Raw genomic sequence first — 110,991 nt, forward strand, 5'->3', positions numbered from 1 at the left:
TCAAGCGCTCAAGGAGTGGCAGCATAAGAAACCAGAGTTATTCGTCAAACGCGTTTATGACCAGGCGAGACTTGACAGTTAAGCGATCACGCAACGGCGGCAGTACGCCGGCCGCATGATTCAAAGACAGCTGCTTTCACCCGCCGCAATGCCTTGTATTCATGCGGGCAGGGAATGCGGCGGGTGCCGGGTTATTTCCGCGTGCAGAAATAGACGGCAACGCCGGTGATCACGAATCCGCCAATCGCAGTCGGCAGCAATGTTTCGCCAAGCACGGCATAAGCCATGATGGCGGTCACCCCGGGAATCAAATAGAACAGGCTGGCCACCTTGCTGGCCTCGCCATTCCGCATCAAGATATACAGGAGGCTGATCGCACCGATGGAATTGACGATCGATAGCCAGGCCGACGCGAATACCAACTGCGCGCTCCATTGCACGGCAAAATGCTCGAATTCACCGGCAAAGAACATCGCCGCAAGGCTGGCGAAAGAAAGTTGTACCAGCCCGGCAATGCGCAGGTCGATACCGACACAGAATTTTTTCTGATAAAGCGTTCCCAGCGTAATTCCCACCAGCGCCAGCAGTGCGGCAAGATAGCCACCCATCCCCGCATGACCCATGCCAACCTTGTTCGCCACCACCATGTAGACCCCCACCAGACCGATGGCCAGGCCAGACCACTGTTTTCCGGTCAGGCGCTCGCCGAGAAACACACTTGCGCCAAGCGCCGTAAAGATGGGCATCGTACCGATGAACAGGGCGCTAATGCCAGCCGTCACGCCGAGTTTCAATGCGGTGTACAGGCCAAAGAATTGCAAGACCTGGATGAGCAATCCCACCACTATCAGGTGAACGTAATCGATGCCGCGCCGCGGCCAGGTCGGTTTGGTCAGCACTGTCACCGCCAGCAGAATCAGCGCGGCACTGCCGAAACGGAGAAACAGCAAGGTGAACGGCCCCGCAAAGGGAATGCCGATTTTACCCACCACATATCCCGAGCTCCACATGAAGATAAAAAGGAGGGGCAGTCCGAAAGCGCCAATTTTCGTGGCTGGATTAATCGTCATGGTTGTCATGGTTATCTCTTGAAGTAATCGAAAGAGACAGACTACAATCTTTGAAATGTCTTCACAATCCACCAAAATAGAACAACATTGTTTCCAAAATGAGCCTGATTAAAAAATACAGTCTGGACGATCTGGTCACCTATGTTGCGGTGGTGGACACGGGGAGCTTTTCTGCGGCGTCGATTGCTTTGGCGTCCAGAAAACCCGCAGTCAGCAAACAGATCGCGCGTTTGGAACTTGCCTTGCAAACGCGCTTGCTGAACCGCACCACCCGTCATCTCAGCATGACGGAGGTGGGGCAAGAGGTTTATCGGCATGCATTGCGCATGCTGGAGGAGACCGCCGAGTTGGAATTGAAGGTCGCCCGCAATCTGGGGGCGCCCTCCGGCCTGCTCCGCATCAGCACCTCGACCGTATTTGGCAATTTGCATCTCGCCGGTTTGCTGGCGGGGTTTCAGGCACGTTATCCCGAAGTGATGGTGGAGTTGCACCTGACCGACCGCTTCGTCAGCCTCGCAGACGAGGGCTATGACGTGGTTTTGCGCATGTCCAGGGAAATGCCGCTGATGACCGCCATTGCGCGGCCGCTCGCCAGGCTGCATTACGCCGTCGTGGCGTCACCGGGATACGTCGAGCGCTTTGGCGCACCTGAAACCCTGGAACAGCTGGCCGGGCATCGCTGCATCACATTCAACCAAACTGGCGCAGCCGCCACGTGGCACTTTGGCTTCCAGGGCGCAACGACATCGATCAAGGTAAAAAATACGCTGTCCATCAATAGCAGTGAATCACTGCGCGTTTGCATGCTCAATGGCTGCGGTATCGCGCTCTTGCCGACATTTGCCGTGGGGCCCGACATCAAACGCGGACATGCTCTCGCCCTCCTGACCGCATACCAGCCGGTCGGCATGTTTGGCGACTACCTGCACGCGCTGTATCTGGAAAATCGCTACCTGGCGCCGAAAGTGCGCGTATTCATCGACTACATCATCGAACAGATCGGCCCCCGCGCATATTGGGACGATTTCTGAGCGCGCGCCTTCGTTATGTCCGGGCAGGAATGCGCTTTGAGACTGATGAAGCAGCGGTGGCAGGCTGCGGTGGCAATCCCGCCAGGCAAGGGCCGAAGGCGCAACGGCATTACGACGTGGCGACGCCTTTTTTCCTGAACTGCGCTGCCTTGTAGCGGTTGCCGCACAAGGCCATGCTGCACCAGCGCCGCTTGTGCGCCTTGGTGCGGTCGTAGAACCACAGGACGCAGTCGGGATGCTCGCATTGCTTCACGAGTGCAGCGTCGCCATCGACCAGCAACTGCGCCACGGCTTCAGCCACCGGCCCGAGCAAAGCCGCAACCGGCTCGGCGTGTGCCACGCGCGTGAGCGTCAGCAGGCCGTCACTGTCGCGCGCCAGCTGCGGCGCGCTGAGGTAAGCGCGCAGGTACGGGTCCAGGCTGGCGGTGTCGCCGAGCTGCTTGTCCTTGTACTGGAGAATCAGCTTGCGTGCCACGGCCCGCAAGGACTTTCCCTGCGCCAGCAGCGTGGCAGCATGCGCGGCGCTGTCGGCGGCGGCGGGCAAACCATGCTGCGCCAGCCACCGGCATACAGCAGCGCCACTGTCCCAGTAGTCGACCGTTGCCCCATCGCGCTGCGCCTCGGTGTTCAGGAGATCGAGTGCCAGGTGATCTCCCAGCATCGGTGGTTCGGACCATGCATGCTCCGACGGCTTGCCTGCTGCATCCATTCAGTAACCTCTAAAAATATGTTTGACAGGTTACTTAAAACGACAGATACTGCGCCTTAAGTAACCGCTTATTATTAATTATACCGGTTATTTGCACCGATCTCTGTCCATTCAAGGAAACCTCATGCACACCAAATCACTTTTTGCCGCCACCACCCTGGCCACCGCCCTGGTCGCCAGCGCCGCCGACCATCCCGCCCAGGTCCATCACCGGACCATGGAGGTCCAGGGCGTCAAGCTGTTCTACCGCGAGGCCGGTCCGGCCCAGGCTCCCACCGTTCTGCTGCTGCATGGTTTTGGCGCCTCGTCGTACATGTTTCGCGACCTGATTCCGCAGTTGGCCACCCGCTACCACGTGGTCGCGCCGGACCTGCCCGGCTTCGGGCAGACCAGCGTGATCCCGGGCCAGCCATTCGCCTGGACCTTCGACAAGCTGGCGTCCGTGATCGATGCGTTCACGGTGGCCAAGGGAATGGACCGTTACGCCATGTACGTATTCGACTATGGCGCCCCGGTAGGCTGGCGCCTGGCGGTTAACAATCCGGACAAAATCACGGCGCTGGTCAGCCAGAATGGCAACGCCTACGAAGAGGGCCTGAGCGCTGGCTGGGCCGACATGCGTACCGCCTGGGCCGCGCCCAGCGCCGCCAACCGCGAAGCGCTGCGCCGCTTCAACACACTCGATATGACGAAATGGCAGTACACCGAAGGCGTCACGGACGCGTCGCTGATCGCGCCCGAAACCTGGCAACTGGCCCACGCTGCCACCGAGCGCATCGGCGTGGAAGTGCAGATGGACTTGTTGCTCGACTATGGCCAAAACATCAAGCAGTACAGTGCGCTGCACGCCTACTTCCGCCGCTACCACCCGCCGACGCTGGCAATCTGGGGCAAGAACGACCCCTTCTTTTTCCCGGCCGGCGCCGAAGCGTTCAAACGCGACAATCCGCAAGCGGAAGTGCGCTTCCTCGACACCGGCCACTTCGCCATCGAAACCCACGGCCGCGAGATCGCCGTGCAGATGCTGGATTTTTTAGACCGTAGCATCAAACCCTGAGCCAGCGCCTGCTGCTAAAAACCTGGATCGGTGCCGTCAATACGGATTCGCCTGCATGCCATCGCGTCGTCGATTTATTGCCATTCATGCTAATCTTTAAATCAACTACCGGGACCTGTGAAGCAGGGGCCGGTTTTTTCGCATACGGCAATTCACTCACATTCAAGAGGCAGCATCATGGATAACAAGAGGGCAGCATCATGAAGGCAGAACAGCATCCGTCGCGCTTTAGCCTGACGTCAGCAGTTTTCAATTTACTCGACCCGATTCCTTTCGGTTTCTTTGTTGGCGTGCTGATTTTTGACGTCATTTATGCCAATACGGCCAATGTGCTGTGGATGAAAAGCGCGGCCTGGCTGGTCACATTTGGCTTGCTGTTCGCGATCATCCCGCAACTGATCAATCTGGCCGTGGTCTGGTTCAGCAAACGCCGCATCCGCTCGCGCGGTCAGGTCATCAATTTCTGGCTGAACGTGGTCGGTATCGTGGCCGCGCTGGTCAATGCATTTGTCCACAGCCGCGATGCTTATGCCGTGATTCCCGATGGCGTATGGCTGTCCATTTTGACGGTGGCCGCAATGGGCATAGGACGCATTATTTTGGCGGGCGAAGTCGTTACTTACAAGGAATTGAATCATGGACAAGCATAAACAACGTTGGGCGCGCGCGCTGGGAATGGCAGCTGGCTTGACGCTGGTATTGAGTGCTTGCAGCGAGAAATCGAAAGTTGATCCTGCAACGCAAATTGGCGCGAATCCGACGCTGCCAGGCGCGAAGGATTTCCTGGTCCCGCCGATGCAGGTTCCGAAAGGCGTCGGCTGGGCAGCGAATGCAGCGCCGCAAGTCGCGCCCGGTTTGCAGATCGAGAAGATCGCATCCGGCCTGCTGCATCCACGCCAACTGCTGGTGTTGCCGAACCAGGACGTGCTGGTGGTGGAAGCGAACGGCCCCGGCGAAGAATCCGTCACGACACCGAAACAGGTGATCGCGGGCATGGTCAAAGGTAACTCGGGCAAAGGCGGCAAGGGCGGTAACCGCATTACGCTGCTGCGCAAGAAAGCCGGCGCCAGCGGGGAGTGGGAACAATTCGTCTACATCGAGAAACTGCACTCGCCGTTCGGGATTCAGCTGGTCGGCGACACCCTGTATGTGGCCAATACCGGCAACATCATGAAATACCGCTACACCCCCGGCGAAACCAGAATGTCCGATCCGGGCGTCGAATTGGGCGACCTGCCAAGTACGGTCAATCACCACTGGACCAAGGCCTTGCTGGCCAGCCCGGACGGCAAAAAACTGTATGTCGGCAGCGGCTCGAACAGCAACATCACGGAAAATGGCATGGAGGTGGAATACCGCCGCGCCGCCGTGCTGGAAGTCGATAGCGCGACCGGTGCGAGCCGGGTATTTGCGTCGGGTATCCGCAATCCGACCGGCCTGCAATGGGAACCGCAATCGGGCAAACTGTGGGCCATCGCCAATGAGCGTGATGAAATTGGCGCCGACCTGGTGCCGGATTACCTGACCTCGCTGCAGGAAAAAGGTTTTTATGGCTGGCCGTATAGCTATTTTGGCCAGAATGTCGACCACCGGGTAAAACCGCAGCGGCCGGACCTGGTGGCAAAAGCCATCAAGCCCGACTATGCGCTTGGTTCGCACGTGGCCGCCTTGGGCTTGCTGTTTTATAGCGGTGATAACCTGCCGGCCAAATACAAGGGCGGCGCCTTCGTCAGTGAGCACGGCAGCTGGGATCGCTCGCCCCTGAGCGGTTACCAGATCGTGTATGTCCCGTTCGTCAATGGTATGCCGAGCGGCGCCGCGCAGCCGGTCGTGACCGGTTTTCATTCGGCGGACGAAAAACACCTGTACGGAGCGCCGGTCGGCCTCGCACAGGACGCGCAAGGCGGCTTGCTATTCGCCGACGACGTGGGCAATGTCATCTGGCGCGTGACCAGCGCCAGACAGTAGGCACGGCAGGGGCGGGTCGGAAAGCGATTGACTTGCTTGTATAGACAACCTAGACTAAAAAGCACGCGGATGGCGCTTGTCCGCCGCTTTGCCTGTCCGAGGAGTTGTCATGTCGACCGATCCGCGCTTTGACCCCACCCGCAGCGTCCGCGCCCCGCGCGGCACCGAACTGCATTGCAAGAGCTGGCTGACCGAGGCCGCTTACCGCATGCTGCAAAACAACCTCGACGCCGAAGTGGCGGAGAATCCGGCCAGCCTGGTGGTCTACGGCGGCATCGGCCGCGCGGCGCGCGACTGGGCCTGCTTCGACCAGATCCTGGCCTCGCTGCGCACCCTCGAGGACGACCAGACCCTGCTCATCCAGTCCGGCAAACCCGTGGGGGTGTTCCAGACCCACGCCGATGCACCGCGCGTGCTGATTGCCAATTCCAACCTGGTGCCGAAATGGGCGACCTGGGAACACTTCAGCGAACTCGATCGCAAGGGCCTGTTCATGTACGGCCAGATGACCGCCGGCAGCTGGATTTATATCGGCACCCAGGGCATCGTGCAGGGCACCTATGAAACCTTTGCCGAAGCCGGACGCCAGCATTTCGGCGGCGACTGGGGTGGGCGCTGGATCCTCACTGCGGGCCTGGGCGGCATGGGCGGCGCGCAGCCGCTGGCGGCCAGCTTTGCCGGTGCGGTATCGCTGACCATCGAATGCCAGCAAAGCAGCATCGATTTCCGCTTGCGCACGCGTTACGTGGACCAGCAGGCCGCAAATATCGACGACGCGCTGGCGCTGGTGGCGCATCACACGGCGCGCCGCGAAGCGGTGTCGATCGCGCTGCTCGGCAACGCCGCCGAGGTGCTGCCGGAGCTGGTGCGCCGCGCCCGTGCCGGCGGCCTGAAACCGGATCTGGTCACCGACCAGACCTCCGCGCACGACCTGGTCAACGGTTACCTGCCGCTTGGCTGGAGCGTCGCACAATGGAAGGCCGCGATGGCGGACCCGGCGCAACATGCGCAACTCAAGGCCGCCGCAGCAGCGTCCTGCGCCGTCCACGTGCAAGCCATCCTCGACTTCAAGGCACTGGGCGTGCACGCGGTCGACTACGGCAACAACATCCGCCAAGTCGCGTTCGACGCCGGCGTGGCCAGTGCCTTCGATTTCCCCGGCTTCGTGCCAGCCTACATCCGGCCGCAGTTCTGCGAAGGGCGCGGCCCGTTCCGCTGGGTGGCGTTATCCGGCGACCCGGAAGACATCTATAAGACCGATGCGAAAATCAAGGAACTGTTCCCGCACCACGCGCAAGTCCACCGCTGGCTCGACATGGCGCGCCAACGCATCGCCTTCCAGGGCCTGCCGGCGCGCATCTGCTGGCTGGGCCTGGGCGAGCGCCACCTGGCCGGCCTGGCGTTCAACGAAATGGTGCGCACGGGTGAGCTGAAGGCGCCGATCGTCATCGGGCGCGATCACCTCGACACCGGTTCCGTCGCCAGCCCGAACCGCGAAACCGAAGCCATGCGCGACGGCACCGATGCCGTCTCCGACTGGCCCCTGCTCAACGCCTTGTTGAATACGGCCGGCGGCGCGACCTGGGTCTCGCTGCACCACGGCGGCGGGGTCGGCATGGGATATTCCCAGCATGCCGGCATGGTGATCGTCGCCGACGGCAGCGAAGCCGCCGCGAAACGGCTGGCGCGGGTGCTCGTCAATGACAGCGGCTCGGGCGTCATGCGCCATGCCGACGCCGGCTATGAAACCGCCATCGCCTGTGCCGCACGCACCGGCCTGAACCTTCCCATGATCAATCCAACATGACTTCTTTTATCTTGCACCCGGGCGCGCTGACACTGGCCGCCCTGCGCGCCGTCTGGACCGAACACGCCCCGATCGCGCTCGCTGCGTCGGCTTACGATGCCATCAATGCGTCCTGTGCCACGGTGCAGGCTATCGTCGCCAGGGGTGCTCCGGCCTATGGCATCAACACCGGGTTCGGCATCCTCGCCAAGGCGCACATCCCGCAGCACCAGCTGGAAAAGCTGCAGCGCAATCTGATCCTGTCGCACGCGGTCGGTACCGGCGCGCTGCTGTCGGACGCGGTGGTGCGCCTGATCGTCCTGACAAAAATCGGCAGCCTGGCGCGCGGCTACTCGGGCGTGCGTCCACTCATCATCGACACCTTGATCGCGCTCTACAACGCCGGGATCAATCCGGCCATCCCCGCCAAAGGCTCGGTCGGCGCCTCGGGCGACCTGGCGCCGCTGGCGCACATGACGCTGGCCATGATGGGTGTCGGCGAGGTGCGCGCCAACGGCGTGGTCATGCCCGCGAGTGAAGCGCTGGCGGCAGCCGGCATCGCACCGGTGGTGCTGGCCGCGAAAGAGGGTCTCGCACTGATCAACGGCACCCAGGTGTCGACCGCGCTGGCGCTGCACGGCCTGTTCATGGCCGAACGGGTGCTGGAAGCGGCGATGGTCACGGGCGCCTTGTCGATCGACGCCGCGCGCGCCAGCGATGCCCCGTTCGACGCGCGCGTGCACGCGGTGCGCGGCCAGCCGGGCCAGATTGCCGCCGCCGCCATCTACCGCGAACTGGTGGCCGGCAGCGCCATCCGCGCGTCGCACCTGGTCGGCGATGAGCGCGTGCAGGACCCGTACAGCCTGCGTTGCCAGCCGCAAGTGATGGGCGCAGTGATGGACATCATTGGCAACGCCGCACGCACCTTGCTGATCGAAGCGAATGCGGTCACCGACAACCCGCTGATCTTCCCGGACCAAGGTGGCGAAGTCATCTCGGGCGGGAATTTCCACGCCGAGCCGGTGGCGTTTGCGGCCGATGCGCTGGCGCTGGCGATTGCCGAAATCGGCGCGTTGTCGGAGCGCCGCATCGCGCTGCTGATTGACGCCCACCTGTCGGGCCTGCCATCGTTCCTGGTGCGCGCGCCGGGCCTCAATTCCGGCTTCATGATCGCCCACGTGACGGCCGCCGCACTGGCGTCGGAAAACAAGTCGATGGCGCATCCGGCCAGTGTCGACAGCCTGCCCACCTCGGCCAACCAGGAAGACCACGTCAGCATGGCGACCTTCGCGGCGCGCCGTCTCGACGAGATGGCGCAGAATACGGCGGTGATCGTCGGCATCGAATTGCTGGCGGCGGCGCAGGGCATCGAGTTTCACCGGCCCTTGCGCAGCTCGGCCATCCTGGAACAGGTGCATGCGGCGCTGCGCACGCAGGTGGCGCCGTTCGACGAAGACCGTTTTTTTGCGCCCGATATCGAAGTGGCGCGCCGGATGGTGGTCGAGGGCGCCTTGTCGAGCGCATGCAAGGACCTGTTCGCGGTATTACATCCATAAGGAGAGGCGATGGACGTTCGTTTCAAGGCCGGCAGCGCGCCGCTGTTGATCTCGATGCCGCACGTGGGCACCGATATCCCCGACGCGATCGCCGCCACCATGGCGCCGTGCGCGTTGAGGCGCGCCGACACCGACTGGCACCTGGAACAACTGTACGCATTCGCGCACGAGCTGGGTGCCTCGACGCTGGCCGCACGCTGGTCGCGCTACGTCATCGACGTGAACCGTCCGCCCGAAGACACGAATCTGTATCCCGGCCTGGATACCACCGGCCTGTGCCCGGTCGACACCTTCGCACGCGAGCGCCTGTACCAGGCCGGGCGCGCGCCGTCCGAGCCCGAAATCGCGCGCCGCCTGCAGCGCTACTGGCAGCCCTACCACCAGCAGCTGCGCGCCGAGCTCGATCGCCTGCTGGCCCTGCACGGGCGCGTGCTGTTATGGGATGCGCATTCGATCGCCTCGATGGTGCCGCGCTTTTTCGACGGCCGGCTGCCCGACCTGAATATCGGGACCGCCAACGGCGCGGCCTGCGCCCCCGAACTGGAACGCGCCGTGGTCGACGTGGCGCAGCGCCAGCAGCAGTTCACGGTGGCGCTCAACGGCCGCTTCAAGGGCGGCTACATCACGCGCCAGTACGGCCAGCCGCAGCGGAATGTGCACGCGCTGCAACTGGAAATGTGCCAGTACCTATACATGGATGAAGCGGCGCCGTATGGCTACCGGCCCGACCATGCCGCGCTGGTCTTGCCGCTGCTGCGCGACTGTGTCGGCGCGGCGCTCGACTGGGTGCGGCAGTGAAGCAGCTGTTCGCGCGCCACGCGCTGCTGCCGCAAGGCTGGGCGCGCAATGTGCTGATCGCGTGGGATGGCGCCGGCACGCTGACCGAGGTGCATGCCAACGCCGACGGCGCGCCCGACGTGGGCTACGTTTTGCCCGGCATGGTCAACCTGCATTCGCACGCGTTCCAGCGCGCCCTGGGCGGCCTGACCGAGCGTGCCGGCAGCACGCTCGACAACAGCGCCGACAGCTTCTGGACCTGGCGCGACCTGATGTACCGTTTTGCCGCCACCATCACGCCCGAGCAGGTGGAGGCCATCGCTGCCCAGCTGTTCGTCGAGTGCCTGCGCTATGGCTACACGGCGTTGTGCGAATTCCACTACCTGCAGCGCGACCCCCAGGGCGAGTGGTATGGCCACCTGGCCGGCATGGCCGAGCGCATCGCCGCCGCGGCCGCGGCGAGCGGCATTGGCCTGACCCTGCTGCCGGTGCTGTACAGCCACGCCGGTTTTGGCGCGCAAGCCTTGCGCCCGGAACAGCGGCGCTTCCACACCAGCGTGCGCGACGTGCATGACATCGTCGCGGCGCTCGAACCGCTGCGCAGCAGCCAGCTCGAAGTGGGCGCGGCGCCCCATTCGCTGCGCGCGGCCAGCGTCGAACAGATGCGCGAACTGGTGGACGGCCTGCCGGCGGGGCGACCGCTGCATTTGCACATCGCCGAGCAGCAGGCCGAAGTCGACCAGTGCCTCGCGTTCTGCGGGCAGCGTCCGGTCGACTACCTGCTCTCGCAGCTGGCGATCGATGCGCGCTGGTGCCTGGTGCACGCCACCCATCTGAGCGGCGCCGAAAGCGCGCGCCTAGCCGCCAGCGGCGCCGTGGCCGGCTTGTGCCCGACCACGGAAGCGAACCTGGGCGACGGCCTGTTCCCGCTCGCGCCGTATATTGCCGCTGGCGGCGCGTTCGGCATCGGCAGCGACAGCCACGTCTCGCACAGCCCGGTGGAAGAACTGCGCTGGCTCGAGTACGGCCAGCGGCTGGCGCGGCAACGCCGCAACGTGGCGGCCACGGCTGCCACGCCGGATGTGGCCGAATTCCTGTGGCAGGGCGCGCTGCGCGGCGGGGCGCAGGCTGCGGGACGGCCGGTTGGCGCGCTGGCAGTGGGCAAACGGGCCGATTTGCTGGTGCTGGACGATGCGCACGTCAACCTCGACGGTATCGATGCGGCCGATGTGCTGGGCCGTTTCCTGTTTTCGGGCAACGATAACCTGGTGCGCGATGTGCTCGCCGGTGGGCAGTGGGTGGTCAGAAACGGTGTACATATTAATCAGGACAGCATCGCGCATCGGTATAAACTAGCGCTACACCAATTGCGCGAGGTAAGCCGATGAGCACACTGATTCCTTTTGCGGGCCTGGCAACGGTCCCGTGGAAAAATGGCAGCGGCAGCACGACGCAAATCGCCGTCGACCCACCGGAAGGCGATTTCGACACCTTTGATTGGCGCATCAGCCTGGCGACCATCTCCGAAGACGGGCCGTTTTCCATTTTCCCCGGCGTCGAGCGCACGCTGGCGCTGGTCGACGGCCATGGCCTGACGCTCGACATCGACGGCAACGATCGCGTCTTGATCGGCAAGGACGAACCCGTGCTGGCGTTCAGTGGCGATTCCGAAATCGAGGCCACGCTCAACCGCGGCCCGTCGGTCGATTTCAACATCATGACGCGCAGCGAAACCTGCTACCACCTGTTCGGCCGGCGCCGGCTGACCGGCAACCCCTCGGGCTTCGCGCCGCGCGGCGACGTCAGCGTGCTGTTCCTGGCCGAAGGCGATAGCCTGTCGGTCAGCAGCGATGGTGAACGCATCGGCATGGTGCGCTTCGATACCATCCTGTTCCGCAACGACAGCACCGTCTGGCGCCTCGAAGGGGACCCTGGCGTGGTGCTCATCGCCGATATCTTCTTCAATCACGACGACGACGGCGACGAGCTCGAATAAATGCACGATCTCGTCATCGTCAACGTGCAGCTGGCGACGATGGTCGACGGTTACGGCGCCATCCACGATGCCGCCATCGCCGTGCAGGGTGGCCGCATCGCCTGGCTCGGTGCGCGTGCCGACGCCGCGCCTGCCGCGCAGACTATCGACGGTGGCGGCGCCTGGCTCACGCCGGGCCTGATCGACTGCCACACCCACATCGTCCACGCCGGTAACCGCAGTGACGAATTTGAAGCCAGACTGGACGGCGCCAGCTACGAAGAGATTGCCCGCGCCGGTGGCGGCATCATGGCCACCGTACGCGCCACCCGCGCGGCCGATGTCGATGCGCTGCTGCGCGCCAGCGCGCCGCGCGTGCTGCGCCTGCTGGCCGAGGGCGTGACGACGCTGGAGATCAAATCCGGCTATGGCCTCACGCTGGAAAGTGAAGCGACGATGCTGCGCGCGGCACGCCGCATCGGGCAATTGCTGCCGGTGCGCGTGGCCACGACCTTCCTGGGTGCGCACGCGCTGCCGCCCGAATTCGCCGGCCGCGCCGACGCCTACATCGACGATCTGTGCGCCACCATGCTGCCGCAACTGGCAGGGGAGGGCCTGGTCGACGCGGTCGACGCCTTCTGCGAGCGCATCGGCTTTACCAGCGCCCAGACCGAACGCGTCTTCTGCGCCGCCGCGCGCCTTGGCCTGCCCGTGAAACTGCACGCCGAGCAGCTGTCCGACCAGGGCGGCGCCGCGCTGGTGGCGCGCTTTGGCGGACTGTCGGCAGACCACCTGGAGCACCTCACGCAAGATGGCATCGACGCCATGGCCGGCGCCGGCACGGTGGCCGTGCTGCTCCCCGGCGCGTATTACTTTTTGCGCGAAACGGTCGCGCCGCCGCTGGCCGCCTTGCGCGCCGCCGGCGTCCCGCTGGCCGTGGCCACCGACTGCAATCCCGGCACCTCGCCGCTCACTTCTCTGCTGCTGGCGATGAACATGGCGTGTACCTTGTGGCGCATGACACCGGCCGAAGCGCTGGCCGGCTGCACCGTGCACGCCGCCCGCGCGCTCGGGCTGCATGACGACATCGGCACGCTGGAGGTGGGCAAGCGCGCCGACTTCGCGCTGTGGGACATCGCGCGTCCGGCCGACCTGGCGTATGCAATGGGCCTGAATCCGTGCCGCCTGGTCGTCAATGGCGGTGTGCCACGCGCGCCGGTGGTAAGCTGGCCCCGGCACTAATCACTCAAGGATGTTCATGCGTTTTCTATTTGCGCTGGCCGCACTGCTGCTGGCCGGCGTCGCCGTGGCTGCCGACGGCACGCTGCACGTCGGCTCCAAGCGGTTCACCGAGTCGTACATTCTGGGCGAGCTGCTGACGCAAACGGCCGCGAAAACCGGTCCTGCCGAGCATCGCCAGGGCCTGGGCAACACCGCCATCGTGCTCGCTGCCCTGCAGGCCGGCAGCATCGACGTCTATCCCGAATACCTCGGCACGATCGACCTGGAAATTTTGAAGAACACGCGCGCCAGCACGCTGGACGAGATGCGCGCGCAACTGGCGCCGCTGGGACTGGGGGTCGGCCTGCCGCTCGGTTTCAACAACACGTATGCGCTGGCGGTGCGCGCCGATCAACAGGGCGTGACACGCCTGTCCGATTTGAAGGCCCATCCTGCACTGAAGCTTGGCCTGTCGCACGAATTCATCGGCCGCGCCGATGGCTGGCCTGGCCTCGCGGCGCGCTATGGCGTGACGCAGGCGCCGCGCGGCCTCGATCACGGCATCGCGTACGAAGCGCTGAACGCGCGCCAGGTCGACGTCATCGACATCTATTCGACCGATGCGAAAATCGCGCAATACAAGCTGCGCGTGCTGGACGACGACCTGAAATACTTCCCGCGTTACGACGCCGTCTTGCTGTATCGGCTGGATCTGCCGCAGCGCCTGCCCGCGGCCTGGAAATCGCTGCAGGCGCTTGCGGGCAGCATCAGCAACGCCGACATGATCGCCATGAACGCGGCGGTCGAAATCGACGGTAAAAGTTTTGCGGCGGTGGCGCAGGCGCGCCTCACGCCATCGTCGACGCGCAGCGCGCGTGACGGCCTGCGCGCCAAACTGTTCGGCCCGGACCTGTGGAAGCTCACGCGCCAGCACTTGACGCTGGTCGCGCTGTCGCTGGTGCTGGCCTGCCTGGTCGGGATTCCGCTGGGCGTACTGGCGGCCCATGCACCGCGCTTGCGCCAGCCTGTGCTGGCGCTGGTGGGCATGCTGCAGACGGTGCCGTCGCTGGCGCTGCTGGCGATCATGATTCCGCTGCTGGGCATGATCGGCACCGTGCCGGCGCTGGTCGCGCTGTTCGTGTACGCCCTGCTGCCCATCGTGAGGAATACCTGTACCGGCATCCTGCAGGTACCGGCCGGGCTGCGTACGGCGGCGCTGGCGCTGGGCCTGCGCCGCGGCGTGACGCTGACCCACATCGAATTGCCGCTGGCGCTGCCTGTCATCCTGGCCGGCGTGAAAACAGCGGCGGTGATGAGCGTCGGCACCGCGACGATTGCCGCGTTCATTGGGGCCGGCGGCTATGGCGAACGGATCACCATCGGCCTGGCGCTGAACGACAACGACATGCTGCTGGCCGGCGCCATTCCCGCGGCCGTGCTGGCGCTGCTGACCCAGGGTGGATTCGAGTTGGCCGAATATTGGATCGCGCGCCGACGCCGATAAGTGTGCCAGAATAGACCCACATAAATACACGCCACTTCACCATGCCATCCGCTACATTTCGCGTTGTGACGCGGGGACTGCAGCCAGGTCATTCCGCAGAGATAGCCGCCGAGTTATTGGTCAGGCTGTTCAAGTGCAGCAAGGACACCGTTGCGCCTTTGGTCGGCAGCAGCCCGGCCACGGTCAAGCGGAAAATGACGTTCGAGGCCGCCACCAGCTATGCCCAGGCGCTGACGCGTTGCGGCTGCCTGTGCACGGTCGAGGAGGAAGCACTCACACCCCTGACGCTGTCGGACGAGCGCCTGCACCGCCTCCAGCCCAAGCTGTTCGACACTGCGCGCTGGGCCAGCCAGGCCGACCGCGACAGCTGGCTGGAAGCCATCCGCGATACCCTGACGCGCGGCACCAGCCACGCTGCGGTCGTGGTCGACGCCGCCGAATCGGTGGTGGCGTGCTACACCGATGAACTCGATTGCGTCGTGCTGCTGCAGTTCGATGCCGGCTTCGGCCTGGTGCATGGCTGGCAGAAAGGCACGCGCCTGTTGTCCCTCAATTCGTATGTCGCGCGCGACCAGGGTGTCGCGCCCGACCTGGTGCCGGGTCCCGGCGACACCGGGCGCTGGGGCAATGTCTGGCCGCTGATCGCCGACCTGCTGACCGATGACCACGCTGGCCTGGCCGCGCGCAAGAAAGCCGTTACCGAAGCGGAGTGGGAGCGGGCCGGGCAACTGGGCCGCAGCCGACTGGCCGGCGCCAGCCTGCCGCGCGACGGCCGCCCATTGGGCAGCCGCCAGCCGGCGCAGGCGCCCGCCGCCTTGCCAGAACGCGTGCCGCACCGCTTCTCGCTGCGCCGGCAGTAACGGGCTCGGCGTTTTTGCCGTTGCGCGTACACTCGCGCTACGACAGCAACGTGGAACGCCAATGAAATTCATCACGCCCGCCACCACCAATCCGATCGACCAGCTGAATGTGGTCGGCAAGCCGTTTGACCGCATCGACGGCCGCCTGAAAACCACCGGCACCGCGCCGTACGCCTACGAGCAGCACCGGGCGGCGCCGCAGGCAGCGTATGGCTACGTGATCGGCGCGGCCATCGCCAAGGGCCGCATCGCCGCCATCGACAGTGCGGCAGCAAGCCGCGCACCGGGTGTGCTGGCGGTGGTGACGTACGCGAATGCGGGGCCGCTGGGCAAAGGCGGCGCGAATACGGCCCGGTTGCTGGGTGGCCCGGTCGTTGAGCATTATCACCAGGCCGTGGCACTGGTGGTGGCCGACACGTTCGAACAGGCGCGCGCTGCCGCAGCGCTGGTGCGCATCGACTACGTGAAGCAGCCGGGCAGCTTCGACCTGGCGGCGGCGCGCGCGGGCGCGGCGCCGTCCGGCAAAGCCAGCGCGATCGGCGATTTCGAACGGGGGTTTGCCGCGGCGCCGGTCAAGCTCGACGCCATGTACAGCACGCCCGACCAGAGCCACGCCATGATGGAGCCGCACGCCTCGATTGCCCGCTGGGACGGCGACAAATTGACCATCTGGACTTCGACCCAGGTGGTCGACCGCGTCAAGACCGACCTGGCCAGGACCGTGGGTATTCCCGCAGAAAATATCCACGTGATATCGCCCTACACCGGTGGCGGTTTCGGCGCGAAACTGTTCCTGCGCGCCGATGCGGTGCTGGCCGTGCTGGGCGCCAGGGCGGCCGGCAAAGCGGTGAAAGTGGCACTGCAGCGCCCGCTCGTTGCAAACAACACGACGCACCGTCCCGCCACCATCCAGCGCATCCGCCTCGGCGCCACGCGCGAAGGACGCATCAGCGCCATTGCCCACGAAAGCTGGTCGGGCAACCTGCCCGATGGCAAGCCCGAAAGCGCCGTCAACCAGACGCGCCTGCTGTATGCCGGCGCGCACCGCCTGACCCAGCTGATGTTGTCCACGCTCGACCTCCCGGAAGGCAATGCATTCCGGGCGCCGGGCGAGGGCGCCGGCATGATGGTGCTGGAAATCGCCATCGACGAAATGGCCGAAAAGCTGAAGATGGATCCGGTCATGTTCCGCATCGTCAACGACACCACCTCCGATCCCGAAAAGCCGGGCCGCCCGTTTTCAACGCGCCGCTTCATCGAGTGCATGCGCCAAGGCGCGGACCGCTTCGGCTGGAAAGAGCGGCAGGCAAAGCCGGGCGCCGTGCGCGACGGGCGCTGGCTGGTCGGCATGGGCGTGGCCTCGGCCTTTCGCAACAACATCAGTTCGCCTTCCGGCGCGCGCGTGCGGCTGGAGCGCGACGGCACCGTCACGGTGGAAACCGACATGACCGATATCGGCACCGGCAGCTACACCATCATCGGCCAGACTGCGGCCGAGATGCTCGGCGTGCCGCTCGAGCGCGTCACGGTGCGCCTGGGCGACTCCAGCTACCCGGTCTCGTCCGGTTCGGGCGGGCAGCGCGGGGCCAACAGTTCAACCGCCGGCGTGTACGCAGCCTGCGTGCTGCTACGCGACAAAATTGCGCGGCAGGCCGGCATGGACCCGGTCCAGGCCGCGTTCACGGGCGGCGCCGTGCGCGCCGGCGGGCGCACCGTGGCGCTGCGCGATGTGGGCGAGGTGAGCGCCGAAGACAAGATGGAATACGGCGACCTGGCGAAGCATGCGCAGCAATCGACCTTCGGCGCGCATTTCGTCGAGGTGGGCGTGGACATGCTGACGGCGGAAATCCGGGTGCGCCGGATGCTGGCCGTGTGCGCTGCCGGGCGCATCCTGAATCCGAAAACGGCGCGTAGCCAGGTGATCGGCGCCATGACGATGGGTGTCGGCGGCGCCTTGATGGAAGAGCTGGCCGTGGACCGGCGCCACGGCTTCTTCGTCAACCACGACCTGGCTGGCTACGAAGTGCCGGTGCACGCCGACATTCCGCACCAGGATGTCATTTTCATCGATGAAACCGACCCGATGTCCTCGCCCATGAAAGCCAAGGGCGTGGGCGAGCTGGGACTGTGCGGGGTCAGCGCCGCCATTGCCAACGCCATTTACAACGCCACCGGCGTGCGCGTGCGCGACTACCCGATCACGCTCGACAAGCTGCTCGCGCAGATGCCGGAAACAGTCTGAATCAGGCCTTGGCCAGCGTCTGCAAGGCGTCGCCGGTGAGGCGGCAAATACGCCAATCCGGCATCACGTCGGCGCCCAGCGATTGGTAGAGCGCGATTGCCGGCGCGTTCCAGTCCAGCACCGACCATTCAAAGCGGCCACATTCGCGCTCGACGGCAATCTGCGCCAGGCGCGCCAGCAACGCCTTGCCGAAGCCCTTGCCGCGCTGCGACTGGCGCACATATAAATCTTCCAGGTACAGGCCCTTGCGGGTCAGGAAGGTGGAAAAATTGTGGAAGAACAGGGCGAAGCAGACCACTTCGCCATCGGCTTCGCCGATGATCGCTTCGCAGGCAGGACGCGCGCCGAACAGCCCTTCGTGCAGCAGCGCCTCGGTGGCGACGACCTGGTGTTCGAGTTTTTCGAACACGGCCAGTTCGACGATCATGGCACGGATATGGGCCACGTCGGCAGGGGTGGCGGGGCGGATGGCAAACGTCATGGAACCTCGAGTAAATTGTTCTGATTGATGGCAGGCGCTTTCGGCGCGCGGAGGGCCCAGGCAACACTGGCCAGGCACAGCGTCATGCCGGCCCATTCGAGCGCGCCGGGGCGGTAGTGTTCCAGCTTGATCGACAGCAGCACCGAAATGACCGGGGTCACGACGGTGATGTACACGGCTTTTTGCGGGCCGATGCGGTCGATCAGCGTGAAGTAGGCATAGAAGGCAATCACCGAGCCGAAGATGGCGAGATAGACCAGGCCGGCCAGGTAGCTGGGCGCCGTGGGCAGGACAAATGACTGGCCGGACAGCAGCGTCCAGGCGCTCACCATCAACGTGCCCCAGAGCATTGACCAGGCCATCGTCAGCGGCAAATTCGATGCTTCTTCCTTGACTTTACCCACCACCACGCTGCCGGCCGAACTGGCAAAGGAGGCCAGGGTGGCGAGCAGCACGCCAATCAGGAAATGGCCGCTGCCGCCGGCCTTGAGTTCCGCCACGGCGCCGCTGAGCGCGTGATAAAACATCAGCAGCACGCCGGCCACCGCCGCCGTGCCGGCGCTCCAGGTGCGTGCCGGGATCGGCTTGCCGAAGCCGATGCGCGCGCAGATGGGCGTAAAAAACACCATCAGCGCGAACATCACGGCGACCAGGGCCGAGACCACGAAACGTTCCGCGTTATACGTGCAGACGTAGGACAGGCCGAAGGTCAGAAAGCCTTGCAAAATCATCCAGCGCTGGGCGCGCCAGGGCAGGCGCAGGCGGTCGCCGCGCACCAGGCAAATGGCGAACAGCGTGACGGCCGCGAGGGCAAACCGGTAGGCCACCGAGACCGATGGCGGCACCTGGCCCAGCTGCAGCGTGATGGCCCAGAATGTGGAGCCCCAGATCAGGGACGCAATGACGAAGAGGAGGGAAGAAGGCATCGCAAAAGTATACGTGCTTTCGCGTGCCTTTGTTGATTAGCGGAATGGTTATTTTGCGGTGCGATTCCTGACGTGTGCTATGGGTCCCCGCCTTCGCGGGGATGACGTTAGTGGCTGACGCGCGTCGTGATGCCGTTCGACAGCAGGCGCACGCGTTCACCGGGGCGAAATAGTTCATCGGCCTGTTGCGTGATGGCGCGCAATTCGCCGCTGTCGAGCTTGACGGTGATCTCATAGCCCGGCTTGCGGTTGGCGTTGGCTTCGACCCGGTTGCCGATGAGGCCGCCGGCGACTGCCCCGACGATGGCCATCGCGGCCGAGCCGTTGCCGCTGCCGGCGGTGGAGCCGCCCAGGCCGCCCAGTGCCGCGCCGGCCATGGTGCCGGTGCCAGAATCCGGGTTGATGATGGCCACGTCACGGACCGATTCTACGATGCCCATGCGCACGGTTTGTTCGCCCTGGGCCTGATAGTAGGTGTATTCGCGGCCGGAATTGGGCGGACTCGCACACCCGGCCAGCGCCGCGCCGAACAGCGCTGCATAAACGATTTTCATGGCTTCTCCTTGAGTTTAATAGGCCACACGCAAGCGACGATACAGAAAACTGAGCACAAACAGCGGGCCGATCAGCAGGAAGCGCAGGTCGTCGAAAAACGACGGCTTCTTGCCTTCGATCTGGTGGCCGACGAACTGGCCGATCCAGGCGAGCACAAAAATCGCGATCGATACCGGCAGCACCGTGTAGCGCGGCATGGCGGCCAGCAGCACCAGCATGAGCACCGTCATGGCCAGCATGCCGAACGCGAACGGGCGCGATAGCTTGAAGTAGTACCACAGTGCAGCAGCGCTGACGGCCAGCGCAGCAATCGGGTGCACCGACCACACCAGCCCGAGCAGGCTGAACACGATTACCGGGACACACACGAAATGGATCAGCTCGTTGGTGTGGTTGCGATGGCTTTCGCCGTACTGGTCAAGCAGGGTATCGATGGTGCGCGGCGCTGCGAACGGGGTCATGGCGTCTCCTGTTGGTCTTGTGTGCGTTGCGCCATGATTTTACACCGGCTGGCGCAAGGCAAGCGGCGCGCGTGTGGTGCTGATCGTACGCTCCCAGCTGCTATGATGAGCGCCGCCATGGATCCTATTTTGCCCACCCGCCACACCGGCCTTGCGCCCGTCATCGATACGCGCACCCGCATTTTGATTCTGGGCAGTTTCCCCGGCGCAGCGTCACTGGCGGCGGCCCAGTATTACGCCCATCCGCGCAATTTACTGTGGCCGATCCTGTCGCAGTTGACGGGTGAAGACCTGGCCGGCATGCCGTATGCCGAGCGCTTGCCGCGCTTGCTGTCGCACGGCGTTGGCCTCTGGGATGTCCTGGGTGCGTGTGAGCGGGAAGGCAGCCTCGACTCGGCCATCCGCGCGCCGGCCGCGAATGATTTCGCGCGATTGCATCAGCTGTGTCCCTTGCTTGAAACCGTGGGCTTCAATGGTCAGACGTCGGGTAAGTTCGCCCCGCAGTTTGAAGAGGCGGGATACCGGACGCTGGTGCTGCCGTCGACATCGCCGGCGTATGCGTCGATGACGTTCGCGCACAAGCTGCAGGCATGGCAGCAGCTTTTGGATTAAATCAGGGGCACGTTCCAGCCCGCTTCACGCTGGTGCCGGACCGTCAGCACCAGGATGGCGTCATATTCGACTTCAAAACTGTACAGCGTGACATAGCCGGTCTTGCCTTGGGAAATGACCAGTTCGCGCAAGCCGTCTTCTACTTGGCGGCCAATGAAGGGATGGCGGGCGAGGATGGCGACGGCTTCGTCGATCAGGTCGAGCGCCTCCAGGGCATCCCGTCCACTGGTGGCAATAAAATCGCTGATGCGTTCCAGGTCCCCAAGCGCCTGGCCCGCATAGCTTATTCGCGCCATGGCTTCATGCCGGGGCGGGTGGCGGCCGGATCGGCCAGTCGCGCCCGCAGATAGGCGCGCACTTCATTTGCATCGTGGCCTGATCCGCTTTGCAGCATGGCCACCCGCGCTGCCTGCGCCTGGGCGACGAATTGCGTGCGCTGCTCGACCGCATCGGCTGCTTGCCGGATGGCGCCGACCATGAAGGCGTGGGTGCTGATGCCGAGTTCTTCCGCGGCGGTCGACGCCCGCAGCTTGAGCTCGTCTGGCAGTTTGAGTGAAGTCGTTGACATGATCGGTTCGTCTGAAATGAAAAGGTAACACTAGGGTAGCACCTTTTCGTAAGGTCTTTCAAGCGTCATGGCGACGCGTGCTAGCATGAAACCTTGGCAATCATCGCGAGAACACAATGGACAATATCGACTTGGAACAACTGCAGGGCATCGTCAACGACATCGTGGAACTGGAGGCGGACAACGCCAGCGAAGATGCAATCGACGAGCGCTGTGCCGAACTGGCGGACTTCGTCCAGCCACGCGTGTTCCGCCGGGCACCTGACGACACCTTCCAAATGGACCAGGATGCCGTCGACAAGCTCGCCGGCACCAACTACGCGTCCAGCGCGGAAGACGACATCGTCACGATCATCATCGACACCGGTGACGACAACACCATCGAAATCCAGGTCCCGAACTTCCACATCGGCGACGATTCGGTTTAAAACAACACGGGATTTGTGCATTGCAGCAAACCTGTGCTACACTGCGTTCGCTGGTGAGGGATTACTTCTTCGCCGCTCCCTCAAGCCGATTGCTGGCCACCAGGTGTAATGGTAGCTGCGCACGCAGGGATTGTTTCTCCAGTTACGTTGTTCGGATTACACATCGGATGCACCACGCAGATAGCATGGGCGTCCCGCACCTCTCACCACGCAGATCGCATGGGAGCGGCAGCGATGACATCATTGGCGGTACATTGAAACGAAGCCCTTAAGTGGGCTTTTTTTTCGTCCAGCGCTTTGTCAATGCAGCGCGCCCGATCATTGCGCCGTACAGCACAGGTGCCTCTGCGCGCTGGCGCCGTGCAGCCTGTTGCGCCGCGCCCAGTGCCGCCTCGAATGCGGCACTGCCTTGCGTGCACTGCACGCCCGTGAAGACGCCCAGGTCTTCGGCGATCCGAAACCCTTCGCCCAGGCTGCTGGCGTTGCGACGGCCGCCATGGCCGCGCGCGGCACTACGCAGTACCTGGCGCGACGTCGAACAGCTGCCGCCCCGGGTCCTCAGCATTCGACGGCCACGATGTCTACTGACGACTTCCTGCTTACTCAAACGCCAATTAGCGCCAGACTTTTCAAAAAAATATCGGTAAAAAATAATATTATCTTGAATAATCACATCTTTATATTCTGCCAGGAACGAGAAAGAATGGTTATTTTCTTTCTTCCATGCAGCCCCCAATCCACCCAAGTTAAGGCGTTCAGTAGTTTTTCTGAGTAATGGACTTATGCGGTTTCTGCCGCTGTGGGTCAGTTTTCGGTCGGCGTCAACACAGGTCGACACCCGCACCAAGCTGGTCGACCGGACTGGCGCCACGATGGAAGAAGTCGTCTCCAGCATTCGCCGCGTGTCCGACATCATGGGCGAAAATATGACGGCCACGCAGGAACAATCGGGCGGCATCGAGCAGGTCAATCAAGCTATTGACCACATGGATGAGGCGACGCAGCGCAATGCGGCACTGGTCGAAGAATCGGTGGCGGCGTTGGGCAAGCCCGCGGCGCGGGTCAAACCGGCGGGGGAGGCAGTGGCCCTGTGACGCCGGCGCCTGTGAAGCCAGCACGTGGCAAGTCCGTGGCCGCACATGCGCCCAACCGCGAGCCGAGTGCAGCTGTGGCGGCAAGTGAGGAATGGGAAGAGTTTTAATCGTCGAAATGCCGAATAAGCGAATAGATGCCTTATTAACAACTCTGCTATCCGGTCATAAATTTACTTAGGAGAAACATATGATAATCCTGGCCTGGATTATGGGCATCATCTTCGTTGTCGGCCTGTTGACGATCACTGACGTCCTCCAGCTGATTGCTCGACGCCGACTTAGCGAAGGCGTTCGCCTTGCGGCTGACCAGCCATCGCGAAGCATTCCGCGTTGAGCGACGCTTTTGCGCGCACTCCGCGCAGCCTGGTCAATTGTGCCGAAAATCGAGAGCGACGTGCAATGTCAGCATTTTTCATCCGTAATGTGTTTGTCGACCACTTCTTGTTTGCTTAAACGCCAGTGATCGCCAACTTGCTCAAAGAAATATCGATGAGTAACGACGTTTTCCTGGATCACGGGATCTTTGTATTCTGCCAGGAACGAGAAAGCATGCTCCCCTTCTTTCTTCCACGCTGATCCTCCCATGAATGCGTACGCTTCCCGGGTGATGACGCGGCCGCCGGGCGTGATTAACCCAACGCCATTTGCGCAGCTGGAGTCCGGCGCAAGCAAAAGGGGCTCATTACCGGCCCAGCCAATTTTCCGCGCGATTTCCTCGTTGCGCAGCGCCCCGTGACTTAAGGCACCAATGGTGTCCGCGACGTTATTCTCGGCACCTGCCACCATTTTTTTCAAAGCCGGATCTTTGATTTTGGCAATATCGAGCCGCAGCCTGATTTTTTCGAAATGTGTGCCACCATTCGCAGCCACGGAAACGCTGCTAGATACGACTATTCCAAGGACGAGTAGTAAGCGGAGAATATTTTCCATAAAAATCCATTATCAATTAACTCCGGTATCGCTGAGATTGTTAACCATCAGAGCCCGGATAAATTACGCGATGGTCCCAGCCGATGCCACGCTGTGCTGAGCCAGAGAATTACGTACCCGTCAGTAAATAAATGTGGCGAAAGGGCTTGATCCAATCCTCCAGTTGCGATATAGGGCGCAACTGATGTTTGACCGAGGCAAGGTAAAGATGACAAGTATCGCTGGATTCCTTGATCGCTCCCGCGTTTCGGCAAAGTCCCGATAAATGGCCTGCGCAGTACTACATTGCAGTACACGCACTGTCGGGGGGCGGTTACCAGACTTGACACGATGCCGCATGTCATCAAGTGTTCATCGTTCATGCCTAAGCTGATGACTCGCAGGACTTCAGTTTTCGTCAGTTCCCGATAACCGACCTGGACCAATCAAATGCCTATTTTCGATTCTGCCTTCGCACGCACGAAGGTACACGCATGAGCCGCCGCGACTTCCTCCGCACACTTGGTAAGACGGGCGCCGCCAGCGCCGTACTTGCAACCTTCCCACCGTCGATTCAAAAGGCGCTGGCCCTTCCCGCCAACCAGCGTACCCGCAGCCTGCAGGATGTCGAGCATATTGTCGTGCTGACGCAGGAGAACCGCAGTTTCGACCATTACTTTGGCACACTGGAAGGGGTGCGAGGATTCGGCGATCCGTTCCCGATCCCGGTGATGGACCGGCAAAATCTCTTCAATCGCAAGTCGGTATTCGTGCAGCGCGCTGTCGGTGGGGCGCCGGTGCCCGGCCGGCCCAGCTGGCCCCAGGGCCGCGCCATCGCGCCGTTCCGGCTCAACACGGTGCAGGATTTCCCGGTCATACGCGTGGCCGGCACCCCGCATTCCTGGCTCGATGCCCAGCTGGCGTGGGACCACGGACGCATGAACGACTGGTGCACGGTCAAGCAGAACCACGCGATGGGTTATTACGCCGAGGCCGACATTCCGTTCCAGTTCGCGCTCGCGCGCGCCTTCACGATCTGCGACCACTACCACTGCGCGACGCAGACTGGCACCAACACCAACCGCCTGTTCCTGTTCAGCGGTCACAACGACCCCCTGGCCGCTGCCGGCGGCCCGTCGATTGACAACAGTCGCGACGACTTCAATCCGGACATGTCCACCGACTACTTGTGGACCACCTATCCGGAACGCCTGGAAGCGGCGGGCATCAGCTGGCAGGTCTACCAGAACATGGCAGACAACTTCACCGATAACTCGCTGGCGGGATTCCGCTCTTTCCGCAACGCGTGGTATGGCCGGGCGCCCTTTTCGCAAGCCCTGCGTAATCGCGGCACCAGCACGCGTGACCTCGACCTGCTCAAGGCCGACGTGCTGGCCAACCGCCTGCCGCAGGTGAGCTGGGTCGTCGCGACCGCCGAAGGTTCGGAACACCCCGGTCCGTCGAGTCCCGCTTCCGGCGCCGACTACATCGCGCGCGTGCTCGACGCCCTGACCGCCAATCCTGACAGCTGGAGCAAGACGGTCCTGCTCATCAATTTTGACGAAAACGACGGCTTCTTCGACCACATGCCGCCGCCATCGGTGCCGGCCTACACGACCTACGGCAGCGATCCGGCGCAGTCTGCGCTCGCCGGTGCATCGACGGTCGATACCAGCGGCGAGTACCATCACGTACTCAACGGCGCCGATGCGCGCACGCACCATCGTCCCTACGGGCTTGGACCGCGTGTTCCGATGTATATCATCTCGCCCTGGACCAAGGGCGGCTGGGTGAACTCGCAGGTATTCGACCACACATCGGTGGTGCGTTTTATCGAGGCGCGTTTTGGCGTGCGCGAACCGCTCATCAGCCCATGGCGCCGCGCGGTGAGCGGCAACCTGTTGTCCTGTTTCGACTTCGCGAACCCGAACGACAACGGGTTCACGCAGCTGCTGCCGGCAACGGCTGCGCGCCGCGCGATGGCGCTGGGCCTGCCAAATACCAAGGTACCCGCGCCGCCGGACACGCTGAGCGCACCGGTCCAGGCGTCCGGCGTGCGTCCGGCACGCGCGCTGCCGTACGAACTCCAGGTGCAGGCACAGGTGCCGGCCGGGGGCGGCCTGGTGGAGCTGAGTTTCGACAATCTGGGCGAAGCCGGGGCAGTGTTTCATGTGTACGACCGGCTGGCGCTGGACCAGATCCCGCGCCGCTATACCGTCGAACCCGGGAAGCAGCTGAAAGGCCGCTGGAACACCGCCTCGGCCTACGATCTTTGGGTGCTGGGACCGAACGGCTTCCATCGTCACATCGTCGGGGACGTGCGCAGTACAGGCAACGCAGCATGGCCCGAGATGCGCCTGCGCGCCGAGCGCACGGCAGGCGAGCTGCTGATCGAACTGGCGAACAATGGCGCGCAGCCATGCACCTTCCAGCTCAGCGCCAACAAGTACTACGCGGGCGGTCCCATCGAAGTGCGCGTCGTCGCCGGCGCGAAGAGCACTGTCCGGCTGCCGCTGGCATCGAGTTCCAACTGGTACGACTACAGCCTGCGCGTGGCTGGCGTTCCCGGCTGGCTGCGCCGCTTTGCCGGCCACCTGGAAAACGGCTTGCCATCGATCAGCGATCCTGCGATGCGCGGGGCGGCACAACTCGACCAGTACCGCGTCATTTAATCCTTACAGGGAGCTTTTTATGAAGTGTCGATTTCTCGTTGCCGCGGCCTTGTTCGCCGTGGCGTGTAGTGGCAAGGCGAATGTCATCTACGGCCAGAACCTCATTGTCAACGGCGATGCCGAAGCAGGCGTGAGCGGCTGGACCGGCTACCCGGATTACAGCATGGTGCAGTCGGTGGACTATGGCAGCAACTGGGTGCTTCCCACCCAGCCTGGGCCGGTCGATCGCGGCAATAAAATGTTTGCCGGCCTCGGGCAGTATGCGGTCGGTTATCAGAGCCTGGACTTGAACAAGCCGATGACGCCGAACATTTCCTATAGCCTGAGCGGGTGGCTCGGTGGCTGGACCGACCAGGGCGATAACGCACTGTTCTATGTGCAGTTTCTCGATGAGTCCAACAATGAGATCGGCAGCGCCGCGATCGGTCCCGTGACCCCGGACGACCGGAACAACCAAACCGGCTTGTACTATCGGGAATCCGGCGGATTCATGCCTGACGGCACCCGCACGCTGTCGTTCTGGCTGTCGATGGAGCGTCTCGTCTCGAGCGACAACGATGGCTATGCAGATAACCTGTCCTTCATCCTGAGCGAGCGTGCCAGCGAGGTGCCGGAGCCGGGCATGGCGTCGGTGTTCATGCTGGGCTTTGGCATGCTGGGCTGGGCTCGCCGCCGCCGGACGCCCGGGCGCATGCGCTAACCGCGGTCATACAACGTTGACCGGCACGGAAACGTATCGCCTGTGGTCAGCGCTGTCGGGGGCAGGTCCGGCAAACTGCCATCGTGGAACTTTGTAAACCATTAAAGGTTCCAAACTGTCGAGTCGCCGGATCAGACCCTCAAGCCCGCGACTCGGCTTCAGTCCCGGAAATCAGGGGAGGCGCAAGCCAACGAAGCAAGCTTCATCCAATAGCGCCGCGCCAGTTGACCTTCGTCGAAGGTCGTGCGTTCAAAAACGCCACCATTCGATTCGATGACTTTCCAAGATCCGACATTTGCGTCCTTGCAGGTGACAAGGAGGCGAGAAAGTCCGATTTTTCTTGCTTCTGGCATCGCGAGGGCCAGCATTTTTGTCGCATAACCCTTGCGCCTTTCGCTTGGGCAGATGCCGTAGCCAATGTGGCCACCAGTCTCGATGAGGTTCGGATGGTTGATGTGGTGGCGAATTTGGATGGCACCGAACAGTTTCGATGATTCGGTATCAGCCAGAAGAAACAAGTGTGCGGGCACGCTTGCCGGATCCGATGCGGTCGGTTCGCGCTGGACGATCGAAAGGAATTCGTCGAAGTCTTTTCCCGTAAAAAGCTTGCCCGGAGACGTGGGCGATTCGACCTGACGCCACCGATGAACCATGTCTTCGTAGGCAGCGCGATGTTTTTCGTTTGGAAATTCGAGGATGAGCATAAGGAAAATTACCGAAAATTGATGCAATTCGCTGACCTGAAGAATAACTGCTTGTGGCATGGGTTGTGTAAAAACGCAAAGCAGGGTTGTCTTTGAAAAAGCCACCGATAGCCGCGACCGGCCGGAACTGGCCCAACGCAGACATCCACGCTTTGTCAGTGACCGCCTTCGCCACGGATTGCCGCTAAAACCTTCGTTTGCGCGTATGCGGCGTAAAAGCAGCTACATGCTCAGCGACTTCAAATTTGACGGTATGCAACCAAAGTGAGATGCCGGTCACAAATGGCAGTACGAAACCACCGAGAATGATGACAGCGGGCGGCGCGTAGATAAAACTGGCGAAAGAAAAAGACAGGGAAAGTGATGCGACGAGGCACAGAATACCCAAGGTCGAAGTGCGCATGCGCAAACCAGTGTTGCAATGGGGGCAATCGTGCTTCATTCCGCGAATATTTATCAGGGCCCGATAGGTTGGTATGGCGTTGGAGTGACAAGCTGGGCAGTGATACATCTATTTTCCTTAAAATGATGGATACGCGGAACTTCTGCTTCTGGACGCAAGGACTGCTGCTGGCCGATATCGATCCTTCGTCAGGCATAGCATGTTGCTAATGCGAAAAACACTCTGATGACCGCGACCCGCTGATTTCGACCCAAACCGGACGTACGCTTATCGATTCGTTTTGTAAGTGCCGATATCCGCCATGCCGTGTCGCGGGTTCAAACCAATAGCCCGAAATTAATCTGGCGTAAAATCAGATTTACTGACTTGCAAATAACGAAGGACATCTCTTATTTTTGCGCCGAGCGGACCTTCAATCAAATATGGAATTTCCCAAGACCTCTGGCCTTTCTTGACGATTCCTATGCATACAATTCCTCTCCCGCCGTTGAAAGTGTCAATTTTTTCGATCTCGGACCACGAGATAAACCATTTTTCAGTCTTGAGACCATAGTTGTCAACTACTAATGTCGGCCCCCGATACCATGGCCAGAGTGGGATCCTCGAAAGAAGATCGTAAGTCATTATGCAATTCAAGTACGCGATAATTCCGCCAAATACGATATGGCCCTTGCCCCCACCGTCGCGAAACACAAAAAAGACAAACCATGCCATTATCGAAATAAATGGGATCATAACGGCGTAAAAGCCCACGCCAGCCTTGAATTCTCGACGCTCATTTGGATTCGACAGGGTATGCCTTTTCAGTGACTTACCGATTCCGTGTTCCATTGATTCACTTTTTATGTACGCTTCAGCACAATGTTCTCTTTCGACGAGTTCACCAGGGCTAGTTTTCAAAATCAATTCAGAAAGCTCAACGTCTGGTTCTGGCCGAACTCGGCCGTTTGCACCAGCATAACATGTTGCCAAAACGAAAAGTTGGCTTGCTCGCTCCGATGCGGCGCAGTACCGCACGGGCCGGCAAGTCTTCCGGCAAGCGGCAGCGCCACACCATTCCCAGCTTTTCCAGTCCCAGCAATACCCACCAGCCTGGATCCCATTCGCCGGTGTGCAGGCCCAGTTTGGCCGAGCCGGGAAACGCGTGGTGGTTGTTGTGCCACGACTCACCCATGGTCAGCAGCGACGCGAACCTGACATTGTGTCCCTGTACCGCGGCGCCATCGACGACATGGTGCATGCCGCCATGGTTGTGGGCGAAATGGCCGATCAGCCAGTGGCCGGTTATGGCCGCCGTGATACGGGCACACACGCCCCACATGACGAACGCCCACCCGCCGGTTAGATACAGCAGCACGGCGAGCGGCAATTGGTGCAGCATCCAGGTGCGTTCGAGCCAGCCATAAAAGCGGTCGGCGGCAATGTCCTCCCGCAGCGCGAGCTACGGCGGCCGATCATTTGTCTTGACGCAGCCGCCTGTCAAGCACGGCACGCGACTTGTATGGACTTGTTGCAATTTTGCTTCTGGCAGCATCGACTGCTTGGACATGCATGAGCGCAATGGCACAATGTTTATAACCAAACATCACTCGTCGCTTTGGGCCAGTGTCCACATCCATACACGGTGTCATCCAGGGCGACCAACGCCGCCGCGCAAATCGACATTCAATGTTCAGTTCGTGTCGGGCGGTGGGCACTGCCCCCGGCCTGCGCAACCTGCGAATGCCGCCACCGACCTTGCCGCAAACCTGACTGACTGAATAGCCGACATGCCAATACTGGAACGCGCCACCATCATTCCCAATTGCACCCCCGAAGAGGTTTTCGCGTTTTGCCTTGATGGCGCAAACTTCCCCAAGATATTTCCGGAGCCGGTTCGGCCGGTTGGCAGTGTCAACATTGCCGACCTGCGCATTGAACAAGGACGCGAATTCCAGTTCTGGCACTGGATGTTCTGGTGCATTCCAGCCAAGTGGCGGGTGCGCATTGCGGAGGTCAAACCGAATGCGTACTTCATCGACGAGATGCTCAACGGACCGATGAAGTCGTTTCGCCACCAGCACATTGTCAGCGCAGTGTCGAACGGTACCCTGTACACCGATCGCGTCACCTATCGTGCCATTGGCGGACGGCTTGCCGAGTTGCTGCTCGTCGACCGCTACATGGCGCGCATTTTCGACGCCCGCCATCGGAATATGCTGATCTTGCTGAAGAAGGGACAGTGATGCGTCGCATCGTCAGCATGAACTTGTTGCAATATCGCTGCTGGTGGCGTCGACTGCTTGGTCATGCATGAGCGCAATGGCACAATGTTTATAAGCAAACATCACTGGTCGACAGGGCCGCAATGACGCACGCAGCAGAATCCAGGTACGACGCGCCCGGCGACGGCAAGGTCGTTCTCAATCAGCACCAGCTCAAAACGCTGCGCAAACAACTGGGCCTGAGCCAGGACGGATTGGCGCAGCTGTGCATGGCCAGCAAACTGTGTGTCTCGATCGCCTCCATCAAGCGCGCCGAGACCGGCAAATCCGTGCTGTACCGTACCGCCAGCCATTTGGCGCGCATCTATCGAACCGGACTCGATGAACTGCTGCTGGCACCGCTGGCAGCGCAGCCTGGTCACGCCGCTGCGCTGCCCGCCGATGTCGAGCAGCGCAGCGTGCTGGCACTGCAACTGGTGCTCGATGGCACCCTGACGCCGGAACAGACAGGCGCCGTGCGCGCCACATTCGAACAGTTCGGCGGCGTCGCGCAAGGCGACGACAGCGCCATCTTCGGCATGCCGCGCGCCTACGGCAGCGACGCCGTGCGCTGCCTGCAGTGCGCGCTGCACGTGGCCGACAGATTGCAAGGCGAACCTGCCGCGCTGGTGGTGCGCCCGCGCCAATGGCCGCAAACGGCAGAAGACGACGCTGTCAGCCCGCGCGGATTGTTGCCGCGCGGGCGCAGTGGCGCAGCGCCCGTGCCGGTGTACGTCGAACGCACCCTCGGCGCCGAACTGGGCGAGCGCTTCGTGTTCGAACCGACCGGCTACGCGGGCGATGTATGGCGCGTCAGCCACGAGCGCCATGGTTTGCGCACGGCGACCTATCCGCTGATCGGGCGCATGGTCGAAGTACAGCAGTTCAAGGCCACGCTGGAAACCACGCTGGCCTACCAATATGGCCACATCCTGTACCTGCGCGGCGTGGCCGGCATCGGCAAGAGCCGGCTGTTGCAGGAGTTCATCGAGATCGCGCGCCAGAATGCCGTCGTCGCGCATGTGGCGATGGTGCTCGACTTCGGCGTGCGCGGCGACGCCACGCCTCTCGGGCAACTGGTGCGCAGCCTGCTGGGCCTGCCCGACGGCCCGTTGCAGGAAGCCCAATTGAGCGAGCAGGTCGCCGCATGCCGGCTGCCGATGGACGCGTGCATGCACCTGCGCGCCATTCTCGGCATGCCCCAGCCGTTTGAGGCCGCCACCGTGTTCGGCGCGATGGCGCACGCGGCGCGCGCGGCGGCGCAGATCGACGCCGTGCGCGAACTCATTTTGCGCTGCGCCGTCGAACGCCCCCAGTTGATCGTGCTGGAAGATATCCACTGGTCATCCCCGGAACTGATCGCGCTGCTGGTCGCGCTGATGCCGGACGTGCAGGATGCCCCGGTGATCTGGCTGCTCTCTTCGCGCTTCGAGAACGACCCGCTCGAACACACCCTGCGCCCGTACCTGAACGGCTTGCCAGTGACGATGCTCGATCTGTGCACCTTGCGCGCGCAGGATGCGCTGCAGATGGCGCGCCATGCCATCGACGCCGATCCGCAATTCCATGCGCTATGCGTCGCGCGCGCGCAAGGCAATCCGCTGTTTCTCACCCAGCTGCTGCTGGCCGGCCCCAGCGCCGCCTTGCCCGGCACGCTGAAAAATCTGGTGCAGGCCAAGCTCGATCTGCTCGCGCCCGAGCAGCGCCGCGGCGTGCGCGTGGCGGCGGCCATCGGCCAGTATTTTTCGCTGTCGTTCTTGCGCGCCGTGCTGCAGGCGCCCGAGCACACGGTGTTTGACTGCGTGCGCCAGTTCATCGTGCGCCCGCTGGACCGCGACAATTACGCCTTCGTGCACGACCTGGTCATGCAGGGCATATACGAGGCGATCCCGCCGGGCCAGCGCGATGAGATCCACGTGGCGCTGGCCGCCAGCTACGCCAGCATCGACCCTCAGCTGCAGGCTCGCCACCTGTACAAGGCGCACCACCCGGATGCGGCGGCGGCCCTGCTGGCCGCCATCGACGCGCAGATGGCGGCGCACCAGTACGCGCAGGCGCTCGACCTGCTCGAGCTGGTCCAGCGCATTGCCGACCAGCCGGTCGATGCGTACCGCGTGCAGCTGGCCAGCGGGCGCTGCCACGCCAAGATGGGCCAGACCCAGCGCGCCAAAGCGGCTTTCAGCGCAGCGCTGGACCTGGCACAAGGCCAGCAGCAACGCGTGGCCGCCGTGATCGGCCTGGCGACGGCGCTCAATGTGCTGGAAGACCTGGTGGCCGAAGAGGCGCTGATCGACGACGCCCTCGCGGCCGCGCGCGCGGCCGGCGTCGACGATGGCCTGGCCGAGCTGTACTACCTGAAAGGGAATATCTATTTCCCGGCCGGAAATTTCACCCGCGCGCGCCAGTTGCACGAACTGTCGCAGCGTCATGCGCAGCAGCCGGATACGGCCGCGCGCGCGCTGTCGGGCATCGGCGACTCGTACTATGCGCAGGGCCGCATCGTCACGGCGCACGGTTATTTTCGCGACTGCCTGGCCCTGTGCGAAGCGCACGGCCTGGCCGATATCGAAGCGTCGAACCGCTTCATGCTGGGCACCGCGCGCATCTACCTGAACGAAACCGAGGGCGCGCTGACCGATGCGCTGGCGTCGGCCGAACTGGGGCGCAAGGTGGGCAACCGGCGCGCCGAAATCGTTTCGCGCCTGACGGCCGGCTGGGCGCTGCTGTCGCTCGGGCGCGTGGCGCAGGCGCGCCAGCAGGTGGAGCTGGGACTGGCGACCACTGGCGCCATCGGCGCCAGTCGCTTCGAACCCTTCCTCAACGAGAGCATGGTGCGCGTGCTGCTGCTGGAAGGGCAGGGCGACGCCGCGTACGCGCTGGCGCTGGCCAGCTGGGACGCGGTCGAGCGTAACAAGCTGCACAAATTCATCGGGCCGTGGGTGCTGTCGACGCTGGCGCTGGTCGAACCCGACGCAGCAGCCGGCGTGGCCCGCCTCGCGCAGGCGCAGGCCCTGCTCGACCAGGGCTGCGTGGCCCACAATGCCTATCGATATTATGTGAACGCGATCGAAAGCGGCTTGCTGCATGGCCGGGTGGACACCGTGCTGGCGCTGGCCGACCGCTTTGCCGCCAGCGTTGCGCTGGAGGCCAGTCCATGGGCGACGCACCACATTGCGCTGGCGCGTGCCGGCGCCATGTGGCTCACTGAGCCAACTGCCGCTCCCGCCCTGCGCACAATGGTCGCGCAGGGCGAGGCGCTGGGCCTGGCCTGGGTCATGCCGCTGTGGCGTGCGCGCCTGGCGTCGCTGCTGGCGTTGTCGTAGCGCGCAGCGCCGGCAGCATCCAGGCGGCGATCCGCTGCGACTGGTCGATGCACTGTTCCTGCAGTCCCGCGCCGCGCGTCCAGCCGCCGCCGAACAGCAGCGCGCATTCCGGCTTTACGCCCAGGCCGAGGTGGGCCGACACTGCCTTGTTGCAGTGGTCGATGCTGACCTGGGCGGCCAGGCACGCGGCATCGAGGACGTTGTGCTTGAAGACGGCCCAGGCCTTGTTCGAATACCTGGCGTGCACCGCTTCGACCGGCGCCCGGTAGCCCGACTGCGGCAGTTCGCCACGCAGCTGGCGCTGGGTGGCGCGCGGCAGGGCGGCATACATGGACGGGTCGACGCGCCCGGTGTCGCGCACCCGGTCCAGCATGGCGTATTCGGGAATTTCGTCGAGCGACTTGACCATCGAAATGAGGAACAGCGGCAGGCCGGCACGCGAGTACTGCGGGTTGACCGGGTCGTTCTGGTGCAGGTTCTCGACATAACTCATGCGGTATGGAAAGCTGGTGTCGGTGGCGGGGCGCTGCAGCACATTGTAGGTGCGCCACAGGGCCTGGTCGGCCGGCAGCTTGCCGGTCCAGGTGTGGCACACGCCGTAGCCGCGCGTGTAGCGCACCTGGTGCAGCACGGCATGGATCTTCTGGCGCCAGCCGCCCATGTTGTCGTCGAAATGCAGCAGCTTGAGGGTGTCGTCGGCGTGGGTGGCCAGCATGCACAGGTCGTACGCTGTCGGCGCCAGGTGGGGGCCGGACAGCGTAACGCGGCCCGCTTCCACCTGCACCTGCACCGGGGCTTCGCAGTGGATGGCGAAGCTGACCTGATCGCCGCTGTGCGCCACCAGCCAGGTGCCCAGCGCTTCGAGCCACTTCTGGGCGCCGTGCTCAAAGTAGCGCCGGTCCGCCGGGGCGGCGTTGCTCCCGCCTTCCTGCAGGAGGTAATACTCGAAGGGTGAGGACAGCGGCAAGGTGCCCGGGCCGCGCTCGTCGGTAAAATACATGGCGGCGATGCGCGGATAGTAGATCGCGTCGCGCACCGTGGCCAGGCGTTTGCCCAGCTGCGGATCCTGCCAGTCGATGGCAATTTTCAGCTGCATCGCGGCCTTGCCCAGCATGGCCGACGGCTGCGCGACACAGGCGTTGAAAAAATTCGCCACCGTGTATTCCGCCTTGATGGTCGGCAGCAGGTTGATCGCGCTGCGGTGTACCACCTCGATCAGGGGCGCCAGCAGGTGCGCGTCGGCATTGGCCAGCGCGAAGCGGGGATTGCTGACGCCGTCGCGCAGCGCGCCATCGTCGGTCAGCGCCAGCGTGCCGGCGGCGTTGAAGTAACTGGTGGTGTCCTGCAGCGGCTTCATGTGCACCAGGTAGCCGATGTCTTCCATGATGGCTTTCAGTTTGACGTAGGTGGTCAGGTTGACGTCGTTCACGCCCAGATCGGCCCAGCGCAGGTAGGCGTGCGGCTGGCCGCTGCCGTCGATGTAGTCGCCCAGGTCGACGACGACGGTGTCGGCGTTCCCACCGAGGACGGACTTGCGTTCGAACAGGTCGATCTGCAAGGGGCGGTCGCCGGGGCGCGCCTGTTTCATCAGCGCGTAGGCAGTGGCGAGGCCGGAAATGCCGCCACCGACGATGGCCAGCCGCAGGGATTCGGTTTGTGTGTGCATCGGCGTGCTTTCAATGATTGTCTGTGAAACCATTTTAGGTGCGCCGCCTTGCGCGAAACCGGGCGCTTGGTGACTGATACTGTACTGATACTGTCGAATCAGCGAAACCGTACCCCGCCTTCGCGGCTGCGCAAACTGCGCAAATGCGCCAGCTTGGCGGAATACAAATCGCGCGTCGCGCCGCGCGTGCTGGTCTCGGACGCCAGCGCCAGTTGCGTGCGCGCGTGCTCGCTCTCGCCCAGTCGCAGGTACGCCAGCGCCAGCCAGAAGTGGAATTCGTCGTAGTAGGGCATGCGTTTCACTTCGCGTGCAAACAGCGCCCTGGCCTCGGCATAATCGCCCTGTTCGTAGGCTTTCACGCCGCGCTGGAAAAAATAAAACGGCGGCGTCGGTTCGATCGCGGCCAGCCGTTGCACTAGCGCTTGCGCCTCGGCGTGTTTGCCCAGGCTGGTCAGCACCGGTTCGAGGTTGCGCAGCACAACCAGGTTTTCCGGCTCGCGCACCAGCGCCGCGCGGTACACCGCTTCTGCCCGCGCCAGGTCGCCATGGCGCTGGTAGATCACCGCCAGCGTGTTGTACGCGGCAAGCACCGAAGGCCGTTTCAGTAGCGCGGCGCGGGCCCACCAGTAGGCGTCGTCGATGCGGTTGTCCACCAGCGCCTCGGCAGCGCGATTGTTGAGGAACATGGCGGCGACCTCGTCCTCGTGGACCGGCACCGCGGGGAAGGCGGCGGCGTCCTGTTGCGGCACGAAGTCGACCACCGTCATGGCCGCGCTGGACGCGATGCCCACGCGCTCGCCGGGCGGCGGGCCCAGGGCCAGGTTAATGTGCGCGCTGACCAGGTACAAGCCGTTGGCGCGGCTCCAGCTGTCGTCCACGGCCACGCTTTGCAGGCGCACCGACAAACCCAGTTCGCGCGCAAACGCGGCCGTCATGACCACCAGCGACAGGCAATTGCCGGCGCGCGCATCGAAGGTCTGCGCAGCCGTGCGGGTGCTGCTGGCATCGTACTGGATTTGCAACGCGCCCTTGCGGTACAGGGCATCGACCAGGCCTTGGACCGCGCCTTTCTGGCGCAGCGCGCTGGCAAAGGCCGGCGTGCGTAAATAGGCGCGCATGGACGGGGAAAGGGTGAACAGATCGTCGGCATCGACGGGGCCGGACGGCGGCCGGAAAGCCGCGTCGGCAAACAGTGGCGCCGGCGGCGGCGCCTGGTGCGGCGCCATGCTGGCGCAGCCGGGCAAGAAAATGAGCGATATCAGGAACAACAACGACCAGGTTTTCATGCATCCTCCGCAGCGTTACTGCAAGGAGTATCGTCCTCGGCCGATGCCGTGTAAAGCGCGTTCCGAAACTAGGCGGACTGGTGGAACATGTCGTGCAACTGGTCGAGCAGGTCGGTGGTTTCGTCTTCCTGCAGCGCGAGATAGGCGCAGGCGCGTTCTCCGCCCTTGCCCCACTCGTGCGAGCTGGCGTTGCCGCGGTACTGGTCGATGGCGCGGTTGGCCAGCAGCGACAGCGCGACCAGCGAACGCACCGCGTCCGGCGTGGCGTCGTCGTCGATCACGCTGTAATCGTGGTGGTGCAAAATCGCCCACGCCACGTCGCTCGACAAGCCCCAGCTGCGCGCCAGCAGCGACCCGATGGCCGCGTGGTTGGTCGCATGCCGTTCATCTTCTATGTCCGTGAACGGACGCACCGGCTCGAGGCAGGCGGCGTCGAAGGTCGCGGCGTAGTCGGGAAAGCGGGCCGTCAGCAGCGCCATGCCGGTGTCGCAGAACAGGCCGAAAGTGTGCGCCACGTCCGGGGTGCCGATGCGCAGGCGGCGCGCCAGGAACACCATCGCCACGGCGCGGCGCGACGAGGTTTCCCAGAAATCGGCCAGGGCCGCGCCCTCGGCCGGGATGGACTGGCGCGCCAGCAGCCCGGTCATCAGGGACGCCACCTGGTTCACACCGAGGAAACTGATGGCCTGGTTCACCGATTTCGACTGGCGTGCGCCGCCAAACAGCGCCGAATTGGCCAGTTTCAGCAGCGCGCCCGACATGCCGGCGTCGCTGGCGACGATCTGGCCAATCGCCATCGGCGACGGCTCCGCGGCAGTCAGCTCGCGCTGCATGTCCGCCAGCAGGCTGGGCCGTGGCGGAATGCGGATCGAACGCAGCAATTCATCGACCTGACTCTGCGTGGAAACGGCAGGAACAGGTGTGCTGGTACGCTCGAGGACGGCGGCTGGGGACATGGATCGCTAATTAGTTGCTGTTCGAAAAATCGAACGGGATTGTTACTATAAACCACCCTGTCACTGTTGCCCAGCGGCATTTTATGCCTGATGGCCGATGTGGGGCGGATCGGACAGAACAGCGGGTCACACGCCTGGCTTTAGAATGCATGCATGACTGAAAAACAACTCGCCGGCATCGACTGGCATGCCGATGCGCACCAGGTGGCGCGCCAGCTGATTGGCGCGACGCTGCTGTTGGACGGGGTCGGCGGGCGCATCGTCGAAACCGAAGCCTATGACCGCGCCGATCCGGCCTCGCACAGTTTTGCCGGTCCCACCGAGCGCAATCTGGCCATGTTCGGACCGCCCGCGCACGCCTACGTTTACCTGTCGCACGGCATCCACTGGTGCCTCAATTTTGTCTGCCGCGAGGCCGGGCACGGCGCCGGGGTACTGATCCGCGCGCTCGAGCCGGTAAGCGGCATCGAGCGGATGATGCTGCGCCGCGGAAGCGCGGATCTGCGCAAGCTGTGTTCCGGTCCCGGCAAGCTGGCGCAGGCGCTGGCAGTGACGCGCGCGCTGAACGGGGCGGCGCTGGCGGCTGCGCCATTTGTGTTGCTGGCGCCAGCCGGGGCGGTGGACGTGGTGACGGGAGCGCGCATCGGCATTTCGAAAGCGGTCGAGATGCCGTGGCGGTTCGGGCTGGCCGGCTCGCCCTGGGTGAGCCGGCCGTTTCGCTGAACGTCTATCGGCTGCGCAGCAGCTTGCGCAGCCAGTCGTCGACCAGTGCGGTGGCCGGATAGCTGGCGCTGCCCAGCGAGGTGTTCAAATCCATATGGCCGCGCAAGCCGGAGCCGCCCACGCTTTTCACATCGACCTGGGTGCCGGCCTGCGCGAGCGCGCCAGCCAGGCCCTCGGCCTGCACCTTGCCGTCGGCACGGTCGACGTGCAGCAGCAGGAAGGCTGGCGCATTCGGCGCCGCCGCCTGCAGTGTCGGCGACAGGGCGCGCTGGCGCAGCGGATCGGTGCCGAACGCCTCTGCATACGTGCGCCGCATCAGGGGGCCGGCGGCGTCGACCTGGCGCGCGACATCGTAGGCCGCGCCATCGAGCGCAATCACGCCGCGCAGGTCCGCCAGCGTCAGGCCGGCCGCCGCCAGGTAGCGCGGATCGGTGCCGACCAGCGCCACCAGGTGCGCTCCGGCGCTATGGCCCATCAGGACGATGCGGGCCGGATCGATGCCCATCGGCGCGGCATGGTCCTTCAGCCAGGACAGGGACGAGGCCACGTCGGCGGCCTGCTGTTCGACGCTGGCGCCCGGCACCAGCCGGTAATTGATGGAGGCGAAGGCGTAGCCGGCGTCCGTAAAATGCGCGACCTTGTCGGCACCGGTGGCGCTGGTCTTGTCGCCGCGCTTCCAGCCGCCGCCGTGGACGAACACGATCAGGGGCGCGGGCGTGCTTGCGGCCGGCCGCCAGAAGTCGAGCGTTTGCAGGGGGGCGGCGCCGTATGCATGGTCGGCCGCGGCGCCCGCCGGCAGGCAGGCGAACAGCAGAGCGGGCAGCATGAATTGTCGAAGAATGGCACGCATCGCGGCGCTTTCATGAAGGTGGAAAATGCCAAGTCTAGCCCAGCTTACAGGCTGTGCACGCCGGTATGGTGCAGCTCCCGGCGCGTCAGCGCCGCCCAGGCCAGCACGTACCCAAGCGCCAGCGCCGCAAAGCCGGCATGCGCGGCGCTGGCCGGCAGGCGCGCGCAGCACAGGCCGAGCAGCGGCACGATCTGCTGCGCATGCACACCCAGGAAATGCGCCGGGCGCAGGTCGCCGCGGCGCTGCCAGCCCACCAGCGGCAGTCCCGGCCCGGGCGGTGCGCGCCGGCCACCGAGCATAAAGCCGCTCAGCGTGGCCAGCACCCACGTCATGAACAGGCCCGTCACCGCGCCCAGCACGGCGACCGAAGACAGCCAGTCGGGGTTGACGCGCACGATCACCCAGCCCAGCCAGGCTTGTGATGCGGTCAAACCGATGGCGCCGAGCGCCATCGCGACCGTCAGGGCCGAATGCAGTGCGTCGCTGGTGTTGTAGTGGGACGGTTCGGCGCGGCTTGCCTGCACGGCGATGTAGATCGCCTCGAATGCCGACGTGGCCATGACCAGCGCCGCGATGCGCCACAAGGTAGCCGGCGCGGCGTCGCGCGCGGCCAGCATCAGGACCGCGGTGGTGAAGGCAAACAGCGCCAGCGCCGCCAGGAATTTGAGCGGTTTGGTCCACACGCCGACGCCGCGGATCGTGCGCGGGTCGCGCCGCGCCTGGCGCCACGCGGGCACCATGCACAGCAACAGAAGGAGGCCGAACAGCGTCAGGGCGAGCGGTGGACCGGCGGGCAGGGGCATGGCGATACTCCGTAAAGGGACAGGAGCGTGCATCGTACGTGCTTGCTGGCGAACGATCCATACGCTAAAGTCTGGAATATCTTTGCCATCGTCCGGAAAACCTGTGGATGCCTTGTCCGACGTTCTGTCCCTGCTGAAACCTGCCAGCTATATGTTCCGTGGCATCGATGCCGGCGGCGATTGGGGCATCCGCTTCGCCGAACACCGCGGCATCAACTGCTACGCGGTTCTGTCAGGCCAGGTCTGGCTCACGTTGGAGGGCGTGCAAGGTGGGTCAAGTGTGCTGCTCGAAGCGGGCGACTGCGTGCTGCTGCCACGCGGGCACGCCTCGCGCCTGACCAGTGCGCCGGGCGCAGCAAGCGCGGACGCCTGCGACGTCTTCCCCACCGTCGAAGAAGGCGGGGTGGTGAAGATCAATGGTGGCGGCGAGGTGTTTGGCCTGGGCGGCTATTTCGCCTTCGAGGGCCCGCATGCAGACATCCTGCTCGGTGTGCTGCCGCCGCTGGTGCACATCCGCCAGGAGACCGACCGCGCCGCCTTGCGCAGCTCGATCGAACGCATCATGCAGGAGTTGCGCGTGCCCCAGCCGGGCGGCTTCCTGATCGCCCGGCACCTGATTCACCTGATGCTGTTGCAGGCCCTGCGCCTGTTCCTGGCGCAGGGCCCCGCTGCCGGTGTCGGCTGGATTTACGCGCTCGGCGACAAGCAGGTCGGCGCGGCGCTGAACGCGCTGCACGGCGACCCGGCGCGCAAGTGGACCCTTGCGGCCCTGGCCGACATCGCCGCCATGTCGCGCTCCACCTTCGCGCTGCGTTTCAGGGAACGGGTGGGCGAAGCGCCGATCGATTACCTCACGCGCTGGCGCATGCTGCTGGCGGCGGACCGCTTGCGCTCCTCGCGCGATGCCATTGGCGTGATCGCGCCGGCGCTCGGTTACGCGTCGGAGAGCGCGTTCAGCACGGCGTTCAAGCGCGTCATGGGGTGCGCACCGCGCGACTATGCGCGCGCGCTCGCCAGCTAAGCTACCTTGCGCCGTGCCGGCGTGTGTTCCAGCGCCGACTTGGTGCCGCGCATCCCGCTGCCCGGTGCACGCCGCTCGGTTGGCGCTACGGCCTGTGCCGGCGCCTCGCCGTCGATCTGGAAAATTGCTACCGCCTGCGCCAGGTTCACGGTCTGGTCATGCAGGCTTTGCGCCGCGGCGGCGGCCTCTTCGACCAGGGCCGCATTTTGCTGCGTCATGTCGTCCATCTGGCCGACCGCCCGATTGACTTCGGCGATGCCCTCGGCCTGCTCGGTGCTGGCCAGGCTGATGCGCGCAATGATGTCGTTCACCTGCTGCACCGACGCGACGATGGTGCCCATGCTGCTGCCCGCATCGTTGACCGACGCGCTGCCGCCGTCGATGATCTGCACCGACGCGGCAATGAGCGCCTTGATTTCCCTGGCCGCTGCCGCCGAGCGCTGCGCCAGCGTGCGCACTTCCGACGCCACCACTGCGAAGCCGCGTCCCTGTTCGCCCGCGCGCGCCGCTTCCACCGCCGCGTTCAGGGCCAGGATATTGGTCTGGAACGAGATGCCGTCGATGACGCCGATGATCTCGACGATCTGGCGCGAACTGGCGCGGATCGATTCCATTGTCGTTACCGCGCGGTCGACCGCCTGGCCGCCCTGTGCGGCCAGGCCGGCGGCACTGGCGGCCAGTTCCGTTGCCAGGCGCGCGTTATTGGCGTTGTCTTTTACCGCCAGGGTCAGCGTCTGCATGGTGCTCGCGGTTTGCTGGAGCGAGGCGGCCTGCAGCTCGGTGCGGCTGGACAAATCCAGGTTGCCGCTGGCGATTTCGTGCGAGGCGGTGTCGATCGAGTGGACCGCCGTCATGATGGCGCGCAGCGAGGTGGTCAGGTTGGCGATGGTCTGGTCGAGCGCGCGCGAGGTGTCGGCGATTTCGTCGCGACCATTGCTGGCTGCGCCGCCATGCAGTCGCCCGCTCGACAGCTCTGTCACCACATCGGCAATCGCGCGGATATCCCCCAGCATGGCGCGCCGCACGAACATGGTTACCGCCAGCGACAACGCAATCGACAGCAACACCAGCGCGGCCATGCTCATTACCAGCATGCGGAACTCGGCGCGGGTGGCGGCGTAGGCGTTTTCGCTGAGCGTTTTTTCCAGTTTCGCCAGCGCCGCCAGCTGGGTATTCAAAACGCCGAAATCCTTTTCGGCCTTCTGCATGGAGTTGGTGGCAATCGACTGGTCGACCTGCGCCATTTCGATGGTCTCGCCGACCGCTTTGCGGTAAGCCGCCAGCGCGGCCGTGGAGGCGTCGACCAGCTTGCGCTCGTCCGGATCGGAGACGCTGGCCAGCTGCGCCAATTGGGTGCCGATGGCGGCGTGCTTCTGCTGGATTTCCTTGATCAGCGCGGTCAACCTGGCTTGCGCAAAACTGCCATTCACCCACGCCAGCAACTGGTAGATGTTGGCGTGCGCATGCTTGGCGTCGCCGGCCACGTCGGCCGCGCTTTTCAGGCGCGCTGCGCGCACCTGCACCATGTTTTCCAGTGATGCATTCTGGCGCACCATGCCGTAATAGGCTGCCCCCGACATCAGCATCAGCAACACCAGCACCAGTCCCGGCGCCAGCAGCAATTTGGGCCCCATTCGCAATTTCTTCAGCATGGTCGACTCCATAAAAAAATGGCCGCAGCAAGCGGCCGAGGATGCTTCCTCAAGGATTATTTCTTGTACAAACCCGCTTCCAGCACCACACCGTCGACCAGCAAAATGTAGGTCGTTTTCGGTTCAATCTTGCCGGTTGTCGGGTTTTTGTATTGGTAGTCGACCCAGCCCTTGCCCTTGGCGGCGGCCATTTCGATGATCTCGCGACGGTATTTTTTACCGTTCGCATCGGGCACATCGGTCAGATCTTTGCCGACAATGGAGGGGTTGAACGGGTGCGCCAGCACGATGCCGGTCTTAACGTCGCGCATGTCGACATACAGCGATCCCTGGACGAAATCGGGGTCCTTGGCATTAATGCGCTTCATCATTTCATCCTTGCCCTTGGCCTTGACCAGCGCGGCGCCGCGCTCGGCCATGGCGATGGCGTCTTTCTCGGTCGGTTCATTGGCAGCAGCGCCGGCCGACGCAAGGGCCAGGCACAGGGTAGCGACAAACAATTTCATGACAGCTCCTTAGTAGTGCGTTAGGTGAAAGTTTCCTGAGTGCATTGCGTAATGTACGCGGCGATGCTGCCTCGCCTTTGCGCTGAAGCAAGACACCCGCGGTCGTGGTCAGCACGCAACACCGAACAGGGTTTGACCCGCGCCAACCAGACAACTCGACTTGCCGCATAGCATTCATTCCTGCCGGCAATTTTGGCCCTGTGTGTTTCCTTCCCTGTCATTTTTCAGTTCTGGAGATTGCCGTGACCCCAACGTCCAACCCGCAAGTGAAGTTCAAGCCGTACACACGCCAGACCATTGCCCTGGCGCGCCAGTGGCAGTGGATGAGCCCTGACCTGCAGGAAGCGGTGCAGGTGGTATCAACCGTGCTGCCGTTTCGCACGAATGAATATGTGATGGAGCAGCTGATCGACTGGAACAACGTACCGGACGATCCGATCTACCGCCTGACCTTCCCACATCGCGACATGCTGCCGGCGCGCGAGTACGAACAATTGCGCGACCTGGTGCTTGGTAACGCCGACAGTGAAGTCATCAAGCGTTTTGTCAAAGGCATCCGCATGCGCATGAACCCGCACCCGGCCGGCCAGATGACGCACAACGTCCCGCGCGTGAACGACGCGCCGCTCAAGGGCCTGCAGCACAAGTACAAGGAGACCGTGCTGTTTTTTCCCAGCGCCGGCCAGACCTGCCATGCGTACTGCACCTTCTGCTTCCGCTGGCCACAATTCGTCGGCATGGAAGACATGAAGTTCGATGCGCGCGAAACCACGGAACTGGTGTCCTACCTGCGCACCCATCCCGATGTCACCGACGTGCTGTTCACCGGCGGTGACCCGATGATCATGAATACCCGCTCGCTGGCCGAATTCATCGAGCCGCTGCTGGCGCCCGAACTGGCGCATATCCAGAACATCCGCATCGGCACCAAGTCGGTGGCGTACTGGCCGCAGCGGTTCGTGACGGACAAGGATGCGGATGAGCTGATGCGACTGTTCGAGAAGGTGGTCGCGGCCGGCAAAAATCTCGCCTTGATGGGGCACTACAACCATGCGGTGGAGTTGCGCAATCCGATTGCCCAGCAAGCGGTAAAACGGATTGTCGGCACCGGCGCCACCTTGCGCATGCAGGGCCCGCTGATCCGCCACATCAACGAAGACCCGAAGAGCTGGGCGGAATTGTGGACCACCGGTGTCAGGCTCGGCGCCATTCCCTACTATATGTTCGTCGAGCGCGACACCGGCCCGAGCGACTATTTCGCGCTGCCGCTGGCGCGTGCGCACGCCATCTTCCAGGAAGCGTATTCGATGGTGTCGGGCCTGTCGCGCACCGTGCGCGGGCCGTCGATGAGCGCGTTTCCCGGCAAGGTCGTCATCGATGGCGTGGTCACCATCAATGGCGAGAAGCTGTTCGCGCTGCAGTTCCTGCAAGCTAGGAATCCCGCCTGGGTGCGCAAACCCTTTTTCGCCAGGTTCGATGCGCAGGCGACCTGGCTCGACCACCTGAAGCCCGCGTTCGGGCGCAAGAAGTTTTTCTTCGAAGAGGAGGGGGACGATGCGCTGCATCATGGTCCGGCCGGTCGGGTGATTCCGATCGTGGCGGCCAGCCGGCGCGCGAGCGACGTCCAGCCCGACGCCGCGTAAGGCCATGGAGCGCACCGCGACAGATCAGGAAACGGCGCAGGCGCCGGCGCGCCTGTCCGGCGTGGCCGTCTTCTTCTACGTGTTCCTGCCCTTCGCCCTGGGCCACTACCTGTCGTCGCTGCTGCGCGCCGTGAACGCCGTGCTGGCGCCCGGCCTGGTGGCAGCGCTGGCGCTCACGCCCGGCCAACTGGGCCTGTTGACCAGCGCGTTCTTCTTTGCGTTCGCACTGGTCCAGCTGCCGGTCGGGATTGCGCTGGACCGCTATGGACCGCGCAAGGTGCAGCCGCTGCTGATGATTGTCGCTGCCATCGGCGCGCTGCTGTTCGCGCAGGGCACCAGCTTCATGCAGCTGATGGTGGCGCGGGCCATCATCGGCTTCGGGCTGGGCGGCTGCTTCATGTCGGCCGTCAAGGCGGTGTCGACCTGGATCAGTCCCGCGCGCTTGCCTTCGGTGCACGGCTACCTGATCGCCGTGGGCGGCCTGGGCGCGGCCTCGGCCACGCTACCGGTGCGCCTGGCGCTGCACTACACCGACTGGCGCGGCCTGTTTGTGGTGCTGGCCGCGCTGATCGCCTGCGTGGCTGCGCTGATCTGGCTGCTGACGCCGCGCGCGCAGCAACAGGGCGCCGCCAGGGCGCCGACCGTGCAGTCGCTGCTTGACGTTTATCGCGACCCCGCGTTCCGCAAGACGATTGCGCTGGTGCTGCTGCCGCACATGGTGTTTTTCGGCGTGCAGGGCCTGTGGATCGGGCGCTGGCTGGCCGACGTCGCGCACTACAGCGATTCGGTGGTCGCCTACCTGCTCTACCTCGGCATGGCGGCCGTGATCTTCGGCGCGATCGCGGTGGGCATGGTGACCGAGTGGGCTGGCCGGCGCGGGATCGCGCCGCTCGACGTGGCCGCTGTCGGGGTCGCGCTGTTCGTGCTGGTGCAGCTGGCGATCGTGCTCAATTACGCGCCCAGCATGCGCCTGCTGTCGGTGTTGTTCACGCTGCTGGGGACGATTACCGGCATCGAGTACGCGATCATTGCGCAGTGCCTGCCGCGCGCCTTGACGGGCCGCGCCGCCACCTGCCTGAACCTGCTGATTTTCGTCGGCGCCTTCTTCGTCCAGGCCGGCTTCGGCTGGGTGATCGGCCTGTGGCAGCCGGACGGCAATGGCCGCTTCCCTGTTCAGGCCTACCAGGTGGCGTTCGGCGTACTGGCGCTGCTGCAGGTGCCGGGGGTGGTCGCGTACTGCCTGCGCAGACGTCCGGTAGAATGTCCTCTCAATGTAGATTGCGAGGATGAATATGAAGTTGGTTCGCTACGGTAGGCCCGGCAAGGAAAAACCAGGATTGTTTGACGAATTCGGCCGCCTGCGCGACCTGTCGGGCGTGGTGGCCGACATCGATGGCAGCATGCTGTCGGACCGCGCGCTGAAGAAAATCGCGAAGATCGATTACACCACGCTGCCGCTGGTGCGCGGCAACCCGCGCATCGGCGTGCCGATTGCGAAGGTCGGAAAATTCATCGGCATCGGGATGAACTACGCCGATCATGCGGCGGAAATCGGTGCACCGATTCCGACCGAACCGCCCGTGTTCATGAAGGCGATCACCTGCCTGAACGGCCCGGACGACGCCATCATGCTGCCCAAGGGTTCCAAAAAAACCGACTGGGAAGTCGAGCTGGGCGTAGTCATCGGCACCCGCGCGCAGTACGTGTCGGAGGAAGATGCACTGAGCTTCGTGGCCGGGTATTGCGTCGTCAACGACGTCTCCGAGCGCGCGTTCCAGATGGAGATGGGCAGCCAGTGGGACAAGGGCAAAGGCTGCGACACCTTCGGCCCGGTCGGCCCGTGGCTGGTCACGCGCGATGAAGTGCTGGATGTGCAGGACCTCGATTTGTACCTGGAAGTGAACGGCAAGCGCATGCAGACAGGCAATACGTCGACCATGGTGTTCACGGTGGCGCAGATCGTCAGCTACCTGTCGCGCTTCATGACCCTGGAGCCGGGCGACATCATCTGCACCGGCACGCCGCCGGGAGTGGGGCTGGGACGCAAGCCGCAGAAATTCCTGAAGAAGGGCGATACCTTGCGGCTCGGGATTGCGGGGCTGGGGGAGCAGCAGCAGGATGTGATCGGGTATGCGGTGTAAATCGTTTACATAATTTTCATGGGTGGTATAGGTCCCGGCGCAGGCCGGGACCTATACCACCTTCGCTCAGTGACGCAAAACGCTTTACCCAACCGCCGCATCCACCGCCCCCCTCAAGCGCGACACCATCTCCTCCAAATCCGCCTCACTCGCGATAAACGGCGGCGCCAGAAGCACATGATCTCCGTTCTGCCCATCGATCGTCCCCCCCATTGGATACACCATCAAACCGCGCGCCATCGCCTCGCTCTTGAGCACCGCATGCAGCTTGCGCTCCGGCGCAAACGGCGCCTTGCTGTCGCGGTCGCGCACGAACTCCAGCGCCATGAACAGGCCGCGTCCGCGAATGTCGCCCACGTGCGGATGCGCGCCAAACGTGTCGACCAGCAGGCTGCGTAAATAGTCCCCGCGCGCACGCACTTGCGCCAACAGCCCATCGCGCGCAATCACCTGCTGCACCGCCAGTGCGGCGGCCGCTGCTACCGGATGCCCGATATAGGTATGCCCATGCAGGAATGCGCCGCTCCCCATGCGCAGGCAGTCGACGATGGCGGCCGAGGCCAGCACCGCACCGATTGGCTGGTAACCTGCGGCCAGCCCCTTGGCTACCGCGATGATGTCCGGCGCCACCCCCTCCTGCTCGATCGCGTACATGGTGCCGGTGCGCCCCATGCCGCACATGACTTCGTCGGCGATGAACAGGATGCCGTAGTGGTCGCACAGTGCGCGCACGCCGGCAAAATAGTCAGGCGTGGGCGCAATTGCGCCGCCGGTAGCGCCCACCACCGGCTCGGCGACGAAGCCGATCACGTTGTGGGCGCCGGCCGCCAGGATCGCCGTCTCCAGTTCGGCCAGCAGCGCATGGGTGTAGTCGGCGATCGATTGACTGGCCAGCCGGTCGCGGTAGGCGTAGCAGGGAGAGACGCGCGCCACGTTCATCAGCAGCGGCGCGAACGGCTTGCGGCGCCAGGCATTGCCGCCCACAGCCAGCGCGCCCAGCGTGTTGCCGTGATAACTCTGGCGCCGCGCGATGAAGATGGTGCGGTCCGGCTCGCCCTTTTCGACGACATACTGGCGCGCCAGTTTCAATGCCGTCTCCATTGCCTCCGAGCCGCCCGACACCAGGTACACGGCTTTGATGCCGGCGGGCGCGCCGGCAACGAGCGTATCGGCCAGTTGTTCGGCCACCTCGGTGGTGAAGAAGGCCGTATGCGCGTAGGCGCAGCGGTCGATCTGGCGGTGCATGGCCGCAATCACGTCGCGTTGGCCGTGGCCCAGCGACGACACCGCCGCGCCGCCGCTGGCGTCGAGATAGGCTTTACCGTTGGCGTCGATCAGGTACATGCCTTCGCCACGCACCGCGACAGGTGGCGTCTGGCGCAGGCTGCGGTGGATAATATGCGTCATGGTTCGGCTCCCTCCTGGCTGAAAATGGAGAGTCCAAGGTAAGCGTACGCATAACGGGAGCGTTTGATTTTTAGCGTAAGCTGTCCACTTAATTTTCCAGCGAGACACAAATCCAACAATGCGCGATCGACTCGGACCCCTGCAAGAGAGCGAGATGACAGAGGCGCAACGCGCCGCATCCGATGCCATCATCGCCGGCCCCCGCGGCGCCGTCTACGGCCCCTTCATCCCGCTGCTGCGCAGCCCCGAGCTGATGGAGGCGGCCCAGCGCATGGGTGAATACCTGCGCTATCGCAGCGCCATCGGGGTGCGCCTGTCGGAGCTGGCGATTCTGGTCACGGCGCGTGTATGGAACCAGCAGGTCGAGTGGGCGATCCACGCGCCGATTGCCGTGCAGGTCGGGATTCCCGCCGACGTGATTGCGGCCATTGCCCGGCGCGAGCGGCCCGCCACCATGCTGGTCGACGAAGCCGTCGTGCACGACTTTTGCGTCGAGCTGCACCGCGATAAACGCGTCTCGGACCGGGTGTATGCCGATGCGCTGGCGCTGTTCGGCGAGCACGGCGTGGTCGACCTGATGGGCATCAACGGCTATTACACTTTTCTGGCGATGGTGATGAATACGGCGCAAACGGATGTGCCGCCGTCCAGCGCTGCTGCGCTGCCCGACTGATCGTCGCCTGAGAGCCGCGCTTGTCTTGACCGGCAGGGCGCTCGTCGCACGGTGATCACGGCTACGCTGGCGCCGGTTACGCTGCTTGTGTGACAATTCGTCACGTAACCGGAGAAACCGATGAAACCATATTACGTCCTGGCCGCGGCGATTGCCGCAACTTCCGTGCTGGCGCTGGCCGCCGCGCCTGAACCACTGCCTGCGCCATGGGTCGTCACGGGCCAGAACGCCAAAAGTTTCGAAGGTGGTATCGATCAGTCCGACGGGTTCAAGGGCGCCAAATTCATTCGCAATAAAACCGGCGAGGCCGGCGTCTGGGGCTCGCTGGGGCAGTTCATCTCGGCGCAGAATTACCTGGGCCAGCGGGTGCGTTTCCGCGCGCGCGTACGCACGGAAAACGTCACCGGTTGGTCGGGACTGTGGATGCGCATCGATACGCCGGACCTCGGCCGGATCACCCTCTACAACAGCTACGACAAACCGATCAAAGGCACGACCGGTTGGCAGGAGCGCAGCGTGGTGCTGGACGTGCCGATGGATGCCACGGCCATTGCATTTGGCGTCATCGACAATGGTATCGGCCAGGTATGGATCGACCAGTTGGCGCTGGAGACCGTCGGTACCGATGTGCCGGTCGATACCATGCCGACGGCGCAGCAGAAACTGCCGGTGACGCCGTCGCTGTGAGCGCAGTCGTGCGGGACAGATTGCTGGCGCTGCTGATCCTGGCCGTGCTGGTGGCCGGTGCGTTCTGGCTGCGCCGCTTCGCCTGGCTCGGCCTGTTCGGCGCGATCATGCTGCCGCTGCTGCTGGCCGCCAGCCTGCTGCCGCTGGTGCGCGGATGGATCGGCAAATGGGCCTGCCTGCTGGCCGCCACTGCCTGCGGCACCGCGGTGGCGCTGCCGCTGTATCACGCCTGGAGCGCGGCGCTGGCGGCGGGCCGCTTGCCCGACCTCCAGTTGCTCGCTTGTGCGTTTGGCATCAGCACCGCCATCCTCGGTCTGCCGCAGTGGCAAGGACAGATCCGGCAGCGTGCCGCACAGATGGCGTCGCTGCGCCATGCCGCGCTGGCGGCCGAACTCAAAGCGCTGCAAGCCCAGGTCGAGCCGCATTTTCTGTATAACACCTTGGCCAATGCCCGCTACCTGGCGCGCAACGATCCGGAACGCGCGGCGCAGATGCTGGAACACCTGATCGCCTACCTGCACAGCGCCTTGCCGGACTTGCGCGCCGAGGCGTCGACGGTCGGGCGCGAATGCGAGCTGGCCGGCCACTATCTGGCGCTGATGCAGGTGCGCTTCGGCGCGCGCCTGCTGTACATGGTCGACTGTCCACCCGCACTGGCGCTGCTGCCGATGCCGCCGCTGCTGTTGATGACGCTGGTGGAGAACGCCGTGCAGCATGGCGTCGAGCCGCAGCCTGGCGTGGTGGCGGTGAGCGTCGAGGTTGAGCTGCTTGAGGCCGGGGTGCGCATCCGCGTCAGCGACGACGGCGCGGGCATCGGCCAGGCGGTGCTGGGCAGTGGCGTCGGCCTGCGCAACCTGCGCGAACGCCTGAAGGCCCTGTACGCTGGCCGCGCGACGTTTCAGCTGGCAGCGCGCGCTGGTGGCGGCGCGGACGCGGTCCTGGTGCTGCCGGCATGAGCGCGCCCCGTATTTTGATCGCCGACGACGAGCCGCTGCTGCGCGCCGAACTGCGCGAGGCGCTGGCCTTGCTGTGGCCAGAGGCGCAGATCGTGGCCGAAGCGGCCGATGGCATCGAAGCGCTGCGCCTCGGCCGTGCGCTGGCGCCGGACATCGCATTTCTTGACATCCGCATGCCGGGCCTGGACGGCCTGGCGCTGGCGCAGGTATTCGGCGCGGCCACGCATATCGTGTTCGTGACGGCATACCAGGAGCATGCGGTGGCGGCGTTCGAGCAGGGCGCGATCGATTACGTGGTCAAGCCGATCGGCATGGAGCGCCTGGCGCGCACCATCGCGCGCGTGCGCGAGCGGCTTGGCGCGCCACCGCCGGACCTGGGGCCGCTGATGCGCAGGCTGCAGGCGAAGGCGGCGCCGTCATGGCTGCAGGCCAGTGTGGGCTCGGCGATCCACTTCATCGACCTGGCCGATGTGGTGTATTTTTGTGCGGATGCGAAGTACACGCGGGTGGTGACGGACACCATGGAGGCGCATATCCGGCTGTCGCTCAAGGAACTGGGGGAGGCGCTCGATGGGGCGGCGTTCTGGCAGGTGCACCGCGGGTATATGGTGGCGGTGAAGCGGATTGCGTCGGCGGTGCGGGGGGTGGATGGGGCGTTGTGGGTGAATTTACGGGGGCATGCGGGAAGGGTGCCGGTGAGCCAGCGGTTTCAGTATCTGTTCAAGGGGATGTAGAGGTGCAGGCGCTTTTCCTCGCAGATCTTGCGGGGTATGGGTCCCGGCCTTCGCCGGGATGACGGTTTTAAAGCCAACGCACTTAAGACCGTCATCCCGGCGCAGGCCGGGACCCATGCCACCTCAATGCAGTGACGGCGCCATGATCAAGCCAACGCCTCCTTCGCCGCCTCTTCCGGCGTCAAGCCATCATAAAACTGGTCCGTAAACCATTCGACTTCTTCCTCGATATGGTCCTGCGCCTGCTTCTGCGTGGCGCCGCCGGCGACCAGGAAACCTTCGACCTCGATGCACCAGTGAATCAGCGCCAACGTTTCTTCGTCGAGTACTTCCTTCTTTGCCATGATGTCCTCCTAAAAGACTACGCTAAAACTTTTTTCAACCACTTGGCAATATCGTCGACCTCGTCCTGGCACAGCGAGTGCTGCATCTGGTAGGCGTGCCATTCGACCTGGTAACCCAGCGCCACCACCGCATCACGCGACGCTTCGGCGCGCACGATCGGTACCACGCCGTCCTGGTGGCCATGGGCCATGAAGATCGGCGTGGCCAGGCTTTGCGGCGTGTGTTCGGCCGCCGCTTTTGGCGCCAGCGGCAGGTAGCCGGACAGGCACAGCATGCCGGCCAGGGTTTCCGGATGGCGTAAACCAGTCTGCAGCGTCATCGCGCAGCCTTGCGAGAAGCCGGCCAGGATGATGCGCGAGGCCGGAATGCCGCGCGCTTTTTCGCGCGCGATCAGCGCTTCGATCTGCACCTGCGACGCACGCAGGCCGGCTTCGTCTTCCCGGTTGACCAGGTCGGCGCCCTTGATGTCATACCACGAGCGCATCACATAGCCGTTGTTGACCGTGACCGGCATCATGCCGGCGCTGGGAAACACGAAGCGAATGCCCGGCAAGCCGGTCAGATCGAGCTCGCGCACCAGCGGCACGAAGTCGTTGCCGTCGGCGCCCAGGCCGTGCATCCAGATGATGGCGACCGAGGGATTGGGCGCGGTCTCGATTTCGATATTTTCCAGCAGCTTGGTCATTGTGGGTCTCTTAAACTTTGGCGGGTCGCTGCGCCGACTTCGGGCGGAACGCCTTGCAGACGGCGTCGTTGGTGTCGATGTAGGGGCCACCGATCAGGTCGATGCAGTAGGGGACGGCGGCGAAGATGCCGGCCACCAGCATCGCACCGTCCGCGTCCTTCAGGCCTTCCAGCGTTTCCTTGATGGCTTTTGGCTGGCCCGGCAAATTCATGATCAGCGCGGCGTGCTCGCCAATTTCACGGATCACGGCCACCTGGCGCGACAGAATCGCGGTGGGCACGAAGCGCAGGCTGATCTGGCGCATCTGCTCGCCGAAACCGGGCATGTCGCGCGTTGAGACGGCGAGGGTCGCTTCCGGCGTGACGTCGCGCCGCGCAGGGCCGGTGCCGCCAGTGGTCAGCACAAGGTGGCACTGGCGCTCATCGACCAGTTCCAGTAGCGTGCTTTCGATGTCGTCGCGCTCATCGGGAATCAGGCGCGATTCGATGCGGAAGGGGGAAGAAATGGCCGACGCCAGCCAGGCTGACAAGGCAGGGATACCTTCGTCGGTATACACACCAGCGCTGGCGCGGTCAGAGACCGAGACCAGGCCGACTATAAGCTCACCCGCCAGCTCAACTGCGTCTTCATTTGTCGTCGTGTTCATCGGCGTCGTCCTCGATAACGTCTTCGTCGTCTTCGGATTTGGCTACCGGCTTGTTCAGGTCCTTGAGGATCTGGAAGATCTCGCGGTAGGCTTTTGGCGGCTTGTTCTCGGCCTGCTCTTTGCGTGCATTGCGGATCAGGGTGCGCAGGTGCTGCACATCGAGTTCCGGGTGTTCGGCCAGCAGCACGGTCAGGGCAGCATCGTCTGCCAGCAGTTTTTCGCGGCGGCGCTCGAGCGCGTGCAGGGCGGCGGTCTCGGACTTCGAGGCCCCTTTCCAGCTGTCGATGGTGCGCTGGATGATGGCGATTTCCGCTTCATCGAGGGTACGCATCTTCTTGCCGACGAATTGCAGCTGGCGGCGGCGGCCTTCGTGGTTGGTGATGGTCTGGCACATCAGGATCGCATCGCGCACGTCCTCCGGCATCGGGACGCGCTTGACACGGTCGCGCGCCTCCGCCACCAGCAGTGCGCCGAGCTTTTGCAGGGCGTCGCTCTCGCGCTTGGCTTCGGATTTGGACGGGCGCTCGTATTCCTGCTCGAATTCGGAGGATTGGAACCCGCAGGCTCCGCGGTTTGGATTTGGCATGATATCGATCCGACAGGCTTTGGGCCGACCGGTAAAAACAGTAAACGGCTGCTATGATACCTGTTTTACGAAGCCAGCCTAAGAAGACGCCATGAACGACAGCATGTTCACCCACACCCAGGACCAGCTCAAGCAGCTCGCGCGCGACGTGCTTGCGTTTGCGAAAGAAAAGGGCGGCAGCGATGCAGCGGTCGAATTCTCCGAAGGCGGCGGCTTGTCCGTGTCGGTCCGCAAGGGCAAAATCGAGACGATCGAACAAAACAAGGACAAGGGCATGGGCGTGACGGTGTATATCGGCCAGCGCCGCGGTAACGCCAGCACCTCCGATTTTTCCGCCGCCGCCCTGCGCGCCACGGTCGATGCGGCTTACAACATCGCCCGCTTCACGGCCGAAGACGATTGCGCCGGCCTGGCCGACCCCGCTTTGTACGAACACGATCCGCAAGACCTGCGCCTGTGCTACCCATGGGACATCACGGCGGCGGACGCCGTGGTGCTGGCCCAGCGCGCCGAAGCGGCCGCGTTCGACGTCGACCCGCGCGTGACTAACAGCGAAGGCGCCAGCGTGCACGTGCAGTCGTCCCATTTTGTCAGCGCCAATTCGCGTGGCTTCATCGGCGGCTATCCGTTTTCGCGCCACACCTTATCCGTGGCGCCCATCGCCGGCAAGGGCGCGCGCATGCAGCGCGATTACTGGTACACCTCGGCGCGCGACCCGATGCGCATGGCGCAACCCGAAGCGGTGGGCCGCTACGCCGCCGAACGCGCACTGGCGCGCCTGAACGCGCGCCAGATGAGCACCGTCACCTGCCCCGTGCTGTTCGAGGCGCCGCTCGCTGCGGGCCTGCTGGGCGCGCTGGTGCAAGCCACGTCCGGTGGCGCGCTGTATCGCAAGTCGACCTTTTTGAACGATTCGCTCGGCACCACCATCTTCCCGACCCATATCTCGGTGACGGAAGACCCGTTCGTGCTCGGCGGCGTCGGTTCGGCACCGTTCGATGAAGAAGGCGTGCGCACGGTACGCCGCGACGTGGTGCGCGATGGCGTGCTGCAAGGGTATTTCCTGTCCTCGTATTCGGCGCGCAAACTCGGCATGCAGACCACTGGCAATGCGGGCGGGTCGCACAACCTCGAGATGAAGTCGAGCGGGACCCGCCTGGCCGACGATTTTGCGGGCATGCTGCGCAAGATGGATCGCGGGCTGCTGGTTACCGAACTGATGGGCGAGGGTACCAACTACGTCACGGGCGACTATTCGCGCGGGGCGTCGGGGTTCTGGGTGGAGAACGGCGTGATTCAGTATCCGGTGGAAGAGATCACGATTGCGGGGAATATGAAGGATATGTTCCAGGCGATCGTCGGGATCGGGTCGGATGTGCTGACGCGCGGGAACAAGACGACCGGGTCGATTCTTATCGAAAAAATGGTGGTGGGCGGGAGCTGATTACACCTCACGGTTCTGCGGGCGGGTTATGGGTTCCCGCCTTCGCGGGAATGACGTGCTTATGTTAGTTGAACCAAAAACCGTCATCCCCGCGCAGGCGGGGACCCATAGCACCTCAAATTAGCCAACACAGTAAAACATGACCATCTTCTCCCAATCCGTCTTCGACGCCACCGTCATCTACAACGACAATGAACTGTTCAAAGGCCAGGGCGCCGCCCTCGGCTGGGCCGCGAAAGTGGCTGCTGAACTGGGCACCCCGGTCACCGTCGAAAAAGTCGGCACCGGCTGGATCCTGGTCGGCGCGGTCGACGGTGAGCCGCGCCGTTGGTGCATCATCGGCCAGCGCATTGCACCACTAAAAGACTAAACGGTTTATAAAAAACCCAGCGTGCGCGCGCTGGCGTTGTAGTTCGAAAGACTCGGCAGCATCGTCAACAGCCCGCTGTCCGAAATTCCCATCCATTTGCCCAGTGTCGCCGCCAGCTGGTCGACCGAGGTGGTCGGCAGCAAGCGCCCCTGGCCGACATCGTCCACGCCGCCATTGGCCACGACCGGTGCGGTGCCATATAAACTCTGGCCCTTGACCGCGCCACCCATCACGAAGTGCATGCTGCCCCAGCCGTGGTCGGCGCCGTCGTTGTTGCCGGTCATGGTGCGGCCGAAGTCCGAGGCGGTGAAGGTGGTTACGCTGTCGGCCACGCCCAGTTCCACCGTACTGGCATAAAACGCCGCCATCGCGTCGGCCACCAGCTTCATCAGTTTCGGGTGCGTGGTCGCCATGCTGTCGTGCAGGTCGAAGCCGCCCAGCGACACGAAAAACACCTGGCGCTTGGCGCCCAGCGCGGGCGCTGCGGCGATCATGCGTGCCACCATTTTCAGCTGGTCGCCCAGGCCATTCGCGGCCGGGAACGGCGTGGCCAGCGCGGTGCTGCCGGCCAGGGCGCCCGTCAATGTGGTGTTGGCGTCGATCGAGCGCTTGGCCACTCGGTTGTATTCGTTCTCCAGCAAGTGCGTGCGCGGCTGCGTGATCAGCGTGCGCAGCGCTTCGGTGGCAGCCGACGAGCCAAACAGCGGGTTTTTCAGGCCGGACAGCGGCACCGAGCCGTTGGTCGAGACCTGGTACTGCACCGCCGAGGCGCCCGACATGAAAATCGCATTGCCCGACACGTTCACGCAGGTGAAGGTGGAATTGGTATTGCCGGACTCGAAAATATCGCCGATCCGTCCGCCCCAGCCCGATTTGGCCCCTTCCGGCGCTGACGACTGCCAGGTCGATTGCTGGTCGTTGTGCGAAAACAGTTTGGCCGGCAGCTTCACCGATTTGGCATTCCACTGCGCCTTGGTGGTCGGCTGAATCAGGGTGCCGATGTTCATGATGACGCCCAGTTTGCCGCTGTCGAACAGTGGCAGGATCGGTGCCAGGCCGGGCGCCAGCGCGTACTGGTGCGCCGCGCCGGTGGAGTCGAGCGGCGCGGCTGCCAGTGGTTTGAGCAAGGTGGCGTCCAGGCTCGCGCGGGTGTGCGCGAAGGTCGGGCGCATCGCCTGGTAGGCGTTGTAGCTGGTCGCATCGTAAGGCACCACCGTGTTGGCGTAGTCGTTACCGCCGTACAGGAAAATGCAGACCATGGCTTTGTAGTCGGTCGCGCCGGCTGCGGAGGCGTCTGCCATCGCGGCCAGGTTCAGCGCCCACGGGGCGGCGGCGCCGGCGATCGACAGCGCCGAGGCGCGTTTCAGGAAGGCGCGGCGCGATGGATTGGTGTCAGGTTTGTTCATGGCGCTGCCTTATTTCTGGATGATGAACTCGGGGGCTGCCAATACCAGCACCAGGGCGGTATAGATGCGATTGAGGCGCAACACGTCAGTGCCGAAACCCATGGTGTCGAGCGCGCCCTTGAGCAGCGCGATGGTGGCGCCGGAGAGCTGGCCGTTGGCCATCACGAGATTGATTTCGTCGAGCAGGCCCTGGGAACTGTCGGACAGCGCCATCCAGGCCGCATAGGTCGGCTTGACATCGCCGGCGCCGTTCTTGACGACGCCCTGCATGTAATTCAGGTAGCCGACCACGCTCGATTCATTGGTGATGCCGAATTCCGGCGCGACCATGCCGCTGGTGGCCACGGGGCTGTTCGGCGGCACGTAGCCGGGGCGGAAAAAGTTGAAGACGCTGCTTGAGCGCAGGGGACTCTGGCCCAGCCGGTTGGACGGATCGCTGGTGTTGCCGATGGTCCAGGCATCCGCCGTCGAGGTGGCGTCGGTGGCGCGCACCCAGGACGCCAGGCGCAGGATCGGTTCGCGCTGCTTGCCGAAAGAGGCGTTGCTCAGGTTGGCCGGGTTGCGCGCCTCGTCGTCGAGCAGGACGGCCTTGATGACGGCCTTCAGGTTGCCCTTGGCGCCGCTGCCGTCGTTGTTGAAAACAGCCGTCACACGGGTGACATAAGCCGGTGACGGGTTGCTGGTGACCAGGCGCTGGATCAGCTGGCGGCTGATGTTGGGCGCCAGGCTCGCGTGCGCGAAAATCGCGTCCAGCGCCATGGTCAGGCTGTTTTCGCCTGTGGTGCCGGCCGCGATGGTCGTGCCGAGGAAGGTCTTGGTGCCGGTTTCGTGGTTCTTGGCCGTCACGATCATTGGGCGGCGCTTGAACTCCGGCACGGTGTAGACGGTGCCGGTCATGTCGTAGCCCCAGCCGGTGAACACGCGCGCCAGGCCGGTGACGTCGTCGAGCGTGTAGGTTTCCTGGGTCGCGCCGTTATTCAGTTTGGGCGTGCCGTCCAGGTTCAGCTGCACCAGGCCGATGGTGAACAGTTGCATGACTTCGCGGGCATAGTTCTCGTCGGGCATGGCGCCGGTGCTGAGGTTCTGCTTGACGCTGCCGCGGTAGGTCAGGTATTCACCCATCGGCGCGCTGGTCGACACTTGCTGCAGCAGCGTGCGGTAATTGCCGAAGGCGTTCGCTTCGAGCAGGTCGAGGTAGGCCGCGGCGGAAAATTGCACCCAGCCGGTGCTGAAACCGGACACCGACGTCACCAGGATTTCGGACAGGGCAAAGGTGATGCGCTGGCGCAGCGTGTCCGGTGAGGACAGCATCTTGCGCCAGATGACCGGGTCGGCGCCCGCTTCGCTGTATTGGTTGGCGATGGCGTCGAAGCCCTTCGCTACCAGCCAGTCCCAGCGGGTCTGGGTCGGCGCCATGGCCATCTGCTCGTCGAGCCAGGCGCTGTAGCCGATAGCCTGAACGCGTTCGATCTGCGCACGCGTGGCGCCCATCGAGGCCTGGCCCAGGAAGCGCGCGGCCAGGCTGGCTGTCGGCAGGCTGACCGGCGTCGCCGGGGCGGTAACGGGGGTGGTCGCGCCGGGCGTGGCAGCGCCGCTGTCGCCGCCACCGCCGCCGCCGCAGGCGGCCAGCAAGGCGCCCAGGCCGAGGGCGACCGGGGCCAGCGATGGCGTGCTGGCTGCGGCTGTGGGAATCTGCAGCGCGGGGGCCGCGCCAATGCTCGTTTCAAGGACTGTCATGCCGCACCCGATCAGGTTGTATGTACCAACCAGAATGCTAGAGGCGGCTTGGCTTACATGCCTAACGGCAATATGTAATCAATTGTTAAAAGCCAAGTAATGAAGCTTTGGCGCAACATAATCTTGCGCGACTGGCATGCCAGATGTCGGATGATTACGACGTAACGTGGCAAATGTGTATCAGCTGTTGCCGCATTTGCCACGTGGCGTTTATGCCAGCGTTTGCACGCCGGTGGCGAACGACGCGCGCGCAATTTTGCCGTCAACGACTTCGTACACGCACAGCATTTCCAGCGTGCCGACGCCCTCCGGAAAATTGCGCGTGATTATTTCGAGGTCGATCACCATCTTGCCCAGCACAGTGCGTGAAAGCAGGCGCGCGTGCAGGTCCGGTTCGGCGAAGCGGATCGCGTAGCGGCCCCGCAGCGCGTCGTGGCCCTGCGCCAGCAGTTCGCCATGCAGCACGAACTGCTGCGCGTCCGGCGCGTAGGTCGCCATCAGGGCGTCGAGGTCTTTCGCGTTGAAGGCATCGAGCTGCGCCTGGATGACGGCGGCAGGCGCCATCATTGCGCGCGCAACGACAGCAGTACCGGCTGCAGCACGGCCGCGCCGAGGCGTGCGCTGCGTGCGCCGTCCCAGCCGACCTGCTCGTCCGGATCGTTGGCGTTGTCCTTGAACGGCAGCTCGAGCGTCAGCGACAGGCAGCCGAAGGCGTGCGTGATGTGCGGCGAGCCCATGGTCAGCACTTCGTCCGTGTACGGCGCCGGCGGGTAGCCGTGCACGTCCTGGAAGTCGGGGCTGGCGATCTTGAAGTCGTCCATGAAGCGGCGCTGGGCTGCTGCTTGTGCGGCGCTGAAATTGGGCAGGGCTTCGCTGCCAGCCACGAATACGTACGGCAGGCCTTCATCGCCGTGCACATCCAAAAACAGGTCGCAGCCAATTTCGTGCATCTTCTGTTTGACGAGGAAAACTTCCGGGCTGCGCGCCATGGTGGGATTCAACCACTCGCGATTCAGGTTGGCGCCAGCGGCGTTGGTTCTCAGGTTGCCGCGCGCGGCGCCGTCCGGGTTCATGTTCGGTACCACGTAGAACACCGACTCTTTTAACAGCTGGCGCCCGAACGGGTGGGCCGGGTCGAGCAGGGCGTCGAGCATGCCTTCGACGAACCACTCGGCCATCGTCTCGCCCGGGTGCTGGCGCGCGATGACCCAGACTTTTTTGCTGGCGGCCGGGTCACCGATGACCAGCATATTCAGGTCGCGGCCGTCGACCGTGTTGCCCAGGTCGACCATGCGCACGCTTTCCGACATCTGCGCGCGGTCCAGCAATTCCAGGTGGCGCTCGAACGAGTACGGCTCGAAATAGGCGTAGTAGACGCTATCCATGGCCGGCGTGTGCTCGATGGTCATCACATTGCCGTCGAAGGAAGTCGGCACGCGGAACCAGTTAATGCGGTCGTAGCTGGCGCAGGCGCGGTAGTCTTCCCAGCCGGCCGGATAGGCGCTTTTTCCGGCATTGAGCAGGCGGATTGTGCACGGCTCGCCTTGCGCGCCCTGCAGGCGGAAATAAAACCACTGGGTGATGTCGGCGTGCGAGTCCTTGCGGATGTTCAGGTCGATGGCGTTGGCGCTTGTGGCGCTGACGATGTCGATGGCGCCAGCGTCGAACTGGCTGCTGATCTTGATAGACATGATGTGTCCTGGTGATGGTGGATCGACGATTATAGTCCGCCGAAACGTTCGAAGTAGGCGGCATCGGCTTGCGGCGCCGCCGGCTCTTCGGCGGTTAGCCGCGCCATGACGTGCGCTTCGGCCTGGCTGGCCACCAGCCGGTAAATGGCGCCGGCCAGCGCGTAGGCGTCCGAGCCGGGCCAGGGTGCTGGCAACAGTTCGACCGGCAGCATCGGGTCGTGCAGTTGCACCCGGCGGTAGGCGTGGATGAGCAGGGAGCGGATGGCGAACGACGCGCCTGGCGCGGGCGCGCCGTCGCGCTGCAGGATGGCCAGCAGGGGTGTAAAGGTCGCGCTGAACTGGCGGTAGCTGTCGATTTCGGGCCGCAGGTCCCAGGCCGCGTCGACCAGTTCGCGCAGCGGCCGGCTGGCGCCGCCGGGCAGCTCGGTCGCCGCGCAGATGAACACCTTGCCGGCCGCGCCGGTGCGCGCCAGGATCTCGCCCAGGCTGCCCTGGTCGGGCGCGGGATGGGCCAGCACGCCGGGCGCCAGCATCGCATAACCCTCCCATTCGAGTTCCTTGCGCAGCGCCGTGCGCACGGGGGCATCGATGCTGCCATTTGGCGCGAGCAGCAGCGTCCAGCGGCCATCCCAGTGCAGGCCGGGGGCGGCGTAGATGCGCCGGTTGGCGCGTTCCAGCCGCGGCAGCGCTTCGCCATCGATGGCGTAAAGGCTGCGCCGGCCATCGCGTTTGGCGACCAGCCAGCCTTCCTGCGCCAGGCGGAACACGCTGGTGCGCAGCAGGCGGTCGGTAACGCCGAACGGCGCCAGCAGCTCGATCAGGCTGCCCAGCCAGACGCGCCCGCCGTGCGGGGCGATTGCGTCGCCGATGACCGTCATGACGAGCGATTTTGAGCGCGGTGGTTCAGTTGCGAGGAAGGCCGCGATCCATTCAGAAGCAATTTGCATGCTGACAAGGATACGCGAAAGCGCAACATGATTCAAAAACGCGGTGTACATTCATTTTTCTGTATCGTATGATGGGCACATCAAGGGGAGACACACCATGTATGCACAACTGGTAGAAACCGGCCTGAAGAAGGTCCAGAGCATTGATGAGATGAGCGAGGAAGAGCAGGCCTTCCAGGCGCGCATTGACGCCGGCATCAAGATCGAAGCGAAGGACTGGATGCCGGATGCGTACCGCAAAACCCTGATCCGCCAGATTTCACAGCACGCCCACTCGGAAATCGTCGGCCAGCTGCCCGAGGGCAACTGGGTCACGCGCGCGCCGACGCTGAAACGCAAAGCGATCCTGCTGGCCAAGATTCAGGACGAAGCCGGCCACGGCCTGTATCTATATAGTGCCGCCGAAACGCTGGGCGTCTCGCGCGACGAATTGCTGGCCGCGCTGCATGCCGGTAAAGCCAAGTACTCGAGCATCTTCAATTACCCGACCCTGTCGTGGGCCGACATGGGTGCGATCGGCTGGCTGGTCGACGGCTCGGCCATCATCAACCAGATCCCGCTGTGCCGCTGCTCGTACGGTCCGTATGCGCGCGCCATGGTGCGCGTCTGCAAGGAAGAGTCGTTCCACGCGCGCCAGGGCTACGACATCATGATGAGCCTGGCCAAGGGCACGCCCGCGCAAAAGGCCATGGCGCAGGATGCGCTGAACCGCTGGTGGTGGCCGTCGCTGATGATGTTCGGGCCATCGGACGCCGAGTCGGTCAACAGCGCGCAGTCGTCGAAATGGCGCATCAAGCTGTTTTCCAACGACGAGCTGCGCCAGCGGATGGTCGACCAGACCGTCCCGCAGATCGACTACCTCGGCTTGACGGTGCCCGATCCCGACCTGAAGTTCAACGCCGCAAGCGGTCACTACGAATTCGGCGCGATCGACTGGAGCGAGTTCCACAACGTCCTGAAGGGCAATGGCCCGTGCAACCGCGAGCGCCTGCAAACGCGCGTGAAAGCGTGGGACGACGGCGCCTGGTTCCGCGATGCGCTGGGAGCGTATGCCGACAAGCAGGCGGCAAAAAAGGAGATCGCAGCATGAGCAAAGAGTGGCCACTATGGGAAGTTTTTATTCGCAGCCAGCACGGCCTGGCGCACAAGCACGTGGGCAGCCTGCACGCGCCCGACGCCGAAATGGCCGTCAATAACGCGCGCGACGTCTACACGCGCCGCAACGAAGGCGTGTCGATCTGGGTGGTGCGCGCGGCCGACATCGTCGCCAGCAGCCCGTCGGACAAGGGCGCGCTGTTCGAGCCGGCCAACAGCAAGGTGTATCGCCACCCGACCTTTTTTCCGATGCCTGAAGAAGTGAAGAACCTGTAATGGCGCATGCACTCGACCCCAAGCTCGAATACCTGCTGCGCCAGGGTGACAACGCACTGATCCTGTCGCAGCAGCTCTCGCAACTGTGCGGCAAGGGCCCGGCGCTGGAAGAAGACATGGCGCTGACCAACGTCGCGCTCGACCTGCTGGGCCAAACGCGTATGTGGCTGGGCTACGCGGCCGAACTGCACGGGGGCGACGAAGACACGCTGGCCTTCCTGCGCGACGCGCACGCGCTGCGCTGCTGCCTGCTGGTCGAACAACCCAACGGGAACTATGCCGACACGATGATGCGGCAGTTCTATTTCGACACCTGGCATTATTTCCTGATGCAGGGCCTGCTGGCGTCGACCGACTCACGCATCGCCGAAATCGCCGAGAAATCGATCAAGGAAGTAACCTACCACCTGCGCCGCAGCGGCGACCTGGTGGTGCGCCTGGGTGACGGTACCGCCGAGAGCCACGCCAAAATCCAGGTGGCGGCCGATGCGCTGTGGATGTTCAGCGGCGAGATGTTTTTGTATGACGCGCTTGACCGCGCGATGGTCGAAGCGGGCGTGGCCCCGGCCAGCGCGCCGTTGCGCGCCGCCTTCCTCGAACACGTGGCCGAGATTTTTGCGGAAGCCACCTTGACGATGCCCGACCCCGACGCCTGGATGCAGCGCGGCGGCAAGCAGGGCCGCCACAGCGAGCACCTCGGCTTCATCCTGGCCGAGATGCAGTTCCTGCAGCGGGCCTATCCCGGGGCGCGATGGTGACCTCATGGTAATAGTGGACGCCGCCCAGGTATGGTCCTGGCTGGGCGACGTCGCCGATCCGGAGATCCCGGTGATCTCGATCGTCGACCTGGGCATCGTGCGTGACGTGGCGGTGATGGGTGAGGCCTGCGTGGTGACCATCACGCCAACCTATTCCGGCTGCCCGGCCATGCAGGTGATCGCCGAATCGGTGACCGACGCGCTGCATGCCCATGGCATCAAAGAGGTGCGGCTGGTGAACCAGCTGTCGCCCGCGTGGACCACCGACTGGATGAGCGACGCCGGCAAGGCCGCGTTGAAGGGCTACGGGATTGCGCCGCCGATGCAGCAGACCATCGACATCAGCGGCCTGCGCAACGGGGTCAAGCGCGCCGCGTTCGTGGCGCCCGAGGTGGCCTGCCCGAACTGCGGCTCGACCCACACCCAGCTGACCAGCCAGTTCGGTTCCACGCCGTGCAAGGCGCTCTACAAATGCCTGGCTTGCCGCGAGCCGTTCGATTATTTCAAGTGCCACTGAAGGGCCACATGAGCAAATTTTATCCCTTGACGGTTGCGCAGGTAAAACAGGAAACGCGCGACGCGATCGCCGTCACCTTCGCCGTGCCCGACGCCCTGTGCGACACCTTTCGTTACCAGCAGGGCCAGCACCTGACCCTGCGTGCACAGATCGACGGCGAAGATGTGCGCCGCTCGTATTCGATCTGTTCGGCCGTGCAGGACCGGCAGCTGCGCGTGGCCATCAAGCGCACACCGGGCGGCGCTTTCTCCAGCTGGGCCAACGAGCATTTGCAGGCCGGCGCGGTGCTCGACGTGATGCCGCCCATGGGCCACTTCAACGTGGCGCTCGACGCCACTGCCGCGCGCCACTACCTCGCCTTTGCGGCCGGCAGCGGCATCACGCCGATCCTGTCCATCATCAAGACGACCTTGCTCACCGAGCCTTTGAGCCGGTTTACCCTTTTCTACGGCAACCGGGCCTCGTCCACCGTGCTGTTTCGCGAAGAGTTGTTGGAGCTGAAGGACGTCTTCATGGAACGCCTGAAGATCGCGTACGTGATGAGTCGCGAGCAGCAGGATATCGAACTGTTCAATGGCCGCATCACGGGTGAAAAATGCGCCGATTTTTTGCGCCATTGGGTGCACCTTGATGACATCGACGTCGCCTTTATCTGCGGGCCGGAAGACATGATGCATGGGGTCTCAAGCGCGCTGCAGCAGGCCGGCATGCCGAAGGAGCAGATCCGCATCGAACTGTTCGCGGCCAGCATCCCGAAGCACCAGCACAAGCCGCGCGCGCAGGTACTCGATGCGACGGCGTTGACCGAAGTGACTGTCATCATGGATGGCGCGCACGCGCGTTTTACGATGGACCGGGACAAGGAATCGATCCTGGATGCGGGGCTGCGGGCGGGGATCGACATGCGCTATTCGTGCAAGGGCGGGGTGTGTTCGACGTGCCGCTGCAAGCTTGTTGAGGGGAAGGTGGAGATGGATGTGAACTACGCGCTGGAGGACTACGAAATCGCGCGCGGGTTTGTGCTGAGTTGCCAGAGTTTTCCGGTGACGGACAAGGTGATTGTGGATTTTGATCAGGCTGAGTAAAGCGCTATCACTGAGTCCAGGTGGTATGGGTCCCGGCCTGCGCCGGGATGACGGTTTTGAGGCTGCAGGCTTTAAGACCGTCATACCGGCGAAGGCCGGGACCCATAACCCATGACCGAAGTCGCACCATCCAATCTAACGACGCAAGGAGACAACACATGCACTTCGATTCCATCCAATACCACGTCAACAACGGCGTCGCCATCCTCACCCTGAACCGCCCCGAAAAACTCAACAGCTTCACCCAGGCCATGCACCTCGAAGTGCGCGCCGCCCTGGATGCGCTGCAAGCTGACCGGAGCGTGCGCGTGCTGGTGCTCACCGGCGCTGGCCGTGGTTTTTGCGCCGGCCAGGATTTAAGCGACCGCGCGGTGGCACCGGGCGCCAAACCCGTCGACCTGGGCGACTCCGTCGAACAGTTTTACGCGCCCCTGGTCCTCACGCTGCGCAACTTGCCGATGCCCGTCATCTGCGCCGTGAATGGCGTTGCCGCCGGCGCCGGCGCCAACCTGGCGCTGGCCTGCGACATTGTGATCGCCGCCGAATCGGCCAGTTTTGTCGAAGCCTTCTGCCGCCTCGGCCTGATCCCGGACACCGGTGGCACCTGGCACTTGCCGCGCCTGATCGGTATGGCGCGCGCCACCGGGCTGGCCATGCTGGGCGAAAAACTCACTGCCGCGAAGGCCGAGCAGTGGGGCCTGATCTGGCGCTGCGTGCCGGACGCCGAGCTGATGACCGAAGCGCTGGCGATGGCCACCCACTTCGCCAGCGCGCCAACAAAAGGACTGGCCTTCACCAAGAAAGCGCTGCAGGCCAGCTACGCCAACACGCTGCCGGAACAGTTGAAACTGGAAGGCGCCATGATGCGCGAACTGGGCAACAGCCACGATTATCGCGAGGGCGTCGCCGCCTTTCTGGCCAAGCGCACCCCCAACTTCACCGGAGAATAAGATGCGCGCATCCCTGGAAAAAGGCAGCACGGTCGGCGTCATCGGCAGCGGTGCGATGGGCAGCGGCATCGCCCAGGTGGCGGCTGCTGCTGGCCACGTGGTGCGCCTGTTCGACACCCGTCCCGGCGCCGCCCAGGCCGCGATCGCCGAGATTGGCAAGGTCTATGCGCGGCTGGTGGAAAAAGGCCGGATGACAGACGCCGAGGCGCAGGCCGCCCACGCGCGCCTGGAACCGGTCGCCAACCTGCATGAAGTGAGCGACGCCGCGCTGATCGTCGAGGCGATCGTCGAGAGCCTGGAAGTCAAGCGCATGCTGTTCATCGAGCTGGAAAGCATCGTCTCGATGGAGTGCATCATGGCCACCAACACGTCGTCGATTTCGGTCACCGCCATCGGCGCGCCCTTGCGCCGCCCGGAACGCCTGGTCGGCATGCACTTCTTCAATCCGGTGCCCTTGATGGCGCTGGTCGAAGTGATCAGCGGCCTGGCTACCGATCCACTGGTGGCCGAAACCGTGTTCGCCACCGCTGCCGCCTGGGGCAAGAATCCGGTGCATGCGAAATCGACGCCCGGCTTCATCGTCAACCGCGTGGCGCGCCCGTTCTATGCCGAAGCACTGCGCCTGTTGTCCGAGCAGGCAGCCGACCCCGTCACGCTGGACGCAGTGATGCGCGACTGCGGCGGCTTTCGCATGGGGCCTTTCGAACTGATGGACCTGATCGGCCACGACGTCAATTTTTCCGTGACTCGCTCCGTGTTCGACGCCTGTTTCGGCGACCCGCGCTTCACACCGTCGGTGATGCAGCAGGAAATGGTCAACGCAGGCTTTTTGGGCCGTAAATCCGGGCGCGGTTTCTATCGCTACGGCGAAGGCGCAACCAATCCGCCGCTGCAGCAGGAAGGCGCACAGCTGCGTCCCGCATCGGTGGCGATCAGTTATCAAGCCGCCGTTTCGCGCACCAGCACTGATGCACTGGAAGCGCGTTTGACCAGCGCCGGCTACCTGGTCAAGCACAGGGAGGCGCTGCCCGGCGCCCTGCATGAAGCGCCCGGCTTTCACTGCGACGGCGCCGCCATCTACCTGACCGACGGACGCACCGCCACCGAGCGCGCCGCCGCCAACAACCACCCGAATACGGTGCTGTTCGACCTGGCCTTCGACTACGCGGGCGTCACGCGCATTGCGCTCGCGCGCGCTGACCAGTGCAGCCTGGCTGCGTACAACGCCACCGTCGGCCTGTTCCAGGCGGCCGGTTTCGCCGTCACGCGCCTGGGCGACGTCCCCGGCATGGCCGTGATGCGCACGGTCGCCATGCTGGCCAACGAAGCGGCCGACGCCGTCAACCAGGGCGTGTGCAGCGCCGAAGCGGTGGATATCGCGATGCAGAATGGTGTGAACTACCCTCGTGGGCCGCTGGCCTGGGCCGACAGCGTTGGCATCGATCAGATCGTGGCGGTGTTGTCGAACATGGCGGCAAGCTACGGCGAAGACCGCTATCGCGTGTCGCCGCTGCTGCGCCGCAAACTGGCAGCCGCCGCATTGACCCACAGCGCGGGGGCCCGCTTCCATGCCGATGTTGCGCGCTAAATCGCACGGTGCACCCGGACTGGTCGCCAAACTGAATCAGGAGTAAGCATGGTCCAACGCATGCCACAAGCGGGTGAACTCGACCCGATCGAAAGCGCGAGCCGCGACGAGCTGCAGGCGCTGCAACTGGCGCGCCTGCGCTGGTCGCTGCGCCACGCCTACGAGAACGTGGCGCATTACCGCGCCAGTTTCGACGCCGCCGGCGTCCATCCGGAAGACCTGAAATCGCTGGCCGACCTGGCCAGGTTCCCGTTCACCGACAAGAAGACGCTGCGCGACAATTATCCGTTCGGCCTGTTTGCCGTGCCGCGCGAACAGGTGGTGCGCATCCACGCCTCGTCCGGCACCACCGGCAAGGCGACGGTGGTCGGCTACACGCAGCGCGACATCGACACCTGGGCACAGGTGGTTGCGCGCTCGATCCGCGCCGCCGGTGGCCGTGCCGGCGACATGGTGCACATCGCCTACGGCTACGGCCTGTTCACGGGCGGCCTGGGCGCGCACTATGGCGCCGAGAAGCTCGGTTGCACGGTGATCCCGATGTCGGGCGGGCAGACCGAAAAGCAGGTGCAGCTGATCTGCGATTTTCAGCCGGCCATCATCATGGTCACGCCGTCGTACATGCTGAACCTGATCGAGGAATTCACGCGCCAGGGCATCGACCCGGCCAGCACGTCGCTGCAGGTCGGCATGTTCGGCGCCGAGCCGTGGAGCGGTGCCATGCGCGACGAAATTGAGTCGCGCGCTGGCATCGACGCGGTCGATATCTACGGCCTGTCCGAAGTGATGGGGCCGGGTGTGGCCAGCGAATGCATCGAGAGCAAGGATGGCCCGGTGATCTGGGAAGACCATTTTTATCCGGAGATTGTCGACCCCGACACGGGAGACGTGCTGCCGGACGGGGAGGAGGGGGAACTGGTGTTCACGTCGCTCACGAAAGAGGCGCTGCCGGTCATCCGCTACCGCACCCGCGATTTGACCAGTTTGTTGCCCCCGACCTCGCGCACGATGCGCCGCATGGGCCGCATCAACGGGCGCTCGGACGACATGCTGATCATCCGCGGCGTAAATGTGTTCCCCAGTCAGATCGAAGAACTGATTCTCAAGACGCCGGCGCTGGCGCCGCACTACCAGCTGGTGGTTGAACGCAACGGCCACCTCGATACGCTCGGCATCGTCGGTGAATTGCGCGAAACCGGCGTGGCCACCGAGACCGTCATGGCGTTGGCGCGCGACCTCGAACATCGCATCAAAACCTATGTCGGCGTGACCACGACGGTGACCTTGCTGCCGTCGTTCGGCATCGAACGCAGCCTGACCGGCAAGGCGCGCCGCGTCATCGATAAGCGGCCAAAAGCATGAAAGTCTACGAAATCAATGGCGTGCGTCCGGTCGTCCATCCCAGTGCGTATGTGCACCCGAGCGCGGTGCTGATCGGCGACGTCATCGTCGGCCCGCGCTGCTACATCGGCCCGCTGGCATCGCTGCGCGGCGACTTCGGGCGGCTCGTCATGGAAGCCGGCGCGAACCTGCAGGATACTTGCGTGATGCACGGCTTTCCCGAGGGGGATACCGTGATCGAGGTCGATGGCCACATCGGGCATGGCGCCGTGCTGCACGGCTGCCGCGTCGGCCGCAACGCCATGGTCGGCATGAATGCGGTGGTGATGGACCAGGCCGTGGTTGGCGCGGAGTCGATCGTCGCAGCCATGAGTTTTGTAAAGGCGGGCATGCTCATACCGCCGCGCAGCATGGTGATGGGGATGCCGGCGAAAGTGGTGCGCGCGCTCACCGATGCCGAGATCAGCTGGAAGAGCTTCGGGACGCAGCAGTATCACGAACTGACGGTGCGCTCGCTCGAGACAATGCGGGAAGTCGAGGCGTTGACGGAGGTGGAACCCGACCGGCCGCGGATCGTGTTCGGCGAAAACCGCCACAAACCCAAACCATAACAATCAGCTTAAAGACCGTCATTCCCGCGCGGGCGGGGACCCATAGCACCTTCGATCAGCGTTATCGCCACGCAGACGTGCCATGGGCCCCCGCCTTCGCGAGGGTTACGTAGCTAACCACGGAGATTACATGAGCAACGTCGCCACATTACAAAGCCTGATCGCCGGCCGCTGGCTCGGCCTTGAAGCCCACACGCCACTGCACAGCGCCCTCGACAGCAGCCTGATTTACCACACCCACGCCGAGAAAATCGACTTCGACGAAGCCGTCAGCTACGCCCGCAAAACCGGCGTCCCTGCCCTGATGGCGCTCGACTTCCAGCAGCGCGCCCAGCGCCTGAAAGCCATCGCGGCCTACCTGATGGAGAGGAAAGAAGCACTGTACGCCATCTCCCACCTGACCGGCGCCACGCGTCCCGACAGCTGGGTTGACATCGAAGGCGGCATTGGCACCCTGTACGCGTATGCCAGCATGGGCAGCCGCGAGCTGCCGTCGTCGAACGTGTTGCACGAAGGCCCGGCCATTGCGTTGGGCAAGCGCGGCGGCTTTGCCGGCACCCACATCCTGGTGCCGCGCGGCGGCCTGGCGGTGCACATCAATGCCTTCAACTTTCCCATCTGGGGCCTGCTCGAAAAATTCGCGCCGAGCTTTCTGGCGGCCATGCCGTGCATCGGCAAGCCGGCCACCGCCACCAGCTATCTGACCGAAGCGGTGGTGCGCATGATGCATGAATCGGGCCTGCTGCCGCACGGCGCCCTGCAACTGGTCATCGGCAGTACCGGCGACCTGCTCGACCGCCTCACCGGTTTCGACGCCGTCACCTTCACCGGGTCGGCTGACACCGCCGCCAAACTGCGCGCCAACGTCAATCTGATCCGCGCATCGGTGCCCTTTACCGCCGAAGCAGATTCCCTCAATTGCGCCATCCTGGCGCCGGACGTCACGCCCGACGATCCGGAGTTCGACCTGTTTGTGAAGGAAGTCGCGCGCGAAATGACCGGCAAATCCGGCCAGAAGTGCACGGCGATCCGGCGCATCATCGTGCCGGAAAACCAGGTCGACGCCGTGGGCCAGAAGTTGCAGGAGCGGCTGGCGAAAGTCGTGGTCGGCAACCCTGAACATGCCAGTGTGCGCATGGGTGCGCTGGCATCGATGGAACAGCACCGCGACGTGACCGAGCGCGTACGCCTGCTCGCGCGTGGCAACGACATCCTGTTTGGTGACGGGGTATTCACGCCGGTTGGCGCAGGCGCAGCCGACGGCGCCTTCTTTTCGCCCACGCTGGTGCTGTGCACGGACGCGATGGTCAACGACGCGGTGCACGACGTCGAAGCCTTCGGCCCGGTCAGCACCTTGATGACTTACCGCGACCTCGACGAAGCACTGGCACTGGCGGCGCGTGGCAAGGGCAGCCTGGTGTCGACCCTGGTCACAAAAAGTCCGGACATAGCGGCCCGCGTGGTGCCTGCCGCAGCGGCCCAGCATGGCCGCGTGCACATCCTCGAGCGCGAGGCGGCGGTCGACTCCACCGGCCACGGCGCGCCGCTGCCGCAACTGAAACACGGCGGGCCGGGCCGCGCCGGCGGCGGCGAAGAACTGGGCGGCATCCGCGCCGTAAAACATTTTCTCCAGCGCGCGGCGGTGCAGGGTTCGCCGACCATGCTCGCTGCCGTCACGGGAGAGTACGTGCGCGGGGCCGCAGTGACGGAAGGCGTGGTGCACCCGTTCCGCAAATACTTTGAAGAGCTGCAGATGGGCGACTCGCTGCTGACGCACCGCCGTACCGTCAGTGAAGCCGACATCGTCAACTTCGGCGGCATCTCGGGCGACTATTTTTACATGCACTTCGACGAGATCGCCGCGAAGGATTCGCAGTTCGGCAAGCGCATCGCGCACGGTTACTTCGTGCTGTCGGCGGCGGCGGGGCTGTTCGTGTCGCCGGCGCCGGGGCCGGTGCTGGCCAATTACGGGCTCGATAATCTGCGCTTTATCACGCCGGTGGCGATCGGCGACACGATCCGCGCGCGCCTGACCTGCAAGCGCAAGGTCGACCGCAACAGGACCGACGAGAAGGGCGTGGGGCAAGGCGTGGTGGCGTGGGATGTGCAGGTGACCAACCAGCATGACGAACTGGTGGCCAGTTATGACATTTTGACGCTGGTGCAGAAGCGGGCGTCGGTGTAATCGGGTTCTGGCGCAGCCTGAGTGTCTGCGGGTAATATGCATGTAACATAAAATTGTTAATGTGCGGCTCCCGTTCTTCATTCCAGGATCTTCCATGCTGCGCAGTCAACGTTTGCTCCCACGCCACGCCCTCATTCCTGCCGCGATCGCCCTCGTATTTACGGCTGTGGCGTGTGGCGGCGGCGACGATGCGCCTGTCGCTGCGACGCCCACGCCAGGCAGCAGCGACCCGGCCCCGGTGGTCACGGTGCCAACGGCGCCGGTCTCCACGGTGCCGGCGTTACCAAGCGGCCGCTGGCTCGCCGGCGACCTGCACACCCACACCACGCAGTCGGCCGACACCGACGTCAGCCAGACGCTCGAGAAGGTGCTGGGAAAATCCTTCACGGCGTATGGCCTGGACTGGATGGCGGTCTCGGATCACCTGCGCGTGTCCACGCGCGATGAAAAAGGCGTCACGCTGGCGGCGTCGCTGCCAGCGTCGATTGGCATCGAGCGCTATCAGATTCCGCGCCTGCAGGCATTGCAGGCGGCCGGTACCTACGCCAACAAACTGATTTTCTCGGGCGTCGAATGGGACATGCCGACCCACGACCATATCGGCATCGGCTTGTTCGAAGGCAGCGACAAACTGGTTACCAGCACCAAGGGCTTGAAGGAATTCGAATACCTGTTTACGACCCGCGATCCGGCCCTGTTCGACGCGGCCGACGTCACGGCGTGGAAAGCAAAATATGGCGCCACGCGCTACAACAGCACCGCCGACGATGCGGTCAAGGCGATCAGCTGGCTGAAGGAGAACTACCCCGACACCAGCTACGCCGTCATCAATCACCCATCCCGCAACAAGGGCAGCTACACGGTCGACGATTTCCGCCGCTTCAACGACACGGCGCCAAACATCATGTTCGCAATTGAAGGCATGGTCGGCAACCAGATGGAACCTGACCGTGGCGGTTACACCGCCGCCTACACGCCTGAAAACGCTGCGCTGCGCGTCTACGGCGGCGTTGACTACGTGGTCGCCAAGGTCGGCGGCGTCTGGGATGCCTTGCTGGGCGAGGGCCGGCGCATCTGGAACCTGACCGACTCGGATACGCACTTCAAGATCGTCGGCGCCAACAGCAGTGGCTATTTTCCAGGCGAGTACGCAAAAAACTACGTGTTCAACGGCGCCCAGGGCACACCGCTCGCCAAAGACCTGCTGGCAGGCCTGCGCTCCGGAAAAATGTTTTCGGTCTACGGCGACTTGATCCATGCGCTGGACTTCAACCTGGCCAGCAAGGATGACCGCAAGGAGATGGGTGGCGAATTGAAGGTGGCCAGTGGCGACAAGGTGACGATCACGATCCGCTTTAAGAGTCCGGCCAGGAACAACAACGAAAAGCCGGTCGACAGCGGCGTCAACGCCGACAGCCGCGTGATGGTCGATCACATCGACCTGATTGCGGGCGATGTCGGCGCCAAGGCCGCGCCGGGCAGTGCCGCCTACAGCGTGGCCACCAACGCCAGCACCCGCGTGGTCAAGCGTTTCACCAGCGCCGACTGGACCATCGACGCCAACGGCTACTACAGCGTGACCTATGAAACCACGGCCGCCAAAAACCAGTACTACCGCCTGCGCGGTACCAATCTGGGCGTGGACGTCGCCGGCCTGACCCAGGGCGGCGAACCGCTGGCCGACCAGCGCACCGGCACCACTGACAACAGCGCGCGTTTCAACGCCATCAATGAACGTAACTACGCCAGCCTGTGGTTTTATTCGAATCCGGTGTTTGTCACGCTGAAGTAAACGGGACCGGTGGCCGCCAGATAAAAATCGTTCTCGAGGCGGATGCCGAATTCGCCGGGGACGCAGATGATCGTTACGCAGGCAGTTTCGGCAAAGCTACACTACCGAACTTTAAGTCGGCAGAAAGTTCCAGAATGTCGGTTTGACGGACCTGAGCTCGAATACGCGCTCAGGTTCCGGGCCGCTGGGAATAGCTGTGATGCTGATTCGAAACAGCCGCGACAGGCAGATTTCGACCCGAAGCGAACCTCGGGTCACTCCCAATGCGATACAGTTCCAAGGTGAAGATTTCCTTGGTCAACGCTAACGATCCACTGGTGAAGTCGATGGCCAAAGGCAGAAAACTACCCTGAGTGGACATTGGCGAACAGCTCGGACGTCCAATCGGCGAACGCCCGCATCGCCGGAGAGAGAAAGCGGTGATGGGGGTAGAGCAGTGATACCCGAACAGGTACAGGCCGCCTGTCGGCCAGCACCTCGACCAATTCTCCGGTTCGCAATTGGTCCGCCACGAGAATCTCAGCCAACTGCATCAGGCCGCGTCCGTCGAGGCCCAGCTTGATGTACAGCCCAGTCTCGTTAACTGCTACCGTGCCAGGAACCTGAACAGTGACGCTATCTCCGTCCTCGACAAAATGCAGCTCACTTCCCCGCCGCGTCGTGCTGGAAAAGTAGTGAACCGCCCGATGTCGTTGCAAATCCTCCAGCCCCTTCGGCATACCCTTTTCGTCCAAATAGGACGGCGCCGCGCAGGTGACCCAGCGCAATTCCCCCAAACTGCGCGCGACCAGCGTCGAGTTATGGAGACTGCCAGTGCGGATGACGCAATCGACGCCTTCCTGGATCAAGTCTACCTGACGATCATTTACACCGATCATCAGGTAGATATCGGGGTAGCGCCGCTGGAAATGCGCCAACTGCGGCAGGATCAAGGCATGCGCAATGCCCCCCGGCATATCCACGCGCAGCCGTCCTTGCGGACGCTCGGCAGAGCCGTGCAGGCTCGATTCCGTGTCGTCTATCAGTTCGAGTATCTCGCGGCAGCGGTAGAAGTACCGCTCTCCTTCCGGTGTCAAGCTGAGGTTTCTGGTGGACCGGTTCAGCAGGCGTATCCGCAAATGCTTTTCGAGTCGTTTGATGATGCCTGTGACTGATGAGGCCGGTAAGCCCAGGGTCTCTGCTGCGCGTACAAAACTCCTGCTTTCGACCACGCGAAGAAATACCTGCATTGCTTGTACGCGATCCATTTGTTGTCCTGACAGCGATAGAGAAAGCGGCACTATATCCCAACATTGTTCGCATTTTCTGCATGATGAAAACCTCCGGACCTACTTTTTCTGCGTCGCCGCACCCGCTACAGTGCAGGTATCAAACCTACTGGAGAATCGACCATGTCCGACCAAGTCCGCCAACTGCTGGTGCCGCTAACGATGAACCAGGCAGATCCTGACGCTATGTCTCAACATATTCTCGTGCTCGGTGCCGGGGAACTCGGCCTGCCGGTGCTGCGCAGTCTTGCGCAATGCGCGAAGAAGATCGACGGTGTGAAGATCAGCGTGCTGCTGCGCGAAAGCGCCGTTGTGTCCAGTTCGCCAGGAAAGCAACAGGCTATCGCCGAGATCCGGGCTCTTGGAATCGAGATCGTCATCGGCGATCTTGTGAAGAGCTCCATCGATGAGCTCGCCGCAGTATTCGGGCAATATGACACAGTCATCTGGTGCGCGGGCTACGCGGCCGGCATCGACACGCCAATGAAATTGGCGCGGGCCGCCCTGCAGGCGCGCATCCCGAGGTACTTCCCATGGCAGTTCGGCGTCGATTTTGACGTCATCGGTCGCGGCAGTCCGCAGGACATCTTCGACGCACAGTTGGACGTGCGCGAGTTGCTGCGTGGCCAGCATCAGACTGAGTGGGTCATCATCTCGACCGGCATGTTCATGAGCTACCTGTTTGAGCCAGAATTCGGCGTCGTCGATCTGAAAGAAAACGCAGTGCACGCCCTTGGTAGCCTCGACACCGCGGTGACGCTGACGACGCCGGATGATATCGGCGCGCTGACTGCCGAGATCGTGTTCGCTCAACCCCGTATAAGCAACCAGATCGTGTATCTTGCCGGTGATACCGTGACCTATGGGGAGGTCGCCGACAAGCTGCAAGCGGCGCTTGGCCATCCCTTCCGCCGTTCGGAATGGAGCGAGGAATATTTGCTGGGCGAGTTGGCCCGCGACCCGCACAATATGATGCGCAAGTATCGTGCAGTCTTTGCTCAAGGACGAGGTGTTGCTTGGGATAAGAGTGGCACGTTCAATAGCCATCGCGCCCTTCCGGTTATGGACGTGGCATCGTGGATCAACGCGAACCTGATTTCTGCCCGCAGCGAGTAATTGTCATTCAGCGGTAAGCGGTATCCTGATCTTCGTAAACATCCAGTCACTGACGCAATGACAAACAGGACCAGAACCACCTGATCTTTGACATGGGAAGCTCGCCCCCGCTTGCCGGGGCGAGCCCCTCTATGCGACGGTTAGATGTCGTGATCTCTCTGGATGCTGAGAACGAAGACGCCGATCAGAACCAGAAGAATGCCAACGAACTTTTGAAGCGAAGCGTGCTCGTTGTAGATGGCGATACCAACCAGCGCTGTGATAACGGTACCACTGGCGGCCCAAACCGCATAAGTGACTCCCATTTCCAACTGGCGCATGGCAATCGCCATCAGCCAGACCGCAACAGCGTAGAACAATCCTGCCAGAAGCGCTGGGCCGACCTTGGTGAAACCAACGGATTGCCTGAGCGCCACCGTACCCGCGACTTCTGAAATGACACTTGCGCCCAAAACCACCCAGGCAATGACAACCGAGTTCATAGATTCCTCTTTACTTGCTCATCGACCACTTGTACCGAGTGGCGTGGGCAACCAGAAGGAGCGGTACCTGTAAAGCAGGCAGTTTAGCCCAAGCAGCAGAGGACTGGAAATTGCTGAATGAAATTAATGTGAATATCGCGGACGCGAAAGACCGATTTTGCCCGGAAATCAGGCGGTCGCTGACATAAGCCGATGGCATACCAGAGATAGCTGGCCCATGCTCGTTCAAGTAACAGTCCTGTTCCACAAGAGTAATCGTCCGGTCACTACCGTCTTGACCGAGTAGTCAATTTAAGCGACGATGGCTTCACACCGCTGGGAAGCGGCGTGTTGTTCAGGCAGGGTTGATCTGGGGGGGGGGTGCAACGGAACGTAAAACCGGGTTAAGGGGTGGTCTGTCAGATTGAAGTCATAGGCCCGACCGTAAGGTCGTCAGTAAATGCGCAAAGCGCGCCTATACTGACGCCATTTGAAGCGTTGCCTAATGTCAGGTTGAAGCGTCCCTGTCCCGTACTATCGTCTCAAGCAACTTCCGCTATCGGTCAAGGGAGGCCACAAATTTCGGATTGATAGCCGAGCGCCGCTGCAAAGTGGGCGCTCCCGACCACCAACCATAACATTGACATACGAACGGTATTACGATGACTTTCTCTCTTATCCAAAGCAACACTATCTTCACCCTGTCGCTGGCGGCACTGCTGGTCGGCTGCGGCAGCGTGCGTATGCAGTCCTTCGATCAGTTTTCCAAGCAAACAACTCAATCCACCTACCGCTCCGACCGACAAGAGTGTGCGCGCTATACCGATAGCGGGGACTATCGGCAATGTGTCAAGCGTACCGATGAAGTCTATGAACAGCTGAGGAACGAGCGCGAGAAGGCAGCGCGTCCTTGAAGGCCGAACGATGGCCAGTCCAACAAAGAGACTGCTTTAGGTCCGAACCCGGCCGTTCAGGACAGCATAGCAGGTTGCCACGTTGAAAATCCAGTGACCACTGCCACCGGCCGAAATCGTCCCGCGGGCGTTTCGATTGACCGTCCGCCTCAAGATGGATTGGGACTTTTCACGCGCCGTCGATGACTTTCCCGTGCTATTTCTTTCAGCATCCATTCCAGGTCAGCGGCATCGACATCAAGTATCTCGCTACGCCTGCGCAATACCGCGTCAAGATCCGCACGCGTAAACATCTCTGTCGCTTCATGGTCAAGCGGAGGCGTCTTGGTACTCGCATGGTGAGGGTAGCGATGACCAGTGAGCCGATGGTAAACGATGGCAGCGGCAAGCAAGGCAAGCGAATTGATACCGACCGGGAACAGCACGAAGGCATAGCCGAGCGCATGAACCGTGCTGCCTCCCAGCACCGCCGTGATCGCCACGGCACCGGATGGTGGATGCACGCACCGGAACCAAAACATCAGCAGGGTCATTACCACACGATCAAACGATAGCTACCACTATGTTAATTTCGAAAGTGACGAGAAATATTGCGTTGGTGATTTACATAACGCTTTTTTAAACATTGTGATAAACGCATTGACGGAGTCATAGCCTAAATTTCCCGCAACCGTCTGCACAGGCTGTCCCTCTGCCAATTGGCTCAAGGCGATCATCAAATGCAGCTGCTGACGCCACCTTCCAAACGTCAACCCTGTTGAATTCTCAACCAGGCGTGCTAACGACCTCTCGCTGGTAGCGAGTCGATCTGCCCACTGACGAAGCGTCGTGCGATCACCTGGATCTGCAATCAGCGTATCGGATATTCGCTTGATTTTCGGGTGGCCGGATATGGGGAAATGCAATTCTTCAATAGGCGCGTCAGATAAATGTTCGAGTAGTAGCGCAACTAACTTCTCCGTTGCGCTATCTGACGATGACGTGTGGTCTTTCGCTGCCAGATACCGGATCATTTCTCTCACCAACGGTGAAATGGCTACCGTGCAGCATCGGTCCGGCATCACGGCCACACCTGGCTCAATGAACAGAAAAAAGAGCAGGGCGTTCACCGTCGCGCGGCACCGATGGGCAGTCATGCCGGGTATCCAAACCGCATGCTGCGGCGGCACCAGCCATAACGCTTCTGCCACCTCACATGTGACGGCACCATGCAAGGACAGGATTAACTGCCCCTTTCGATGGCGGTGTGCCAGATGCTCTGCATCGTCTTTCTGTGTTTCCACCTGCAGGGCGATGGCAGACTGCTCGAACATATCCGAGTCGAAATCCTCGGGTGACCTGAGCAATAATGGGAGAGTTGGCATAATTTAGGTATTTTATGTCATTCCATCTATATTAAGCGAAGCTAATTTTCGCTAAAGTCGATGTTTCACTATTAAAGATCGACAGCATGATAACTAATAAAAAAAATTGGGCCGCCGTCGCCCTGGTTGCGGGCATACTTCTTATTGCAGTGAACTTGCGTTTACCGTTCACTAGTGTGGCGCCGGTAGCCTCCTGGATTCAGAGCGACTTTGCTCTGAGTACCAGTGCCATAGGCTTGCTGACGTCGTTACCGCTATTCGCGTTTGCTGCATTTTCCCCATTGAGCGCATCGATCGCACGCATTTTCGGACTGGAGCGAACGCTGTTCGGCGCTCTGCTCCTCATCACGGCTGGTAGCCTCATTCGATCAAGCGGACAGGTTTGGACCTTATATGCCGGGACGGTCCTGATCGGTGTCGGAATCGCGTTAGGGAATGTGCTGCTGCCAAGCCTGATAAAACGGGATTTTTCAGCCAATGTTGCATCCATGACCGCTGCGTACTCGATCGCGATGGGCCTGGCTGGCGCGATCGGCTCCGCCGTCGTGATTCATCTGACACTCAATTGGGGATGGCAAGTGTCGCTCGCGATGTTTGTGCTCGTTCCTGCGGTCGCACTTTTGGCATGGATGCCACAATTGAAGAAACATGGGACGTCTATTCAAGCTGGAGCCAGCCAAAGCACCGGCGTCCAGGTTTGGCGTAATCCCCTGGCGTGGCAAGTGTCGTTATTCATGGGCTTCAATGCAATGCCTTTTTATATTGCGATTGGTTGGCTGCCGACCATCCTGATGAACCAGGGCATATCGGCGGCACAAGCTGGATCGATGCATGGTGTGTTGCAATTAGCGACCGCTGTGCCAGGGTTGATTTTGGCAGCCGTTATACGCCGTATGAAAGACCAAACAATTGCGGCAGTGGTCGTCAGCCTGATGTCTGCGGTGTCATTTGTGGGGTTGATCTACGCGCCTTCTTTCGCCCTGTTATGGTCGATAGCGCTGGGCTTTGGATGCGGTGCCAGTATGATGCTGTGCCTGGCGTTTATCGGATTGCGTACGACGAACGCCAAGGACGCCGCTGCACTTTCAGGTATGGCGCAGTGCGTCGGCTATCTGATGGCTGCTGCCGGGCCAATGATCTTGGGTGCATTTCGCGACTGGCTTGGCGGATGGACAATGCCATTGTTGATCGCCTCTGGCATCGCCGTTCTTGGCGCGTTGATGGGAATGTTAGCTGGGCGGAACGTCCATCTAGAACTTACTTCTTGAAACAGGCAAGATTGCGTTGTCATCGGTCTTCATGCACTCGTACTTATTCCTAAGTAGCCGTTCCGAGTGGCATAGCATTTTGACAGAGCAAAACTAGCGCATCTGGCATGACCGCCCGCAATCGACCCAAAGCGGAAGTTCATCCTTTGTCACCGCACACTCGGCGTTAGCACGGCATTAAATCTGTTTTCAATTCCGACTCATAGACTTCGGCTTCGTACAGACAGGCGCCGAGCGTTGGGAAATGTGCCAGGACCATCGGACGACCCTCCGGACTAGTGAACCCTTGGTCTAGGACCACTAGGTCGCCAATCCTCGGAACTCGAACTTCGGGTGAGAGAATTCTATAGCGATCGGCAGGCAGCTCCACCAAGAGCCTGGCACGGGGGGGATCCGATACGAATTTAGCAGCCATAAGTTTGACCGTTCCTGTGTGGGTGCCTTGAATGGCTGCGTTTGGCCGAACTCGGCCGTTCAGGGCAGCATAGCAGTTTGCCACGTTGGAAATCCAGTGCCCACTGCCATAGGCCGAAATCGTCCCGCGGGCGTTTTGATTGACCGCTCGACTCAGGATGGCTTGGGAATTTTCACGCGCCGTCGATGACTTTCCCGTGCTATTTCTTGCAGCATCCATTCCAGGTCAGCGACATCGACATCAAGCATCTCGCTACGCCTGCGCAATACCGCGTCAAGATCCGCACGCGTAAACATCTCTGTCGCTTCATGGTCAAACACAGGCATCTTGGTACTCGCACGGTGCGGGTAGCGATGACCCGTGAGCCGATGGTAAACGATGGCAGCGGCAAGCAAGGCAAGCGAATTGATACCGACCGGGAACAGCACGAAGGCATAGCCGAGCGCATGAATCGTGCTGCCTCCCAGCACCGCCGTGATCGCCACGGCCCCGGATGGTGGATGCACGCACCGGAACCAAAACATCAGCAGTACTGTTAGCGCCACGGCGACTGCTGCCGCCAGGAGCGGCATTGCAATCAAGCAGGCGCAGCTGACACCAGCCACGGCGCCGATCAGATTGCCACCGATTAGTGCCCATGGTTGCGCTAGAGGACTGGCCGGTACGCCGAACAACAGCACGGCAGACGCGCCCATTGGCGCTGCCAGCAATGGCAGGGTCTCGCTTGGCCCAATGAAAAAGTAGGCAATCGCCGCAGTAAAAAGGAGGCCGATCAAAGCGCCTAAGCTGCTGCGCAATTGTTCACGTGGACGGATCTGCATCGGGGCGGGAAGGAAGTCACGATACCAGCGCGCAAAAGACGACAAAATGAAATCTTTCCTGAAAAAGTGAACAGGCGGTCGCCGTGCTACGGCGCGGGTTGGGGACATAGCAGACCGCACGCCAGCAGGCAGACCTCGCTTTACAAGCCCATCTCGGTAAGGCCAGGATGGTCATCGGGACGGCGCCCCAACGGCCAGTGATATTTGCGGTCAGACTCGGCGATGGGCATATCGTTGATGCAGGCAAAACGACGTTGCATCAGGCCGTCCTCTGCAAATTCCCAATTCTCGTTGCCATACGAGCGAAACCAGTTCCCCGCATCGTCGTGCCATTCATACGCATAGCGCACGGCAATCCGATTGCCTTCGAACGCCCACAGTTCCTTGATCAGGCGGTAGTCGAGTTCCTTGCGCCATTTGCGTTCGAGAAAAGCCTGTGCCTCCGCGCGACTGTGGACAAATTCAGTACGGTTACGCCAGCTTGTGTCGAGGGTGTATGCCAATGCCACCCGCGCGGCGTCACGGCTGTTCCAGCCGTCCTCGGCGAGCCGCACTTTTTCGATCGCGCTGGTCCGGGTGAATGGTGGAAGTGGGGGACGGGCTGATGCAGATAACGACATAAAAATCTCCTGGTAAAACACTGATATGCAGTGTGCTGGCGATGAAGCGAAAATGGACTGTGACCGGTACAAGCAATATAGCAACTTAGAGCCATAACGTCGAAGACGCATATGCGATGATATTGATAAGTAAAACGAATCGTCAGGACCGCTATGCTGTTGCGTCACATCCGCTATTTTCTTGCCGTTGCAGAGCATCGGCACTTCACCCGTGCAGCGACTGCGCTGCATGTTTCGCAACCGGCACTTTCGCAGCAAATCAAGCAGCTCGAAGCATTGCTGGGTGTCCAGCTGTTCGACAGAAGCGGAAAAAGCGTGCGCCTCACGGATGCCGGCGAGGCATGGATGGTTCACGCGAAACTCGGCCTGCAGCATATTCACGCCGGCGCCCGGGCGATTCAGGAGGTTGGCACCTTGCACCGTGGTGTGCTGCGTTGCGCTGCGCCGCCGACGCTGACGCCGTATTTGATGGGTCCGCTGATAGCCCGGTTCCATGCACTGCATCCAGAGGTCACAGTCAATTTTCTGGAAATTGCGCAAGAGGAGATTGAAGCGATGCTGACCGACGACGAACTTGACCTCGGCATCGTCTTTAGCCCGCTGCAACGCACGGACCTCGACTACACGCCGCTGTACGAAGAAAAGCTTGGCTTTGTGGCTGGCGCCAGTCATCGACTCGCCGCCCGGTCTGCCCCGTTGCCACCAGCAGCGTTCGCTGCCGAACCGCTGGTTTTGCTCAACAGGTCGTTTGCGACGCGCCAGCATATCGATGCTTACTGCGCGCGCCACGGCATCGTGGCACAGGTCGCAGTCGAAGTGAACGCGGTCGGCGCATTGCTTGAAATTGTTCGTCAAGGAACGTTGGGGACGGTACTGCCGACCCCGATATCTGCCGTCCATCAAGAACTGCGCGCCGTTCCGCTGATGCCGTCGATGCAGTCGCGCCAGGTGGTTTACGCCCGGCGCAAAGGGGCTTATCGCTCAGCGGCGAGCAATGCATTGGTAGACGTATTGAACGGCTTGATGCGGGATATTCGCCATACTCACCAGTAAGTTACTGCGTCAGTCCAAATGGATCGTCGATGCTGTGCGACGGCTCGGTGAACCACTTCGGACCGGTGGCCGTCATATAAAAATGGTCTTCCAGGCGGATACCGAATTCGCCCGGCACGCAGATCATCGGTTCATTCGAAAAGCACATGCCGACGTCGAGTGGCGTGCTGTCGTTGCCGACCAGATACGGCCACTCGTGGATATCGAGGCCGATGCCGTGGCCGGTGCGGTGCGGCAGACCGGGCAGCTTGTAGCCGGGGCCGAAACCGTCGGCCTCCAGTGCGCGGCGCGCCGCGGCATCCACGTCCGCGCAGGGCACGCCCAGCTGGGCCGCGGCGAAGGCGGCTGCCTGCGCCGCCTTCTCGCTGTTCCATACCGAGCGCTGGCGCGCGCTGATCGGGCCGTACACGTAGGTGCGCGTGATATCCGAGATGTAGTTGTGCAGCTTGCAGCCGGTGTCGATCAGCACCGTGTCGCCGGCTTTCAGCGTTTGCACATAGCTCACCCCGTGCGGATACGCCGTGGCCTCGCCAAACAGCACGATCACAAAGTAGGAGCCCGTTGCCCCGACCTTGCGGTGGGCCTGGTCGATGAAGGCTTCCACTTCGATGGTGGTGATGCCTTCACGCAGGATGCTGGCGGCGGCGATATGCACGGCCAGCGTCATGTCCTTGGCGCGCTGCATCAGCGCGAGTTCGTCGGCCGACTTGCGGCTGCGGCAGTACGCCGTGACCGCGCGCGCGTTTTCAATCCTAAAACCTGCGGCGTCAGCCAGCGGCTTGATACCGTCGACAACAAAGAACGGGGCGCTTTCGTCGATGCCGATGCGCCCACCGTCCAGGCCCATGCGCACCAGCGTGGCGACGAACAGCTGGTACGGGCTTTCGTGCTCCTGCCAGGTGTTGATGGCGCCCTCGACCACCATGAAGTCCTGGAGCGAGCCTTCTTCGAATGCCGGGGCGATGTACTCGACCGCGCCCGTGGCCGGGATGATGGCGCCCACCATGCGTTCGCTCGGATGCCATTTGGTGCCGGTGAAATACGTCAGGTTGGTGCCGGCGCCGACATAGATCGCGCCGATGCCCTGCGTGCGCATGAACGTCTGCGCGCGCGCGATGCGCTCGACATGCTCTTCTTTGCCGATGGCGACGGCGCCCGCGGTCATGTCGGATAAGGAGGCCAGGGCCTGTTCGATGGTGGTGCCGCCAATGCTCATGTGTCGTTCCTGGGTTCCCACTTGCGCGCGTAAGCGTCGTGGACGTGTCGGGTGATGTTGGCAGAGAGCCCCTTGCCCTGTTCGGCGAGGCGCTGCATTTGCTCGATGTTGTGCATGCCGGCGCGGGCGATGCCCAAAGCCGTAGAAGTGTGCTGGTAGCTGGGCATGGCAAGCTCAGTATGGGTCCCGGCTTTCGCCGGGAGTCAGCCCGACCAATGGAAGGGAAGACATTCTTACGACCGTGGTTCTGTTCAGGCCAGCTGGCCGCGCACGCGTGCAATCGCTTGTTTCACCTGGTTCGGCGCGGTGCCGCCGACGTGGTCGCGCGCGGCGACGGAGCCTTCCAGCGTCAGCACGGCAAACACGTCGTCGCCGATCAGCGGGGAGAATTCCTGCAGGCGTGCCAGCGACATCTCGGACAGGTCGCACTTCGCATCGTCGCAGGCGCGCACGGCATGCGCCACGGCTTCGTGGGCGTCGCGAAATGGCAAGCCTTTCTTGACCAGGTAATCGGCCAGATCGGTCGCCGTGGCGTAGCCCTGCAGGGCCGCAGCGCGCATATTCTCCGGCTTGACGGTGATGCCGCCGGCCATGTCGGCGAAGATGCGCAGCGTGTCGGTGACGGTGTCGATGGTGTCGAACAGCGGTTCCTTGTCTTCCTGGTTGTCCTTGTTGTAGGCCAGCGGCTGGCCTTTCATCAGGGTCAACAGGCCCATCAGGTGGCCGTAGACGCGGCCGGTTTTGCCACGCGCCAGTTCCGGCACATCCGGATTTTTCTTTTGCGGCATGATCGACGAGCCGGTGCAGAAGCGGTCGGCAATGTCGATGAAACCGATGCGCGGGCTGATCCACATCACCAGTTCTTCGCTCATACGCGACACGTGCATCATGATCAAGGCAGCTGCGGCGCTGAACTCGATGGCGAAATCGCGGTCCGAGACGGCGTCGAGCGAGTTGTGGCACACGTCGTCGAAGCCCAGCGTCTTGGCCACGCGCAGGCGATCGATCGGAAAGGTGGTGCCGGCCAGCGCTGCGGCGCCCAGCGGCAGGCGGTTCACGCGCTTGCGTGCGTCCTGCATGCGCTCGACATCGCGCCCGAACATTTCGACATAGGCCAGCATGTGGTGGCCGAAGGTGATCGGCTGGGCCACTTGCAGGTGGGTGAAGCCGGGCATGATGGTGTCGTAGTGGCGCTCGGCCAAATCCGTCAGCGCGCTGCGCAGGCCGTTCAGCAGGATGACGATGTCGTCGATCGCGGCGCGCACGTACAGGCGGATGTCGGTGGCCACCTGGTCGTTGCGCGAGCGGCCCGTGTGCAGGCGCTTGCCGGCGTCGCCCACCAGTTCGGTCAGGCGCTTTTCGATATTCAGGTGGACGTCTTCCAGGTCCAGCAGCCACGCAAAACTGCCGGCGTCAATTTCTGCGCTGATTTGCGCCATGCCGCGCTCGATCTCGGCGCGGTCGCCTGCGCTGATGATACCTTGTGCCGCGAGCATCTCGGCGTGCGCCAGCGAACCCTGAATGTCGAAGGCCGCCAGCCGTTTGTCGAAGAACACCGACGCGGTGTAGCGCTTTACGAGGTCGGAGACCGGTTCGGAAAAACGCGCCGACCAGGCTTCGGCTTTTTTGGAGAATTGTTCGTTCATGGTGGGGTCCAGTGAGAGTGCGGCATCAAAAATATGCAGCGATTATAAACCGGCCCTGTGGCCGCCACCGATTGACCCGGGGGGCGCTGCGGCTGGCCAACGAGAAGGGCACACGCGGCGCCGAATTCTGAATAGAATAGGGCTTATTTGACTACCAAGCTCCCATGGAAAAATCCGCATCGCCCTTGCAGATCAGTACCGACCTCGCACGGCTGGATATCCCGATGATTTATCGGTATCTCAGCGAAGAATCGAGTTGGGCGGTGGGCATCGGCCGCGACGTGGTCGAGCGCTCTATCGACAACTCGCTGTGCTTCGGTGCCTACCTCGACGGCACCCAGATCGGGTTCGCGCGCGTGATCAGCGATTACGCCACCTTCGCCAACCTGGTCGACGTGTTCGTGTTGCCGGCGTACCGGGGGCGCGGTTACAGCAAGCAATTGATCCAGGCCGTCGTCGACCATCCCAGCTTGCAGCGGCTGCGCCGGTTCACGCTGGCCACCTTTGATGCGCATGACCTCTACCGCCGCTTTGGCTTCACCGCACCCAGCCGGCCGGAATTGCTCATGGAAAAATACTTTCCTAACCTCTATTTATCGTGACTCGGCTCAACATGGCGACAAGGAACCGCAATCAGGCTTACCATGGTGGCGTTTCCCGTGCGTCTACTTAGCTGGGGTTAGAGAGGAAGGCGTATGTTTTTTCGTTCTGCTGTGCAGGTTGCGCTGGCGCTGGCGCTTGGTTCCACGCCGTTTATTACAAACAATGCCACAGCAGCGCAGATGCCTGCCAGGGATGCGGACGTACGCGGTTCGCTGGTCATCATCGGCGGGAATGCCCGCGACGACAACAACGCTATCTGGAACCGCGTCGTGCAGCTGGCCGGTGGCAAGGGGGCGCGCATTGCCGTTTTTGCATCGGCCGCGTCGAATCCCGAGCGCATTGGCCAGAGCAATGTCGACACCTTGAAGGGTTTCGGCGCGAATGCCTTCCTGGTCCCGGTCGCGGTGCGCATGACCACCGTCGACTATAAAATCGCCGCCGACGATCCGGCCGTGGCCGAATCCGTGCGCACGGCCGGCGGCGCCTATTTTGCCGGCGGCGACCAGGCCCGCATCACGCGCGCGCTGCGCCACCCCGACGGCAGCAACACCCTGGTGCTCGACGCCTTGTGGGATATGTACCGGCGCGGCGGCGTCATCGCCGGTTCCTCGGCCGGCGCGGCCATCATGAGCAGCACCATGTTCGGCGAGCCGCGCACGGTGCTGGCCACGCTGAAACTGGGCGTGGCCGAAGGCCAGGAAATCACCGAAGGCCTCGGCTTCATTGGCGACGACGTATTCGTCGACCAGCACCTGCTGGTACGCGGCCGCTTCGCGCGCATGCTGCCGGCCATGCTCAAGAAGGGCTATAAACTGGGCCTGGGCATCGACGAAAATACCGCCATGATCGTCAGCCCCAACCGCGACGTCGAAGTAGTCGGCTACAAGGGCGCGCTGCTGCTCGACCTGGCGCAGGCGTCGTCGAAAGAGGGCGCGTTCAACGTCAGCAACGTCAAGGTCAGCTACCTGGACGACGGCGACAAATTCAACATCACCACGCGCAGCTTCCTGCCCGCGCTGGAAAAACTCGAGGGGCCGCTCGACCGCAACAAGCCGTACTACCGCGAACCGCTGTTCTCTGCCGATATCCTGAGCAACAGCACCGTGGTCGATCTGATGGGCAAGCTCATCGACAGCGACCAGCCCGACGCCATCGGCATCACGCTCGGCAGCCCGAACAGCGTGCAGCCCGACCTCGGCTTCGAGTTCCGCCTGACCCGCACGGCCGACAGCGTCGGCTACCAGTCGGCCATTACCGATAATTACTCGGTCTACAATATGCGGCTCGATATCCGGCCCATCACCATTCGCCGGCCGCTGTACCAGTACAAGTAGGCGTGGTGCCGGAGGGTACAATCGCCGGATTGTCCCTCTTCCAGCTGCCATGCCAACTTTCCACGCGCTTTTCTCTGCCGTCGCCCTGACCGCCTCGCTGGCCAGCGCCGCGCCGCAACCGGCCACCGTCCGCGTCGACTACACCCACGCCGGCAATGCCCTGTCCGACCAGTACGCGCTGGAACGGGTGCTGATCGAGCCGCTGCCGTGGCCCGGCAACAGCGCCCGCAACTTCGACGACAGCAACCGCGGCCAGAACCGGGTCGAAGTGAGCGATGCGAAGACGGGCGACTTGCTGTATGCGCGCGATTTCTCCACCATCTTCGGCGAGTGGCGCAGCACCGAAGAAGCGCTCAAAATGAGCCGGAGCTTTCATGAATCGGTGCGTTTCCCGAAGCCGGACCGGCCGGTCAAGGTACGCATTTTGAAACGCGATGAGCGCCAGCTGTTCTCGGTCGCGTGGAGCGTCGATGTCGATACCGACGCGCCGGACGTGATCCGCAAGCTGCCGCCGGCGCCCGTGAAACCCATCCCCATCAAAGTCAGCGGCGCCTCGCCCGACAAGGTCGACCTGCTGATTCTCGGCGACGGCTACACGGCGCTTGAACTGAAAAAATTCGAAGCGGATGCCCGCCGCCTGGCCGCGCACTTGTTCGACGTCTCGCCGTTCAAGGAACGCGCCAACGACTTTAATGTGTGGGCGATGGCGGTGCCGACCCAGGAGTCGGGTGTGTCGCGCCCCTCGACCGGCGTGCACCACGCGTCGGCGCTGGGCACGCGCTACGACATCTTTGGCAGCGAGCGATATGTGCTGACGCTGGACAACCGCGCGCTGCGCGACCTGGCCCAGTACGCGCCTTATGAATTCATCGAAATCCTGGTCAACAACGACACCTACGGCGGGGGCGGCATCTTCGGTCAGTTCAGCACCGCGGCGGCCGGCAATGCGTGGTCGAATTACCTGTTCGTGCATGAGTTCGGCCATCACTTCGCCGGCCTGGCCGACGAGTACTACACCTCGCCCGTGGCCTACCAGTCGAGCGAGGCGCGGATGGAGCCGTGGGAGCCGAACGTGACAGCGCTGCGCGACCCGGCGCAACTGAAGTGGCGCCGCCACGTACAAGCCGGCACGCCGCTGCCGACCGCATGGCCGAAGGACGACTACGAAGCATACTCGCGCGCCTACCAGAAGCGCCGTGCCGCCCTGCGCGCCGCCAACCGGCCCGAGGCGGAGATGAATGCGCTGTTCGAGGAAGACCTGGCCCATACGAAAGCCTTGTTCGCCAGGGCGCCCCAGCGCAATGCCATCGGCGCCTTCGAAGGCGCGAACTACGAAGCCAAGGGATATTACCGGCCCGCCATGCAATGCCTCATGTTCGACCGCAGCGAGCAGTTTTGCCCGGTCTGCCAGGACGGCATCACGGACATCATCGATTTATACGCGGGTTACAAAATGTGATAATTGCAACAAGTCATTACTATGTTCGCTGTCGAACAGACTGCCTATTGGGAAATGTTTATTCTGAAACTGTTGCAGAATAAAAAGAGCGGAACGACCGCACTGAATCTACATTTACTTTAGAGGACATACATCATGAATAAATTACTCGCTACCCTGATCGGCGCCATGCTCGCCACCGCTGCTGTCGCTCAAACGCCAGTGACCACCACGACCACCGCTACCCCGGCTGTTGTGAAAGCAGAAGCGAAAGCTGAGAAAGCTGTCACCAAGGCCGAGATGAAAGAAGTCAAAGCAGACGCTTCCGCTGACAACAAAGTCGCCAAGGCACAAGCCAAGAACGACAAAACCAAAGCCAAAGCCCAGGAAAAGCTGGTAAAAAAAGCGGCGGACGCCAACGAAAGCATCGCCAAAGCTGACCCGGAAGACAAAGCCAAGGCCACCGCCAAAGCAGAAGACAAAATGGCCGATGCTAACCACAGCGCTGAAAAGAAAGCCATCAACGCTGACAAAAACCTGATCAAGACCCAAGTCGACGCTGCTGCCGATAAAGCAAAAGCCAGCGCGAAAACGACGGAAGTCAAAGCAGAAGCGACTGCTGACGTGCATAAAGCCGCTGCCAAGAACTAATTGGCTGCTGTGGGGCGCTAAGGCGTTCCATGCAAATAAAAAATGCGCCTCGAGGGGCGCATTTTTTATGGGTGCGTCGTCCCCGCGCAGGCGGGGATCCATAGCGCGCCATCGACGTTAAGGGTTATTCCGCACCCTGATCCCCACCCAGAATCCGCGGCGCCAGATCCTTTGCGCGCAATTTCGCGCTCAACGGTTTGCCCTTCTTCGCCCGCTTGCCATAGTGCGGCTCCAGTCCCGACGCAAACAACTCGACGGTGCGCGGCTTGTCGCCGGCCCAGGTGCCGACGACGTTCACGCCTTTCTGGCTGATCGGCTGCGCCGCCAATAATTTCTCTTTCGGCTCCAGGTCCATCAGCGTGACACCGCGCCCACCGTTGGTCAGCGTTTTCATTTCGTCGATGCCAAACACCAGCACGCGGCCCTTTTCAGACAGGCAGGCAATTGCGCCAGCCGCTTCCATCACCACGCGCGGCGGCAGCGGTACGGCGCCGTCGTCGAGTGTCACGAACGACTTGCCACCTTTTAAGCGGCTGACCATGTCGCCGGCTTTGGCGATAAAGCCGAAACCTGCCGACGATGCCAGCAACAGCGAGGTGGCGCCGGAACCCGCAAAATAATGTTCGATCCGCGCCGACTTGCCATTCGTGCTGGCCAGGTCGACCAGCGTCGTGATCGGCACGCCATCGCCGCGCGCGCCGGGCAGGGCGGATACCGGTACCGAATACACTTTGCCGTTGTCGCCAAAGCCGAGCAGCGTGTCGACCGTGCGGCATTCGAATGCCGCATACAGCGAATCGCTGGCCTTGAAGGTGAACTGGGCAACGTCGTGGCCAATGCCGCTGCGCGCCCGCACCCAGCCTTTTTCGGACACGATCACCGTCACCGGTTCATCGATCACTTTTTGTTCCGACACCGCCTTTTGCGCTTCTTCGATCACGGTGCGGCGCGCGTCGCCGTACAGTTTCGAGTCGGCTTCGATTTCGCGGATAATCAGGCGCTTCATCGTGCCCGGGTTGTCGAGGATATCCTGCAAGATCCCCTTTTCCTTGCGCAGTTCCGCCAGTTCCTGCTCGATCTTGATCGCTTCCAGGCGCGCCAGTTGGCGCAGGCGGATCTCGAGAATATCTTCGGCCTGGATCGACGACAGATTGAATTCGGCGATCAGCGCGGCCTTCGGATCGTCCGAATTGCGGATGATGGCAATGACTTCATCGATATTGAGCAGAACCGCGACCCGGCCTTCCAGGATGTGGATGCGTGCATCGACTTTCGCGAGCTTGAATTCGGTGCGGCGTTTCACTGTGACAAAACGGAAATCGACCCACTCCTGCAGAATCTCCAGCAAGCCTTTTTGACGCGGACGGCCATCGCCGCCTATCATCACCAGGTTAATCGATGCCGACGATTCGAGCGAGGTATGCGCCAGCAGCATCAGCATGAATTCGGTCTGGTCCTGGTTTTTCGATTTTGGTTCGAACACCAGGCGCACCGGCGCATTGCGGCCCGATTCATCGCGGATGGTGTCGAGCGCCCCCAGAATCGTCTGCTTCATGCCCAACTGCTCGGCCGACAAGGCTTTCTTGCCCAGCTTGATTTTCGGGTTGGTCAGCTCTTCGATTTCTTCCAGCACCTTCTGCGACGAGGTGCCCGGTGGCAGTTCGGTGACCACCGCCTGCCACTGGCCACGCGCCAGCTCTTCGATTTTCCAGCGCGCGCGCACTTTCATCGAGCCGCGCCCGCTGGCGTACATATCCGAGACCTGCGAGGCGGTAGTAATCAGCTGGCCGCCGCCCGGGAAGTCCGGCCCCGGCATAATGGTCATCAGTTCGGCATGCGACAGATTCGGATTGCGGATTAACGCGACGGCCGCAGCCGCTACTTCGGTGAGATTGTGCGACGGGATTTCGGTGGCCAGGCCGACCGCAATACCTGACGCGCCATTGAGCAACACCATCGGCAGGCGCGCCGGCAATTGTCTTGGCTCTTCGAAGGAACCGTCATAGTTGGGCTGGAAGTCGACGGTACCGAGGTCGAGTTCATCGAGCAGCAGGCGCGACACCGGCGTCAGGCGCGCTTCGGTGTAACGCATCGCGGCGGCGCCATCGCCATCGCGCGAGCCGAAATTGCCCTGGCCGTCGATGAGCGGGTAGCGCAGCGAAAAATCCTGTGCCATGCGCACCAGCGCGTCGTACACCGACTGGTCGCCGTGCGGGTGCAGTTTACCGAGTACGTCGCCGACCACGGTGGCCGATTTGCGTGGCTTCGAGGTACTCGACAAGCCCAGCTCGTTCATCGAAAACAGGATGCGGCGCTGCACCGGCTTCTGACCGTCGGAGACGTCCGGCAGGGCGCGGCCCTTGACCACCGAGACGGCGTAATCAAGGTAGGCGCGCTCGGCGAACGTGGACAGGGTCAGCGTTTCGGCGTCGTCTGGCGGCGGTGGCGGGGGTGAGGCTTGGTCAAACAGGTTGGATTGGGACATGGTTCAATTCGTTTTTTGTGAGCGGTAGCGTTAAATATCCGCTTCGGTTTCGTTGCCGTGTTCTTCGATCCAGGCACGGCGCGCCGCAGCCTCGCCTTTGCCCATCAGCATATTGAAACGTGCCGACGCATCGCCCTGGGAAAAATCGCCCAGTTTCACGGGCAGCAGGCGGCGCGTATCCGGATTCATCGTGGTTTCCCACAATTGTTCCGCGTTCATCTCGCCCAGACCTTTAAAGCGCGAAATGCTCCAGGCGCCATCCTTGACGCCGTCTTTTTTGAGCTTGTCTTCGATGGCGATCAGTTCGCCCGCGTCGAGCGCGTACAGCTTCTGGATCGGCTTCTTGCCACGCGCCGGCGCGTCGACCCGGAACAGCGGCGGACGGGCGATGCAGATATGGCCGTGTTCGAACAGGGCCGGGAAATGTTTGAAAAACAGCGTGAGCAACAAGACCTGGATGTGCGAACCGTCCACGTCCGCATCCGACAGGATGCAGATTTTGCCGTAGCGCAGGTTGGACAGGTCGGGCGAGTCGCCGTACCCGTGCGGATCGACGCCGATGGCCACCGAAATATCATGGATCTCGTTGTTGGCAAACAGGCGGTCGCGGTCTGTTTCCCAGGAGTTCAGCACCTTGCCGCGCAGCGGCAAAATGGCCTGGTATTCCTTGTCGCGGCCCATCTTGGCGGAGCCGCCGGCCGAGTCGCCCTCGACCAGGAACAGTTCATTGCGGGTGATGTCGGTCGATTCGCAATCGGTCAATTTACCTGGCAACACCGCCACGCCGGACGATTTTTTCTTTTCGACTTTTTGCAGCGAGCGCAGGCGCGATTGGGCTTGCTTGATGACCAGGTCGGCCAGCTTGCGGCCGTAGTCGACGTGCTGGTTCAGCCACAGTTCCAGCGGCGGCTTGGTGAAGGTCGAGACCAGTTTCACGGCGTCGCGCGAATTGAGGCGTTCCTTGATCTGACCCTGGAATTGCGGGTCCAGCACCTTGGCCGAGAGCACGAAGGAGACACGCGCAAACACGTCTTCCGGCATCAACTTGACGCCTTTCGGCAGCAGCGAATGCATGTCGATGAAATTTTTGACGGCGCCGTAGAGGCCGTCGCGCAGGCCCGATTCGTGGGTGCCGCCGTTGGGCGTCGGGATCAGGTTGACGTAACTTTCACGCGTGACGCCGCCATTTTCGGTCCACGCCACCACCCAGGCCGCGCCTTCGCCTTCGGCAAAGCCGTCGTCGCCGTTCGAGTATTGCGCGCCTTCGAACAGGGGGATCAGTGTGTCGCCGTCGGAGTGTTGCGCCAGCATCTCGTTGAGGTAGCCGCGCAGGCCTTCGTCGTATTTCCAGGTCTGCACGTCGCCGGTTTTGGCGTTGGTCAGCGTGACGGTGACGCCCGGCAGCAGCACGGCTTTCGAGCGCAATAATCTCTGCAGTTCAGTGGCGGAGATCAGCGGCGAATCGAAATACTTCGGATTCGGCCAGGCGGTGACGCGGGTACCCGATTTTTTGCCGCCGCGCGGCGCCAGTTCCGACGCCAGCGGTTCGATCACGTCGCCATCGGCAAACGCCATGTGGTGGAAACCGTTGCCGGCCTCATCCTTGCGCCAGACCGAAATTTCCAGGCGCGACGACAGCGCATTGGTGACCGACACGCCAACACCGTGCAAGCCGCCCGAGAATGCATAAGCGCCGCCCGAACCCTTGTCGAATTTGCCGCCCGCGTGCAGGCGCGTGAAGACGATCTCCACGACCGGCACGCCTTCTTCAGGGTGGATGCCGACAGGAATGCCGCGGCCGTCGTCTTCGACCGTGATCGAGCCGTCAGCGTTGATCGTCACGCCGATGTTGTTGCAGTGGCCTCCCAGCGCCTCGTCGGAGGCGTTGTCGATCACTTCCTGAATGATGTGCAAGGGATTTTCCGTGCGGGTGTACATGCCCGGACGTTGCTTGACGGGTTCCAGTCCCTTCAGGACGCGGATGGATGATTCGCTGTAATCGGATGCGGGTTTTTTGGTGGCCATGCCTGAACTTTATGAAATTACTTGCTTGCGTGAGCCCAGCCTGCTGCGGGTGGCACGGGTGGACTGCGACCGATACTGTACGCCTGTACAGTGTTTATCGCAAATCCATTGTGTCTGCCTGCGCCGGCTTGCAGAGCTCTCTTTCCGGCATTCTATCTTTGAGCCATGGCAAATAGAAGGAAAGAGTTTTTGCTCCTTGCATGCAGGCGCGATCGTGACTAGATTACAGGCAAGGCATTTTCCCGTAATTCACCAGGCATGGTTGTTCACATGGCAAGTAACACTCCCTATACCGTGCGTCTGCTCGGCTTCGCCCCGGATGAACGGTCGCATCTTGACGCTTTGCTGGCGCATGGTCCGGACGGCGGCCCGTCCTATATCTGTCTGGCTGAGGACAGCCTGCACGAACCGGATTTTTATATCGCTGACGGCGATGCCCCGGCCGGTCTGGCAGCGCTGACGCGCGCCAATCCGGGCCCGGTGCAACCCGCCATGGTGGTGGCGCGCACCCCGGCGCCGCTGCCGTTCCCGCGCATTTCGCGTCCCCTCCAGCGCGGCCAGCTGCACGAAATGATGGCCGAGATGGTGGGCCGGCGCGCGCAGGCGCTGGCACTGCTGCGCGATTGCGAGCGCCACCTGGCCCCCGAGCGGCGCCGCCATCCGCGCATCGAGACGCCGCGCAGCGAGGCGTGGCGGCAGCGGCGCCAGGCCACGCCGTCCGGGGCGGTGCTGATACTCGACAACCGCGGCGCGTTTCGCGACCACGTGGCCAAGTTGCTGGGCGCGCGGCGCATGGCGATCGAGTGGACCGACAGTGCGCCGGTGGCCTTGCGCCTGTGTGACGAAACGCCGGTATCGCTGGTGATGATCAATACCGGCCTTGCCGGGGTCGATCCGTATGCCGTGTGCGCCGCGATCAAGGCGCAGGAAGGATCGTTGCGCACGGCCGTGGTGCTGCTGTGCGGGGTGGCGTTCCGCTTCGACAGCGCGCGCGGGCGCGATTGCGGCTTGCGCGGCGTGCTCGACAAGCCGGTCGGGGACCGCGACCTGGTGGCAGTGCTGAACCGCTTGCTCGGTTAATGCCCGCGCCGGTGTCTTATTTACTCAGCACCCGCATGGCCCGCTCCAGGCCTTCTATCGTCACCGGAAACATGCGATTGTTCATCAACTGCCTGATCATCGCCACCGACTGCCGGTACTGCCACACGCCTTCCGGCTCGGGATTGAGCCAGGCAAACTTCGGAAACGCGTGACAAAAGCGCGCCAGCCATTCGGCCCCGGCTTCTTCATTGTTGTATTCCACCGAGCCACCCGGCGCCATGACTTCGTACGGGCTCATGGTGGCGTCGCCGACAAAGATCAGGCGCGTGTCGGCCGGATACTTGCGCAAGATATCCCAGGTCGGAAAGCGCTCGGCATGCCGTCTGCGGTTGTTCTTCCAGAGATAATCGTAGACGCAGTTGTGAAAGTAAAAGAACTCCATGTTCTTGAACTCGGTTTTGGCCGCCGAAAACAGCTCCTCGGTGCGGGCGATATGGTCGTCCATCGAGCCGCCCACATCGAGCAGCATCAGCACCTTGATGCGGTTCTTGCGTTCCGGCTGCATGCGTATGTCGAGAAAGCCGGCATTGCTGGCCGTGGCCTGGATGGTCGCGTCCAGCGCCAGTTCATCGTCGGCGCCCTGGCGCGCGAATTTGCGCAGGCGCCGCAAGGCCACCTTCAGGTTGCGCGTGCCCAGTTCGCGCTCGGCGTCGTAATCCTTGTAGCTGCGCTGTTCCCACACCTTGACGGCAGTGCGGTTGCGGCTCTCGCCGCCGATGCGGATGCCTTCCGGATTGGTGCCACCATGCCCGAACGGCGAGGTGCCGCCGGTGCCGATCCATTTATTGCCGCCTTCGTGCTTCTCCTTTTGCTCTTTGAGCAGTTCATTGAGGCGGTCCATCAGCTTGTCGTAGCCGAATTTTTCCAGCGCCGCCTTTTGCTCGGGCGTCAATTCGCGTTCCATGCGTTTCACCAGCCAGTCGAGTGGAATCGACGGGTTCTTGTCGAACACCGCATCGATGCCCTTGAAGTACATGCCGAAGGCGCGGTCGAACTTGTCGAAATGGGCTTCGTCCTTGACCATGGTCAGGCGCGCCAGATAATAGAAATCGTCGAGCGAGGTCGTGATGACGCCCCGGTCCAGCGCTTCGAGCAGGCTGAGAAACTCCCGGATCGTCACCGGGACTTTCGCATCGCGCAGCGTATAAAAGAAATCGATCAGCATGGTTAATCTTGTGCGTGACGGCGTAACTGGTATTCCAACTGCATTTTGACTTCCGGCCATTCGCCGCGCAGCAGGCTGTACATGACCGTATCGCGGATGCTGCCGTCGCGCCGCACGGCGTGGTGGCGAATCACGCCATCCTTTTTTGCGCCCAGCCGTTCGATCGCCTTTTGCGACGCAAAATTAAAATTGTCGGTGCGCCAGCCGACCACGGCGCAGCCGAGGGTGTCGAAGGCGTGCGACAGCAATAACAGTTTGCAGCTGGTGTTCACATGGCTGCGCTGGCGGCTTTTGGCGTACCAGGTCCAGCCGATTTCGACGCGGTCGACCAGCGGCAAAATGTCGTGATAGCTGGTGCTGCCGATGACCTCACCGCTGGCCGCGTCGAGGACGGCAAAGGCGACCCGGTCCGGCATGTCCAGCGCACGCTGGATATAGGCTTCGACGTCCTGCGGTTCCGGCACCGAGGTGATGCGCAACTCCCACAGCTTGCCGTCGGACGCAGCCGCACGCAGGCCGTCTGCGTGGGCCAAAGACAAAGGCGCCAGGCGCACACCGTTCGATTCCAGCGTGACCGGTGCAACCTGGATCATCGGTTGCTCCGCGCCATCTGGATCAAACGCTCGAACAGGTGCACGTCCTGCTCGTTTTTCAGCAGCGCGCCATGCAGCGGCGGCACTACCATGCGCGCGTCCTTGCTGCGCAGCGCGTCAAGCGGAATGTCTTCGGCCAGCAGCAGTTTCAGCCAGTCCAGCAGTTCGGAGGTCGACGGCTTTTTCTTCAGGCCGGGCACATCGCGCACCTCGTAAAAACTTAGCAAAGCCTGGGCCAGCAAGTCCTGTTTCAGGGTGGGATAGTGGACCTTGACGATCTGCTCCATCACGTCCTTGTCGGGGAACTTGATGTAATGGAAAAAGCAACGGCGCAGGAAGGCATCCGGTAATTCTTTTTCATTGTTGGAGGTGATGATGACCAGCGGCCGGTGTTTCGCCACGACCATTTCGCGCGTCTCGTAGACGTAGAATTCCATGCGGTCGAGTTCGCGCAACAGGTCGTTCGGGAACTCGATGTCAGCCTTGTCGATTTCGTCGATCAGCAGCACCACCGGTTCGGGCGCGGTGAAGGCTTGCCACAGCACGCCCTTGACGATGTAGTTGTGGATGTCGCGCACGCGCTCGTCGCCCAGCTGCGAATCGCGCAGGCGCGAGACGGCGTCATACTCGTACAAACCCTGCTGGGCCTTGGTGGTGGACTTGATGTGCCATTGCATCAGCGGGCGGTCGAGGGCGGCGGCGACTTCCTCGGCCAGCATGGTTTTGCCGGTGCCCGGCTCGCCCTTGATGAGCAGCGGACGCTGCAGGGTAAGGGCGGCGTTGACGGCCAGTTTCAGGTCGGCGGTGGCGACGTAGCTGTCGCTGCCTTCGAAGCGGGTGTTTGCTTGCATGCGGGCGTGCTCGAAAGGGGGGAACGGAGTTCGAGTATAAGCCAAACCAGGATGCTGCCACGCAGCACGCTAGTTTGTAGACTGGAATAGTGTCTTCAGATAGAATCGGCGGATTGCTGGTAGGTTTGCTAACTTTTTGCAGTTGCGGTAATTGAATCCTTTTACGATCGCCCACATGAAAAAAATCTATGCACTACTTGGCCTGTACGCCATCGCGCAGGCCGGCATCGCCGCCGAAATCATCGGCAACCCCAAGGCCGCACCAGCAAAAATTGAAATGTGCATCGGCTGTCACGCCATCCCCGGCTACAAGGCCACGTTCCCCGAGGTGTACCCGGTGCCGATGATCGGCGGCCAGTCGGCCAAATACATCGAAGCGGCCCTGAATAGCTATAAAAAAGGCGACCGCAAACACCCGTCCATGAATGGCATTGCCGCCAGCCTGTCCGACCAGGACATCGCCGACGTGGCCGCCTATTATTCCCAGCAAGTCCGCAAATAAAGGGCAGCGCCATGAAACGAATGATCATTGCGCTCGCAGTTGCGCTTCCATTGGGCGCGGTTTCTGTCAGTGCATCGGCGCGCGGGAATATCGCCAACGGCGAGGCGCTGGCCAAAAAATATGCGTGTGCGTCGTGCCATGGCGCCGATTTCAACAAGGGCATCGACCCGACCTATCCGAAGCTGGCCGGGCAGCACGCGGACTATTTGCAGCATGCGCTGCAGGCCTATAAACGGGGCGGCGCCAAACCGTATGGCCGGAATAACGCGATCATGGTGGGGATGGTGGCGCCGCTGTCGGACCGGGATATGGTCGACCTGGCGGCGTATCTGCATAGTTTGCCGGGGTCGCTGGTGGTGCAGCGCTGATCAGCCACCGGCAAGCCAGGGACTGACGCGCCGGCGGGCACAGCGTCGCATGTCTGGCAGGCGCCGCTCAGTTTATTGCCACTTGTAAATATAAGTATTACTATCGGCTGTCCAATCCGAGGTGATACCCATGAGCACAAGCGCAGCGCTGTCATTTTCTCCAGATGAAATCAGATTCATCGCCGACTTTCTGGCTGGCGCTGCCGATGAATTTTCCGAGCAGTCTTGCGACGAACTGTGCGTCCCGGCATCGCAGGCCAACCTGCAGGCGCTCGTCCCGGTCATCGCCTGGAAAATCGAGGAATATGGTGCCGAGTGGACCGGAGCGACAACGCCGCAGGCCTATCTGGACAGCTTGACCACCGCGTCGGGCGAACTCGTTCTGCCGCACGAATGGGTGGCGGCTTTTTTTTCGTCACAATACAGCGAGGCGCTACCTGCCGAAATCAATGCCGCCGAAATCATGATTGTGGGCGAGGTCCTCGACGCGCGCGCTGAAATGCACGAAATCTGGGCTGACGACGACCCGGATACCGAGACGGAGCCGTTCACCTTGCCGCCGACCGATGCCAACAAAACTTTCATGGCCGCGGTATGTGCGTATCGGGGACGCAAGGCGCGCAGCCAAAAGATCATGGACGCCACGCGCCCGATCAGCGTGCGCATTGAGTGGGTCATGCGCTACCTGGCGTATCGCTGCAAAAGTCTGGCGGCCGGCGGCGATGCCGTTCGCATTGCCGCCACCGATGCTGCGCCGGCAGTCAATAGCGCCGGTATGCCGGTCCTTGTACGTCTTGGCATCGCGCCACGTTTTCCGGACGTCAAAAATACCTCGCGCGTTACACGGTTAATTTCCCGCATTGGCAGGCGCACAATCTTTCTTTTCTCGCCACGTATGCGCAACAGGGTCCCGGTTTCGAATATCAGGAATATGTGCACGAAAAGAGCGACGTGTACCGAAACTGGGATGCACTGCATAACGTCGAACAATGCGCCATGATGTTGCGCTGGCATGCGATTCAGGTCGCGCTGGTGGCCAAACTGCCGAAACGCGCGACGTCGAAAGGTGTCAGCGCCTGTACCAAGCGGCTTGAAGCGTTGCGTAAAAATGCTCCCCATATCTATTCGCGCGCGGATCAGCCTGAAGTCAAGGAATTCAAAATTGCGCAGTATCTGCTGTACGACGAGGCATACACTCCGGCCGATGTCGAGCAGGCCATCCTGGACGCGCCCGGCATGACGTCCATTGCCCCAGCGCTAAGGCAGGCTTACGCGGCAAAAATCGTCAACGATGCTGCCATGGCACCCGCCACGCAGTGCTTCATCCAATTGCGCGAGCAAGCACAGGATGGACTGGAAGCGTATCGGCAGGAAATCGGCAAGGATTGGACAATTCCATGGCGGCGCAGCGTGGCCTATCGATACTGCGCCATACAAATGGGCGCCTCGCTTCCACGACACATGCGCAGCACGCTGCAGGAATTTGTGCCGTCGATCGTGCATTGTTTGTTGCTCGGATGGCAGGACTGGGCGCTTGAACTCTTGCAACGATCGCACGACCGTCTGACGGATGGATTTGCCGTCCTGAGCAAGAAAAAGACCGAGGTCGACCGGCGTACGCAGTTATTCGTCCTGCGCTTGCTGGATCAATGGTTCGACAAAAAAAGGGAGGCCTATCCACCCCAGGCCTACGATGAGCCCATTTTTGAAGCAGTGCTTGCCCATTGGCGCCACCCAGATCCCGCGGCGCTTGCGCCCTTGCTGCTGGCGGCCTGCGACCGGCGTACGCATGCTGCGATCGGCAAAGGATATTCTCCCGACCTGGACCGCGACGCGTATTGGTACGACCCTTACGAGGTGTTGCTGGTCCTGCATTTGCGCCGTGAACTCGGTTTGTCGAATCCGGTACTGGACCATCTGGTCATGAATACGCCGTTGGCAACCTTGCCGGCGCCAGCCGCGCGATTCGAGGAGACGTTACTGGACGGCATCCTGGCGCGCTTCAATGCGCAGTTTACGGCCCCGCCAGCACCCGAAGTCTTCGATCAATTCACGTTTGTTTGAACGGTGCTCGGCAGTGCCGTGAGCGCGAGGCGTGGCCCATTTAGCGGCCCCGCACACACTCCACATACGCCCCGGTATCGGGCGGCACGCCGTTTTTCTGCGACGTCCAGATCATCTCCCCGAGGCACTCCATGATTTCATGGTGCGCATCGTGCTGCCCCAGTTTGCGCACCAGCGAGTCGTGCGCCGCCTTGATCCCGCGCGGCTGGTCGATTGACACCTGTTCGGCAATCGAGAGATGCATCGACAAGTGTAAAAATGGATTGGCCTGTCCGCCTTCGACCGAGTAGTCGCGCGCAACGGCCGCGTCGGCGTCGGTCAATGCCTCGGCATATTCCGGGTGCTGGGCAATCCAGTCGGCCGCGATGGCATCCATGGGCGTGAGAATGTCGCCGCTTCTCTGCTTGCGGTAGGCTTCGCAAAAAAAGCGGCGTACGTCGTTTGACGAAGGTGTGAACATCAGGCCATCACTCCTTTGCCTGCACCAGCAAGGTCGGCTCAAGCGCTGCCAGCGGTGTATCAGCGGCAAGCGCCGCGTCTGGCGCGGCCGGGCGCGGTGCGTGCGGCTGGCGCAGGTAGCGCGCCGTGTGGCGCCGTTCCTGGGCCTGGCCGCCATGCACCGGCCACGTCAGGAAGCGCGACAGTTCCTGCAGCGCGCGCTGGTACACGTCGCGCTTGAACTCGATCACCACATCCAGCGGTACCCAGTAGTCATGCCAGCGCCAGGCGTCGAACTCGGGATGGTCGGTCAGGCGCAGGTTCACTTCGCTGTCGCGCGCAGCCATGCGCAGCAAGAACCAGATTTGCTTTTGCCCACGGTAATGCCCGCGAATTTCACGCTTGATGAAATGGTCCGGTACCTCATAGCGCAGCCAGTCGCGCGTGCGGCCGACGATTTTGACGTGTTCGGCACGTAGCCCGATTTCTTCCTCGAGTTCGCGGTACATTGCCTGCTCGGGTGTCTCGCCATATTTGATGCCCCCTTGCGGGAATTGCCACGAGTGCTCACGTACCCGCTTGCCCCACCACACCTCGTTATGGGCGTTTAGCAGGATGATGCCGACGTTGGGTCGAAACCCTTCACGGTCGAGCATAAAACACCTCGAAACTTTCTGCGGCTGGGTCGTCTGTTACATTTTTACCTATAAATCCGGCGAAGGCATGCACCCCCGCACCAGCTTCAACCCTGAAAAAGCGCTGTAAACCACGTCGATCGGACCCATTTGTATAAAGATTGGACGCATCAGCCAGCTAATCCTTTAAAATTAGGTCGATTATAACTCTCTCTTTTTAAAAAGAATTCATCGATATGCGCGCCTCACGTTTTTTTATATCTACTCAGAAAGAAGCGCCGTCCGACGCAGAAATCGTCAGCCACCAGCTGATGATGCGCGCGGGCATGATCAAACGGCTCGGCTCGGGGATCTACACCTACATGCCGACCGGACTGCGGGTGATCCGCAAGGTCGAAGCGATCGTTCGTGAAGAGATGAACAAGGCGGGCGCGATCGAACTGCTGATGCCGCTCGTGCAGCCAGCCGAGCTGTGGCAGGAAACCGGCCGCTGGGACAAAATGGGCCCGGAGCTGATGCGCGTAAAAGACCGCCACGGCCGCGAGTACGCCATCCAGCCGACGTCCGAGGAAGTCATCACCGACGTGATGCGCGGCGAAATCAAGTCGTACCGCCAGTTGCCCCTGAATTTTTATCATATTCAAACCAAATTCCGCGACGAGCGCCGTCCGCGCTTCGGCCTCATGCGCGGCCGCGAATTCACGATGAAGGACGCCTACTCGTTCGACCGCGACGTGGCCGGCATGCAGGCGTCCTATAAAATCATGTTCGACGCGTACACCGCCATTTTCACCCGCTTCGGCCTGCAGTTCCGCGCCGTGGCGGCCGACAACGGCGCCATCGGCGGCAGCGGTTCGCACGAATTCCACGTTATCGCCAGCACGGGCGAAGATGCGCTGGTCTACTGCCCGACCTCCGATTACGCGGCGAATATGGAAGCGGCCGAAGCGATGCCGATTGTCGACGCCCGCCCGGCGCCTGCCGAAGCACTGGTCAAGGTGAGTACCCCTGGCACCGTCAAATGCGAACAGGTTGCCGCCTTGCTCAATCTGCCGCTGGACCGCACCGTGAAAACCATCGCGCTGACGGTCGAAAAAGAAGTGAACGGCAAGCAGACGCTTGAAAACTGGATGCTGTTGCTGCGCGGCGACCATGAACTCAATGAGATCAAGGTTGGCAAAGTGGCGGGCCTGTCCGGCTACCGCTTCGCCACCGAAGCTGAAATTCTGGCCTGCTACGGCAGCGTGCCGGGCTACCTCGGCCCGATCGGCACCAAATTGCCAGTCACCGTCGTGGCCGACCGCACGGTCGCCAACATGAGCGACTTTGTCTGCGGCGCGAATGAAGAAGGTTTTCATTACACCGGCGCGAACTGGGTGCGTGACCTGGCCGAGCCGCTGGTGGCCGACCTGCGCAACGTCGTCGAAGGCGACGCATCGCCGGACGGCAAGGGCGTGCTGACCATCGAGCGCGGCATCGAAGTGGGCCACGTGTTCCAGCTCGGCACCGCCTATTCGGAATCGATGAAGGCCACCTTCCTCGACGAAAATGGCAAGCCGGCGCCGCTGCAAATGGGCTGCTACGGCATCGGCATCACGCGCATTTTGGGCGCTGCCATCGAGCAGAACTTCGATGACAAGGGCATCGTCTGGCCAACCGCCATCGCGCCGTTCGAACTGGTGCTGTGCCCGATGGGTTACGACCGCAGCGAAGCGGTCAAGCTTGAAACGGACAAACTGTACGCCGAACTGACGGCGGCCGGCGTGGACGTGATTTTCGACGACCGCGGCCTGCGTCCGGGCCAGATGTTCGCCGACTGGGAACTGATTGGCGTGCCGCATCGCGTGGTCGTCGGTGACCGTGGCCTGAAGGATGGCAACCTGGAATACCAGGGCCGGACCGACGCCGAAGCGTCGCAGGTGCCGGTGGCCGAGATGGTTGCCTTCATCAAAGGCAAACTGGCTCAGTGATGCGCAAGCCTCTGCGGTGGATCGCTGGCGCTGCCATGCTGCTTGCTGCGTCCTGGGTCGTGCCGGCCCAGGCCGGCAACCAGAAGGAAGAGCAGATGGCCGACTCGGTGCGCGTGGCCCTGGCCAACGCGATCGCCGACGCGCGTCCGCCGAAGCCGTCGTTTCGCGACGAGACGGCGCAGATCCGCTACCAGCTGTGGTTCAACACGATGTCGGAGCGGCTCAAAAAACGCCTGCCCGACGTCCAGTCGCGCACCGAATTTCTCGAAGTGGCGTGGTACGAAGCCACCCGCGCCGGGCTCGATCCCGGGTTGGTGCTGGGGCTGATCCAGGTCGAGTCGGCGTACCGCAAATATGCCGTCTCGCTGGTTGGCGCACGCGGCTACATGCAGGTGATGCCATTCTGGACCGGCGTCATCGGCGACAACGACCGCCGCAAACTGTTCCACATGCAGACCAATCTGCGCTATGGCTGCGCGATTTTGCGGATGTACCTCGACCAGGAAAAGGGCAACCTGTACCTGGCGCTGGGGCGCTATAACGGCAGCCGCGGGCGGCCGGAGTATCCGAATGCGGTGCTGGCGGCGTGGAAGAAGTGGGAAATGCCGGGAGGCTGATGCTGGCCTCACAGCCCGCCGCGTTATGCTTGCGCAGGCAATCCAGTCAAATCGTCCCCAGCGCCCTTTTCAGGGCCGCATGCGCGCCACCCTCGACCACGCTGTTGTGTGACACCACGACCCGCTGCACCGGCCACGCCAGCACCTGCAATGCGCTGGTCCTGGCCGCGGCCTTGTCCTGCACCAGCAAGCGTATCGTGCGCGGCACCGTCAGCGTGTCGCGCACGCCCGTCAGGCGCGCGAACAGCGTCTCCTTCCAGCCCAGCGGCCCGGTCCACATCTGGCAGACATCGGTGAAAATTGCAGTGTTTGACGCGGTGTGAAAAAACACGGTCTCGTTCAGGCGCGGGATGCCCGCCATGAACACCTGCTCGATTTGGCCGGCCCACGCCGGCGGGGCGGTCGGGGGCAACGCGGTCATTGTCAGGTCGGGCCGTTTCTGTTCCAGTCCCGGGGCGCCGAACAGGCGCGCCTGCGGGTACAGGGCCAGCGCCTTTTTGGCGAACAGGTGGTGCACCTTGTTGGGTGCGACCACATAGTGCACCGGCCCGATCGCGTCCAGTTCGGCGCGCAATGCGTCGTCGATCAGGATCGGCGAATGCAGCCACAAGGCGCCGTCGGCCAGTTGCACCACCGTCATGCGTGCGCACATGGCCAGGCCGGCCACTTCAAAACCGCGCTGGGCATGCCAGATGCCGGAGGCGATAGGGATCAGCATAAGAATCTCCGTGTTGGATAACAAAAAGCCCCAGTCGAAACCGGGGCTTTTCTAAAAATGCGGCGCAGGATAAAACTGCGCGATTTTTATTTCAGGTGATCGGAAATGAGCTTGGTCATTTCGAACATCGATACTTGGGCCTTGCCACCGAAAACGGCTTTCAGCTTGTCGTCCGCGTTGATCATGCGACGGTTAGCCGCGTCTTGCAGATCAAGCTTCTTGATGTAATCCCAGACTTTTTTGGTGACTTCGGTGCGTGGCAGCGGAGTCGAACCAACCACTTCGGCCAATGGACCCGATGGGGTCATGGCTTTCATGAAGGCTGCATTTGGCTTGCGTGGTGCTGCTGCCGGTTTTTTTGCTGCGGCGGCTTTTGGTGCGGCTGCTTTGGCTGGCGCTGCGGCTTTTTTAGCTGCAGGCTTGGCTGCTGCGGCCGGCTTGGCGGCTGCTTTGGCTGGCGCTGCGGCTGGCTTTGCGGCCGGCTTCGCAGCTGGCTTCTTCGCCTCTGCTGCTGGGGTTTTTTTGGCTGTTGCCATCTTCTAGCCTCCTAAACGAACACATGGGGAAATTGCGCAATTCATCGCACGGCTTATATTGGTTGCCTTTTACTGTTCATGCAAGTGTTTTTCACCATTTTTATACGAGAAAGCGCGCCAACTGACAGATGGGCTGAAAAGAAGGCGCTACAGAGGGGAAAAGCGATAAAAAAACGCCACCGGAACAGGATTCGGGTGGCGTTTTTTTATGCGGATCGCGCCGCTGTTTTATCGCGCAATTCGGCTCAGTTTATGGATTAGCGCATGCCAGGCATCATGCCCTTCATCCCGCGCATCATCTTCATCATGCCGCCGCCTTTGAGCTTTTTCATCATGGTCTGCATCTGGTCGTATTGCGCCAGCATGCGATTGACTTCCTGCACCTGCACGCCGGCGCCGGCGGCGATGCGGCGTTTGCGCGTCGCTTTAATGAGTTCAGGCTTGGCCCGTTCGGCCGGCGTCATCGAGTCGATGATGCCCACCATGCGGCGCACCTGTTTGTCGGCCTGGTCCATATTGGCGCCGCCGGCCGCTTGCTGGAACTGGGCCGGCAGCTTGTCCATCAGGCTGGCCATGCCGCCCATTTTCTTCATCTGCCCGAGCTGGGCTTTGAAGTCGTTCATGTCGAAGCGCCCGCCGACCTTGATCTTGTTGGCCAGGTCGGCTGCCGCTTTCGAATCGACGCCTTTACGCGCTTCTTCGACCAGCGCCAGGATATCGCCCATGCCCAGAATGCGATTGGCCATGCGCTGCGCGTCGAACGCTTCGAGGCCGTCGAGCTTTTCCGAGACGCCGGCGAACTTGATCGGCTTGCCGGTGATGTGGCGCACCGACAGGGCCGCACCGCCGCGCGAATCGCCATCGAGCTTGGTCAGCACGATACCGGTCAGGGGCAGGGCGTCGGCAAACGCCTTGGCCGTGTTGATGGCATCCTGGCCCAGCATGGCGTCGACCACGAACAACGTTTCGATCGGTTTCACGGCCGCGTGCACGGCGCTGATTTCCTGCATCATCGCTTCGTCGATACCGAGGCGGCCGGCGGTGTCGATGATCAGCACATCGTGATAGTGTTTCTTGGCCCAGTCCAGCGCGGCCAGGGCGATGTCGACCGGTTTGTCGGCGCTGGTGGACGGGAAGAAGTCGGCGCCCACTTGTTTGGTCACCGATTCGAGCTGGGCGATGGCGGCGGGACGGTAGACGTCGGCCGACACGGTCAGCACTTTCTTCTTTTTCTCTTCGCGCAGGTATTTAGCGAGTTTGCCGACGGTGGTGGTTTTACCGACACCCTGCAAACCGGCCATCAGGATGATCGCCGGCGGCTGCTGCGCAAACGACAGCTGCGACGCTTCCGGACCGAGATCGGCACCCATCAGGGCGCCCAGTTCGCGCTGGACCACGCCGACCAGGGCCTGGCCTGGCGAGAGCGAGCCGATGACTTCTTCGCCGAGGGCCTTTTCCTTGACCTTGCCGATGAATTCGCGCACGGCCGGCAGGGCCACGTCGGCCTCGAGCAGCGCCAGGCGCACTTCGCGCAGCATTTCCGCGGTATTCGCTTCGGTCAGACGCGCTTCGCCGCGCATCGTCTTGACGACCTTGGCAAGGCGTTGGGTTAAGTTATCTAGCATGATCTACCTGACTATCAATTAGTGGAGCGCATAAAACGGCCATTTTACTCTATGTGCCCAGTCTCTCCGGGCCAGTGGCTGGGTGGGTTTGTCTTTTTTACGTCAGCTTTGGCTAGATCAATATTTCCTTATGGAAATGATTTCACGCGCTTGAAACGGTGCGGTTTCCATGCATAATGGCCCTGGCATAAAGTCGGCGCCAGCATATATGGCTTGCTTGCACTTACACGATCAGCGGAGATTGAGGCAATGACAGCATTCGTATCCAGCAAGACCATTCCCTTGCTGATGGCAGCCCTGTTTGCCGCCAATGCGGCGCAGGCCCAGGAGGTGGTCCGGCTCGGCAACCTTAAATTCGCCCATTTCGGCGCCGTTTCGTATATCAAGGAAATCGCGCCGAAATGCGGCATCAGGGTCGAGGAAAAAATCTTCGCCAAGGGCCTCGACGTGATGCAGGCGATCATGGCCGGTGAACTCGACGTCGGTGCCACCGCCTCGGAAGCGGCCATCTCCGGCCGCGCCGGCGGCGCCCCGATCTACGTGGTGGCTGGTTTCGCCAAGGGCGGCGCACGCCTGGTGGCCCGGCTGGACGCGAACGTCAAATCGGTCAAGGATCTGAAGGGTAAAAAGGTCGGCGTGACGCGCGGCGCCATCCAGGAAGTATTGCTGATGGCCGAGCTGCAGAAAGCCGGACTCAGCGCCGACAGTGCGCCGGGCAAGGATGTCCAGCTGATTTACCTGGCGTACGCGGATCTGAACCAGGCGCTGATGTCGAAGAACATCGACGTCATGATGCAGTCGGAGCCGCAGTCGTCGCAAGCGATCAACAAGAACTTCGGCGTCGAGGTGCTGAAACCGTATGACACGCCGATTGGCGAGCCGGTCCGCACGATGGTGATGACCGAAAAATTCTACAAGGAGCGACGTGCGGTCGCCGAAAAATTCATGAAGTGTTTTGTCCAGGCCACCAAGGCTTTCCTGGACGACCGCGCGCTGGCCGAAAAATACGTGCGCGAGACCGTATTCAAGGGCCAGATCACGAAGGACGATTTCGACGACGCCATCGGCAACTCGATGTTCACCTACGACATCACACCCGAGCACATCCAGGTCACGACCGACATCATGGCCAAGACCGGCGTGGGGCGCATGGCCAAACCGCCGGTGGCCAAAGACTGGGTCAAGACCGACCTGCTGACTGAAGCGAAGAAAAGCCTGAACGTGAAGTAACACAGCGCACGCGGGGGACACCATGGCAAAGGCGAACTGGCGGGAAATCGGGGTCGGACTGGTGCTGCCGCTGGCGCTTATCGCGCTGTGGCAGGTGGCGGCCAACCTCGGCTGGGTCAACCAGAACGTGCTGCCGTCGCCGCTGGAGGTGGTGCGCAAGTGGATTGCGTATTTGCTGCCGTTGCAGGAACGCTTGCCCGAGACGAGCTGGTGGCGCTGGGCCTTGTCCGGCGAATTGATCGTCGATTCGCTGGGCAGCATGTACCGCGTGCTGGTCGGCTTTGCGGTGGGCGCCGGCCTGGCCTTGCCGCTCGGGCTGGCGATGGGCGCGAATAAACACGTGTACGCCTGGTGCAATCCGCTGGTGCAGCTGTTGCGCCCGATTCCGCCGATTGCCTACATCCCGCTATCGATCCTGTGGTTCGGCCTGGGTAACCCGCCGGCCGTGTTCCTGATTGCGCTGGGGGCGTTCTTCCCGGTGCTGATGAACACCATTGCCGGCGTGCGCCAGGTCGACAGCATCTACCTGCGCGCCGCGCGCAACCTGGGCGCCAACCGCCGCACCATGTTCATGCGCGTGATCTTGCCGGCCGCGGTGCCCTACATCCTGACCGGGATGCGGATCGGTATCGGTACCGCGTTCATCGTGGTGATCGTGTCGGAGATGATCGCCGTGAACAGCGGTCTGGGCTTTCGCATCCTGGAAGCGCGCGAGTATTTCTGGTCCGCGAAAATCATCGCCGGCATGATCACGATCGGCCTGTGGGGCCTGGCGATCGACCTGGCCATGAACCGCCTGAACAACCATCTGCTGCGCTGGCACCGCGGCCTGGAGAGCTGAGCACATGACGACTTCCCATATCCGCATCGCCGGCGTGAACAAGATCTTCGCGACTGCCGGCGGTCCCCTCGTGGCGCTACAGGACATCAACCTCGATATTCCGCCGGGTCAGTTCACCTGCCTGCTGGGGCCATCCGGCTGCGGCAAGTCGACGTTGTTGAATGCGGTGGCCGGCTTCGCCTTGCCGAGCGCCGGCACCATCGTCGCGAATGGCCGTCAGGTCAGCGGGCCGGGGCCGGAGCGCGGCATGGTGTTCCAGGAATATGCGCTGTTCCCGTGGATGACGGTGGAAGAAAACGTCGGCTTCGGCCTGGAAATCAAGGGCATGCCGGCGCCGCAGATCCGCGCGCGCGTGGCGGGCTTGCTGAAAATGCTGTCGTTGACGGATTTCCGCCAGCGCTATCCCAAGGATTTATCGGGCGGGATGCGCCAGCGCGTGGCGATCGCGCGCGTGCTGGCGCTGGACTCCCCGATCATGCTGATGGATGAACCGTTCGGCGCGCTCGATGCGCTCACCCGGCGCAACCTGCAGGATGAACTGCTGCGGATCTGGGCCGAACTCAAAAAGACCATCATTTTTGTCACGCATTCGATCGAAGAGGCTATCTATATGGCGGACCGGATCGTCGTCATGACCTACCGGCCGGGGACGGTGAAGCGCGACATCATCGTCGAGCTGCCCCGGCCGCGCGATCCGGCGGCGCTGGAATTCAACGCATTGAAGCGCGAGCTGGGGCAACTGGTGATGGAAGAGCAGCAGCGCCATCACAATGACGAGTTGAGGATGGCGGCCGTCGATTAGCGTCAGGTTGACGTTCTTATTTTGCTACAGCAGGGGCTGGCCTCACGGTAATGCAGCGATGGTGTAAACTCCCTCCATGCAAACCATCCTCTTCTACAGCGCCGCCCTGATTTACGCCGCCTGCGCGCTGATGCCCACGCGCCAGCGCAACGGGATTTCGGGCGTGACGTTGGCCGCGTGGCTGGTGCACGGCGCGGCGCTGGGCATGGATATGGGCGGCCCCGGTGGCGTGCGGGTCGGTTTTGCGATCATGCTCTCGGCCGCGCTCTGGCTCTCGGTCGCCGCCTACTGGCTGGAAAACCGCAATTTTGCGCTGGACGGCCTGCGCCGCCTGGTGATGCCGTGCGCCGCGTTCGCTGCGGTCCTGCCGCCGCTGTTCCCCGGGTCGATGCTGCAGATGCAGGGCCAGTCGGCGGCATTCGGCTGGCATATCGTGGTTGCCGTACTGGCCTACAGCACGCTCACCATCGCCGCCTTTCACGCCATTCTGATGGCGCTGCAGGAGTCGCGCCTGCACACGCGCAACGCCAAACCAGGCTTCCTGGGCGCGGCGCTGGACCAGTTGCCGGCCCTGCTGACCATGGAGAAGCTGCTGTTTCGGCTGATCTGGATCGGCTTTGTTTTACTCAGTTTGACGGTGCTG

At 62.6% G+C, this 110,991-nt stretch carries 111 protein-coding genes (1 of these 111 only partly in view); 61 read left to right on the forward strand and 50 right to left on the reverse strand.

Annotation, left to right across the window (positions count from 1 at the left end):
- Window positions 1-191 precede the first annotated feature (191 nt).
- Entirely contained in the window at window positions 192-1,079 is an 888-nt protein-coding gene (locus tag V6M87_RS13390; protein WP_332877136.1) for a DMT family transporter, read from the reverse strand.
- A gap of 89 nt (window positions 1,080-1,168) precedes the next feature.
- On the opposite strand from V6M87_RS13390, the gene V6M87_RS13395 reads away from it, so the two are divergent.
- A complete protein-coding gene (locus V6M87_RS13395) occupies window positions 1,169-2,101 on the forward strand; it encodes a LysR family transcriptional regulator (RefSeq protein ID WP_332877137.1) in 933 nt (310 codons plus the stop codon).
- A 109-nt stretch (window positions 2,102-2,210) separates the two neighbouring features.
- On the opposite strand, the gene V6M87_RS13400 is transcribed toward V6M87_RS13395, so the two are convergent.
- Window positions 2,211-2,810, reverse strand: coding sequence for a CGNR zinc finger domain-containing protein (locus V6M87_RS13400; RefSeq protein WP_332877138.1), 600 nt, complete (start codon window positions 2,808-2,810; stop codon window positions 2,211-2,213).
- Between the two features lie 124 nt (window positions 2,811-2,934).
- Between V6M87_RS13400 and V6M87_RS13405 the strand changes: the two genes are divergently transcribed.
- From V6M87_RS13405 to paoC, 12 genes are all read left to right on the forward strand, one after another.
- Window positions 2,935-3,867, forward strand: coding sequence for an alpha/beta fold hydrolase (locus V6M87_RS13405; RefSeq protein ID WP_332877139.1), 933 nt, complete (start codon window positions 2,935-2,937; stop codon window positions 3,865-3,867).
- A gap of 200 nt (window positions 3,868-4,067) precedes the next feature.
- Complete coding sequence (locus V6M87_RS13410; RefSeq protein ID WP_332877140.1) at window positions 4,068-4,517, forward strand: DUF2231 domain-containing protein; 450 nt, start codon at window positions 4,068-4,070, stop codon at window positions 4,515-4,517.
- Window positions 4,504-5,835, forward strand: a complete 1,332-nt coding sequence (locus tag V6M87_RS13415) for a PQQ-dependent sugar dehydrogenase (protein ID WP_332877141.1) — start codon at window positions 4,504-4,506, stop codon at window positions 5,833-5,835. The genes V6M87_RS13410 and V6M87_RS13415 overlap by 14 nt, the downstream gene beginning before the upstream one ends.
- 109 nt (window positions 5,836-5,944) lie before the next feature.
- A complete protein-coding gene (gene hutU / locus V6M87_RS13420; protein ID WP_332877142.1) occupies window positions 5,945-7,642 on the forward strand; it encodes a urocanate hydratase in 1,698 nt (565 codons plus the stop codon).
- Window positions 7,639-9,177, forward strand: a complete 1,539-nt coding sequence (gene hutH, locus V6M87_RS13425; RefSeq protein WP_332877143.1) for a histidine ammonia-lyase — start codon at window positions 7,639-7,641, stop codon at window positions 9,175-9,177. The genes hutU and hutH overlap by 4 nt, the downstream gene beginning before the upstream one ends.
- A 9-nt stretch (window positions 9,178-9,186) precedes the next feature.
- The gene (gene hutG, locus V6M87_RS13430; protein WP_332877144.1) at window positions 9,187-9,975 is read left to right on the forward strand and encodes an N-formylglutamate deformylase; all 789 of its coding nucleotides are present in this window, start codon (window positions 9,187-9,189) and stop codon (window positions 9,973-9,975) included.
- The gene (locus V6M87_RS13435; protein ID WP_332877145.1) at window positions 9,972-11,342 is read left to right on the forward strand and encodes a formimidoylglutamate deiminase; all 1,371 of its coding nucleotides are present in this window, start codon (window positions 9,972-9,974) and stop codon (window positions 11,340-11,342) included. Before hutG ends, V6M87_RS13435 begins: the two co-directional genes overlap by 4 nt.
- Window positions 11,339-11,950: a HutD/Ves family protein gene (locus V6M87_RS13440; RefSeq protein WP_332877146.1), complete on the forward strand. Its 612-nt coding sequence runs from the start codon at window positions 11,339-11,341 to the stop codon at window positions 11,948-11,950. Before V6M87_RS13435 ends, V6M87_RS13440 begins: the two co-directional genes overlap by 4 nt.
- Window positions 11,951-13,171, forward strand: coding sequence for an imidazolonepropionase (gene hutI / locus V6M87_RS13445; RefSeq protein WP_332877147.1), 1,221 nt, complete (start codon window positions 11,951-11,953; stop codon window positions 13,169-13,171). It begins immediately after the preceding gene.
- Between the two features lie 16 nt (window positions 13,172-13,187).
- Window positions 13,188-14,654, forward strand: coding sequence for a glycine betaine ABC transporter substrate-binding protein (locus V6M87_RS13450; protein WP_332877148.1), 1,467 nt, complete (start codon window positions 13,188-13,190; stop codon window positions 14,652-14,654).
- Window positions 14,655-14,848: 194 nt separating this feature from the next.
- Window positions 14,849-15,514 carry a hypothetical protein gene (locus tag V6M87_RS13455; RefSeq protein ID WP_332877149.1) on the forward strand — a complete coding sequence of 222 codons (666 nt, stop codon included), beginning with the start codon at window positions 14,849-14,851 and terminating at the stop codon, window positions 15,512-15,514.
- A 61-nt stretch (window positions 15,515-15,575) separates the two neighbouring features.
- Window positions 15,576-17,756, forward strand: coding sequence for an aldehyde oxidoreductase molybdenum-binding subunit PaoC (gene paoC / locus V6M87_RS13460; RefSeq protein WP_332877150.1), 2,181 nt, complete (start codon window positions 15,576-15,578; stop codon window positions 17,754-17,756).
- Between the two features lies 1 nt (window position 17,757).
- Here the strand turns inward: paoC and V6M87_RS13465 are convergent, their stop codons facing one another.
- The 4 genes from V6M87_RS13465 to V6M87_RS13480 form a co-directional block, all read right to left on the reverse strand.
- Window positions 17,758-18,237: a GNAT family N-acetyltransferase gene (locus tag V6M87_RS13465; RefSeq protein ID WP_332877151.1), complete on the reverse strand. Its 480-nt coding sequence runs from the start codon at window positions 18,235-18,237 to the stop codon at window positions 17,758-17,760.
- Window positions 18,234-19,163, reverse strand: a complete 930-nt coding sequence (locus V6M87_RS13470) for a DMT family transporter (RefSeq protein WP_332877152.1) — start codon at window positions 19,161-19,163, stop codon at window positions 18,234-18,236. The genes V6M87_RS13465 and V6M87_RS13470 overlap by 4 nt, the downstream gene beginning before the upstream one ends.
- Window positions 19,164-19,270: 107 nt before the next feature.
- A complete protein-coding gene (locus tag V6M87_RS13475) occupies window positions 19,271-19,717 on the reverse strand; it encodes a glycine zipper 2TM domain-containing protein (RefSeq protein WP_332877153.1) in 447 nt (148 codons plus the stop codon).
- A gap of 15 nt (window positions 19,718-19,732) precedes the next feature.
- Entirely contained in the window at window positions 19,733-20,179 is a 447-nt protein-coding gene (locus V6M87_RS13480) for an Mpo1 family 2-hydroxy fatty acid dioxygenase (protein ID WP_332877154.1), read from the reverse strand.
- A gap of 117 nt (window positions 20,180-20,296) precedes the next feature.
- On the opposite strand from V6M87_RS13480, the gene V6M87_RS13485 reads away from it, so the two are divergent.
- Complete coding sequence (locus V6M87_RS13485) at window positions 20,297-20,791, forward strand: DNA-deoxyinosine glycosylase (protein WP_332877155.1); 495 nt, start codon at window positions 20,297-20,299, stop codon at window positions 20,789-20,791.
- Here the strand turns inward: V6M87_RS13485 and V6M87_RS13490 are convergent.
- Together V6M87_RS13490 and V6M87_RS13495 are read right to left on the reverse strand one after the other, a co-directional pair.
- Window positions 20,788-21,087: a type II toxin-antitoxin system RelE/ParE family toxin gene (locus V6M87_RS13490; protein WP_332877156.1), complete on the reverse strand. Its 300-nt coding sequence runs from the start codon at window positions 21,085-21,087 to the stop codon at window positions 20,788-20,790. The genes V6M87_RS13485 and V6M87_RS13490 overlap by 4 nt on opposite strands.
- The gene (locus tag V6M87_RS13495) at window positions 21,075-21,359 is read right to left on the reverse strand and encodes a CopG family transcriptional regulator (protein ID WP_332877157.1); all 285 of its coding nucleotides are present in this window, start codon (window positions 21,357-21,359) and stop codon (window positions 21,075-21,077) included. The genes V6M87_RS13490 and V6M87_RS13495 overlap by 13 nt, the downstream gene beginning before the upstream one ends.
- A gap of 116 nt (window positions 21,360-21,475) precedes the next feature.
- On the opposite strand from V6M87_RS13495, the gene V6M87_RS13500 reads away from it, so the two are divergent.
- Window positions 21,476-21,787: a hypothetical protein gene (locus V6M87_RS13500; protein ID WP_332877158.1), complete on the forward strand. Its 312-nt coding sequence runs from the start codon at window positions 21,476-21,478 to the stop codon at window positions 21,785-21,787.
- 268 nt (window positions 21,788-22,055) lie between these two features.
- Here V6M87_RS13500 and V6M87_RS13505 read toward each other — a convergent pair whose 3' ends face one another.
- Window positions 22,056-22,352 (reverse strand): hypothetical protein, encoded by a 297-nt coding sequence (locus V6M87_RS13505; RefSeq protein WP_332877159.1) that lies wholly within the window; start codon window positions 22,350-22,352, stop codon window positions 22,056-22,058.
- A gap of 217 nt (window positions 22,353-22,569) precedes the next feature.
- Between V6M87_RS13505 and V6M87_RS13510 the strand changes: the two genes are divergently transcribed.
- Window positions 22,570-22,881, forward strand: coding sequence for a methyl-accepting chemotaxis protein (locus tag V6M87_RS13510; protein WP_332877160.1), 312 nt, complete (start codon window positions 22,570-22,572; stop codon window positions 22,879-22,881).
- Window positions 22,882-23,283: 402 nt separating this feature from the next.
- Here V6M87_RS13510 and V6M87_RS13515 read toward each other — a convergent pair whose 3' ends face one another.
- Window positions 23,284-23,811 carry a hypothetical protein gene (locus V6M87_RS13515; protein ID WP_332877161.1) on the reverse strand — a complete coding sequence of 176 codons (528 nt, stop codon included), beginning with the start codon at window positions 23,809-23,811 and terminating at the stop codon, window positions 23,284-23,286.
- 473 nt (window positions 23,812-24,284) lie between these two features.
- On the opposite strand from V6M87_RS13515, the gene V6M87_RS13520 reads away from it, so the two are divergent.
- A complete protein-coding gene (locus V6M87_RS13520) occupies window positions 24,285-26,462 on the forward strand; it encodes a phosphocholine-specific phospholipase C (protein ID WP_332877162.1) in 2,178 nt (725 codons plus the stop codon).
- A 19-nt stretch (window positions 26,463-26,481) separates the two neighbouring features.
- Window positions 26,482-27,162: a PEP-CTERM sorting domain-containing protein gene (locus V6M87_RS13525; protein WP_332877163.1), complete on the forward strand. Its 681-nt coding sequence runs from the start codon at window positions 26,482-26,484 to the stop codon at window positions 27,160-27,162.
- Window positions 27,163-27,320: 158 nt separating this feature from the next.
- On the opposite strand, the gene V6M87_RS13530 is transcribed toward V6M87_RS13525, so the two are convergent.
- From V6M87_RS13530 to V6M87_RS13545, 4 genes are all read right to left on the reverse strand, one after another.
- Window positions 27,321-27,926, reverse strand: a complete 606-nt coding sequence (locus V6M87_RS13530) for a GNAT family N-acetyltransferase (protein ID WP_332877164.1) — start codon at window positions 27,924-27,926, stop codon at window positions 27,321-27,323.
- A 124-nt stretch (window positions 27,927-28,050) separates the two neighbouring features.
- Window positions 28,051-28,269: a hypothetical protein gene (locus V6M87_RS13535; protein WP_332877165.1), complete on the reverse strand. Its 219-nt coding sequence runs from the start codon at window positions 28,267-28,269 to the stop codon at window positions 28,051-28,053.
- Window positions 28,270-28,605: 336 nt separating this feature from the next.
- Window positions 28,606-29,169, reverse strand: a complete 564-nt coding sequence (locus tag V6M87_RS13540) for a hypothetical protein (RefSeq protein WP_332877166.1) — start codon at window positions 29,167-29,169, stop codon at window positions 28,606-28,608.
- 16 nt (window positions 29,170-29,185) lie between these two features.
- A complete protein-coding gene (locus V6M87_RS13545; RefSeq protein WP_332877334.1) occupies window positions 29,186-29,704 on the reverse strand; it encodes a fatty acid desaturase in 519 nt (172 codons plus the stop codon).
- A 334-nt stretch (window positions 29,705-30,038) separates the two neighbouring features.
- Between V6M87_RS13545 and V6M87_RS13550 the strand changes: the two genes are divergently transcribed.
- Window positions 30,039-30,494, forward strand: a complete 456-nt coding sequence (locus tag V6M87_RS13550; protein WP_332877167.1) for an SRPBCC family protein — start codon at window positions 30,039-30,041, stop codon at window positions 30,492-30,494.
- Window positions 30,495-30,616: 122 nt separating this feature from the next.
- On the forward strand, window positions 30,617-33,835 hold the full coding sequence (locus V6M87_RS13555) for an AAA family ATPase (protein ID WP_332877168.1): 3,219 nt from the start codon (window positions 30,617-30,619) through the stop codon (window positions 33,833-33,835).
- Here V6M87_RS13555 and V6M87_RS13560 read toward each other — a convergent pair.
- From V6M87_RS13560 to V6M87_RS13570, 3 genes are all read right to left on the reverse strand, one after another.
- Complete coding sequence (locus V6M87_RS13560; protein ID WP_332877169.1) at window positions 33,786-35,501, reverse strand: NAD(P)-binding protein; 1,716 nt, start codon at window positions 35,499-35,501, stop codon at window positions 33,786-33,788. The two genes, V6M87_RS13555 and V6M87_RS13560, sit on opposite strands and share 50 nt — an antisense overlap.
- 98 nt (window positions 35,502-35,599) lie before the next feature.
- The gene (locus tag V6M87_RS13565) at window positions 35,600-36,787 is read right to left on the reverse strand and encodes a tetratricopeptide repeat protein (RefSeq protein WP_332877170.1); all 1,188 of its coding nucleotides are present in this window, start codon (window positions 36,785-36,787) and stop codon (window positions 35,600-35,602) included.
- Window positions 36,788-36,855: 68 nt separating this feature from the next.
- Window positions 36,856-37,743, reverse strand: a complete 888-nt coding sequence (locus tag V6M87_RS13570) for an HDOD domain-containing protein (protein WP_332877171.1) — start codon at window positions 37,741-37,743, stop codon at window positions 36,856-36,858.
- A gap of 153 nt (window positions 37,744-37,896) precedes the next feature.
- Between V6M87_RS13570 and V6M87_RS13575 the strand changes: the two genes are divergently transcribed.
- Complete coding sequence (locus V6M87_RS13575) at window positions 37,897-38,466, forward strand: DNA-3-methyladenine glycosylase (RefSeq protein WP_332877172.1); 570 nt, start codon at window positions 37,897-37,899, stop codon at window positions 38,464-38,466.
- A gap of 4 nt (window positions 38,467-38,470) precedes the next feature.
- Here the strand turns inward: V6M87_RS13575 and V6M87_RS13580 are convergent, their stop codons facing one another.
- Both V6M87_RS13580 and V6M87_RS13585 read right to left on the reverse strand, forming a co-directional pair.
- Complete coding sequence (locus tag V6M87_RS13580) at window positions 38,471-39,292, reverse strand: alpha/beta hydrolase (protein WP_332877173.1); 822 nt, start codon at window positions 39,290-39,292, stop codon at window positions 38,471-38,473.
- Between the two features lie 68 nt (window positions 39,293-39,360).
- Entirely contained in the window at window positions 39,361-40,119 is a 759-nt protein-coding gene (locus tag V6M87_RS13585) for a hypothetical protein (protein WP_332877174.1), read from the reverse strand.
- A gap of 103 nt (window positions 40,120-40,222) precedes the next feature.
- Between V6M87_RS13585 and V6M87_RS13590 the strand changes: the two genes are divergently transcribed.
- Complete coding sequence (locus V6M87_RS13590) at window positions 40,223-41,140, forward strand: AraC family transcriptional regulator (RefSeq protein ID WP_332877175.1); 918 nt, start codon at window positions 40,223-40,225, stop codon at window positions 41,138-41,140.
- Here V6M87_RS13590 and V6M87_RS13595 read toward each other — a convergent pair.
- Both V6M87_RS13595 and V6M87_RS13600 read right to left on the reverse strand, forming a co-directional pair.
- Window positions 41,137-42,792 carry a methyl-accepting chemotaxis protein gene (locus tag V6M87_RS13595; RefSeq protein ID WP_332877176.1) on the reverse strand — a complete coding sequence of 552 codons (1,656 nt, stop codon included), beginning with the start codon at window positions 42,790-42,792 and terminating at the stop codon, window positions 41,137-41,139. The genes V6M87_RS13590 and V6M87_RS13595 overlap by 4 nt on opposite strands.
- Window positions 42,793-42,848: 56 nt before the next feature.
- On the reverse strand, window positions 42,849-43,298 hold the full coding sequence (locus V6M87_RS13600; protein ID WP_332877177.1) for a cache domain-containing protein: 450 nt from the start codon (window positions 43,296-43,298) through the stop codon (window positions 42,849-42,851).
- A 323-nt stretch (window positions 43,299-43,621) separates the two neighbouring features.
- Here V6M87_RS13600 and V6M87_RS13605 point away from each other — a divergent pair, with 323 nt between their 5' ends.
- The 3 genes from V6M87_RS13605 to V6M87_RS13615 are packed head-to-tail and all read left to right on the forward strand — an operon-like array spanning window position 43,622 to window position 47,082.
- Window positions 43,622-44,941: a KamA family radical SAM protein gene (locus tag V6M87_RS13605; protein WP_442920592.1), complete on the forward strand. Its 1,320-nt coding sequence runs from the start codon at window positions 43,622-43,624 to the stop codon at window positions 44,939-44,941.
- A 4-nt stretch (window positions 44,942-44,945) separates the two neighbouring features.
- Window positions 44,946-46,256: an MFS transporter gene (locus tag V6M87_RS13610; protein ID WP_332877179.1), complete on the forward strand. Its 1,311-nt coding sequence runs from the start codon at window positions 44,946-44,948 to the stop codon at window positions 46,254-46,256.
- Window positions 46,234-47,082 carry a fumarylacetoacetate hydrolase family protein gene (locus V6M87_RS13615; RefSeq protein ID WP_332877180.1) on the forward strand — a complete coding sequence of 283 codons (849 nt, stop codon included), beginning with the start codon at window positions 46,234-46,236 and terminating at the stop codon, window positions 47,080-47,082. The genes V6M87_RS13610 and V6M87_RS13615 overlap by 23 nt, the downstream gene beginning before the upstream one ends.
- 84 nt (window positions 47,083-47,166) lie before the next feature.
- Here V6M87_RS13615 and V6M87_RS13620 read toward each other — a convergent pair whose 3' ends face one another.
- Window positions 47,167-48,489, reverse strand: coding sequence for an aspartate aminotransferase family protein (locus tag V6M87_RS13620; protein ID WP_332877181.1), 1,323 nt, complete (start codon window positions 48,487-48,489; stop codon window positions 47,167-47,169).
- A 118-nt stretch (window positions 48,490-48,607) separates the two neighbouring features.
- Here V6M87_RS13620 and V6M87_RS13625 point away from each other — a divergent pair, with 118 nt between their 5' ends.
- The 4 genes from V6M87_RS13625 to V6M87_RS13640 all read left to right on the forward strand — a co-directional run bounded on the left by V6M87_RS13625 (window position 48,608) and on the right by V6M87_RS13640 (window position 51,539).
- Window positions 48,608-49,162, forward strand: coding sequence for a carboxymuconolactone decarboxylase family protein (locus V6M87_RS13625; protein WP_332877182.1), 555 nt, complete (start codon window positions 48,608-48,610; stop codon window positions 49,160-49,162).
- 120 nt (window positions 49,163-49,282) lie between these two features.
- Window positions 49,283-49,849, forward strand: a complete 567-nt coding sequence (locus V6M87_RS13630) for a transcriptional regulator (protein WP_332877183.1) — start codon at window positions 49,283-49,285, stop codon at window positions 49,847-49,849.
- Window positions 49,850-49,857: 8 nt separating this feature from the next.
- The gene (locus V6M87_RS13635) at window positions 49,858-50,805 is read left to right on the forward strand and encodes a sensor histidine kinase (RefSeq protein WP_332877184.1); all 948 of its coding nucleotides are present in this window, start codon (window positions 49,858-49,860) and stop codon (window positions 50,803-50,805) included.
- A complete protein-coding gene (locus tag V6M87_RS13640; protein WP_332877185.1) occupies window positions 50,802-51,539 on the forward strand; it encodes a LytR/AlgR family response regulator transcription factor in 738 nt (245 codons plus the stop codon). The genes V6M87_RS13635 and V6M87_RS13640 overlap by 4 nt, the downstream gene beginning before the upstream one ends.
- Window positions 51,540-51,685: 146 nt before the next feature.
- Here V6M87_RS13640 and V6M87_RS13645 read toward each other — a convergent pair whose 3' ends face one another.
- Genes V6M87_RS13645 through yjgA form a run of 4 tightly spaced genes read right to left on the reverse strand, consistent with a single transcriptional unit; the run spans window position 51,686 to window position 53,801 of the window.
- A complete protein-coding gene (locus V6M87_RS13645) occupies window positions 51,686-51,883 on the reverse strand; it encodes a hypothetical protein (protein WP_332877186.1) in 198 nt (65 codons plus the stop codon).
- 17 nt (window positions 51,884-51,900) lie between these two features.
- Window positions 51,901-52,569 carry an alpha/beta hydrolase gene (locus V6M87_RS13650; protein WP_332877187.1) on the reverse strand — a complete coding sequence of 223 codons (669 nt, stop codon included), beginning with the start codon at window positions 52,567-52,569 and terminating at the stop codon, window positions 51,901-51,903.
- 10 nt (window positions 52,570-52,579) lie between these two features.
- Window positions 52,580-53,215, reverse strand: a complete 636-nt coding sequence (gene mog, locus V6M87_RS13655; RefSeq protein ID WP_332877188.1) for a molybdopterin adenylyltransferase — start codon at window positions 53,213-53,215, stop codon at window positions 52,580-52,582.
- Window positions 53,196-53,801, reverse strand: a complete 606-nt coding sequence (gene yjgA, locus V6M87_RS13660; RefSeq protein WP_332877189.1) for a ribosome biogenesis factor YjgA — start codon at window positions 53,799-53,801, stop codon at window positions 53,196-53,198. Before yjgA ends, mog begins: the two co-directional genes overlap by 20 nt.
- Before the next feature lie 91 nt (window positions 53,802-53,892).
- Here yjgA and pmbA point away from each other — a divergent pair, with 91 nt between their 5' ends.
- Both pmbA and V6M87_RS13670 read left to right on the forward strand, forming a co-directional pair.
- Entirely contained in the window at window positions 53,893-55,245 is a 1,353-nt protein-coding gene (gene pmbA, locus V6M87_RS13665; protein ID WP_332877190.1) for a metalloprotease PmbA, read from the forward strand.
- Window positions 55,246-55,384: 139 nt separating this feature from the next.
- Window positions 55,385-55,615 carry a hypothetical protein gene (locus V6M87_RS13670; protein ID WP_332877191.1) on the forward strand — a complete coding sequence of 77 codons (231 nt, stop codon included), beginning with the start codon at window positions 55,385-55,387 and terminating at the stop codon, window positions 55,613-55,615.
- 5 nt (window positions 55,616-55,620) lie between these two features.
- Here the strand turns inward: V6M87_RS13670 and V6M87_RS13675 are convergent, their stop codons facing one another.
- The 5 genes from V6M87_RS13675 to paaX all read right to left on the reverse strand — a co-directional run bounded on the left by V6M87_RS13675 (window position 55,621) and on the right by paaX (window position 61,396).
- On the reverse strand, window positions 55,621-57,021 hold the full coding sequence (locus tag V6M87_RS13675) for a DUF1501 domain-containing protein (protein WP_332877192.1): 1,401 nt from the start codon (window positions 57,019-57,021) through the stop codon (window positions 55,621-55,623).
- 9 nt (window positions 57,022-57,030) lie between these two features.
- Window positions 57,031-58,758: a DUF1800 domain-containing protein gene (locus V6M87_RS13680; protein WP_332877193.1), complete on the reverse strand. Its 1,728-nt coding sequence runs from the start codon at window positions 58,756-58,758 to the stop codon at window positions 57,031-57,033.
- Window positions 58,759-58,968: 210 nt separating this feature from the next.
- Window positions 58,969-59,325 carry a nuclear transport factor 2 family protein gene (locus tag V6M87_RS13685; protein ID WP_332877194.1) on the reverse strand — a complete coding sequence of 119 codons (357 nt, stop codon included), beginning with the start codon at window positions 59,323-59,325 and terminating at the stop codon, window positions 58,969-58,971.
- Window positions 59,322-60,449, reverse strand: coding sequence for a M14 family metallopeptidase (locus V6M87_RS13690; RefSeq protein ID WP_332877195.1), 1,128 nt, complete (start codon window positions 60,447-60,449; stop codon window positions 59,322-59,324). Before V6M87_RS13690 ends, V6M87_RS13685 begins: the two co-directional genes overlap by 4 nt.
- Before the next feature lie 29 nt (window positions 60,450-60,478).
- On the reverse strand, window positions 60,479-61,396 hold the full coding sequence (paaX, locus tag V6M87_RS13695; protein WP_332877197.1) for a phenylacetic acid degradation operon negative regulatory protein PaaX: 918 nt from the start codon (window positions 61,394-61,396) through the stop codon (window positions 60,479-60,481).
- Window positions 61,397-61,493: 97 nt separating this feature from the next.
- Between paaX and paaA the strand changes: the two genes are divergently transcribed.
- The 11 genes from paaA to V6M87_RS13750 all read left to right on the forward strand — a co-directional run bounded on the left by paaA (window position 61,494) and on the right by V6M87_RS13750 (window position 73,594).
- Entirely contained in the window at window positions 61,494-62,486 is a 993-nt protein-coding gene (paaA, locus tag V6M87_RS13700) for a 1,2-phenylacetyl-CoA epoxidase subunit PaaA (protein WP_332877198.1), read from the forward strand.
- Window positions 62,483-62,767 (forward strand): 1,2-phenylacetyl-CoA epoxidase subunit PaaB, encoded by a 285-nt coding sequence (gene paaB, locus V6M87_RS13705; protein WP_019923200.1) that lies wholly within the window; start codon window positions 62,483-62,485, stop codon window positions 62,765-62,767. Before paaA ends, paaB begins: the two co-directional genes overlap by 4 nt.
- On the forward strand, window positions 62,767-63,525 hold the full coding sequence (paaC, locus tag V6M87_RS13710) for a 1,2-phenylacetyl-CoA epoxidase subunit PaaC (RefSeq protein WP_332877199.1): 759 nt from the start codon (window positions 62,767-62,769) through the stop codon (window positions 63,523-63,525). The genes paaB and paaC overlap by 1 nt, the downstream gene beginning before the upstream one ends.
- Before the next feature lie 4 nt (window positions 63,526-63,529).
- On the forward strand, window positions 63,530-64,042 hold the full coding sequence (gene paaD / locus V6M87_RS13715) for a 1,2-phenylacetyl-CoA epoxidase subunit PaaD (protein WP_332877200.1): 513 nt from the start codon (window positions 63,530-63,532) through the stop codon (window positions 64,040-64,042).
- A gap of 8 nt (window positions 64,043-64,050) precedes the next feature.
- A complete protein-coding gene (paaE, locus tag V6M87_RS13720) occupies window positions 64,051-65,127 on the forward strand; it encodes a 1,2-phenylacetyl-CoA epoxidase subunit PaaE (protein ID WP_332877201.1) in 1,077 nt (358 codons plus the stop codon).
- A gap of 158 nt (window positions 65,128-65,285) precedes the next feature.
- A complete protein-coding gene (paaG, locus tag V6M87_RS13725) occupies window positions 65,286-66,077 on the forward strand; it encodes a 2-(1,2-epoxy-1,2-dihydrophenyl)acetyl-CoA isomerase PaaG (RefSeq protein WP_332877202.1) in 792 nt (263 codons plus the stop codon).
- Between the two features lies 1 nt (window position 66,078).
- The gene (paaH, locus tag V6M87_RS13730) at window positions 66,079-67,665 is read left to right on the forward strand and encodes a 3-hydroxyacyl-CoA dehydrogenase PaaH (RefSeq protein WP_332877203.1); all 1,587 of its coding nucleotides are present in this window, start codon (window positions 66,079-66,081) and stop codon (window positions 67,663-67,665) included.
- A gap of 48 nt (window positions 67,666-67,713) precedes the next feature.
- The gene (gene paaK, locus V6M87_RS13735; protein ID WP_332877204.1) at window positions 67,714-69,027 is read left to right on the forward strand and encodes a phenylacetate--CoA ligase PaaK; all 1,314 of its coding nucleotides are present in this window, start codon (window positions 67,714-67,716) and stop codon (window positions 69,025-69,027) included.
- Window positions 69,024-69,617 (forward strand): phenylacetic acid degradation protein PaaY, encoded by a 594-nt coding sequence (paaY, locus tag V6M87_RS13740; RefSeq protein WP_332877205.1) that lies wholly within the window; start codon window positions 69,024-69,026, stop codon window positions 69,615-69,617. The genes paaK and paaY overlap by 4 nt, the downstream gene beginning before the upstream one ends.
- A gap of 130 nt (window positions 69,618-69,747) precedes the next feature.
- Window positions 69,748-71,802 (forward strand): phenylacetic acid degradation bifunctional protein PaaZ, encoded by a 2,055-nt coding sequence (paaZ, locus tag V6M87_RS13745; RefSeq protein WP_332877206.1) that lies wholly within the window; start codon window positions 69,748-69,750, stop codon window positions 71,800-71,802.
- A 94-nt stretch (window positions 71,803-71,896) separates the two neighbouring features.
- Window positions 71,897-73,594, forward strand: a complete 1,698-nt coding sequence (locus tag V6M87_RS13750; protein ID WP_332877207.1) for an S-layer protein — start codon at window positions 71,897-71,899, stop codon at window positions 73,592-73,594.
- A 344-nt stretch (window positions 73,595-73,938) separates the two neighbouring features.
- Here V6M87_RS13750 and V6M87_RS13755 read toward each other — a convergent pair whose 3' ends face one another.
- Window positions 73,939-74,841, reverse strand: a complete 903-nt coding sequence (locus V6M87_RS13755; RefSeq protein WP_332877208.1) for a LysR family transcriptional regulator — start codon at window positions 74,839-74,841, stop codon at window positions 73,939-73,941.
- Window positions 74,842-75,024: 183 nt separating this feature from the next.
- Between V6M87_RS13755 and V6M87_RS13760 the strand changes: the two genes are divergently transcribed.
- The gene (locus tag V6M87_RS13760) at window positions 75,025-75,978 is read left to right on the forward strand and encodes an aromatic alcohol reductase (RefSeq protein ID WP_332877335.1); all 954 of its coding nucleotides are present in this window, start codon (window positions 75,025-75,027) and stop codon (window positions 75,976-75,978) included.
- A 140-nt stretch (window positions 75,979-76,118) separates the two neighbouring features.
- On the opposite strand, the gene V6M87_RS13765 is transcribed toward V6M87_RS13760, so the two are convergent.
- Window positions 76,119-76,460 carry a DMT family transporter gene (locus V6M87_RS13765; protein ID WP_332877209.1) on the reverse strand — a complete coding sequence of 114 codons (342 nt, stop codon included), beginning with the start codon at window positions 76,458-76,460 and terminating at the stop codon, window positions 76,119-76,121.
- A gap of 641 nt (window positions 76,461-77,101) precedes the next feature.
- Between V6M87_RS13765 and V6M87_RS13770 the strand changes: the two genes are divergently transcribed.
- Window positions 77,102-77,353, forward strand: coding sequence for a hypothetical protein (locus V6M87_RS13770; protein ID WP_332877210.1), 252 nt, complete (start codon window positions 77,102-77,104; stop codon window positions 77,351-77,353).
- Between the two features lie 149 nt (window positions 77,354-77,502).
- Here V6M87_RS13770 and V6M87_RS13775 read toward each other — a convergent pair whose 3' ends face one another.
- Both V6M87_RS13775 and V6M87_RS13780 read right to left on the reverse strand, forming a co-directional pair.
- Entirely contained in the window at window positions 77,503-77,886 is a 384-nt protein-coding gene (locus V6M87_RS13775; protein WP_332877211.1) for an HPP family protein, read from the reverse strand.
- 27 nt (window positions 77,887-77,913) lie between these two features.
- On the reverse strand, window positions 77,914-78,666 hold the full coding sequence (locus V6M87_RS13780; protein ID WP_332877212.1) for an AraC family transcriptional regulator: 753 nt from the start codon (window positions 78,664-78,666) through the stop codon (window positions 77,914-77,916).
- A gap of 137 nt (window positions 78,667-78,803) precedes the next feature.
- Here V6M87_RS13780 and V6M87_RS13785 point away from each other — a divergent pair, with 137 nt between their 5' ends.
- The gene (locus tag V6M87_RS13785) at window positions 78,804-79,985 is read left to right on the forward strand and encodes an MFS transporter (protein WP_332877213.1); all 1,182 of its coding nucleotides are present in this window, start codon (window positions 78,804-78,806) and stop codon (window positions 79,983-79,985) included.
- 567 nt (window positions 79,986-80,552) lie between these two features.
- Here the strand turns inward: V6M87_RS13785 and V6M87_RS13790 are convergent.
- Together V6M87_RS13790 and V6M87_RS13795 are read right to left on the reverse strand one after the other, a co-directional pair.
- Window positions 80,553-81,329, reverse strand: coding sequence for an HPP family protein (locus V6M87_RS13790; RefSeq protein ID WP_332877214.1), 777 nt, complete (start codon window positions 81,327-81,329; stop codon window positions 80,553-80,555).
- 32 nt (window positions 81,330-81,361) lie between these two features.
- Window positions 81,362-81,841: a nuclear transport factor 2 family protein gene (locus V6M87_RS13795; protein ID WP_332877215.1), complete on the reverse strand. Its 480-nt coding sequence runs from the start codon at window positions 81,839-81,841 to the stop codon at window positions 81,362-81,364.
- A 153-nt stretch (window positions 81,842-81,994) separates the two neighbouring features.
- Here V6M87_RS13795 and cynR point away from each other — a divergent pair, with 153 nt between their 5' ends.
- On the forward strand, window positions 81,995-82,894 hold the full coding sequence (cynR, locus tag V6M87_RS13800; RefSeq protein WP_332877216.1) for a transcriptional regulator CynR: 900 nt from the start codon (window positions 81,995-81,997) through the stop codon (window positions 82,892-82,894).
- Window position 82,895: 1 nt separating this feature from the next.
- Here the strand turns inward: cynR and V6M87_RS13805 are convergent, their stop codons facing one another.
- The 3 genes from V6M87_RS13805 to argH form a co-directional block, all read right to left on the reverse strand.
- Window positions 82,896-84,110, reverse strand: coding sequence for a M24 family metallopeptidase (locus tag V6M87_RS13805; protein WP_332877217.1), 1,215 nt, complete (start codon window positions 84,108-84,110; stop codon window positions 82,896-82,898).
- Window positions 84,107-84,277 (reverse strand): hypothetical protein, encoded by a 171-nt coding sequence (locus V6M87_RS13810; protein WP_332877218.1) that lies wholly within the window; start codon window positions 84,275-84,277, stop codon window positions 84,107-84,109. The genes V6M87_RS13805 and V6M87_RS13810 overlap by 4 nt, the downstream gene beginning before the upstream one ends.
- A gap of 84 nt (window positions 84,278-84,361) precedes the next feature.
- On the reverse strand, window positions 84,362-85,756 hold the full coding sequence (argH, locus tag V6M87_RS13815; protein ID WP_332877219.1) for an argininosuccinate lyase: 1,395 nt from the start codon (window positions 85,754-85,756) through the stop codon (window positions 84,362-84,364).
- Window positions 85,757-85,920: 164 nt separating this feature from the next.
- On the opposite strand from argH, the gene V6M87_RS13820 reads away from it, so the two are divergent.
- The 4 genes from V6M87_RS13820 to V6M87_RS13835 all read left to right on the forward strand — a co-directional run bounded on the left by V6M87_RS13820 (window position 85,921) and on the right by V6M87_RS13835 (window position 89,782).
- Window positions 85,921-86,358, forward strand: a complete 438-nt coding sequence (locus V6M87_RS13820) for a GNAT family N-acetyltransferase (RefSeq protein ID WP_332877220.1) — start codon at window positions 85,921-85,923, stop codon at window positions 86,356-86,358.
- A 93-nt stretch (window positions 86,359-86,451) separates the two neighbouring features.
- The gene (locus tag V6M87_RS13825) at window positions 86,452-87,693 is read left to right on the forward strand and encodes a cyanophycinase (protein ID WP_332877221.1); all 1,242 of its coding nucleotides are present in this window, start codon (window positions 86,452-86,454) and stop codon (window positions 87,691-87,693) included.
- 49 nt (window positions 87,694-87,742) lie between these two features.
- Window positions 87,743-89,152 carry an IgA Peptidase M64 gene (locus V6M87_RS13830; RefSeq protein WP_332877222.1) on the forward strand — a complete coding sequence of 470 codons (1,410 nt, stop codon included), beginning with the start codon at window positions 87,743-87,745 and terminating at the stop codon, window positions 89,150-89,152.
- Window positions 89,153-89,287: 135 nt separating this feature from the next.
- On the forward strand, window positions 89,288-89,782 hold the full coding sequence (locus V6M87_RS13835) for a hypothetical protein (RefSeq protein ID WP_332877223.1): 495 nt from the start codon (window positions 89,288-89,290) through the stop codon (window positions 89,780-89,782).
- A 124-nt stretch (window positions 89,783-89,906) separates the two neighbouring features.
- Here the strand turns inward: V6M87_RS13835 and parC are convergent, their stop codons facing one another.
- Both parC and V6M87_RS13845 read right to left on the reverse strand, forming a co-directional pair.
- On the reverse strand, window positions 89,907-92,267 hold the full coding sequence (parC, locus tag V6M87_RS13840) for a DNA topoisomerase IV subunit A (protein ID WP_332877224.1): 2,361 nt from the start codon (window positions 92,265-92,267) through the stop codon (window positions 89,907-89,909).
- A 30-nt stretch (window positions 92,268-92,297) separates the two neighbouring features.
- Complete coding sequence (locus tag V6M87_RS13845; RefSeq protein ID WP_332877225.1) at window positions 92,298-94,292, reverse strand: DNA topoisomerase IV subunit B; 1,995 nt, start codon at window positions 94,290-94,292, stop codon at window positions 92,298-92,300.
- A gap of 270 nt (window positions 94,293-94,562) precedes the next feature.
- On the opposite strand from V6M87_RS13845, the gene V6M87_RS13850 reads away from it, so the two are divergent.
- On the forward strand, window positions 94,563-95,372 hold the full coding sequence (locus V6M87_RS13850) for a response regulator (protein ID WP_332877226.1): 810 nt from the start codon (window positions 94,563-94,565) through the stop codon (window positions 95,370-95,372).
- Window positions 95,373-95,388: 16 nt separating this feature from the next.
- Here V6M87_RS13850 and V6M87_RS13855 read toward each other — a convergent pair whose 3' ends face one another.
- Genes V6M87_RS13855 through V6M87_RS13865 form a run of 3 tightly spaced genes read right to left on the reverse strand, consistent with a single transcriptional unit; the run spans window position 95,389 to window position 98,002 of the window.
- Window positions 95,389-96,558, reverse strand: coding sequence for a vWA domain-containing protein (locus V6M87_RS13855; RefSeq protein WP_332877227.1), 1,170 nt, complete (start codon window positions 96,556-96,558; stop codon window positions 95,389-95,391).
- A gap of 2 nt (window positions 96,559-96,560) precedes the next feature.
- On the reverse strand, window positions 96,561-97,151 hold the full coding sequence (locus tag V6M87_RS13860; protein WP_332877228.1) for a GNAT family N-acetyltransferase: 591 nt from the start codon (window positions 97,149-97,151) through the stop codon (window positions 96,561-96,563).
- Window positions 97,148-98,002, reverse strand: coding sequence for an AAA family ATPase (locus V6M87_RS13865; RefSeq protein WP_332877229.1), 855 nt, complete (start codon window positions 98,000-98,002; stop codon window positions 97,148-97,150). Before V6M87_RS13865 ends, V6M87_RS13860 begins: the two co-directional genes overlap by 4 nt.
- Window positions 98,003-98,177: 175 nt before the next feature.
- On the opposite strand from V6M87_RS13865, the gene V6M87_RS13870 reads away from it, so the two are divergent.
- The 4 genes from V6M87_RS13870 to V6M87_RS13885 all read left to right on the forward strand — a co-directional run bounded on the left by V6M87_RS13870 (window position 98,178) and on the right by V6M87_RS13885 (window position 100,936).
- Window positions 98,178-98,504, forward strand: a complete 327-nt coding sequence (locus V6M87_RS13870) for a c-type cytochrome (RefSeq protein WP_332877230.1) — start codon at window positions 98,178-98,180, stop codon at window positions 98,502-98,504.
- Window positions 98,505-98,515: 11 nt separating this feature from the next.
- Window positions 98,516-98,872 carry a c-type cytochrome gene (locus V6M87_RS13875; protein ID WP_332877231.1) on the forward strand — a complete coding sequence of 119 codons (357 nt, stop codon included), beginning with the start codon at window positions 98,516-98,518 and terminating at the stop codon, window positions 98,870-98,872.
- A gap of 130 nt (window positions 98,873-99,002) precedes the next feature.
- Window positions 99,003-99,872, forward strand: coding sequence for a hypothetical protein (locus tag V6M87_RS13880; protein ID WP_332877232.1), 870 nt, complete (start codon window positions 99,003-99,005; stop codon window positions 99,870-99,872).
- Window positions 99,869-100,936, forward strand: coding sequence for a hypothetical protein (locus tag V6M87_RS13885; protein WP_332877233.1), 1,068 nt, complete (start codon window positions 99,869-99,871; stop codon window positions 100,934-100,936). The genes V6M87_RS13880 and V6M87_RS13885 overlap by 4 nt, the downstream gene beginning before the upstream one ends.
- A gap of 40 nt (window positions 100,937-100,976) precedes the next feature.
- Here V6M87_RS13885 and V6M87_RS13890 read toward each other — a convergent pair whose 3' ends face one another.
- Both V6M87_RS13890 and V6M87_RS13895 read right to left on the reverse strand, forming a co-directional pair.
- Complete coding sequence (locus tag V6M87_RS13890; RefSeq protein ID WP_332877234.1) at window positions 100,977-101,396, reverse strand: DUF1841 family protein; 420 nt, start codon at window positions 101,394-101,396, stop codon at window positions 100,977-100,979.
- Between the two features lie 7 nt (window positions 101,397-101,403).
- Window positions 101,404-102,030, reverse strand: a complete 627-nt coding sequence (locus V6M87_RS13895) for an RNA pyrophosphohydrolase (protein WP_332877235.1) — start codon at window positions 102,028-102,030, stop codon at window positions 101,404-101,406.
- 215 nt (window positions 102,031-102,245) lie between these two features.
- On the opposite strand from V6M87_RS13895, the gene V6M87_RS13900 reads away from it, so the two are divergent.
- Window positions 102,246-103,979 (forward strand): proline--tRNA ligase, encoded by a 1,734-nt coding sequence (locus V6M87_RS13900; protein ID WP_332877236.1) that lies wholly within the window; start codon window positions 102,246-102,248, stop codon window positions 103,977-103,979.
- Window positions 103,979-104,596, forward strand: coding sequence for a lytic transglycosylase domain-containing protein (locus tag V6M87_RS13905; RefSeq protein ID WP_442920588.1), 618 nt, complete (start codon window positions 103,979-103,981; stop codon window positions 104,594-104,596). The genes V6M87_RS13900 and V6M87_RS13905 overlap by 1 nt, the downstream gene beginning before the upstream one ends.
- Window positions 104,597-104,642: 46 nt before the next feature.
- Here V6M87_RS13905 and V6M87_RS13910 read toward each other — a convergent pair whose 3' ends face one another.
- From V6M87_RS13910 to ffh, 3 genes are all read right to left on the reverse strand, one after another.
- Entirely contained in the window at window positions 104,643-105,314 is a 672-nt protein-coding gene (locus V6M87_RS13910) for a DUF4336 domain-containing protein (protein ID WP_332877237.1), read from the reverse strand.
- A gap of 86 nt (window positions 105,315-105,400) precedes the next feature.
- Window positions 105,401-105,850: an SWIB/MDM2 domain-containing protein gene (locus V6M87_RS13915; RefSeq protein ID WP_332877238.1), complete on the reverse strand. Its 450-nt coding sequence runs from the start codon at window positions 105,848-105,850 to the stop codon at window positions 105,401-105,403.
- Between the two features lie 257 nt (window positions 105,851-106,107).
- Complete coding sequence (ffh, locus tag V6M87_RS13920) at window positions 106,108-107,475, reverse strand: signal recognition particle protein (protein WP_332877239.1); 1,368 nt, start codon at window positions 107,473-107,475, stop codon at window positions 106,108-106,110.
- A gap of 249 nt (window positions 107,476-107,724) precedes the next feature.
- Here ffh and V6M87_RS13925 point away from each other — a divergent pair, with 249 nt between their 5' ends.
- The 4 genes from V6M87_RS13925 to V6M87_RS13940 all read left to right on the forward strand — a co-directional run.
- Window positions 107,725-108,705, forward strand: a complete 981-nt coding sequence (locus V6M87_RS13925) for an ABC transporter substrate-binding protein (RefSeq protein WP_332877240.1) — start codon at window positions 107,725-107,727, stop codon at window positions 108,703-108,705.
- A 22-nt stretch (window positions 108,706-108,727) separates the two neighbouring features.
- A complete protein-coding gene (locus V6M87_RS13930; RefSeq protein ID WP_332877241.1) occupies window positions 108,728-109,546 on the forward strand; it encodes an ABC transporter permease in 819 nt (272 codons plus the stop codon).
- Window positions 109,547-109,550: 4 nt separating this feature from the next.
- The gene (locus tag V6M87_RS13935) at window positions 109,551-110,348 is read left to right on the forward strand and encodes an ABC transporter ATP-binding protein (RefSeq protein WP_332877242.1); all 798 of its coding nucleotides are present in this window, start codon (window positions 109,551-109,553) and stop codon (window positions 110,346-110,348) included.
- 76 nt (window positions 110,349-110,424) lie between these two features.
- Window positions 110,425-110,991: the 5' portion of a cytochrome C assembly family protein gene (locus V6M87_RS13940; RefSeq protein WP_332877243.1), read on the forward strand. It continues 237 nt past the right edge of the window; 567 of the gene's 804 nt are visible here — the first part of the coding sequence; it begins with the start codon at window positions 110,425-110,427; its stop codon lies off the right edge, out of view.

Source organism: Massilia sp. S19_KUP03_FR1 (genome assembly GCF_036688685.1).
Lineage (GTDB): Bacteria > Pseudomonadota > Gammaproteobacteria > Burkholderiales > Burkholderiaceae_D > JALYUM01.

Bases quoted from the DNA above. Each gene is read 5' to 3' on its own strand.
- V6M87_RS13690 (WP_332877195.1), bottom strand. From the start codon at position 60,449: ATGTCTATCAAGATCAGCAGCCAGTTCGACGCTGGCGCCATCGACATC.
- paoC (WP_332877150.1), top strand. From the start codon at position 15,576: ATGAAATTCATCACGCCCGCCACCACCAATCCGATCGACCAGCTGAAT.
- V6M87_RS13565 (WP_332877170.1), bottom strand. From the start codon at position 36,787: ATGAAAACCTGGTCGTTGTTGTTCCTGATATCGCTCATTTTCTTGCCC.
- V6M87_RS13905 (WP_442920588.1), top strand. From the start codon at position 103,979: ATGCGCAAGCCTCTGCGGTGGATCGCTGGCGCTGCCATGCTGCTTGCT.
- V6M87_RS13855 (WP_332877227.1), bottom strand. From the start codon at position 96,558: ATGCTGATCGATTTCTTTTATACGCTGCGCGATGCGAAAGTCCCGGTG.
- V6M87_RS13880 (WP_332877232.1), top strand. From the start codon at position 99,003: ATGAGCACAAGCGCAGCGCTGTCATTTTCTCCAGATGAAATCAGATTC.
- V6M87_RS13495 (WP_332877157.1), bottom strand. From the start codon at position 21,359: ATGTCAACGACTTCACTCAAACTGCCAGACGAGCTCAAGCTGCGGGCG.
- V6M87_RS13850 (WP_332877226.1), top strand. From the start codon at position 94,563: ATGGCAAGTAACACTCCCTATACCGTGCGTCTGCTCGGCTTCGCCCCG.
- V6M87_RS13480 (WP_332877154.1), bottom strand. From the start codon at position 20,179: ATGACCCCGTTCGCAGCGCCGCGCACCATCGATACCCTGCTTGACCAG.
- V6M87_RS13400 (WP_332877138.1), bottom strand. From the start codon at position 2,810: ATGGATGCAGCAGGCAAGCCGTCGGAGCATGCATGGTCCGAACCACCG.
- V6M87_RS13830 (WP_332877222.1), top strand. From the start codon at position 87,743: ATGCCAACTTTCCACGCGCTTTTCTCTGCCGTCGCCCTGACCGCCTCG.
- V6M87_RS13810 (WP_332877218.1), bottom strand. From the start codon at position 84,277: ATGCCCAGCTACCAGCACACTTCTACGGCTTTGGGCATCGCCCGCGCC.
- V6M87_RS13790 (WP_332877214.1), bottom strand. From the start codon at position 81,329: ATGTCCCCAACCCGCGCCGTAGCACGGCGACCGCCTGTTCACTTTTTC.
- V6M87_RS13925 (WP_332877240.1), top strand. From the start codon at position 107,725: ATGACAGCATTCGTATCCAGCAAGACCATTCCCTTGCTGATGGCAGCC.
- V6M87_RS13755 (WP_332877208.1), bottom strand. From the start codon at position 74,841: ATGGATCGCGTACAAGCAATGCAGGTATTTCTTCGCGTGGTCGAAAGC.
- V6M87_RS13645 (WP_332877186.1), bottom strand. From the start codon at position 51,883: ATGGCAAAGAAGGAAGTACTCGACGAAGAAACGTTGGCGCTGATTCAC.
- parC (WP_332877224.1), bottom strand. From the start codon at position 92,267: ATGTCCCAATCCAACCTGTTTGACCAAGCCTCACCCCCGCCACCGCCG.
- V6M87_RS13530 (WP_332877164.1), bottom strand. From the start codon at position 27,926: ATGCCACAAGCAGTTATTCTTCAGGTCAGCGAATTGCATCAATTTTCG.
- V6M87_RS13765 (WP_332877209.1), bottom strand. From the start codon at position 76,460: ATGAACTCGGTTGTCATTGCCTGGGTGGTTTTGGGCGCAAGTGTCATT.
- V6M87_RS13465 (WP_332877151.1), bottom strand. From the start codon at position 18,237: ATGACGTTTGCCATCCGCCCCGCCACCCCTGCCGACGTGGCCCATATC.
- V6M87_RS13515 (WP_332877161.1), bottom strand. From the start codon at position 23,811: ATGGAAAATATTCTCCGCTTACTACTCGTCCTTGGAATAGTCGTATCT.
- V6M87_RS13885 (WP_332877233.1), top strand. From the start codon at position 99,869: ATGATGTTGCGCTGGCATGCGATTCAGGTCGCGCTGGTGGCCAAACTG.
- V6M87_RS13585 (WP_332877174.1), bottom strand. From the start codon at position 40,119: ATGCCCCTGCCCGCCGGTCCACCGCTCGCCCTGACGCTGTTCGGCCTC.
- V6M87_RS13890 (WP_332877234.1), bottom strand. From the start codon at position 101,396: ATGTTCACACCTTCGTCAAACGACGTACGCCGCTTTTTTTGCGAAGCC.
- V6M87_RS13520 (WP_332877162.1), top strand. From the start codon at position 24,285: ATGAGCCGCCGCGACTTCCTCCGCACACTTGGTAAGACGGGCGCCGCC.
- V6M87_RS13785 (WP_332877213.1), top strand. From the start codon at position 78,804: ATGATAACTAATAAAAAAAATTGGGCCGCCGTCGCCCTGGTTGCGGGC.
- paaG (WP_332877202.1), top strand. From the start codon at position 65,286: ATGCACTTCGATTCCATCCAATACCACGTCAACAACGGCGTCGCCATC.
- paaD (WP_332877200.1), top strand. From the start codon at position 63,530: ATGGTAATAGTGGACGCCGCCCAGGTATGGTCCTGGCTGGGCGACGTC.
- V6M87_RS13570 (WP_332877171.1), bottom strand. From the start codon at position 37,743: ATGTCCCCAGCCGCCGTCCTCGAGCGTACCAGCACACCTGTTCCTGCC.
- V6M87_RS13760 (WP_332877335.1), top strand. From the start codon at position 75,025: ATGAACCAGGCAGATCCTGACGCTATGTCTCAACATATTCTCGTGCTC.
- V6M87_RS13525 (WP_332877163.1), top strand. From the start codon at position 26,482: ATGAAGTGTCGATTTCTCGTTGCCGCGGCCTTGTTCGCCGTGGCGTGT.
- V6M87_RS13805 (WP_332877217.1), bottom strand. From the start codon at position 84,110: ATGAGCATTGGCGGCACCACCATCGAACAGGCCCTGGCCTCCTTATCC.
- V6M87_RS13650 (WP_332877187.1), bottom strand. From the start codon at position 52,569: ATGACCAAGCTGCTGGAAAATATCGAAATCGAGACCGCGCCCAATCCC.
- V6M87_RS13600 (WP_332877177.1), bottom strand. From the start codon at position 43,298: ATGAAATTGTTTGTCGCTACCCTGTGCCTGGCCCTTGCGTCGGCCGGC.
- paaY (WP_332877205.1), top strand. From the start codon at position 69,024: ATGAAAGTCTACGAAATCAATGGCGTGCGTCCGGTCGTCCATCCCAGT.
- paaE (WP_332877201.1), top strand. From the start codon at position 64,051: ATGAGCAAATTTTATCCCTTGACGGTTGCGCAGGTAAAACAGGAAACG.
- V6M87_RS13670 (WP_332877191.1), top strand. From the start codon at position 55,385: ATGACCATCTTCTCCCAATCCGTCTTCGACGCCACCGTCATCTACAAC.
- V6M87_RS13845 (WP_332877225.1), bottom strand. From the start codon at position 94,292: ATGGCCACCAAAAAACCCGCATCCGATTACAGCGAATCATCCATCCGC.
- V6M87_RS13470 (WP_332877152.1), bottom strand. From the start codon at position 19,163: ATGCCTTCTTCCCTCCTCTTCGTCATTGCGTCCCTGATCTGGGGCTCC.
- V6M87_RS13640 (WP_332877185.1), top strand. From the start codon at position 50,802: ATGAGCGCGCCCCGTATTTTGATCGCCGACGACGAGCCGCTGCTGCGC.
- V6M87_RS13490 (WP_332877156.1), bottom strand. From the start codon at position 21,087: ATGGCGCGAATAAGCTATGCGGGCCAGGCGCTTGGGGACCTGGAACGC.
- argH (WP_332877219.1), bottom strand. From the start codon at position 85,756: ATGAACGAACAATTCTCCAAAAAAGCCGAAGCCTGGTCGGCGCGTTTT.
- V6M87_RS13610 (WP_332877179.1), top strand. From the start codon at position 44,946: ATGGAGCGCACCGCGACAGATCAGGAAACGGCGCAGGCGCCGGCGCGC.
- V6M87_RS13910 (WP_332877237.1), bottom strand. From the start codon at position 105,314: ATGCTGATCCCTATCGCCTCCGGCATCTGGCATGCCCAGCGCGGTTTT.
- hutU (WP_332877142.1), top strand. From the start codon at position 5,945: ATGTCGACCGATCCGCGCTTTGACCCCACCCGCAGCGTCCGCGCCCCG.
- V6M87_RS13630 (WP_332877183.1), top strand. From the start codon at position 49,283: ATGAAACCATATTACGTCCTGGCCGCGGCGATTGCCGCAACTTCCGTG.
- hutG (WP_332877144.1), top strand. From the start codon at position 9,187: ATGGACGTTCGTTTCAAGGCCGGCAGCGCGCCGCTGTTGATCTCGATG.
- V6M87_RS13415 (WP_332877141.1), top strand. From the start codon at position 4,504: ATGGACAAGCATAAACAACGTTGGGCGCGCGCGCTGGGAATGGCAGCT.
- V6M87_RS13535 (WP_332877165.1), bottom strand. From the start codon at position 28,269: ATGCGCACTTCGACCTTGGGTATTCTGTGCCTCGTCGCATCACTTTCC.
- V6M87_RS13475 (WP_332877153.1), bottom strand. From the start codon at position 19,717: ATGAAAATCGTTTATGCAGCGCTGTTCGGCGCGGCGCTGGCCGGGTGT.
- V6M87_RS13580 (WP_332877173.1), bottom strand. From the start codon at position 39,292: ATGCTGCCCGCTCTGCTGTTCGCCTGCCTGCCGGCGGGCGCCGCGGCC.
- V6M87_RS13550 (WP_332877167.1), top strand. From the start codon at position 30,039: ATGCCAATACTGGAACGCGCCACCATCATTCCCAATTGCACCCCCGAA.
- paaA (WP_332877198.1), top strand. From the start codon at position 61,494: ATGTATGCACAACTGGTAGAAACCGGCCTGAAGAAGGTCCAGAGCATT.
- V6M87_RS13575 (WP_332877172.1), top strand. From the start codon at position 37,897: ATGACTGAAAAACAACTCGCCGGCATCGACTGGCATGCCGATGCGCAC.
- V6M87_RS13450 (WP_332877148.1), top strand. From the start codon at position 13,188: ATGCGTTTTCTATTTGCGCTGGCCGCACTGCTGCTGGCCGGCGTCGCC.
- paaC (WP_332877199.1), top strand. From the start codon at position 62,767: ATGGCGCATGCACTCGACCCCAAGCTCGAATACCTGCTGCGCCAGGGT.
- V6M87_RS13395 (WP_332877137.1), top strand. From the start codon at position 1,169: ATGAGCCTGATTAAAAAATACAGTCTGGACGATCTGGTCACCTATGTT.
- cynR (WP_332877216.1), top strand. From the start codon at position 81,995: ATGCTGTTGCGTCACATCCGCTATTTTCTTGCCGTTGCAGAGCATCGG.
- V6M87_RS13820 (WP_332877220.1), top strand. From the start codon at position 85,921: ATGGAAAAATCCGCATCGCCCTTGCAGATCAGTACCGACCTCGCACGG.
- V6M87_RS13675 (WP_332877192.1), bottom strand. From the start codon at position 57,021: ATGAACAAACCTGACACCAATCCATCGCGCCGCGCCTTCCTGAAACGC.
- V6M87_RS13780 (WP_332877212.1), bottom strand. From the start codon at position 78,666: ATGTTCGAGCAGTCTGCCATCGCCCTGCAGGTGGAAACACAGAAAGAC.
- V6M87_RS13410 (WP_332877140.1), top strand. From the start codon at position 4,068: ATGAAGGCAGAACAGCATCCGTCGCGCTTTAGCCTGACGTCAGCAGTT.
- V6M87_RS13775 (WP_332877211.1), bottom strand. From the start codon at position 77,886: ATGACCCTGCTGATGTTTTGGTTCCGGTGCGTGCATCCACCATCCGGT.
- hutI (WP_332877147.1), top strand. From the start codon at position 11,951: ATGCACGATCTCGTCATCGTCAACGTGCAGCTGGCGACGATGGTCGAC.
- yjgA (WP_332877189.1), bottom strand. From the start codon at position 53,801: ATGCCAAATCCAAACCGCGGAGCCTGCGGGTTCCAATCCTCCGAATTC.
- V6M87_RS13825 (WP_332877221.1), top strand. From the start codon at position 86,452: ATGTTTTTTCGTTCTGCTGTGCAGGTTGCGCTGGCGCTGGCGCTTGGT.
- V6M87_RS13500 (WP_332877158.1), top strand. From the start codon at position 21,476: ATGGACAATATCGACTTGGAACAACTGCAGGGCATCGTCAACGACATC.
- mog (WP_332877188.1), bottom strand. From the start codon at position 53,215: ATGAACACGACGACAAATGAAGACGCAGTTGAGCTGGCGGGTGAGCTT.
- hutH (WP_332877143.1), top strand. From the start codon at position 7,639: ATGACTTCTTTTATCTTGCACCCGGGCGCGCTGACACTGGCCGCCCTG.
- V6M87_RS13560 (WP_332877169.1), bottom strand. From the start codon at position 35,501: ATGCACACACAAACCGAATCCCTGCGGCTGGCCATCGTCGGTGGCGGC.
- V6M87_RS13620 (WP_332877181.1), bottom strand. From the start codon at position 48,489: ATGACGCATATTATCCACCGCAGCCTGCGCCAGACGCCACCTGTCGCG.
- V6M87_RS13935 (WP_332877242.1), top strand. From the start codon at position 109,551: ATGACGACTTCCCATATCCGCATCGCCGGCGTGAACAAGATCTTCGCG.
- V6M87_RS13835 (WP_332877223.1), top strand. From the start codon at position 89,288: ATGAATAAATTACTCGCTACCCTGATCGGCGCCATGCTCGCCACCGCT.
- V6M87_RS13865 (WP_332877229.1), bottom strand. From the start codon at position 98,002: ATGCAAGCAAACACCCGCTTCGAAGGCAGCGACAGCTACGTCGCCACC.
- paaB (WP_019923200.1), top strand. From the start codon at position 62,483: ATGAGCAAAGAGTGGCCACTATGGGAAGTTTTTATTCGCAGCCAGCAC.
- V6M87_RS13615 (WP_332877180.1), top strand. From the start codon at position 46,234: ATGAAGTTGGTTCGCTACGGTAGGCCCGGCAAGGAAAAACCAGGATTG.
- V6M87_RS13505 (WP_332877159.1), bottom strand. From the start codon at position 22,352: ATGCTGAGGACCCGGGGCGGCAGCTGTTCGACGTCGCGCCAGGTACTG.
- V6M87_RS13440 (WP_332877146.1), top strand. From the start codon at position 11,339: ATGAGCACACTGATTCCTTTTGCGGGCCTGGCAACGGTCCCGTGGAAA.
- ffh (WP_332877239.1), bottom strand. From the start codon at position 107,475: ATGCTAGATAACTTAACCCAACGCCTTGCCAAGGTCGTCAAGACGATG.
- V6M87_RS13795 (WP_332877215.1), bottom strand. From the start codon at position 81,841: ATGTCGTTATCTGCATCAGCCCGTCCCCCACTTCCACCATTCACCCGG.
- paaZ (WP_332877206.1), top strand. From the start codon at position 69,748: ATGAGCAACGTCGCCACATTACAAAGCCTGATCGCCGGCCGCTGGCTC.
- V6M87_RS13595 (WP_332877176.1), bottom strand. From the start codon at position 42,792: ATGCTGAAGAAATTGCGAATGGGGCCCAAATTGCTGCTGGCGCCGGGA.
- V6M87_RS13750 (WP_332877207.1), top strand. From the start codon at position 71,897: ATGCTGCGCAGTCAACGTTTGCTCCCACGCCACGCCCTCATTCCTGCC.
- V6M87_RS13860 (WP_332877228.1), bottom strand. From the start codon at position 97,151: ATGATCCAGGTTGCACCGGTCACGCTGGAATCGAACGGTGTGCGCCTG.
- V6M87_RS13875 (WP_332877231.1), top strand. From the start codon at position 98,516: ATGAAACGAATGATCATTGCGCTCGCAGTTGCGCTTCCATTGGGCGCG.
- V6M87_RS13485 (WP_332877155.1), top strand. From the start codon at position 20,297: ATGGATCCTATTTTGCCCACCCGCCACACCGGCCTTGCGCCCGTCATC.
- paaK (WP_332877204.1), top strand. From the start codon at position 67,714: ATGGTCCAACGCATGCCACAAGCGGGTGAACTCGACCCGATCGAAAGC.
- V6M87_RS13900 (WP_332877236.1), top strand. From the start codon at position 102,246: ATGCGCGCCTCACGTTTTTTTATATCTACTCAGAAAGAAGCGCCGTCC.
- V6M87_RS13555 (WP_332877168.1), top strand. From the start codon at position 30,617: ATGACGCACGCAGCAGAATCCAGGTACGACGCGCCCGGCGACGGCAAG.
- V6M87_RS13680 (WP_332877193.1), bottom strand. From the start codon at position 58,758: ATGACAGTCCTTGAAACGAGCATTGGCGCGGCCCCCGCGCTGCAGATT.
- pmbA (WP_332877190.1), top strand. From the start codon at position 53,893: ATGAACGACAGCATGTTCACCCACACCCAGGACCAGCTCAAGCAGCTC.
- V6M87_RS13685 (WP_332877194.1), bottom strand. From the start codon at position 59,325: ATGATGGCGCCTGCCGCCGTCATCCAGGCGCAGCTCGATGCCTTCAAC.
- paaH (WP_332877203.1), top strand. From the start codon at position 66,079: ATGCGCGCATCCCTGGAAAAAGGCAGCACGGTCGGCGTCATCGGCAGC.
- V6M87_RS13390 (WP_332877136.1), bottom strand. From the start codon at position 1,079: ATGACAACCATGACGATTAATCCAGCCACGAAAATTGGCGCTTTCGGA.
- V6M87_RS13870 (WP_332877230.1), top strand. From the start codon at position 98,178: ATGAAAAAAATCTATGCACTACTTGGCCTGTACGCCATCGCGCAGGCC.
- V6M87_RS13625 (WP_332877182.1), top strand. From the start codon at position 48,608: ATGCGCGATCGACTCGGACCCCTGCAAGAGAGCGAGATGACAGAGGCG.
- paaX (WP_332877197.1), bottom strand. From the start codon at position 61,396: ATGCAAATTGCTTCTGAATGGATCGCGGCCTTCCTCGCAACTGAACCA.
- V6M87_RS13915 (WP_332877238.1), bottom strand. From the start codon at position 105,850: ATGGCAACAGCCAAAAAAACCCCAGCAGCAGAGGCGAAGAAGCCAGCT.
- V6M87_RS13770 (WP_332877210.1), top strand. From the start codon at position 77,102: ATGACTTTCTCTCTTATCCAAAGCAACACTATCTTCACCCTGTCGCTG.
- V6M87_RS13405 (WP_332877139.1), top strand. From the start codon at position 2,935: ATGCACACCAAATCACTTTTTGCCGCCACCACCCTGGCCACCGCCCTG.
- V6M87_RS13510 (WP_332877160.1), top strand. From the start codon at position 22,570: ATGCGGTTTCTGCCGCTGTGGGTCAGTTTTCGGTCGGCGTCAACACAG.
- V6M87_RS13930 (WP_332877241.1), top strand. From the start codon at position 108,728: ATGGCAAAGGCGAACTGGCGGGAAATCGGGGTCGGACTGGTGCTGCCG.
- V6M87_RS13895 (WP_332877235.1), bottom strand. From the start codon at position 102,030: ATGCTCGACCGTGAAGGGTTTCGACCCAACGTCGGCATCATCCTGCTA.
- V6M87_RS13455 (WP_332877149.1), top strand. From the start codon at position 14,849: ATGACGTTCGAGGCCGCCACCAGCTATGCCCAGGCGCTGACGCGTTGC.
- V6M87_RS13605 (WP_442920592.1), top strand. From the start codon at position 43,622: ATGAGCCCTGACCTGCAGGAAGCGGTGCAGGTGGTATCAACCGTGCTG.